Source organism: Streptomyces lienomycini (genome assembly GCF_027947595.1).
Classification (GTDB): domain Bacteria; phylum Actinomycetota; class Actinomycetes; order Streptomycetales; family Streptomycetaceae; genus Streptomyces; species Streptomyces lienomycini.
The window spans coordinates 7009598-7124940 of record NZ_CP116257.1 but is presented as its reverse complement, the minus strand read 5'-3'; the positions used below and the strand labels follow the sequence as shown (position 1 = coordinate 7124940).

The following is a 115343-nucleotide window of genomic DNA, read 5'->3' as shown; positions in this document are numbered from 1 at the left end:
GTGCTCACCGACTGCCTGACCGGCAAGGGCGTCGACGAGGTCCTCGCCTTCATCGAGTCCCGGCGCAAGGTCCTGATCTGACGTGCCGGCCGTCCGCGACCGGCTGGCGCCGGAGTACTACGAGCCCGCCCGGCTCCCCCCGGAACTGGTGGCGTTCTCGGCCGTGCCCGAGACGCTCGGACCGGGTTCGCCGGCCAAGGTCGGCATCCTCGATCTCGGTTTCGCCCGCCGGGGGGAGCGCACCGAGCTGGTCGAGCGGTACCAGAAGACTCCGCTGGAGATCATGCGTCCGCTCTACGTCGACCCGGCCCTGCCCGGCATGGCGTTCACCTACGTGATGGCGACGGGGGGCGGCATCGCCCAGGCCGACCGCTACCGCCAGGACCTCCGGTGCGGTCCGCACACCCAGGTGCTGTTCACCACGCAGGCGGCCACGAAGGTCTACCGGATGGAGCAGGACTACGCGACGCAGCTGGTCCGGCTCACCGCCGCCGAGGGCGCGTACGTCGAGTACCTGCCCGATCCGCTCATCCCCTTCGAGGGCGCCCGCTTCCACCAGAACGCCGTGATCACCGTCGACGAGGACGCCACGGTCGTCTACGGGGAGACGGTCACCGCGGGCCGGATCGCGCGTGGTGAGCGGCACGACTACACCACCCTCGGCAGCGACCTGGAGATCCGCCGGCCCGACGGGACCCTCCTGGCGGTGGACACGCTCCGGCTCACCCCGGAGCGGTCCGGCGGGGTGGACGGCCCGGGCGTCTTCGGCGGGCACGACCACGTCGCCTCCCTGTTCGTGGTGAGCGGCCGGCGTCCCGCCGCCGAGATCGCCGACGCCCTGCACGCGTCCCTGACGGGCCACGAGGTGCTCCACGGGGCGAGTGTGCTCCCGGACGACTGCGGGGCCTGGGTGCGGATCCTCGCCCACGAGGAGCCCCGGGTCACCGGGGCCGTCCGGGCCGCCTGGGACGCCGTACGCCGGCTGCTCACCGGTCACCCCGCACCCGACCTGCGCAAACCGTGAACCGCCAGCCGTAGACCCGCCAGCCGTAGACCCGCCGCCCCGCGCCCAGGAGACCATGCCCGTGATCACCGCGCCCGCCCCCATGCCGCCCGCCTACAGCTCCGGCGACACCGCCTGGATGCTGGCCGCGGCGGCCATGGTGCTGCTGATGACCCCCGCCCTGGCGTTCTTCTACGGCGGAATGGTCCGCACCAAGCACATCCTGGTGATGCTCAAGATGAGCTTCGCCTCGCTGTGCTTCGTCACCATCCTCTGGTTCATCCTCGGGTACTCGCTCGCCTTCGGACCGGACGTCGGCGGCGTCGGCCTCATCGGCAACCTCGACCACGCCTTCCTGCGCGGCATCGAGCCGAACACCCTGACCGGGTCCATCCCCACCTACGTGTACGCCACCTTCCAGATGGGCTTCGCCATCGTCACGGTGGCGCTGATCAGCGGATCCATCGCCGGCCGGGCCACGATGCGGGGCTGGCTGGTCTTCTCGGTGCTGTGGCTGCTGATCGTGTACGTGCCGATCGCGCACTGGGTCTTCGACACGGACCACGGCTGGATCACCAAGCACCTGGGCGCGCTGGACTTCGCCGGCGGCCTGCCGGTGGAGATGAACTCAGGCATCGCCGGGCTGGCCACCGCCCTGGTCATCAGGGGCCCCGCGGACTTCCGGCGCAGGGAGCCGACGCCCAACAACATCCCCCTCGTCATGATCGGCGTGGCGCTGCTCTGGTTCGGCTGGCTGGCCTTCAACGCCGGGTCGGCCGTCAAGGACAGCGGCACCGCCGCCACGGCCTTCATCAACACCCAGCTCGGCGCGGCCGGCGCGATGGTCACCTGGCCGCTGGTGGAGTACTGGAGGACCCGGCGGGTGACCATGATGGGCGTGGGCTCGTCGGCCGTGGCCGGCATGGTGGCCATCACCCCCGCCTGCGGCGAGATCGATCCCAGCGGCGCGCTGGTGACCGGACTCGTGGCGGGCTTCGTCTGCGCGTTCGCCGTCACCCTCAAGTACCGGCTGAACGTCGACGACACCCTGGACGTGGTCGGCGTGCACGGTGCGGGCGGCCTCGTCGGACTGCTCATGGTCGGCTTCTTCGCCACCTCCGCGGTCAGCGGCAAGGAAGGCGTCTTCTACGGGGGCGGCGGCTCCCTGCTCTGGAAGCAGGTCGTCGCGATCCTCGCCGTGGGCGCGTTCTCCTTCGTCCTGACCTGGATCCTCGCCAAGGTCGTGGACGTCGTCGTCGGCTTCGCGGAGAAGGAGCCGTACGCCGCCGTACCGGGCCAGGACGAGGAGCGCGCCTACGACTTCCGCACCGCCGAGCGCCTGGACGCCCTCGCGGGCGGCGACCGGGGCCTCGACCGGGAGACGCTGGGTGAGATCCAGCGCCTCCTGCGGGACCGCCGGGAGGACTGAGCGGCACACCGCGAGAAGAACCGGCCCCCCGTTGACAGCGGCGCGCGGGGGGCCGAAACTCGGCGCATCGATGGTGAAGGAAATTTCACCAGACGAACCCCCTCGCATGAACACCGTGGACGCCGACGCACGAGCGACGCGGCGCGAACGCCCGAGCGAGGCAACGACGCCGATCGAAGGGAACGACCGATGCGCACCACCGTCGGCATCATCGGGGCCGGCCCCGCCGGACTGCTGCTCGCCCGGCTGCTCCACAACGCCGGGATCGACTCGGTCGTCCTGGAGAGCCGCGACCGCGCCTACGTCGAACGCAGGCAGCGCGCCGGAATCCTGGAGCAGGGCACGGTGGACGTACTGCGCGCGGCCGGGGCCGGGGAGCGGATGGACCGCGAGGGACTGCGCCACGACGGCATCGAGCTGCGGTTCGACCGGCGCCGCCACCGCGTCGACTTCCCCGCGCTCACCGGCGGCAGGTCCGTCATGGTCTACGCCCAGACCGAGGTCTGCAAGGACCTCATCGCGCTCCAGCTGACCGAAGGCGGCCCGCTGCTGTTCGAGGCGGAGGCGCTGGCCGTGGAGGGGGCCGGGACGGACCGGCCGCGCGTCCGCTTCCGGCACGGCGGCGCGGAGGGTGCCGGGGGCGCCGAGGAGGTGCTGGAGTGCGACTACGTCGTCGGCTGCGACGGCTTCTGGGGCGTGGCCCGGGCCGCGGTCCCCGGCGGGCGCACCTTCGAGCGGACGTACCCCTTCGGCTGGCTCGGCATCCTCGCCGACGTCGCCCCCTCCCACGACGAGCTGGTCTACGCCCGCCACGACCGCGGCTTCGCCCTGCTGTCCATGCGCTCCCCGTCCGTCTCCCGCCTCTACCTCCAGGTCCCCGCGGACACCGACGCCGGCGACTGGAGCGACGAGCGGATCTGGGACGAGCTGGAGCGCCGCTTCGAGACCGACGACGGCTGGACCCTGAACCGCGGGCCCCTCACCCAGAAGTCGGTCACGCCGATGCGCTCCTACGTCCACGAGCCCATGCGGCACGGGCGCCTCTTCCTCGCCGGTGACGCCGCGCACATCGTGCCGCCCACCGGCGCCAAGGGCCTCAACCTCGCCGTCGGCGACGTGGTGACCTTCGCCAGGGCCCTGGCCCACCGCACCGAAACCGGCTCCGACGACCTGCTCGACGCCTACTCCGCGACCTGCCTGCGCCGTGTCTGGCAGGCCGAGCGGTTCTCGTACGACATGACGACCATGCTGCACAGCGCGCCCGGCGCCACGCCCTTCGAGGAGCGGCTGCAGCGGGCCCGCCTGGACCGGATCACCTCCTCCCGCGCGGCCGAGACCGACCTCGCCGAGGGCTATACCGGTTTCCCGATCGGGTGAGCGGGGTCCGGCGGCGTACCGGGCCCCGGCCGTGAGGGGAATCACTGATCGGCGTAGCGTGTTGAGTCGCAAGGCAAGGGAAAGATCCTCCCCAAGCAGTAGGGTCATTCCTTTGCCGTTCTATTACTCTTGAGCCAAGGCTGCGCCGTGTGGCCATGGAGGAGTGAAATGAGGAGCAGAAACCCGGTCTTCTCGCGACGGGGGTTCAGCCGCGACAACGGCTACGCGGGCTTCAACGCCGCGCCGCAGGCCGGGGGACCCGCCGTCGCCACGCAGGCCAACCCGTACGCGCAGGGCACCCAGGGCAACCCGTACGCCCAGCCCGCCGGCAACCCGTACGCGCAGAACCCTTACGCGCAGCAGGACCAGCAGTTCGGCGCCCCGCCGCAGGCACCGGCCACCACCGGCCGGATGACGATGGACGACGTCGTCATCCGTACGGGCAGCACGCTCGGCGTGCTCGTGGTGACGGCCGCCCTCGCGTGGGCGCTGCTGCCGGTGGACGACGCCCACATCAACCGTTCGTACGGCATCGGTATCGGTGCCGCGGTGATCGGCATGATCCTGGCGTTCGTCCAGTCCTTCAAGCGCAAGCCCGCGCCGGCGCTCATCCTGGCGTACGCGGCGTTCGAGGGTGTCTTCCTCGGCGTCGTCTCCAGCGTCGTCGACAACCGCATCGCCGACGGCGCGGCCATGCAGGCCGTGATCGGCACCATGGCGGTCTTCGCCGGTGTGCTGATCGCCTACAAGGCCGGCTGGATCCGCGTCAACCGGCGCTTCTACGGCTTCGTGATGGCAGCCGCGCTCGGCTTCGTCTTCCTGATGATGGTGAACCTGCTGTTCGCCGTCTTCGGCGGCGGCGACGGCCTCGGCTTCCGCAGCGGTGCGCTCGGTGTCGTCTTCGGCATCGTCGGCATCATCCTCGGTGCCTGCTTCCTCGCCCTCGACTTCAAGCAGGTCGAGGACGGGCTCGCCTACGGCGCCCCGCGCGAGGAGGCCTGGTTCGCGGCCTTCGGCCTCACGCTGACGCTGGTCTGGATCTACCTCGAGTTCCTGCGGCTCATCGCGATCCTGAACAGCAACGACTAGTCGGCGACGACTGGTACGCGCGGTACGAACAGTGAAGGGCCCCGGGCATCGTGCCCGGGGCCCTTCGTCGTGGGTCGGCGCCCGCTCACCGCAGGTTGCGCGCGGCCCTTCTCAGGTCGTACTCGTGGACGATCGCCTTCGCGTGGCCGTACGCGAGGTCGTGTTCGTGCCGGAGCCAGCTGACCTTCTCCTCGAAGCGGAAGAGGGCGGGGCCGTCCTCGACGGCGCGCAGCCAGTCGGAGATCTCACGGCCGGTGCACTGGGGGATACGGGCGAGCAGATTGCGATGGGTCTCCTCGGAGAAGACGTGGGACATCGGCGCCTCCGGGCGAAAGGGAATGTAGGCCGGTCCTTCAGGTCACCGTGCCCGAGCGTCCGCCCGTTGGCAACAGTCCCGGACGGCCGCGTACGCTCGCGCCGTGGTTGATACTTCGCCTTTGACCCGTGCCGTGGACGACTTCGCCGACCGGCTGCGGGCCGCCCCGCAGAGCAGGCTGCAACGCGGCGCCGCCGCCGAGGCGCTGGGGCTGGCCAGGGAGTTGGCCCGGCGTGCCCAGCTCGTGGAGGAACCCGGGGCCGAGCCCCGGGAGATGCCGGACGCGGGCATGTTCGCCGCCGCCGACCAGATCGCCGTCGCCGCACACGACCTGGCCCTCGTACTGGAGGACGAGGGCCAGGTGGAGGAGGCGGTGGCGCTGGTGGAGGAGGCCCGCAAACGGGCCGGTGTGTGACCCGGCGCGGGGCGCCCGCGCGAGCGGCTACAAGGACGCGATGACGCGGTCGGCCAGTATGTACACGTTCTCCTCGCCGCAGGCGAAGGTCAGTGTGTAGGCGCCGGAGATCCCGGAGCCGCCGAGGAGGTACGGCGTCTGCCCCGCGCCGAGTGCGGCGGCCAGGCGCTCCGCGGTCTCGCGGTGGCCCGGGGTCATGCACAGGGTGGTGCCGTCGGCGAAGACGTACACGTCGAGCGTGCCCAGGGGGCCCGGACGGACGTCCGCCAGCGCGACGCTCGACTCCGCCAGCTCCTCCAGGGCCGCCACCGTGCGGTCGTGGTCGTTCACGGCCGGGGACGGGTTCGGCACGAAGTCCGGGTGCGAGGGGTGCCTGCGGCGGGCGGCGGCCAGCTCGGCGGAGTCCCTGGGGCCGGTGTGGCCCGCCTCCTGCGAGGACGGCTCGTCGGTGTCCGCGACCGGCTCGGTCACGGGCTCCAGGCCCACGAGGTCGGCCTGGCGGGGCAGGAACAGCTCACTGTCGGACAGGCCGAGCAGCAGGGGCGCGTCGGACGCGTCCCGGGTCTCCTGGGCGGCCCAGAAGGCCCGCGCCTCGGCGAGTTCCCGCTCGCGCTCCTCGGCGAGCGCCTCCGCGACGGCGGCGCGTATCTCCTCGGCGTCGGCGGTGGTGCGGGCGGCGGGCACCCGGCCCCGCACGGCGCTGGCCCGGCTCTCGGCCAGCTCGGCGCGCAGGGAGGTCACCTGCCGGCGCAGCACCAGGATGCTGCGCAGGACGGCGACGCCCACGGCGCCGGTGGCGGCCGTGGTGAGCAGCAGGGCGATCGGCATGGCGCTCACTGACGTACTCCCGGTTCAAAGTCGACCCCCGACTTCCTACATCAGCTTGAAGGGAGGACTAACCGCCTGTCAGTGCGTAACGTCACGAAACGGACAGGACTTTGGACCCGGAAGGTGCGGGCGGGACCGGCCTGACCTGCGTAAATCAGGGGTGCGGGAGAGGTAGGTCACATCCTGGGGGAGTTTGGGTCACAAAACGGCCCAGAACCCTGTGGGCAACAGGGTTCCGGGCCGCGGTGTCACGCTGGGTCCGCGAGGCGCTACTGACGGTCCCTCAGCGGTCCTCGGCGGGGGTCAGCTCAGGCGCTCGATGACCATGGCCATGCCCTGGCCGCCGCCGACGCACATCGTCTCCAGACCGAACTGCTTGTCGTGCCACTGGAGGGAGTTGATCAGCGTGCCGGTGATGCGGGCGCCGGTCATGCCGAAGGGGTGGCCGACGGCGATGGCGCCGCCGTTGACGTTCAGCTTCTCCAGCGGGATGCCGAGGTCGCGGTAGGAGGGGATGACCTGCGCGGCGAACGCCTCGTTGATCTCGACCAGGTCGATGTCGCCGACGCCCAGCCCGGCGCGGGACAGGGCCTGCTTGCTGGCCTCGACCGGACCGAGGCCCATGATCTCGGGGGAGAGCCCGGAGACGCCGGTGGAGACGATGCGGGCCAGCGGGGTCAGACCCAGCTCGCGGGCCTTGGTGTCGCTCATGATCACGAGGGCTGCGGCGCCGTCGTTGAGCGGACAGCAGTTGCCCGCGGTGACCAGGCCGTCGGGGCGGAAGACGGGCTTGAGGCCCTGCACGCCCTCCAGGGTGACCCCGGCGCGCGGGCCGTCGTCCTTGGCGACGACCGTGCCGTCGGGCAGCGTGACCGGGGTGATCTCGCGCTCCCAGAAGCCGTTCTTGATGGCCTCCTCGGCGAGGTTCTGGGACCGGACACCGAACTCGTCCATGTCCTGGCGGGTGATGCCCTTGGCGCGGGCGAGGTTCTCGGCGGTCTGGCCCATCGCGATGTACGGGTCGGGGACGAGGCCGTCCTCGCGCGGGTCGTGCCAGGTGGTGCCCTCCTGCTGGGCGACCTCGGCGGTGCGGGCCTCGGCCTCGGCGAACAGCGGGTTGCGGGTGTCCGGGAGGCTGTCGGAGTTGCCCTTGGCGAACCGGGAGACCATCTCGACGCCGGCCGAGACGAAGACGTCGCCCTCACCGGCCTTGATGGCGTGCAGGGCCATGCGGGAGGTCTGCAGGGACGAGGAGCAGTACCGGGTGATCGTGCAGCCCGGCAGGTGGTCCATGCCCATCTCGACGGCGACGATCCGGCCGAGGTTGTTGCCCTGCTCGCCGCCGGGCAGACCGCAGCCGAGCATCAGGTCGTCGATCTCCCGCGGGTCCAGCCCGGGGACCTTCGCGAGGGCCGCCTGGATGATCGTGGCGGCCAGGTCGTCGGGGCGCAGGTCCTTCAGGGAGCCCTTGAAGGCGCGGCCGATGGGGGAACGGGCGGCAGAGACGATCACGGCTTCGGGCATCACGGCTCCAGTGGCGAGACGGTGTGGGCACGGGCAGGGCTGGTTGGGAAGTTACCCGGCCGTATGGCCCGGGTCACGGCTATGGGCATGTGACATGGGCCGCAACTGTCTAAGCGCTTGCTTTTGCCTCCGGCGGTCGGACGGTGTCTCCGTGCCGGGGGCTGTGGCGGGCGTACCCGGAGGCTGTGCCCCCAGCCCCCTTCGGCCTGGACGGCCTCGTCCTCAAACTCCCCCGGAGGGGGCGCCCCCAAGCGGGCTGGAGGGTTCCGCCTCTGCCACCCGCCGCCTCCGCCTCCGCTTCAGCAGCGCCCAAGGCCCCCGCGGCCCCGTGGGCATCGCGGCAGCGACCTCCGTACCCGCCTCCGACGCCGCCTCCGCCGCCGCACGCGCCACCGGCAGGAAGCCCTCGCGGCGCAGCGCGTCCGGGTGCTCCTCCTCGGCCGGCCACAGGCCGAGCGCGGCACACACCGACGGCAGTACCGCCATCGCGGCCGTGGCGTACCCCTCCGCGGAGGGGTGGTAGTTGTCGGGGCCGAACAGCTCCCGCGGGTTCTGCGCGAACTCGGGACCCAGCAGGTCGCCCAGCGACACCGTGCGCCCGCCCTGCTCGACGACGCCGATGGTCTGCGCCGCCGCCAGTTGCCGCGAGGCCCGCCGGGCCAGCCAGCGCAGCGGTTGCCGCACCCGCTCGATCGTGCCCAGGTCCGGGCAGGTGCCGACCACCACCTCCGCACCGGCCGTGCGCAGCCGCCGTACCGCCCCGGACAGGTGCCGCACCGAGCGGGTCGCGGGCATCCGGTGGGTGACGTCGTTGGCGCCGACCATGATCACGCAGATGTCGGGCACCCGGCCCGGATCCGCGAGCGCCACCGTCACCTGCCGGTCCAGGTCGTCCGAGCACGCTCCCGGCAGCGCGACCGACGTCAGCCGCACCGGCCGCTCCGCCACCGCCGCGAGCCCCGACGCCAGCAGCGCGCCCGGCGTCTGCCCGGCCCGGTGGACTCCCTGCCCGGCGGCCGTGGAGTCGCCCAGCATCATCAACCGCAGCGGCGGCTCACCGGCCGTGGGCAGGGTGCCGCCGTACAACCCCTGCGCGTTCGGCACCCGGCCGGGAGTGCCGACGCCCACCCGGCGTCTGGCCAACTGCACCTCCGCCACCACCAGACCGACCGCCGCCGCACCCGCCAGCCCGATGCCACCGCCGCCGTACGCCGCGCCCGCCGCGATCCGCCTGGCCACCCTCGCCCTCGACATGCTCGTCATGCGTAGCCGCCACCTCCTTCGACCCGTACACCCACTCCTTGCCCCGTACGGACGGTCGCCCAATCTCAACGCAGGGTGAACGACCGTCACGGGGCACGGGCGGGTCGGCAGGCCATAGGCTGGCGGGACCGATATCGACCATTCCTTTGCGGCATCCGGAGACCACGGTGCAATTCCACGACTCGATGATCAGCCTCGTCGGCAACACCCCGCTGGTGCGGCTCAACAGCGTGACCAAGGGCATCAGGGCGACCGTCCTGGCCAAGGTGGAGTACTTCAACCCGGGCGGCTCGGTGAAGGACCGCATCGCCCTGCGCATGATCGAGGCCGCGGAGAAGAGCGGAGAGCTGCGGCCGGGCGGCACGATCGTCGAGCCGACCAGCGGCAACACGGGCGTGGGCCTGGCCATCGTGGCCCAGCAGAAGGGCTACAAGTGCATCTTCGTCTGCCCTGACAAGGTGTCCACCGACAAGATCAACGTGCTGCGCGCCTACGGTGCCGAGGTCGTCGTCTGCCCGACCGCGGTCGACCCCGAGCACCCCGACTCCTACTACAACGTCTCCGACCGGCTGGTCCGCGAGACGCCGGGCGCCTGGAAGCCGGACCAGTACTCCAACCCGAACAACCCGCTCTCCCACTACCACTCCACGGGCCCCGAGCTGTGGGAGCAGACCGCGGGGAAGATCACCCACTTCGTGGCGGGCGTCGGCACCGGCGGCACCATCTCGGGCACCGGCCGGTACCTGAAGGACGCCAGTGACGGCGCGGTGAAGGTGATCGGCGCCGACCCCGAGGGCTCCGTCTACTCCGGCGGCTCCGGACGCCCGTACCTGGTCGAGGGCGTCGGCGAGGACTTCTGGCCGACGGCGTACGACCGCGAGGTCGCGGACGAGATCGTCGCCGTCTCCGACAAGGACTCCTTCCAGATGACCCGCCGCCTCGCCAAGGAGGAGGGCCTGCTGGTGGGCGGCTCCTGCGGCATGGCGGTCGTCGCGGCGCTCGAGGTGGCGGCGCGGCTCGGCGAGGACGACGTGGTGGTCGTCCTGCTCCCGGACAGCGGGCGCGGCTACCTCAGCAAGATCTTCAACGACGAGTGGATGGCCGACTACGGCTTCCTGGAGGACGCCGGTCCCAGCGCCCGCGTCGCCGAGGTCCTCAACCACAAGGAGGGCGGCCACATCCCCTCCCTCGTCCACATGCACCCGGACGAGACCGTCGGCGAGGCCATCGAGGTGCTGCGCGAGTACGGCGTCTCGCAGATGCCGATCGTCAAGCCCGGCGCCGGTCACCCGGACGTCATGGCCGCCGAGGTCGTCGGCTCGGTCGTGGAACGCGAGCTGCTGAACGCCCTGTTCGCCCAGCGGGCCTCGCTGGAGGACCCGCTGGAGAAGCACATGTCCGCCCCGCTGCCCCAGGTCGGCTCCGGCGAGCCGGTCGCCGACCTCATGTCGGTGCTCGGCGGTGCCGACGCGGCGATCGTCCTCGTCGAGGGCAAGCCGACCGGTGTGGTGAGCCGTCAGGACCTGCTGTCCTTCCTCGCCAAGGGCAAGTAGGACCGGCGCCCCGCCCGGTGGTCGCCGCGGTCGCCGGGGTCGCCGCGGTTTCCGTGATCTTCGTGGTCTTCGCGGAAGTGGAACGCGCACGTCACGTGCGCGCAGCAGTCGCTTAACACGGGACCGGCAGAGTGTGCGGTGTCGGCAGGGACCGGCGGAGGCGCCTCCCAGGCGTTGAGCACTGGGGGAGGCTCCGCGGGCCCGCCGACGCCGAACGGCGTCACGGATCTTCCGGAGCGGCTCCCGGACCTCCAAGGACGCCACGGACGCGCCGCCCAGGCCGTGAGGCCGGCACCGCGCGTCCCCGCGGGGACCGCCGTCGTCCCGCCCCCCAGCGCTGGGGGTGCGGCGGTCCCCGCGCAGCCCTCCCTCAGCCCCCTCAGTCCTCCCAGCGGTCGCCCTTCTCAGCGCGACGGCGCCCGAACAGGTCCGGATTGGTGCGGGCGACCTGGACGACGTTGACCCCGACGATCCCGGCCCAGGCGACCAGCATCCCCGGGAGGTTGGCCACGCTGCCGCCGATCGCCGACAGCGGGATCGCGAGCACCAGCGACACGATGCCGAAGCCGAAGCGCTCCCCGAACGAGTCCGTGGACCTCGGCGACCGGCTGTCCCGGGCCGCCGTCATCTGCTGCTCGGCGACCTGCCGGCGCACCCTGCGCTCGACCGCCCCGTCGATGCGCTGGTCGACCTTCTCCAGGAACGAGTCGACCAGCGCGGACTCGTACTCCTCACCGAGTTCCCTGCGGGTGCGCAGGGTGGCGTCGAGTTCCTTCTTGAGGTCGGCGTCGCGTGCGTCCATTCCCGTCATGGCCCCCACGGTAGGCGGCCGGAACGGCCTTCGGCACTGGGGAAATCCCCCGTTTCCGACGGGGGCGCACCGGTAGGGGTCGCAGGACAGCGGTCGCGGGACAGGGGCCGGACCGCTGTATAACGGTATGCAGGAATCGGGGCGCGTGAATAGGTCGAGGGGGCCAGGTCATGAGCGGGACCGGCGGCAGCGCGGGGACGGGCGCGGTGGGCGGGACGAGCGGCGACGGTCCGGCCGCGCGGCTGCAGACGCTCTTCGAGGGGCACCGGCTGACGCCCACCCAGCGGCGCATCGCGCACAGCATGGTCCGCCGCGCCGGTGACGTGCCCTTCCTGTCGAGCGTGGAACTGGCCGAACTGGCGGGGGTCAGCCAGCCGTCCGTGACCCGCTTCGCCGTCGCCCTCGGCTTCGACGGCTACCCCGCGCTCCGCCGCCACCTGCGCGAGGTCGCCCCCGCGGAACCGGTCGCGGACACCGGCTCCGTCAACGAGTACCAGCAGGCCGTGGCGGCCGAGATCGAGAACCTGCGGCACCTGGCGGAGGTGCTGGCCGACCCGGGGCCGGTGCGGGAGGCGGGCCGCCTGCTCGCCGGGAGCCGTCCGCTGCCCGTGCTCGGACTGCGGGCCGCCGCGGCCCAGGCGCACGGCTTCGCCTACTTCGCCGCCAAGGTCCACGCCGACGTCCGATTCCTGGGCGAGGGCGGCACGATGCTCCACGACCGCATCGACGCCGCCGTACGCGCCGGGGCGAGCACCCTGCTCTGCTTCGCCCTGCCCCGGCATCCGCGCGAGGTCGTCGACGCGCTCGCCCACGCCAAGCAGGCGGGGCTCACGGTGGTGACCGTCGCCGACTCCGCCTTCGCGCCGGTCGCCAAGGCGTCCGACCTGCTGCTGCCCGCCGCCGTCGGCACCGGCCTCGCCTTCGACACGGCCTGCGCGCCGATGCTGCTCGGCCGGGTGCTGCTGGAGGCGATGTGCGACGACCTGCCGGACGCGCAGGCCCGGCTGGAGGAGTTCGACGCCAAGGCCGCGGCACGAGGGCTCTTCGTGGAGTGACCCCCCGAGTGACCCGGACGGCGGACGGGTTCTCAGATTCGTCTCACCTTGTCCCGTTACAGTGCGGCGCCTGACACACCCATCAGACGCATCGCACGAGCAGGAACGGACCGGGAGGCAGCACGTGGCGCGCGGAGGACAGGTGGGACTGGCTCGGGTCGCCGTCGTCGTACGGGCGGGAGCCGCACCACTGTGGTGGCTGGGCGTCCTCGCGGCGGGCATCGGGGTACTGGTGCCGGGACTCACCGGACGCCGGATCGGGGTGCTGGCCGGTGCCGCGCTCTTCATCGTCGCCACGGCCGTCGTGGCGTGCGCGCGCCGACGGCGCTACACCGCCCTGGCCGGTTCGGCCGCCCGCGCCGGCAAGCACGACGTACTCCAGGACCGCGGGGTCACCGTGCGCAACTGGCGCCGGGGCCACCGCTGGTGGCTGCTCCTCGCCTTCCTCGCCGCCCTCGGCAGCGCCTTCGCCCTGCCCGCCGCGGCCGGGCTGCTGCTGGCCGGCTGCGGCACCGGGCTGTGGCTCAAGTCCGCCTGGATCGGCCGCCGCGAACAGGCCGGGGACGCCCTGCTGTGGGTCCGTGTGGACTGGCTCGCCGACAACGCGGGCCGCCCCGTGGGCAAGGCGGTCAAGGCCTACCGCAGCACCGGCATCGCGGCGGGCGACGCGGCACCGGGTGGAGCGAGGAGGAAGACGCCGACGGCGGTCTGAGCGACGTCCGGCAGTGCGAGCGCGGGGCCCCCGACCTGGGGCCCCGCGCTCGTTTGCGGGCGGCACGGACGCCACCCTGTTGACTAGCTCTATTCAGGGGGTGAGGATATGAATATCCGTCGCAACAATCCGCCGGGAGCACAGCCACCAGGAGGCAGACCATGTCCGGACCTCGCCCTGTCCGAGCGCCACGCGGGACGACGCCGAGCGCCCTGGGCTGGCAGCAGGAGGCCGCCCTGCGGATGCTGCAGAACAACCTCGACCCCGAGGTCGCCGAGCACCCCGACAAGCTCGTCGTCTACGGCGGCACCGGCAAGGCGGCCAGGGACTGGCGCTCCTTCGACGCGATGGTGCGCACCCTGCGCACCCTCAAGCAGGACGAGACGATGCTCGTCCAGTCCGGCCGCCCGGTCGGCGTCATGCAGACCCACGAATGGGCCCCGCGCGTCCTCATCGCCAACTCCAACCTCGTCGGCGACTGGGCCAACTGGGAGGAGTTCCGCCGCCTGGAGGCCCTCGGCCTGACCATGTACGGGCAGATGACGGCCGGTTCCTGGATCTACATCGGCACCCAGGGCATCCTCCAGGGCACCTACGAGACCTTCGCCGCCGTCGCCGCCAAGAAGTTCGGCGGCACCCTCGCCGGAACCATCACCCTCACCGCGGGCCTGGGTGGCATGGGCGGCGCCCAGCCGCTCGCGGTCACCATGAACGACGGCGTCGTGATCTGCGTCGACTGCGACCCGCGCGCCATCGACCGCCGCATCGAGCACCGCTACCTCGACGTGAGGGCCGACTCCCTCGACCACGCCCTCCAGCTGGCCACCGAGGCCCGCGACCGGCGCGAGCCGCTGTCCATCGGCGTCCTCGGCAACGCCGCCGAACTGGTCCCGCGGCTCCTCGCCATGGGCGCCCCGATCGACATCGTCACCGACCAGACCTCGGCCCACGACCCGCTGGCCTACCTGCCCACCGGCATCGCCTTCGAGGACATGGCCGACGCCGCCGCCAAGGACCCCGCCGGCTTCACCACCCGGGCCCGCGAGTCCATGGCCCGGCACGTCGAGGCCATGGTCGGCTTCCAGGACGCCGGCGCCGAGGTCTTCGACTACGGCAACTCCATCCGCGGCGAGGCCCAGCTCGCCGGATACGACCGGGCGTTCGCCTTCCCCGGCTTCGTCCCGGCCTACATCCGCCCCCTGTTCTGCGAGGGCAAGGGCCCCTTCCGCTGGGCCGCCCTGTCCGGCGACCCGGCCGACATCGCCAAGACCGACAAGGCGATCCTCGACCTCTTCCCGGAGAACGAGTCCCTGGCCCGCTGGATCAAGCTGGCGGGGGAGCGGGTCCACTTCCAGGGCCTGCCCGCCCGCATCTGCTGGCTCGGCTACGGCGAGCGCGACAAGGCCGGTGAGCGCTTCAACGACATGGTCGCGAGCGGTGAGCTGGCCGCGCCGATCGTCATCGGCCGCGACCACCTCGACTGCGGCTCCGTCGCCTCCCCGTACCGCGAGACCGAGGCCATGCTCGACGGCTCCGACGCCATCGCCGACTGGCCGCTGCTCAACGCCATGGTCAACGTGGCCTCCGGCGCCTCCTGGGTCTCCCTCCACCACGGCGGCGGCGTCGGCATGGGCCGCTCGATCCACGCCGGGCAGGTCACCGTCGCCGACGGCACCCCGCTCGCCGGTGAGAAGATCCGCCGGGTCCTCACCAACGACCCCGGCATGGGCGTCATCCGGCACGTCGACGCCGGGTACGACATCGCCGAGTCGGTGGCGGCCGAGCGCGACGTACGGGTGCCCATGCGCGAAGGCCGCGAGGATGCGGAGACGCGCGAGAGCGACACGGCGCGCGAGGGTGACGGCGCGTGAGCTTCCACAGCATGTGGGCGGAGCTGCTGCCGGTCGGCCGCAGCTCCGCCTCCGGCGGCTACCGCCGCTACGCCTGGACCGGAGCCGACGCCGACTGCCGGACCTGGTTCCAGGAGCAGGCCGAGGCACGCGGCCTCGCCTACGAGACCGACCGCAACGGCAACCAGTGGGCCTGGCTGGGCGACCCCGCCGCCGGGAACGCCGTAGTCACCGGCTCCCACCTGGACTCCGTGCCCGACGGCGGCGCCTTCGACGGCCCCCTCGGTGTGGTCTCCGCCCTCGCCGCCCTCGACGAGCTGCGCGGGCGGGGAGCACGGTTCACCAGGCCGCTGGGCATCGTCAACTTCGGGGACGAGGAAGGCGCCCGCTTCGGCCTCGCCTGCGTCGGCTCCCGCCTCACCGCCGGGGCGCTCACCGTCGAGCAGGCGCACCGACTCACCGACGGCGACGGCATCACCCTCCCGCAGGCCATGGAGTCCGCCGGGTACGACCCGGGCACCCTCGGCCCCGACCCCGAACGGCTCGCCCGCATCGGCGCCTTCGTCGAACTCCACGTCGAACAGGGCCGCACCCTCGACCTGTCCGGCGACCGCATCGGCATCGCCTCCGCCATCTGGCCGCACGGACGCTGGCGGTTCGACTTCCGGGGCGAGGCCAACCACGCCGGCACCACCCGCCTCGCCGACCGGCACGACCCGATGCCGCCGTACGCCGAGACCGTCCTCGCCGCCCGCCGCGAGGCCCGACTCGCCGGCGCCGTCGCCACCTTCGGCAAGGTCGGCGTCGAGCCCAACGGCGTCAACGCCATCCCCTCCCTGGTGCGCGGCTGGCTCGACTCCCGCGCCGCCGACCAGGCGAGCCTGGACACCGTGGTGACCGGTGTCGAGAAGGCCGCCCGGGAGTACGCCGCCGCCCACGGAGTGGACCTCGACGTCGAGTGCGAGTCCTTCACCCCCGTCGTCGAGTTCGACCACGCCCTGCGCGACGAACTCGCCCGCATCCTGGGCACGGAGACAAAGCTGAAGGTCCCCGTCCTGGGCACCGGCGCCGGACACGACGCCGGAATCCTCTCCGACCGCGTCCCGACCGCCATGCTGTTCGTACGCAACCCCACCGGCGTCTCGCACTCCCCGGCCGAGTACGCCGCCGAGGACGACTGCGCGGCCGGGGTGAACGCACTCGCCGACGTACTGGAAGGGCTGGCCTGCACGTGACCTCCCCCGAGCGGACCCGCACGTACTGGCTGGAGCACGCCTGGCTCGGCACCCACGTCGAGCCGGACGTCGCCGTCGACGTGCGCGACGGCCGCATCACCGCCGTCCACCAGGGCGTCGCCACCCCGCCGCCCGGCGCCGAGATCCTGCGCGGACTGACCCTGCCGGGACTGGCCAACGCCCACTCGCACGCCTTCCACCGCGCCCTGCGCGGCACCGTCCAGGTCGGCTCCGGCACCTTCTGGACCTGGCGCGAGGTCATGTACTCCGTCGCCGACCGGCTGACCCCGGACACCTACCACGCCCTCGCCCGCGCCGTGTACGCCGAGATGGCCCTGGCCGGCATCACCGCCGTCGGCGAGTTCCACTATGTGCACCACGCGCCCGGCGGCACCCTCTACGCCGACCCCAACGCGATGGGCGAGGCCCTGATCGATGCCGCCGCCGAAGCCGGTGTCCGCATCACCCTCCTCGACACCTGCTACCTGTCCTCCGGCTTCGGCGAGCCCCCCAACACCCACCAGCAGCGCTTCTCCGACGGCACGGCGCAGTCCTGGGCCGAACGCTGTTCAGTTCTCAAGGAACGGGATCACGCACGGATCGGGGCCGCGATCCACTCCGTACGGGCCGTGCCCGCGGACCAGTTGGCGACCGTGGCGCAGTGGGCCGAGGCCCGGCGGGTCCCGCTGCATGTGCACCTGTCCGAGCAGACCGCCGAGAACGACGCCTGCCGCCGGGCCCACGGCCGCACCCCCACCCGGCTCCTCGCCGACCACGGGGTGCTGGGCGCCCGCACCACCGGCGTCCACAACACCCACCTCACGGACGAGGACATCGCGCTGCTCGGCGGCAGCCGCACCGGCACCTGCATGTGCCCCACCACGGAACGGGACCTCGCCGACGGCATCGGCCCCGCGGCCGCGCTCCAGCGGGCGGGCTCGCCGCTCTCCCTCGGCTCGGACAGCCACGCCGTCGTCGACCTGCTGGAAGAAGCGCGCGCCATGGAACTGAACGAACGCCTGCGCACCCGCACCCGCGGCCACTGGACCGCCACCGCCCTGCTGCGCGCCGCCACCGCAGACGGCCACGCCGCCCTCGGCTGGGAGGACACGGGACGCATCGAGGCCGGAGCCCGCGCCGACCTGGCGACCATCGCGCTGGACTCGGTCAGAACCGCGGGGCCACTGCCCAGGCTCGGCGCCGAAACGGCCGTATTCGCCGCGACGGCGGCGGACGTACGGCACACGGTCGTGGGCGGGCGGCACGTCGTACGCGACGGGGCGCACGCCCTCGTACCGGATGTGCCGAAGGCCCTCGCGCGGGCCGTCGAAGCCCTGCGCGCCTGACCACCGGACCCCACCCACGGACGGGCCCACGCCCCGGCCCCAGCCCCCGCCCCCACGAGGACATCAGGGACCCCATGAGCAGCAGCACCGCCATCACCGACATCGCCGCACTCGTCACCAACGACCCCTCCCTCGGCGACCACTCCCCGCTCGGTCTGGTCCGGGACGCGGCCGTCGTCATCGAGGGCGACCGCGTCGTGTGGACCGGTGAATCAAGCAAAGCACCCGCCACTGACAACCGGGTCGACGCCGCCGGACGGGCGGTCCTCCCCGGGTTCGTGGACTCCCACTCCCACCTGCTCTTCGCGGGCGACCGCACCGAGGAGTTCAACGCCCGCATGTCCGGCCGCCCCTACAGTGCGGGCGGCATCCGCACCACCGTCGCCGCCACCCGCGCCGCGAGCGACACGGAACTGGAGGCCGGCCTCACCCGCTACCTCGCCGAGGCCCTGCGCCAGGGCACCACGACCTTCGAGACCAAGTCCGGCTACGGCCTGACCACCGCCGACGAGTCCCGCGCCCTGCGCGTCGCCGCCCGCCACACCGACGAAGTCACCTTCCTCGGCGCCCACATCGTCGCCCCCGAACTCGCCGACGACCCCGCGGCCTACGTCGACCTGGTCACCGGCGAGATGCTCGACGCCTGCGCCCCGCACGCCCGCTGGATCGACGTGTTCTGCGAGAAGGGCGCCTTCGACGGCGACCAGGCCCGCGCGATCCTCACCGCGGGCAAGGCAAAGGGCCTGCACCCCCGCATCCACGCCAACCAGCTCTCCCACGGCCCCGGCGTCCAGCTCGCCGTGGAACTCGACGCCGCCAGCGCCGACCACTGCACCCACCTCACCGACGCCGACGTGGACGCCCTCGCGCACAGCCGCACGGTCGCGACGCTGCTCCCCGGCGCCGAGTTCTCCACCCGCGCCCCGTGGCCGGACGCCCGGCGCCTCATCGACGCGGGCGCCACGGTCGCCCTCTCCACCGACTGCAACCCGGGCTCGTCCTTCACATCCTCCGTGCCCTTCTGCATCGCGCTGGCGGTGCGGGACATGGGGATGACGCCGGACGAGGCGGTCTGGTCGGCCACCGCGGGCGGCGCCGCGGCCCTGCGCCGCGAGGACGTCGGCCGCCTCACCCCGGGCGCGTACGCCGACCTGACGCTCCTGGACGCCCCGAGCCACGTCCACCTGGCCTACCGGCCGGGGGTGCCGCTGGTCGCGGGCGTGTGGCGGCGGGGCGTGCGCGCGCACTGACGGCCCCAGCGGTACGGAGGGGTTACCCCCGGACAGCCCGGACAGCCCGGAGGGGGGCGGCCCGGCCTCGGACCGCCCCCCTGGAGGGCAAGCGTCACACGGTGGTGGTGAGGACTACTCCTCGACCGTGAGCCCCTTGCGCAGCCGTACGAGTGTGCGCGAGAGCAGGCGCGACACGTGCATCTGGGAGATGCCCAGCTCCTCGCCGATCTCCGACTGGGTCATACCCGCGACGAAACGGAGGGAGAGGATCTTCCGGTCCCGCGAGGGCAGCTCGGCGATCAGCGGCTTCAGCGACTCTACGTACTCGATGCCCTCGAGCCCGTGGTCCTCGTAGCCGATGCGGTCGGCGAGCGCGCCCTCCGCGTCGTCCTCCTCCGGCTGCGCGTCCAGCGAGGAGGCGGTGTAGGCGTTGGACGCCGCCATGCCCTCCACGACCTCGTCCTTGGACAGGCCGAGGTGCTCGGCCAGCTCGCTCACCGTGGGCGCGCGGTCGAGGCGCTGGGCCAGCTCGTCGCCCGCCTTCGCCAGGTCGAGCCGCAGCTCCTGGAGGCGGCGCGGGACGCGCACGGACCAGGAGGTGTCGCGGAAGAAGCGCTTGATCTCGCCGATGATGGTCGGCATCGCGAACGTGGGGAACTCCACACCGCGCGACAGCTCGAAGCGGTCGATCGCCTTGATCAGGCCGATGGTGCCGACCTGGATGATGTCCTCCATCGGCTCGCTGCGCGAGCGGAAGCGGGAGGCGGCGAACTTGACCAGCGCGAGGTTCAGCTCGACGAGCGTGTTGCGTACGTACGCGTGCTCGTGGGTGCCTTCCTCCAGCGACTCCAGCCGTTCGAAGAGGGTCTTGGACAGGGCCCTGGCGTCCGCCGGAGCGACCTCGTCGTACGCGGGGATGTCCGGAAGCCCGGCGAGTGCGCCGTCGTGATCGACGACCGCGTCATGATGCTCGATGGGATCCAGATGTTCCGGAGGGAGTGTCGACGTCGCTTCTTGGGTACGCGATCCGTCGAGCCGGGGTGACATGATGTCCTCCATCGTTCTCGGCATACGGCTGCCGAAGCCAAATTCGTGCACTGCGGTGTGCGGCGCCTCCAAAGCCGGCCGTGTCGGTTTGCGTGTCCTACTAGCCCTACCGGGTTTACCGAGCCAACCGCAAGTGTGTTCTGTGCGGGTATGTCCGTTTCTGTGCGGTTGTTCGGGTGTCGGAGTGCCGTGGGAAGGCGTAGTGTTCGAGGGCGTCAGCAGCAGTCACGACCTCGGGAGAGAGAAACGGCATGGACCGCGGGACGGTCGGCAGTGCCCAGTCGGGCCGGCTTCTGGTCGAGGTACGGGAAGAGGGCCCCAGCGCCGTCGTGACCCCGGCGGGTGAGTTGGATCACCACACCGCCGATCTGTTGCGCGAGCCGCTGGAGGACTGCCTCGCCAAGGGATTCAACCGACTCGTCGTGGACTGCTCACGACTGGAGTTCTGCGACTCCACGGGACTCAACGTCCTGCTGGGTGCGCGGTTGAAGGCGGAGGCCGCGGGGGGCGGTGTGCATCTGGTGGCCATGCAGCCCGTGGTGGCGCGCGTCTTCGAGATCACGGGGGCCGAAGCGGTCTTCACCCTCCACGACACGCTCGAGGCCGCGCTGGCCGACGAGTCCGGCTGAGCCGGCCCTTGTCAGGCCGGCGGAGGGTCGCGTGCGCTTCCCGGGGCGGGCGTTTTCGCGCCGTCCCGTGTCTCGTGCCGAATCTCGTGGTGAATACAGGGGTGTTCGTACGGTCCGGTCGGGCAGGAGACACCCTGAGCTGACTGTGTACGACGTTGCTGTCCAAGACTTTGAAACGTGAACTGGTGAATCGGTGAGGTGAAGCGCTGATGAGCACCACCCGGCCCTACTCGCCGGGCGACCGCGGTCCCGAGCCCAGCGGCGCTTCCGGGGCGTCCGGGGCGGCGTCCGCACCCGCTTCCGCGCCCGGGGGCGGCGGTGGACGGCAGGCCCGCAGGCTGAGCTTCGAGGATGCGAGCGGGGTCGTGCCGCTGGCCCGCGACTTCACCCGCGAGGCGCTGTACGCCTGGGGCTGGCTGCCCTCCGCCACCGCGGACCAGCGTGCCGCCGCGGAGGACGTACTGCTCGTGGTGTCCGAGCTGGTCACCAACGCCTGTCTGCACGCCGAGGGGCCGGACGAGCTGTCGATCACCTGCGAGAAGAAGGTGATCCGCCTGGAGGTCTCCGACCGGGGCACGGGCCAGCCGGCGCCGCGGACCCCGCACCGTGCCGGGCGCCCCGGCGGTCACGGGATGTTCATCGTGCAGCGGCTGTGCCTGGACTGGGGCGTCGTACGCACGCCGGGGGTCGCGGGCAAGCGGGTCTGGGCCGAGCTGGGGGCTCCGGCGTAGGGAACGCCGTCGGTCCGGCCGGACCCGACGTCACAGCAGACAGAACTCGTTGCCTTCCGGGTCCGCCATCACCACGTGATCCGGCCAGCCCCCCAGCCCCTCCTCGCGGACCACGGTCGCGCCCGCGGCGGTCAACCGCTCCACCGCCTCGACCACGCGCGGCCAGCGCACCTCCCACGGTGTCTCACGGCCGCCACCGACCCGCACATCGAGGTGCACCCGGTTCTTCACAGCCTTCGGCTCCGGCACCTTCAGGAAGGACAGGGCGGGTCCCGCACCGTCCGGATCCGACAGGTACGCCCCGTCGTCCCACTCGTCCCGCGGAACCTCGTGGTGGGAGAACCACTCCTCCCAGCTCCCGAACCCCGCCGGTGCGGGCTTCGCCGCACAGCCCAGCGCCGGCGCCCAGAACGCCGCCAGGTCCGCCGGGGACGCGCAGTCGATCGTCAAGCTCCACCTGGTCGCCATGAGCCCTCCCGAGTCGGAGGAACGGCCTGTACCCCGCACCGGCACCGGCACCGGCACACGGCGACACGTCCCGGCCCCGCCCGAACGCCCGGAGGGCCACCCCATCCACCGGATGAGGTGACCCTCCGCAGCAGACGGACAGCCGTCCGCCGGACTCAGCGCACGTCGCCCATGAGTTCCTTGACGCGCTTGCGGTACATCCAGATCGCGACGCCCGCGACCACCGCGAGCGTCGCCTCCGCGGCGACGATGCCCGTCTTGTTGAGGTCGACGCCGGCGATGGAGAGCAGGCCGGTCGTGGCGTCACCGGCGGTGACGGCCAGGAACCAGACGCCCATCATCTGCGAGGCGTACTTCACCGGCGCCATCTTCGTCGTCACCGACAGGCCGACCGGGGAGAGCATCAGCTCACCGCAGGTCTGGACGAAGTAGATCGCCACCAGCCACAGGGCCGCCGCCTTGTGGCCGCCCTCCGCGATGCCCAGCGGGGCCAGGAAGAGGAAGAAGGACAGGCCGACCAGCACCAGACCGCCGCAGAACTTGACGACCGTGCTCGGCTCCTTGCCGCGACGGTTGAGCGCCAGCCACAGCGTGGCGAAGACCGGGGCCAGCGCCATGATGATGACCGGGTTCACCGACTGGTACCAGGAGACCGGGAAGCCCCAGCCGAAGACGCTGTTGTTCGCCGAGGAGTCGGCGAAGAGCGACAGGGTCGAGCCGCCCTGGTCGTAGATCATCCAGAACACGGCCGCGGCGACGAAGAACCAGATGTACGCCGACATCTTGGACTGCTCGGCCCGGTCCAGGGACTTGTCGCGCTTGATGTTGGTCAGCACCAGCACCGGGATGATCACGCCGAGCAGGGTCAGCGGGACCAGGATCCAGTTCAGCGTGTAGTGGCCGGAGAAGCCGACGATCGCGTAGAACACGACGGCCAGCGCGGCCCAGAACGCGGCCTTGCGCAGCGTCGAGGCCTTCTCCTGGGCCGACAGCGGCTTCGGGACCGAGCTGGAGTGCGGGGCCAGGTGGCGGCTGCCGAGCAGGAACTGGATCACGCCCAGGCCCATGCCGACCGCGGCGAGCGCGAAGCCCAGGTGCCAGTTGACGCTCTCACCGACGGTGCCGATGGTCAGCGGCGCGGCGAAGGCACCGAGGTTGATGCCCATGTAGAAGACGGTGAAGCCACCGTCGCGGCGCGGGTCGTCGGGGCCGTCGTAGAGCTGGCCGACCATCGTCGAGATGTTGGCCTTCAGCAGGCCCGAGCCGATGGCGACCAGGCCGAGGCCCGCGTAGAACGTGCCGGAGGACGGCAGCGCCAGCGTGAGGTGGCCGAGCATGATGACGCCACCGGCGATGGCGACGGTCTTGCGGGGGCCCCAGACGCGGTCGCCGAACCAGCCGCCCGGCATCGTGAGCAGGTACACCAGCGAGAGGTACACCGAGTAGATCGCGGTCGCGGTGCCGGCGCCGAGGCCGAGACCACCCGGGGCGACGAGGTACAGCGGGAGCAGAGCCCTCATGCCGTAGTAGGAGAACCTCTCCCACATCTCGGTCATGAAGAGTGTGGCCAGTCCGCGGGGGTGGCCGAAGAAGGTCTTCTCGGAGCCGGGGGTGCCCGGAGTGACCGAGTCCTTCGTCAGGCTGGACGCCATGGTCGATCCTTGCTGGTCGGGACGCGCTCATGAGGCGATGCGCGCCCGGTGGGGGGCGGCCGGCACCGGCGGCCTGTCCCACCCGTCCCACGCCTGGGGGATTCCGCTCCGGATTGCGAAGCGGTGGGCGGCGACCACCGGGATCCACGCCTCTGCGCGCGTCACTGCACGCGGTGAGGCCCGGCCACAGGTCATTCCTTTCAAGGCCGGCCGTGGGGGCCGGCCCGCACGCGAAAGGGACCTTCAGCGTCGTACTGCCGCCAAAGGTCCTCTGGGTGCTACAGGCGCTGATTCACCATACGGCAGGACACCGCCCGGTATGGAAGGACTTGAGACGCGGATCACAGGGAATGATGGAACCGCGAACGATCATTCGAAGGTCCATCCCAGGATGGCACCCCACAGCCGCAGGTTCGAACGCGGGGGTGACACGGCAGGTCACGCGGCGGGTGCCCGGCTTGTCCGTAGGTAAGAGGCCCTCGGAGCGATCTTGCCCCGGGGGTTGGGCCGAGCGGTCTACCATCAGCTCATGACCCGTGTACTGCTCGCCGAGGACGACGCGTCCATCTCGGAGCCGCTGGCCCGCGCACTGCGCCGGGAAGGGTACGAGGTCGAGGTGCGTGAGGACGGACCCACCGCACTCGACGCGGGACTGCAGGGGGGCGTCGACCTGGTCGTGCTCGACCTGGGTCTGCCGGGCATGGACGGTCTCGAGGTCGCCCGCCGGCTGCGGTCCGAGGGCCACGCCGTGCCGATCCTGATCCTGACCGCCCGCGCCGACGAGGTGGACACCGTCGTCGGCCTCGACGCGGGCGCCGACGACTACGTCACCAAGCCCTTCCGCCTCGCCGAACTGCTCGCCCGGGTCCGGGCCCTGCTGCGGCGCGGCGCCGTCGAGCCCCCGCAGCCGCCCGCCACCCACGGCGTGCGCATCGACGTCGAGTCGCACCGCGCCTGGATGGGCGAGGAGGAGCTCCAGCTCACCGCCAAGGAGTTCGACCTGCTGCGGGTCCTGGTGCGCGACGCGGGCCGGGTCGTCACCCGCGACCAGCTGATGCGCGAGGTCTGGGACACCACCTGGTGGTCGTCGACCAAGACCCTCGACATGCACATCTCCTGGCTGCGCAAGAAGCTCGGCGACGACGCGGCCAACCCCCGCTACATCGCCACCGTGCGCGGTGTGGGCTTCCGCTTCGAGAAGAACTGAGCCCGCCCGCGAGGGCCCGTCCGGGTAAGAGGTCATGCGCCGTCGACTGATCCAGTCCACGCTCGCCGTGGTGCTCGTCGTGATCGCCGTCTTCGGCGTCTCCCTCGTCATCGTCGAGACCCGGACGATCAGCAGCACCGCCCAGGAACGCGTCGACCTGGAGGCCGTGCGGCTGGCCAGCATCGTGGACAGCCGGCTGATCGGCACCGGCTCCGTCGACGCCGGGTTCCTGCGGGAGCAGATCCGCGACGCCCGCTACGCCGTCATCCGCATCCCCGGTGAACCGGTCATCGAGGTCGGCAGCAAGCCGTCCGGCGAGGTGCTCCAGGGCAGGGCCACCGGCGAGGAGGGCGAGACCGTCCTCGTCGAGGAGCCCAGCTCCTCGGTGACCCGCGAGGTCGGGCGGACCCTGCTCATCATCGGCCTGGTGGCGCTGCTCGCGGTGATCGCCGCCGTCCTGCTGGCGATCCGGCAGGCCAACCGCCTCGCCTCCCCGCTCACCGACCTCGCCGAGACCGCCGAACGCCTCGGCTCCGGCGACCCGCGCCCCCGGCACAAGCGGTACGGCGTCCCCGAGCTGGACCGGGTCGCGGACGTGCTGGACTCCTCCGCCGAGCGCATCGCCCGGATGCTCACCGCCGAGCGGCGCCTGGCCGCCGACGCCTCCCACCAGCTGCGCACACCGCTGACGGCGCTGTCGATGCGGCTGGAGGAGATCACCCTCACCGACGAACCGGAGACGGTGAAGGAGGAGGCGACGATCGCGCTGTCGCAGGTGGAGCGGCTGACGGACGTCGTGGACCGGCTGCTCACCAACTCCCGCGACCCGCGCAGCGGCTCCGCCGTCACCTTCGAACTGGACGACGTCATCCAGCAGCAGATCGCCGAGTGGCGCCCCGCCTACCGCAGTGAGGGGCGGGCCATCGTCAGCTCCGGCAAACGCCATCTGACGGCCGTCGGCACCCCGGGCGCCGTGGCGCAGGTCCTGGCCGCGCTGATCGAGAACTCCCTGATGCACGGCGGCGGCACGGTCGCCCTGCGGACCCGGGTGACCGGCAACCAGGCCGTCGTCGAGGTCACCGACGAGGGCCCCGGCGTGCCGGGAGACCTCGGGGCGCGGATCTTCGAGCGGGCGATCAGCGGACGCAACTCCACCGGCATCGGCCTCGCCGTCGCCCGCGACCTGGCCGAGGCGGACGGCGGCCGCCTGGAGCTGCTCCAGGGGCGTCCGCCGGTCTTCGGCCTGTTCCTGTCCCGTACACCGCCGCCGAAGAAGTCCTCCGGCGACGCGGGGCAGACGGTGCGCTGACCGGGGGCGCGGACGCGGGCGTCAGCGGCGGACCACCGGGGCGCCGTCCACCGTGCGCATCGCGGTCGGGTCCTCGTGCTCCATGAAGGTCTGCGCCCGGGCCACCGCTTCGCGGGCCGGCATCGCGCGGAAGACCCAGCTGCGGTACGACCAGAAACGGAACAGCGTGCCGATCCCGATGCCGAGGAACTTGAAGATGTTGCTCTGCAGCGGGCTGTCCCAGCCGAAACCGTACGTCGCTGTGTAGAGCACCCCGTTCTCGATCACCAGCCCGATCGCGCTGAACAGCAGGAACAGCGACATCTCACGGGTGCGGCCGCTCTTGTCGCGGTCGCGGTAGGTGAAGTAGCGGAAGCCGAGGTAGTTGAAGACGATCGCCACGATGGTGGCGATGATGCTGGCCCGCACCACCGCGAGGTCGGTCGTGTGCCGTACGAAGTTGAAGACGAGCAGGTTGACCAGCACACCCGCACCGCCCACGGCACCGAACTTCACGACCTCGCGGACGAGCCGGTCGATCCGCTGCCGTACACCGGCGCGGGGCGCTCCGGCCGTGGGGGGAGCCGTCTGAGCACCCGAGGAACCATGTCCCATGGTCGTGCAGGCCCCCGTCCGTCGGTTGGCGTCAATCCGTTCATGCTAACCACCCGGACGCGCGATCTTCCTGCGGACGGTCCCGCGGAGCCCGGAACGGGCGCCGGGAGAGGCCGGAAACGGCCGGTAAACAGGTGGGCTCCGCGCGGCCGATACGCTAGGGGCGTGACGTTCCCCGTAGTCGGCATGGTCGGCGGTGGCCAGCTCGCTCGTATGACACACGAGGCGGGCATCCCGTTGGGCATCAGGTTCAAGCTCCTCAGTGACACTCCCCAGGACTCTGCGGCGCAGGTCGTGAACGAAGTCGTCGTCGGCGACTATCGCGATCTGGACACGCTGCGCGAGTTCGCGCGCGGCTGTGACGTGATCACCTTCGATCACGAACACGTGCCGACCGAGCACCTCAAGGCCCTGGAGGCGGACGGCATCCCCGTCCGCCCCGGCCCCGAGGCGCTCGTGCACGCCCAGGACAAGGGCGTGATGCGCGCGAAACTCGTCGCGATCGGTGTGCCCTGCCCGCGGCACCGGATCGTCAGCGATCCGGCCGACGTGGCCGCCTTCGCGGCGGAAGGCGTCGCGGAAGGCGCCGCCGGGGGCGACGGATTCCCCGTCGTCCTCAAGACGGTCCGCGGCGGGTACGACGGCAAGGGCGTGTGGGTCGTGGACTCCGTCGAGGAGGCGGCCGAGCCCTTCCGCGCGGGCGTGCCCGTGCTGGCGGAGGAGAAGGTCGACTTCGTCCGCGAGCTGGCCGCCAACGTGGTCCGCTCCCCGCACGGCCAGGCGGTGGCCTACCCCGTCGTCGAGTCCCAGCAGGTCAAGGGCGTCTGCGACACGGTGATCGCGCCCGCCCCCGACCTCGCCGAGGAGCTGGCCCTGCGCGCCGAGGAGATGGCGCTCGGCATCGCCAAGGAGCTGGGCGTCGTCGGCCACCTCGCCGTCGAGCTGTTCCAGACCCGCGACGGCCGCGTCCTGGTCAACGAACTGGCGATGCGCCCGCACAACTCCGGCCACTGGACGATGGACGGCGCCATCACCTCGCAGTTCGCCAACCACGTCCGCGCGGTCCTCGACCTCCCGCTCGGCGACCCGCGCCCGCGCGCGAAGTGGACCGTGATGGTCAACGTCCTGGGCGGCGACTACCCGGACATGTACTCCGCGTACCTGCACTGCATGGCCCGCGACCCCCAGCTCAAGATCCACATGTACGGCAAGGACGTGAAGCCCGGCCGCAAGGTCGGCCACGTCAACACCTACGGCGACGACCTGGACGACGTGCTGGAGCGCGCCCGTCACGCTGCCGGCTACCTGAGAGGCACGATCACCGAATGAGCCAGCCCAGCCCGGTGAGCCCGGTCGTCGGCATCGTCATGGGGTCGGACTCCGACTGGCCCGTCATGGAGGCCGCCGCCAAGGCGCTCGACGAGTTCGAGGTGCCCTACGAGGTCGACGTCGTCTCCGCGCACCGTATGCCGCACGAGATGATCGCGTACGGCGAGCAGGCCGCCGGACGCGGACTGAAGGCGATCATCGCCGGGGCCGGGGGCGCCGCCCACCTGCCCGGCATGCTCGCCTCCGTCACCCCGCTGCCGGTCATCGGCGTGCCGGTGCCGCTGAAGTACCTGGACGGCATGGACAGCCTCCTGTCCATCGTGCAGATGCCGGCCGGCGTGCCCGTCGCGACCGTCTCCGTCGGCGGCGCCCGCAACGCCGGTCTGCTGGCCGCCCGTATCCTCGCCGCCCACGACGAGGAACTGCTCGGCCGGATGCGCGAGTTCCAGCAGGAACTGAACGACCAGGCCACCGAGAAGGGCAAGCGGCTGCGCACCAAGGTCGAGGGCTCGGCGGCCGGCTTCGGATTCGGAAAGTGACGGAAGGGACGCGGATGACATCGCTGGACAAGGCCCGGGAGCTGCTGCGCGAGTTCCCCGTCGTCGACGGTCACAACGACCTGCCCTGGGCACTGCGCGAGCAGGTCCGCTACGACCTCGACGCCCGGGACATCGCCGCCGACCAGTCCGCCCACCTGCACACCGACCTGGCCCGGCTGCGGGCCGGTGGCGTCGGCGCGCAGTACTGGTCGGTGTACGTCCGCTCCGACCTGGCCGGCGCGGTGACGGCGACGCTGGAGCAGATCGACTGCGTACGGCAGCTGATCGACCGCCACCCCGGGGAGCTGCGGGCCGCGCTGACCGCCGCCGACATGGAGGCCGCGCGCGCCGAGGGCCGGATCGCGTCCCTGATGGGCGCCGAGGGCGGCCACTCCATCGACAACTCGCTGGCCACCCTGCGCGGGCTGTACGCGCTCGGCGTGCGCTACATGACGCTCACCCACAACGACAACAACGCGTGGGCGGACTCGGCGACCGACGAGCCCCGCGTCGGCGGCCTGTCGGCCTTCGGCCGCGAGGTCGTACGGGAGATGAACCGCGAGGGCATGCTGGTCGACCTGTCGCACGTCGCGGCGACGACGATGCGCGCCGCGCTGGACACCTCCACCGCGCCGGTGATCTTCTCGCACTCCTCCGCCCGCGCCGTCTGCGACCACCCGCGCAACATCCCGGACGACGTGCTGGAGCGGCTGCCCGCCAACGGCGGCATGGCGATGGTGACGTTCGTACCGAAGTTCGTGCTCCAGGCCGCCGTGGACTGGACCGCCGAGGCCGACGACAACATGCGCGCGCACGGCTTCCACCACCTGGACAGCAGTCCCGAGGCGATGAAGGTCCACGCCGCCTTCGAGGAGCGCGTCCCCCGCCCGGTCGCCACCGTGTCCACGGTCGCCGACCACCTCGACCACATGCGCGAGGTCGCCGGCGTCGACCACCTCGGCATCGGCGGCGACTACGACGGCACGCCCTTCACCCCGGACGGCCTCGGTGACGTCTCCGGCTACCCGAACCTGATCGCCGAACTGCTGGAGCGCGGCTGGTCCCAGGCCGACCTGGCCAAACTGACCTGGAAGAACGCGGTCCGCGTCCTGGACGCCGCCGAGGACGTGGCCCGGGGGCTCCAGGCGACACGGGGCCCGTCCAACGCCTCCCTGGAGGAGCTGGACGGCTGAGCCGTCGCGTCTCCGAGGGCGGGGTGGCCGGTGCAGCCGGTCGCCCCGCCCCCGTGCGTGAAGGGCCGTCCCGGGGCGATCAGATCGACTCCGGCGGCCCCCCCCCGGCGGTCGCCACGCCGAGGCTGGTCGCCGACCTCACCGCCGAGCGCGCCCGCACCGACCGGAAGATCACCGGCCGGCTCCGTCCAGGGCCGCCTTGGACGGGGTGATCGACGCGGCCGGGGGCTGAGCAGCGTACCCCCGAACGCCCCACCCACCAGGAAGCCCTTTCCGCTCCGTGCGACGGTGGCCGTACCTCACGACGACCGTACGGAGCCCGCCATGGCAGACCTCCAGGACGACCTGCACGCCGGTACCGAGGCCGGCGGGCTCGACGACCTGCCTGTGCCGATCGCCGCGGAGGTCGTTCCGCCGGAGCCCTACGCGCCCGTGTCCGACCCCGACGACGAGCCGCTGACCCGGGCGCACGCCGTACTGGCCGCCCACCCCGTCGCCGACGGCTGCAACGGCCTGTCCGGGGCGCTCGGGCACCTGCCCTGGTACGACCTGGAGCTGGGCGAGAGCGCCGTCGACACCGACGTGCCGCGACTGCGCGAGGGGCACGTGGGGGCCCTGCTGTGGTCGCTGCACCTGCCCGAGCCCGTCGACGGGGGCGACGCGGTCGGCGCCGCGCTGGAGCAGCTGGACCTGGTCAAGACGGTCGTACGGGCCCACCCCGAGGGCCTGCGCCTGGCCTATGACGCGGGGCAGGCCATCGACGCCCGCAACTGCGGCCGGGTCGCCGTGCTGCCCGGTCCGGCGGGCGCCGCCGCCGTCGGCGACCGCCTCGGCATCCTGCGTTCCCTGCACGCCCTCGGCCTGCGTGTGCTCACGCTGACCGGGGTGAGCTGGGCGGGTGAGGCGGGGCTGACCCGGTTCGGCGAGGAGGTCGTCCGCGAGATGAACCGGCTCGGCGTGCTCGCGGACCTCTCGGGCGCCGGCGCCGAGACCCTCCGCCGTACCCTCGCGGTGTCCAAGGCGCCGGTGCTGTGCACCCGCTCCGCCGCCCGCGCCCTGCGCCCGCACCCCGCCAACCTGCCCGACGACCTGCTGGTGGAGCTGGGCGCGGCCGGCGGCCTGTGCATGGTGCCGCTGACCGCCGAGCAGACCGGCCCGACGGTCCGGGACGTCGCCGACCACCTCGACCACGTCCGCACGGTCGCCGGACCGCGGAGCGTCGGCCTGTCCGGCACCTACGACACCGGCAGCGCCCACCCGCTGGAGCTGGGTGACCCCTCCTGCTACCCGCGGCTCGTCGCCGAACTGCTCCGCCGGGGCTGGGACGAGGCGGACGTGGCCCTGCTGACCTGGGGAAACGTGCAGCGCGTGCTGCGCGCGGCGGCCTTCACCGCGCGAGCGGCACAGACCCGCCGCGAGCCGTCCACGGCGACGATCGCCGACCTGGACGGCTGAGGGGACCCGGCGGCGTCAGGAGTGCTCGGTCCGGCACAGGCAGAACGGATGCCCGGCCGGATCGGCGTACACCATGAAGTCCTTCTCCTCCCGGTCCTGCCGGTCCAGCAGCCGCGCACCCAGCGCGAGCACCCGCTCGTGCGCCGCGTCCATCTCGGTCCAGGTCGCTCCGCCGTCGAAGTCGAGGTGGAACTGCTGGGCGTTGCGGTCCGAGCGCGGCCACTCGGGCGGGGTGAGGTCCGGGGCCCGCTGGAAGGAGACGCGCGGTCCGTCGGGCAGGTGCAGGACCACCCAGTCCGGGTCCGCCTCGTCGGTCGTGCCGCCCCCGACCGCCGCGTAGAAGCGGGCCAGCTCTCGGGGTTCGGGGCAGTCGACGACGACGGAACGGAAACGTGCCGCGGGTGCCATGCGGGTACCTCCCGGGGTCTGCGGATCGGCGCTCAGCAGGCGCAGAGGCAGAACGGGTGCCCGGCCGGATCGGCGTAAACGCGGAAGGTACGGGTGCGGTCCTCCGCGTCCAGCGGCCTCGCGCCCAGCCCGAGGACCGCCTTCTCGGCCGCGTCCAGGTCCTCCACCTCGAGGTCGAGGTGGAACTGCTGCGAGTCGTCGGGCGCGGGCCACTTCGGCGGCACGAACCCGGGGGCCGCCTGGAACGCCAGCGCCCGCCCGTCCGGCAGCCTCAGGTCGACCCAGTCGCCCTCGCCCTCGACGGTGCCGCCGAGCACGTCGGCGTAGAAGCGGGCCAGTGCGCGGGGGTCGGGACAGTCCAGGACCACGGGGCCCAGTGCGGCGACAGCCATGACTTCCTCCTTGGAGCACGCGGACGTCTGTTACCGGAACCACACGGGTAACGGGTAACGGTTACTGCATACTCCCGCGCTGGGGGTAACGTCGCAAGCATGAGTGAGCGATCGCCCGCGCCGGGCGGCCTGGAGCTGGTCGAGGCCCTGGTGAACACGCTGCTGGACATCGGGACGGGCGCCGACTCGCTGGACACCCCGCAGGCCCGGGCGCGCTTCGGCCTGACGGAGGACGACCTGCCCGCGGCCCGTGAGCTGCGCGAGTCCCTGCGCGCCACCCTGCTCGCCCACGCAGGCCACCCGCCGCACCGCCCGGTGACCCCGCTGGCCGAACTGCTGGCCGCCGCCCCGCTGGTCGTCGCCGTCGACCCGGCCGACGGCTCCGCCGCCCTCGTCCCGGCCCGTGACGGCACACTCGTCGCCCGCGTCGCCACCGCCGTCGCCCAGGCGCTGGTGGCGGGCACGTGGAGCCGCCTCAAGGCGTGCGAGGCCGCCGACTGTCACTGGGCGTACTACGACCGCAGCCCGGCCGGACGCGGCCGGTGGTGCTCGATGCAGGTGTGCGGGGCCCGCGCCAAGATGCGCCGCTACCGTGCCAAGGACACGTAAACGGGCGGGGGTTCACCGGCCGCCGTGCCGCCCGGTGGGGCACAATGCCGACGACGCCGGTTCGGCCGACTGAGCCTCGGCCGAACCGGCGTCGCCCGCCCGCACGGTCAGGCGGTGGGGCGGCCCATCGCCCGGTACGTCCAGCCGGCCTTGCGCCACAGCGTCGGGTCCAGGGCGTTGCGCCCGTCCAGGATCACCCGGGCCGCCGCCGCCTCGCCCAGCACCTCCGGGTCCAGCTCGCGGAACTCCCGCCACTCCGTCAGGTGCAGCACGACGTCCGCGCCCCGCACCGCCGCGAGCGCCGAGTCGGCGTAGCCGAGGGTCGGGAAGAGCCGCCGGGCGTTGTCCATGCCCTTGGGGTCGTACACCGTCACCTGGGCGCCCTGGAGGTGGACCTGCCCGGCGACGTTCAGCGCGGGGGAGTCCCGTACGTCGTCCGAGTCGGGCTTGAAGGTGGCGCCCAGCACCGCGATCCGCTTGCCGAGGAAGGGGCCGCCGCCCAGCGCCTGCCGGGTCAGCTCCACCATCTGGCCGCGCTGGCGCATGTTGATCGAGTCGATCTCGCGCAGGAAGGTCAGCGCCTGGTCGGCGCCCAGCTCGCCCGCGCGCGCCATGAAGGCGCGGATGTCCTTCGGCAGGCAGCCGCCGCCGAAGCCGATCCCGGCCCGCAGGAACTTCCGGCCGATCCGGTCGTCGTACCCGATCGCCTCCGCCAGCTTGGCCACGTCGCCGTCGGCCGCCTCGCAGACCTCCGCCATCGCGTTGATGAACGAGATCTTGGTGGCGAGGAAGGAGTTCGCCGAGGTCTTCACCAGCTCGGCCGTCGGGAAGTCCGTCACGACGAACGGCGAGCCCTCCGCGATCGGCGTGGCGTACACCTCGCGCAGCAGCTTCTCCGCCCGCTCACTGCGTACGCCGACCACGAGCCGGTCGGGGTGCAGCGTGTCCTCGACGGCGAAGCCCTCGCGCAGGAACTCCGGGTTCCAGGCCAGCTCGGCCTCGTCGCCGGCCGGCGCGTGCTCGGCGAGGTAGGCGGCCAGCCGGTCGGCGGAGCCCACCGGCACGGTCGACTTGCCGACGATCAGCGCCGGGCCGGTCAGATGCGGCGCCAGCGAGGCCAGCGCCGAGTCGACGTACGACATGTCGCAGGCGTACTCGCCGTGCTTCTGCGGCGTGTTCACGCACAGGAAGTGCACGTCGCCGAAGGCCGCGACCTCGGCGAAGTCGGTGGTGAAGCGCAGCCGCCCGCTGGAGCCCTCGATCCCGGCGACGTGCTTGCCCAGCAGCTCCTCCAGACCCGGCTCGTACATCGGGACCTGGCCCCGCTGGAGCATCTCGATCTTCTCGGGCACCACGTCCAGGCCCAGCACCTCGAAGCCGAGCTCGGCCATGGCCGCGGCGTGGGTCGCGCCGAGATAGCCGGTACCGATCACGGTGATCTTCAGCGCCATGGGTGCTCCAGAGGTGTACGTCGGGCGTGCGCGCCCGAGCATATCCGGGGCGTTGCGGAGCCCTCCCGGTCGGCTGTCGTCAAGCTCACCTATCCATGGCGCGGAGGGGGCTCTAAAATTTGGGTTACTTAACGGTAGTTAGCGTGCCCAGCATCGCAGCGTTTTGGAGCGTGAGAGACCTTGGCCGGATCGGCTGACTTCGACCTGTACCGCCCGTTGGAGGAGCACGACATGCTCCGGGACGCCGTCCGCTCGCTGGCCGAGGCGAAGATCGCGCCGCACGCCGCCGCGGTGGACGAGGAGGCCCGCTTCCCGCGCGAGGCCCTCGACGCGCTGACCGCGAACGACCTGCACGCGGTGCACGTGCCCGAGGAGTACGGCGGCGCGGGCGCCGACGCGCTCGCCACCGTCATCGTGATCGAGGAGGTGGCCCGCGTCTGCGCGTCCTCCTCCCTCATCCCGGCCGTGAACAAGCTCGGCTCGCTCCCGGTGATCCTCTCCGGGTCCGAGGAGCTGAAGAAGAAGTACATGGCCCCGCTCGCCAAGGGCGACGGCATGTTCTCCTACTGCCTCTCCGAGCCCGACGCGGGCTCGGACGCGGCCGGCATGAAGACCAGGGCCGTCCGCGACGGCGACTTCTGGGTCCTCAACGGCGTCAAGCGCTGGATCACCAACGCGGGCGAGTCGGAGTTCTACACGGTGATGGCCGTCACCGACCCCGCCCAGCGCTCCAGGGGCATCTCCGCGTTCGTCGTCGAGAAGTCCGACGAGGGCGTCTCCTTCGGCGCCCCGGAGAAGAAGCTGGGCATCAAGGGCTCCCCGACCCGCGAGGTCTACCTCGACAACGTCCGCATCCCCGCCGACCGCATGATCGGCGCGGAGGGCACCGGCTTCGCCACCGCGATGAAGACGCTGGACCACACCCGCATCACCATCGCCGCCCAGGCCCTCGGCATCGCCCAGGGCGCCCTCGACTACGCCAAGGGCTACGTCAAGGAGCGCAAGCAGTTCGGCAAGCCGATCGCCGACTTCCAGGGCATTCAGTTCATGCTGGCCGACATGGCCATGAAGATCGAGGCCGCCCGCCAGCTCACCTACGCGGCCGCCGCGAAGTCGGAGCGGGGCGACGGCGACCTCACCTTCCAGGGCGCCGCCGCCAAGTGCTTCGCCTCCGACGTCGCCATGGAGGTCACCACGGACGCCGTCCAGCTCCTCGGCGGCTACGGCTACACCCGCGACTACCCGGTGGAGCGCATGATGCGCGACGCCAAGATCACCCAGATCTACGAGGGCACCAACCAGGTCCAGCGCATCGTCATGGCCCGCAACCTGCCGTGACGGTGGCCGTGCGCTGAGCGAGGGGCGTCCCGCCGAGGGGCGCCCCTCGCCCGTTCCGGCCGATTGTCAGTGGTGGGTGAGACGGTAGGACCATCGAATCGGAGACGGAACGAGGGGGATCCGCCATGTCCAGGAGCCAGAACTACATCAACCACGTCGCTCTCGTGCTGGACGCCAGTTCGTCCATGTCCCGCCTGAGCCACAAGGTGGTCGAGGTCGCCGACGAGCAGATCTCCTACCTGGCCCGCCGCTCCCAGGAGCTGGACCAGGAGACCCGTGTCACGGTGTACGTCTTCGCCGACCAGGTGGAGTGCGTCATCTACGACAAGGACGTGCTGCGCATGCCGTCGCTGAAGCAGATGTACCGGGTCGGCGGCATGACGGCGCTGCTGGCGGCCACCCTGAAGTCCCAGCGCGAACTGGCGCAGACGGCCCAGCTGTACGGAGACCACAGCTTCCTGACCTTCGTCCTCACCGACGGCCAGGAGAACGTCAGCCACCACTGCCCGGACGCCCCCGCCCGGGACCCGCGCGCCCTGGTCCAGGCCGTGGCCGGGATGATCGAGACCCAGGAGGACAACTGGACGCTGGCCGTCCTGGTGCCCGACCAGATGGGCAAGCGCGAGGCCATGCAGTACGGGTTCCCGAAGGACAACATCGCCATCTGGGACGCCACGAGCACGCAGGGGCTGCAGGAGGCCGGACAGGTCATCCAGGAGGCCACCGAGAAGTTCATGATCGGCCGCACCCGGGGCATCCGCGGCTCGCGGGCGGTGTTCTCCACGGGGGCGGACACGGTCAACAAGGACACCATCAAGGCGGCCGGCCTCGCCCCGGTGGAGTCGTCGAAGTACCAGCTGATCGACGTGACCCGCGACGTGGCCATCCGGGACTGGGTCGTCGAGTCCGGCCACACCTACCGCACCGGCGGCGCGTTCTACCAGCTCAGCAAGTCGGAGAAGGTCCAGCCGAAGAAGCGGATATCGGTGCTGGAGAAGAAGACGGACCGGGTGTACACGGGGCCCGAGGCCCGCGCCCTGCTCGGCCTGCCGGACGTCGAGGTCCGCATCAAGCCGGACCACAACGACGACTTCACCATCTTCGTGCAGAGCACCAGCGTGAACCGCAAGCTCGTCCCGAACACGCGGCTGCTGCTGATGCTCTGACCGCCCTCCCGGCCGGTCAGTCCTGGAACCCCTCCGCGATCCGCTTCTCCCGCAGCTCCAGGATCGCGCGGCGGCGGGCCAGGCGGTGGGTGCGGCGGATCTGGGCCTCCTGGTAGCGGCGCCTGTCCTTCTCGGACTCGGGGAGCACCGGCGGAACCGTGCGCGGCTTGCCGTCCGCGTCCACCGCGGCGAAGACCAGGTAGGCCGAACCGACCTGGGTGGCCGGGGTGGACTCGTTCCAGCGCTCGGCCATCACCCGGACGCCGACCTCCATGGAGCTGCGGCCGGTCCAGTTGACCTGGGCCTTCACATGGACGAGGTCGCCGACGCGGACCGGTTCGAGGAACGCCATCTCGTCCATGGACGCGGTGACGGCGGGGCCGCCGGAGTGGCGTCCGGCCACGGCGCCCGCCGCGTCGTCGACGAGCTTCATGATCACACCGCCGTGGACCGTGCCCAGAAGGTTGGTGTCGCCGTGCGTCATGATGTGGCTGAGGGTGGTGCGGGAAGCCGAGGTCGGCTTGCCCGGGATCTCCGGGGTCGCCGACTGCGCGGCCGAGGCCTGTTCTGCCTGGTCTGTCATGGCCTCCACCTTATGCCGGAGCTACCACGGCGTAGTTTTGTGTCAGCTTCGCAACAGCGCTGCCCTGATTTTCCGACGACTCTTGTCTCGCCCACCGTGCGGGCCTGCACACTGGTGCGCATGAATGATTGGCCCGAGGGACGGTCCGGTGACCAACGCGGCGGCGGCTACGGACGCGGCAGCGCGAGCGCACGGCCCGAGAGCGCGCGCGTGATGCGTCAGGTCCGCCGCGGAACACCGCCGCCCGGCGGCCCGGGCCAGGCCCCGCCGTACGGGTCCGGAGTGCCGCAGCAGCCGTCGTACACCGACGGCCAGGGACACGGCGGCGACGGCTACGACAGCGGCTACAACACCGGCCAGGTCTACGGCGGCGGTGGCGGCCAGGGCCCCGGCCCCGGCGGCCCGCGCCCGGGCAGGCCCGCGCCGAACTGGCGCCGCCGGATCAAGTGGACCGCGATCACGGTGGTGACCGTGCTGGTCGTCACCACCGTCGGCACCTACTTCTGGGCCGACTCCAAGCTCAACCGCGAGGTCGACCTCTCCAAGGTCATCGACCGGCCCGAGGCCGGCGAGGGCACGAACTACCTCATCGTCGGGTCCGACAGCCGCGAGGGCATGTCCAAGGACGAGATGAAGGACCTGCACACCGGCTACGCCGAGGGCAAGCGCACCGACTCGATGATGATCCTGCACACCGGGGACAACGGGTCGACGCTGATCTCCCTGCCCCGCGACTCGGACGTGGAGATCCCGAGCTTCGTCGGCTCCGAGTCCGGCAAGACGTACAAGGGCACCGGCCGGCACACCAAGCTGAACGCCGCCTACGCCGAGGACGGCCCCGAGCTGCTGGTGCGCACCGTCGAGTACAACACCGGGCTGCGCCTGGACCACTACGTCGAGATCGGCTTCGGCGGCTTCGCCAACATCGTGGACGCGGTCGGCGGCGTCGAGATCGACATCCCGCAGGACATCAAGGACAAGAAGTCCGGCGCCGACCTCAAGAAGGGCAAGCAGACCCTGGACGGCCAGGAGGCCCTCGCCTTCGTCCGCACCCGGTACGCGCTGGCCGGCTCCGACCTGGACCGCACCAAGAACCAGCAGAAGTTCCTGTCCGCGCTGGCGAGCCAGGTGGCCACCCCGTCGACGGTCCTCAACCCGTTCAGGCTGTACCCGACCATGGGCGCCGGCCTCGACTCCCTCATCGTCGACAAGGACATGGGCCTGTTCGACCTGGCGAGCATGTTCTGGGCGATGAAGAGCGTCAGCGGCGGCGACGGCACCTCGATGAACATGCCGATCTCCGGCAGCGTCGGCTCCAATCTCAAGTGGGACGAGGCCAAGGTCAAGAAGCTGGTCCAGGAGCTGAAGAACGACGAGAAGGTCAGCGCCTCCGGCGACTGAGCCGCCCCGCCCCGGGGCGCTCACTCCTTGCCGCAGGTCACCTCGTCGCCCCGCACCACCGTGCCCGACTCCTGCGGCGGGTCCGCCGGCCGCACCTTCACGACCTTCTCGAAGTCGGCGCCCGCGATCACCTTCAGTGTCGCCCCCTGCCCCTCGACGGCCTTCAGCTCGCTGCCGGGCAGGGCGGTGGCCAGGGACTTCGCCGACTGGTCCCAGCGGGGGTCGTAGGCCACGACGGTCCGCTCGACGGCCCGGTCGGTGGCGTTCCGCGGCGCCTTGGTGGTGCGGAACCCGGCCGCCGCCAGTGCGTCGTCCACCCGTTTGCCGAGCCCGGAGGTGCGGGTGCCGTTCTCCACCTGGACCCGGATCTGCTTCGGGTCCACCGGGACCCGCACCGGCGCCGGGCCCTCCGGCTTCGGTTTCGGCGCGGCCAGCGGCTTGTCCTCGCGCAGGGCGTCGAAGAGCCGCTCGGACTTCGCGGGGTCCCACTTCAGGGTCGAGCCGACGCCCTTGACGGCGTAGCCCATCTGCCCGATCGGCACCGTGGTGAACTCGGACGAGGACGGCGAGAAGTTCCGCATCGCCCGTCCCAGCGTCAGCAGCTCGTCGGTGCCGAAGCCCTGGTCGGCCCGGACCGAGCCCAGCACCGCCCGGGTGACGTCACGGAACTTCAGCGGGTTCAGCAGGATCCCCGAGGACGTCGCCCGGTCGATCAGGGCGGCCAGGAAGCGCTGCTGGCGCTTCATCCGGCTCAGGTCCGAGGCCCCGTCGAGATGGCGGGCCCGCACGTACTGCAGCGCCTGCCCGCCCATCAGCGTGTGGGTGCCCGGGGCGAGGTCGAGCCCGGTGTAGCTGTCCTTGAGCGGCTGGACGGTGCAGATCCGCACGCCGCCGAGGACGTCCACGGTCTTCATGAAGCTGGTGAAGTCCACCTCCAGGTAGTGGTCGATCTTCACCCGGGTCATGTTCTCCACGGTGCGGATGGTCAGCTGCGGGCCGCCCTCGGCGTAGGCGGCGTTCAGCTTCAGCGGATGACCCCTGTGGTGCTCGCCGGTGGTGCGGTCGGTGTGGCCGGGCGTCTCGGCGTACGAGTCGCGCGGCAGACTGACCACGCTCGCGCGCTCCCGGTCCTCCGAGATGTGCACGATCATGATGGTGTCGGTGCAGTGGCAGGGGGCGCCGCCCAGCCTGTACGCGCGCCGCTGCTCCTCGCTGATCCTGTCGCGGCCGTCGGTGCCGACCATCAGGACGTTCATGCCGTCGCCCGCCCGCGGCCGGTTCTTCATGTCCTTGAAGGCGTCGACCCGGGAGATGTCCGAGTCCAGGCCCGACAGCACGGCGTGCCCGATCCCCGCGGAGGCCAGCACCACCACCGACAGCGCGGTCACCGCCCGTACGGCCCAGCGCGGCCGCCTGCGCCGGACGGGGGGCCGCGGCGGGCGTCCGGCGGGCCGGGGGCCGCCGCGCTGCGGCGGGGGCCCGCCCCGGGGGGACGAGGCCGGGACCCGGGGGGAGCGGGGCGGCGTGGGCAAGGTGACACCTCCGCGGGGACGGGCCCCGGGTGTGGACCGCGAGGCCGGACGTGGGATTCGTGAGCACCGTAGGCCCATACGATCTGCTGCCCGGGCCCGTGACCCCCGCGGCGCGCACCCGTGTCCCCCGTTCGCGGTAACGTGAGCACCGATGAACGCCAAGTCCGACGTGCGGCCGCCCGCCGTTTCCGTGATCATGCCCGTCCTCAACGAGGAGCGGCACCTGCGCGGCGCCGTCCGCGCCATCCTCGCCCAGGAGTACGCCGGCGAGATGGAGGTCGTGATCGCCGTCGGTCCCTCCACGGACCGTACGGAAGAGATCGCCGCCGAACTCGTCCGCGAGGACCCCCGGGTCCACACCGTGCCGAACCCCACCGGCCGTACCCCCGCCGCGCTGAACGCCGCGATCAAGGCCTCCCGCCATCCGGTCGTCGTCCGCGTCGACGGGCACGGCATGCTGTCGCCGAACTACATCGCCACGGCCGTACGGCTCCTCGAGGAGACCGGCGCGCAGAACGTGGGCGGCATCATGCACGCCGAGGGCGAGAACGCCTGGGAGGACGCCGTCGCCGCCGCGATGACGTCGAAGATCGGGGTCGGCAACGCCGCGTTCCACACGGGCGGTCAGGCAGCGCCCGCCGAGACCGTCTACCTCGGCGTCTTCCGCCGCGAGGCGCTGGAGCGGCAGGGCGGGTACAACGAGGAGTTCGTCCGCGCCCAGGACTGGGAGCTGAACTTCCGCATCCGCGAGGCCGGCGGCCTGATCTGGTTCTCGCCCGAGCTGCGGGTCTCCTACCGCCCGAGGCCGAGCATGCGGGCGCTGGCCAAGCAGTACAAGGACTACGGCCGCTGGCGCCACGTCGTCGCCCGCTACCACTCCGGCTCCATCAACCTGCGCTACCTCGCCCCGCCGACCGCCGTGGTCGCCATCGCGGCCGGTGTCGTGGTGGGCGCCGCGCTGACCCCGTGGGGATTCGTCGTCCCCGGCGGCTACCTCGCGGCGATCGTGGCGGGCTCGCTGCCCGCCGGCAAGGGCCTCGGCCTGAAGGCGCGGGCGCGGATCCCGGTGGCGCTGGCGACCATGCACATGTCCTGGGGCTGGGGCTTCCTGACCAGTCCCAAGTCGCTGGCCAGGAAGGTCATCGCCTCGCGGCGTCCGGCGGTCCAGCCCGGCGCGGACGCGGACGCCACGGACGCCGCCGGTACGCGCTGACGTCCGTCAGGACCAGGTGAACGCCGGGTTCACCTCCATGCAGGCGCTCTCGTCCGCGCCGTTGAGGGCCTCGGCGGACTCGGGGGTGCTGTCGTCGCTCCCGGGCGCCTTGTACGCCGTGCCCTCGCGCCAGTCGGCGCCCACGACCAGCGTCACGCCGGAGACGTCCGTGGACCGCTGCACCGAACCCGCCGGAACGCCCAGGGACTTGGCGACGCGCCGTGCGTCGCCCTCCAGGTCGGCGCTCGGGTAGCGGACGACGGTGCGGTCCTCGCTCGGCAGCACCGAGGGGTCCGCCACCGCCTTGGCGAAGCCCCGGTCCGCCAGGAGCCCGGCGACCGTGTTCGCGCGTCCGGGTGCCATCGCGAGGCGGTCCGTGCGGGTGCCGTTGCGGACCCGGACCGCTATCTCGGCGTCCGGGGCGGCCGGGTCGGCCGGGGCCTTCGGCTCGGCGTCGGGCTTCTTCCTCGCGTCCTTGCCGTCCAGCGCGATGTCCTCGCGCACCAGCCGGAACAACTGCTCCGCGTCCTCGGTCGGTTCGACCCGGGCGCCCACGTACCGGTTGGGCATCGTGGTCATGGTGATGCGCTCCGGCTTCACCCGGCGCAGTTCGTCGCTGAGGTCGTACAGCTTCTTGACGGTGTCCAGGCCCGGGTCGACGGTGAGCGCCGCGGTGGCCTCCTCGGCGAGCCTGCGCAGCTTGTTGGGGCTGCTCAGGGTGGCGTTCTCGCGCAGCACCCGGACCATCGAGTTCAGGTACATGTGCTGGGCCTTGGCCCGCGCCAGGTCGCTGCCGTCCTCGAAGCCGTACCGGGTGCGCAGCCACTGCAGGGCCTGCTTGCCCTTGACCGGGTGGGTGCCCTTGGCCAGCTTCAGGCCGGAGCCGTGGCCCTCGTTGTCGCGGGAGTGGATGTTGGCGTCCACGCAGACCGGGACGCCGCCGACGGCGTCGGCCATCGACACGACGCCCGCGAAGTCGACCATGACGAAGTGGTCGATGTGGATGCCGGTCAGCTCCTGCCAGGTGGCCACCGTGCAGCCGGGGCCGCCGTGGCCGAGGCTCTGGTTGGTCATCACCCGGCCGTCGCTCGCCGGGTAGACCTCGCCGTCGTCCGGGTCGGTGCACCTGGGTATCTCGAGCAGTGTGTCGCGCGGCATGCTGACCACCGACATGTTGCTGCGGTCGGCCGACAGGTGCACCAGCATCTGCACGTCCGCCAGCGGCGTGGAGCCGAACGTCTCGCGGGCGCCGCCCAGTTGCTGGTTCGCCTCGCTGTCCCGGGCGTCCGAACCGATGACGAGGATGTTGAGCGGGGTCTGCCCGGCCGCGTTCGGCGTCGGCTCGGCGACCTTGTTGTCGCCCAGGTTCAGGACGTCCTTCTTGATGTTGCCGTTGAGGTGCTGGTAGTAGAGGTACCCCGCGCCGGCCGTGCCCGCCAGGACCACGGCGAGCGCCACCGCGGTCCAGCGCAGGACGCGGCGGCCCCGTCGCGGACGCCGCCCGTCGCCGGCCTCGTCGCCGGTCCCCTCATCGGACGCGTCACCGGTCTCCCGGGTGTCGTCGGTGCCGCCGACACCGTTGTCGCCGTCCCCCCGGGCGGCCTCTTCACGCTCGGGGGCGTTTGCCGGGCCCTCCTGCGTGTCCTCCGCCTGCACACCGCTTCGCGTCATGTCCGCGCCCCTCTCCCCACCCCCGCGCCACCGCACGGGCCCGTAGCCGTCCTGTGAGACGTAGGACGGGCCCTTCAGGTCAACTGGCGCACAGCTTCTGGTCGGCCGTGGACGCGTTGTCCAGGTCCGGCTTCTTGACGGCGGCGTCGAGCTTGACTCCGGCGCCCTTGAAGTCCTTGCCGAGGGTGAGGGTCATGGTGGGCAGGCCCTGGGAGTTGGTGACGCTCTCGCCGGGCTTCATGGCGGCGCCGGACAGGCCGAGGATCCCGGCGAGGGCGCGGGCCTGGTCGGCCTGGTCGGGGGCGTACTCCAAGGTCGTCCTGGGCAGGTCTGCCGGGGCGTTGCCCGCGTTCTCGGACTTGGAGACGCCGGCCTCGGTCTGGAGGTAGGACAGCTCCTGCTGGGCGCTGCCGGCGGGGGCGCCGCCGTTGAGGACGCGGACGCGGACCTCGGAGGGCTCGGACTTCGCACCCTTGAGGCGGGCGGCGACGGCGGCCTTCTCCTTCTTCTCCTTCTGCTCGACCTCGGTGAAGGAGATGTCGTTCACGATCATCTCGAAGACCTGGGGCGCCTTGGCCTCGTTCGGGACCACCGTCGCCTTGACCTTCTCGGCGGGGTTGTCGACCACCGGCACCGTGGTGAACGTGATGTTCTTCGTCGGCACCTTCTTCAGCTCCAGGGCGATGTCCTTGAGCGTGCCCACGTTGCCGATGGCCTTGTCCACGGTGAGGGCGTTGGTCGCCGCCTCGGCCAGCTTCACCAGCTTGGTGGGGCTGGTGAGGGTGTCGCCGGAGGACATCTTGCGCATGAGCGAGCCCAGGAACTGCTGCTGCACCTTGATGCGGTCCAGGTCGCCCTCGTTGCCGAAGGCGTGCCGGGTGCGGACGAAGGCGAGGGCCTTCTCACCCTCGACCATGGACTCGCCCTTGGGGAGCTGGAGCTTGGACTTCTTGTCGTCGACGGCGTGCTCCACGCACACCTCGACGCCGTCCACGGCGGTGGTCAGCGTCTTGACCGCGTTGAAGTCGGCCATCATGAAGTGGTCGGGCTTGATCCCGGTCGCCTCCGCCACCGTGCGCATCGTGCAGCCCGCGTCCCGGCCCAGGTCGCCGAGGCTCTGGTTGAACCGGACGCCGGAGGTCCCCGGGATGACCTTCGTCGTCCCGTCCTCCTGCGTGGTCTCGCAGTCGGGGATGTCGACGATCAGGTCGCGGGGGATGCTGAGCGCGGTGGCGTTGGAGCGGTCCTTGGCGACGTGCAGCAGGATGTTGGTGTCCGCGTGTCCGACGCTGCCCTTGTCGCCGTAGCCCTCGTTGCCCTCACCGGTGCGCTTGTCGGTGCCGATGATGAGGATGTTGAAGGCCTCGTCCTTCTTGAAGCTGCTGCTGCCCGCGGTGCCGACGTCCGTCGTCGAGACGTTGCCCTCGAGGTGCTTGAGGTAGACGTAGCCGCCGACACCGGCCACGAGGACGACGAAGGCCATGCTGCCGCCGGTCCACAGCAGGACCCTCTTGCCCTTCGACTTCTTCTTCTCCGGCCGGCGTCCGCGCCGGCCCGGGACCGGCTCCTCGGGCTCCGGACGGCGCCGCCGCTGCGGCGGTACCTCCCGGTCGGGAGCGGCCGTACGACGACGTGCCGTACCGGCGTCGCCGTTCCTGCCGTCGGTGCCCGCCGGGGAGTCCGGGGCGGACCTGCGCGGTCCGGGGACGGACGACTGCGGTGCGGAGGGGGACAGCCGCAGTTCGTACTCACCGGTGCGTGGATTGAGTACCCACTGGTCCGCGGGGTCCACGTCGTCTGCCCGCCCACGTCCTTGCGCGTCCACGGTCTCCCAATCCTCCGTCGGGGCCACGCGGCACCTTCCCTTGAAGGCGCACGGTAGAGAGTCAACTGGTGCACGACGCCAGGGCGGGCCTCGCGGCAGGGGGCACTGGCGCGCACACACTATCCGCCCAGTTCAGCGTCGAACGACACTGGTGCCGCGATCGGCACCCCTACAACAGGGCATTCCCTCCTATTTTCCTGAACTCCTACCATCGGTAGGGCTTGTAGACGTCCATGCACGTGCCGGCGTCCGAGCCGTTGAGGGCGTCGCTGTCCTTCGGAAGGTCTCCGGCCTCGGGCGTCTTCTGCTTCGGGTAGGACGTGCCGGAGCGCCAGTCAGCTCCCACGACGAGAGTGATCCCGGACACGTCCGTCGACTTGCGCACCGCGTTCGCGGGGATCCCCATCGCCTCGGCGACGCGCCGTGCGTCGCCCGCCAACGCGTCGTCCGGGTAACGGACCACGGTCCGCTCCTCGGAGAGCGCGGCCGAGGTGTCCTTGGTCGCCCTGGTGAAACCCTTGTCGACCAGCGTCCCGGCGACCGCGCCGGCGCGGCCGCTGACGGGGCCGAGCGTGGCGGAGCGGGTGGCGTTCTGCACGAGGACGCCGATCTCGGCGTCGGCGGCGGGCTCGTCGGAGGGCGTCCCGCCGGCGGCGTCCTTGCCCCCGTTCCTGTCCGAGCCCTGCTGATCCTTGTCCCCCTTGCCCCCTGCGCTGCCCTTGCCGCCCTTGTCGTCGAACGGCACGTCGTCGCGGAGCATCGCCCACATCTTGTCCGCGCTGTCGGCGGGCAGCAGGTGGTTCTCGTCCTGGGGGTCCTGGACGGTGGGGATCGTCGTCATGGTGAGGCGGTCCGTGGGCACCGTCTTGAGCTGCATCCCCAGGTCGTACAGCTTCTTGACGGTGTCGAGCTCCTCGGAGACCGTCAGGGACTTCGTGGCGGACTCGGCCAGGTTCATCAGGCGGCCGGCGTCGGTGAACACGTTCTGGCTCTTCAGCGTGCGGATCATCGAGTTCATGTACATGTGCTGGGCCCGGGCCCGCAGCGGGTCGCTGCCCCACGCGTGCCGGGTGCGCAGCCACTGGAGCGCCTGCTCGCCCTGGACCTTGTGCGAGCCAGCCGTCAGTTTCAGGCCCGAGCCGCCGGGCACGCCGGGCAGTGGGCGGTCCGACACGTTCTGGTTCACACAGACCTCGACCCCGCCGACGGCGTCCGCCATCGAGACCACGCCCGCGAAGTCGATCGTCATCCAGTGGTCGATGTAGACCCCGGTGAGGTTCTCCCAGGTGGCCAGGGTGCAGCCGGCGCCGCCGCGGGCCAGCGACCCGTTGATGATGGCGTTGGTCGCCCCGAACTTCTCCCCGGTGTCGGGGTCCTTGCACGCGGGGATGTCGACCCGGGTGTCCCGGGGGATGCTCACCACCGCGGCGCTCTTGCGGTCCGCGGCCAGGTGGATCAGCATCTGCACGTCGGCCAGCGGCGGGTTGTCGCGGTGGTCCTTGCCACCGCCCAGCGCCACGTTGGCGTCGGAGGCGCGGCTGTCGGAGCCGAGCAGCAGGATGTTCAGCGGGGTCTGTCCGGCGGCGTTCGGCTCGGTCCGGTGCGCCTTGGAGTCGCCGCTGCTGCGCTCGCCCTTCTCGATGTTGCCGTTCAGGTGCTCGTAGTAGAGGTATCCGGCGCCGGCCGTGCCGAGTATCAGCACCGCGAGGGTCGTCGCGGACCAGCGCAGCGCCCGGTGCTTCCGTCCGGGCCGGCGGCGTTCGGAGCGCTTGCCTCTTCCGCCGGGCGGGCCCTGGCGGTCCGCGGTACCGGTGCCGTCGTCGTCCCGGCCGTCGCCGGTGTTCCTGCCACCGCGGGCGTGCCGGACGGTGCCCCGACGCGTTCCCTCCTCGTGCACACTGCCCTGCGTCATGTCCTTCTCCCACCCTCGGGCCCGCGAACGAGCCCCTGCGCGCGACCTGTTCGCACAGTTGGACGTACGGAGCCCCTCGTTGGCTGTACGGCGATGCCGACGGATTGTTCGCCGTTGGACCGTTCACCGATGGACTGTCGTCCTGTCAGACGTACGAGGGACCCGTCAGGTCACTTCGCGCACTCGACCTTGTCCGCCGTGGACTTCTGAACACCGTCGGGTGTCTTCCCGGAGGCGGCGTCGAGCTTGACTCCGGCGCCCTTGAAGTCCTTGCCGAGGGTGAGGGTCATGGCGGGCAGGCCCTGGGAGTTGGTGACGCTCTCGCCGGGCTTCATGGCGGCGCCGGACAGGCCGAGGATCCCGGCGAGGGCGCGGGCCTGGTCGGCCTGGTCGGGGGCGTACTCCAAGGTCGTCCTGGGCAGGTCTGCCGGGGCGTTGCCCGCGTTCTCCGACTTGGTGACCCCGGCCTCGTTCTGCAGGTAGGTCAGCTCCCGGCCCGCGCTGCCTGAGGAGGCGCCGCCGTTCACGACGCGGACGCGGACCTCGCCGGGCTCGGACTTCTCGCCCTTGAGGCGGGCGGCGACGGCGGCGTCCTCCTTCTTCTGCTTCTCCTTCTCCTGCTGCTTGACCTCGGTGAAGGAGACGTCGTTCTTGACCATGTCGAAGACCTGCTGGGCGGGCCCCTCCTTGAGGACGACGGTCACCGGCGTCTCCTCGGCCGGGTTGTCCACCACCGGCACCGTCGTGAAGGTGAGGTTCTTGGTGTTGAGCTTGCCCAGCTCCAGACCGAGGTCCTTCAGCTTGCCGATGTCGTCCAGCTTGGAGTCGACGGTCAGCGCCTCGGTGCCCGCCTCGGCGAGCTTCAGCATCTTCGAGGGGCTGGTGAGCGTGTCGTTGGACTTCAGCTTGCGCATCAGCGCGCTGAGGAACTGCTGCTGGATCTCGATGCGGCTCAGGTCGCCGCCGAAGCCCACGGAGTGCCGGGTGCGGACGAACGCGAGCGCCTCCTCGCCCTCGACGGTGTGCTTGCCCGCCGACAGATTCAGGTGCGAGTCGGGGTCGTCGATGTCCTTCGCCAGGCAGACCTCGACACCTCCGACGGCCGAGGTGAGGGTCTTGACCGCGTTGAAGTCGGCCACCATGAAGTTGTCGGGCGTGACCCCGGTCAGCTCGGTCACGGTCCGCATGGTGCAGCTGGGCGTACGGTCGCTCTGGCCGAGGCTCTGGTTGAAGCGGACGCCGGTGGAACCCGGGATGACCTTCGTGCTCCCGTCCTCCTGCGTGGTCGGGCAGTCGGGGATGTCGACGATCAGGTCGCGGGGGATGCTGAGGGCGGTGGCGTTGGAGCGGTCCTTGGCGACGTGCAGCAGGATCGTGGTGTCGGCGTGGCCGGCGCTGCCGGTGTCGCCGTATCCGGCGTTGCCGTCTCCGGTGCGCTTGTCGGTGCCGATCAACAGGATGTTGATCGCCTTGTCCTTCTGGAACCCGCCGGTGCTCGCACCGTCGTCGGAGACGGACTGGATGTTGTCGTTGAGGTGTTCCAGGTACAGGTATCCGGCCGTGCCCGCGGCGAGGACGACGAAGGCCATCGTGCCGCCGGTCCACAGCAGGATCTTCTTGGTCCTCGACTTCTTCTTCGCCGGACGCCGACGGCCGCGCCGCCCCGGCGGCGGCTCCTCGGGCGTCCCACGGCGCCTGCGCGGGCCGGGGACCTCACGCTCCGGCGGGGACTCCGGCGGCTCCGACTCCCGCCGCGGTGCCGGCTTCGGCGACCGCGTGGCCCGGCGGGGTCCCGGGACCGGTGACTGCGGTGCGGAAGGGGACAGTCGCAATTCGTAGTCGCCGGTGTCCGGATTGAGTACCCACTGGTCTGCGGGGTCGATGCCCTCCGCCTGCCCACGGCCTTGCGCGTCCACGGTTGTCCGAATCCTCCGTCGGGGCCACGCGGCGCCCTTCCCCTCCGGGCGCCCGGTCTTACTCAACTCACACCGGATCGCTCACACTAACCGCCTCGTTCGGCGCGGGGCGACTGGCAGTGACGCATTCCACGAACCTTACAAGTGGGCAATACGGCGCATTTATTGGACAACTGTCCGTTCATTCGTGTCCGTCTTGCGTGCGCCTTGCTCCGTCTTGGAATGCGCTTTACCCGCAGATGTCCTCGGCGGCGGTGTTCCCGCTGAACGTCGGCGCCGGGGAAACGGTGCCGCCGGGTTCGCCGGGAATTGCGGAACCGCCTCCCGAGTCCCGTGGGGGAGCGGCGATCGTCACGGGTTCGTCCGTCCGCAGGCGGGTGAACAGCTTCTCGGCGTCGGGCTCCACGAGCTGGTCACGATTGGCGTCGCCCGCGTAGGACTCCCGGGGGACGGTCAGGAATTGCACGCGTTCGGTGGGAATCCCGCGCAGGCCGCGCACGAGGTCGTACAAACCGCGCAGACTCGCCAGATCCGGGTCCGTGGTGAGGGACGACGTGGCGGCGTCCAGAACGGGATACAGCTTCACCGGATTCAGCAGCACGTCATTGCTCTGCACCTTGTTCACGAGCGCTCCCAGAAAGCGCTGCTGCCGGTCCATCCGGTCGGTGTCGCTGCCGTCGCCGAGCGACTTCCGGGCGCGGACGTACCCGAGCGCCTGCTCCCCGTCGAGCGTCACCCGGCCCGCGGGCAGCCTCAGTTGGGCGTCCTTGTCGTCGACCGGCTTGCGCAGGCACACCTCGACGCCGTCGAGCGCGTCGACCATCTTCTTGAAGCCCTGGAAGTCGACGACCACGTGATGGTCGATTCGGATGCCGGTCAGCTTCTCCACCGTACGGATCGAGCACGCCGAACCGCCCGCCTCGAAGGCGTAGTTGAACTGCGCGAACACCGGCTTGCTGCGTGACCCGTCCGGACGGTGGCAGTCGGGCACGTCCACCATCAGGTCGCGGGGGAGGGAGACGGCGGTGACACTGTCCCGGCCCGCGGCCAGGTGCAGCAGGATCGTGGTGTCCGACCGCTCGGTGCCCGAGTCCCGTCCGTATCGCGCGTTGCCGTCTCCGGCCCGCGAGTCCGACCCGATCACCAGGACGTTCTGGGCGCCGCGCACCTGGGCGGTGGGCCGCTCCTTCTCGTACCGGGCCAGCTCGGCCGCCGCCGCCTCGTCCGCCGTGATGTTGCCGCTCAGCTTGGCGTACACCGCCCACCCGACACCCGCGGCGCCCCCGGCCAGCACGACGACCGCGATGCCCGCGATCCCCAGCCGCCGCCTGCGGCGCCGCCGCCGCAGCCCGCCCCCGGTCGCGGACGCGCCGCGCCCCACGTCGCCCCCGCCGGAGGCCGCCGTGCCCGCGTCATCGCCCACGCCTGCCCTCCGTCCCACACCCGTGCGCTGGTACGACCATGCCCCGAGCGGGCGCCGGGGGTGGAACGGGAGTGGTCCGAACGGGGGGGGGAGGCCGTCCGTGGGAGAGGCCGTCCGTGGGAGAGGCCGTCCGGGGGAGGCCCCCGGCCGGGCACCGGGGCGCGGGTGAAGGAGCACCGGGCCGAACTGACCGCGCAGGGCCTCCCGACCGCCCGCGCCGCCGAACTGCCGGGCGTGGCCGCTCCGCAGAAGGCGGACCCGTGCGAGGACTGACGGTGGGGCGCCCACTCACCGGCGCCCGCCCCCGCACCCGTCACCGGCACCCCCGCAGGAACGTCACCGCGCCGTGGCCGAGACCCGCTCCGTCTCGATCCGCTGGTCCACCACGCCGGCCGCCGCCCGCTCCAGATGCCGGCACAGCACCACCGACCCCCCGCTCGCGAGCGGCCCGTACAGCCCCGCGCTCAACCCCTCCCACGTGTCGTACGGCAGCCCCGACAGGATCCGCGCCCCCGGCCCGGTGAGTCCCAGCCCCGACGCCTCCGCCCGTGCCCGCTCCACGACCTCCGCGCCACTGAACTCCCGCCCGGCCACGATCAGCGCCGGCTCCTCCGGGTCCACCGGCACGTACGGCACGAACCGGTCTCCCTGCCCCGGCACCTCCACCGCGTAGTCGGCGAAGCCCTCCGGCGGAGCCGGTGCGAACCGCCCCCCGAGAGGCCGCAGCGCCAGCGCGATCCGCGCGCCCTCGCACGCCCGCGCCGCCTCCAACGACTCGGGCTCCGGCCCACTCACGACCACGTCCGCCGCTCCGGGGTCGCCCGCCACGTCGGCGACGACACCCACCGACGCGCACGCCAGCAGCCACACCGCCGTCTGCCAGTGCGCGGGCAGCAGCAGCGCGACCCGGTCGCCGGGTTCGGCGGACAGCTCGTCCTGGAGCAGGTTCGCGGTCTTGGCCACCCAATTGGCGAAGGTGGCCACGGAGAGTTCGACGCGTTCGCCCGTGGCGTCGTCGTAGAAGGTCACCAGGGGGCGTCCCGGGTCCGCGGCGAGCGCGGAACTCAGCAGGTCGGCAGGGGTGCGATCGGTCGCGTTCACCCGTGCAAGCGTACGCGGGCCGGGGCACGCGCACCGAGCGGACGGCGTACCGCACCACCACCGGATCGGGCGAAGAATCCCACGGCCCGTCAGATCCCCGATGGACATGTTCGTCCGAGCATGTCCAGGATCAGGGGCATGCGTGGATTCCCAGCTTCCTCGATCGGCGTCACGTGCGCGGCGGCCCTGGCCCTCCCGCTCGCCCCGCCCGCGGCGGCCGCCACATCCTCCTCGACGCCTCCCTCCTCGACCCCTCCCTCCTCGACGCCTCCCTCCTCGACCCCTCCCTCCTCGGCTCCACCCACGGCCGGGGCCGGACCGCGGTCCGGAGCGTACGTCCCCGGCAGCACCCGCTCGCTCCCCCTCGCCCACCTCGCCCGCGACCGGGCGCCCGGCGCCGCTGAACAGGGCCTGACCCGCCGGGACGTACGGCCCTTCTCGCTCGTCGGCGTCGTCTGGGACCGGCCGACCGCCGCGCTCCACGGCCGCGTCGAGGTCCGCACCCGCGCCGCCGCCACCGGCATCTGGTCCGGCTGGAAGGAGTTGGAGACCCACAACGCCGACCACGCCGCCGATCCCGGCACCCGCGAGAGCACCTCGGGCGGCGTCCGCGGCGCCACCGCACCGCTGTGGGCGGGCGAGTCCGACGGCGTGGAGGTACGAGTGCGCTCGGAGAAGGCCACCGGGGCCGACCGAAGCGCCCCGGCCGCCGCACGGCTCCCCACCGGGCTGCGCCTCGAACTCGTCGACCCCGGCAAGGGCGTCCCACCCGGGACGGGCCGCGCGCGGACCGGGGCCGCACGGTCCGTCCCCGCCGGGCGGAAGGCGAAGCCGCACGTCGGCGCCCGCCCCGGCATCATCACGCGCCGCGGCTGGGGCGCGGACGAGACGCTGCGCGAGAAGGGGGCCGTGTACACCAAGAGGGTCAAGACGGCCTTCGTGCACCACTCGGACACCGGCAACGACTACACCTGTTCACAGGCGCCGTCGGTCATTCGCGGCATCTACCGCTACCACGTCGGCAGCATGGGCTGGCGGGACCTCGGCTACAGCTTCCTCGTCGACAAGTGCGGGAAGATCTACGAGGGCCGGGCCGGGGGCGTGTCCAAGCCGGTCCTGGGCGCCCACACCCGGGGGTTCAACTCCAACAGCACGGGGATCGCCGTTCTCGGCACCTACAGCGCCAAGGAGCCGTCGTCGGCCGCCCTGAAGGCGATCGCCCGGCTCACCGCGTGGAAGGTCGGGCGCTACGGCATGAATCCGCGCGGGAAGACATACCTGAAGTCCGGGGGTGGCAACCTCTACCCGAAGGGCAGGAAGGTACGACTGAACGTCATCTCCGGTCATCGCGACGGCTTCGCCACGGGCTGCCCCGGCGAGAGGCTCTACGACAGGCTCGGCTCGGTCCGTTCGAAGGCGGGGAAGTACCAGGGCCGCTGAGGACGGGACACCGCGCGGTCGTCGAAGGCGCCGAGGAACGGCCACCGAACGGCCCTCGAACGGCCGGGGAACGGTCTGCATACACTGGCCCGCCGAAAGACAGTTCGGCCGGTCCCGGCAGGAAGCAGAGACGACAGGTGACAGAAGCGATCCTCCTGGTCGGCGGCAAGGGCACCCGGCTGCGCCCGCTCACCGTGCACACACCCAAACCCATGGTCCGGGCGGCCGGAGTGCCGTTCCTCACGCACCAACTGGCGCGGGCGAAGGCGGCCGGCGTCGAACACATCGTCCTCGCGACCAGCTACCTGGCCGAGGTCTTCGAACCGTACTTCGGCGACGGCTCGTCCCTGGGCCTGCACCTCGAGTACGTCACGGAGGAGGAACCGCTCGGCACGGGCGGCGCGATCCGCAACGTGGCGTCCCGGCTGCACTCGGGACCCGACGACCCGGTCCTGATCTTCAACGGGGACATCCTGACGGGCCTGGACATCGGCGCGCTGGTCCGCGCCCACGAAACGACGGGCGCGGACGTCTCCCTGCACCTGACCAAGGTCACGGACCCCCGGGCGTACGGTCTGGTGCCCACGGACGACACGGGCAGGGTGCTCGCCTTCCTGGAGAAGCCCCAGACCCCCGAGGAGATCGTCACCGACCAGATCAACGCGGGGGCGTACGTCTTCCGCCGCTCGGTCATCGACACCGTCCCCGCGGGCCGGCCCGTCTCGGTCGAACGCGAGACCTTCCCGGAACTCCTCGCCACCGGGGCGCATCTCCAGGGCATGGTCGACTCCACGTACTGGCTGGACCTGGGCACCCCGGCGGCCTTCGTACGGGGCTCGGCGGACCTGGTCCTCGGCCGCGCCCCGTCCCCGGCGATACCGGGCCGCTGCGGCGACCGTCTGATCCTGCCCACGGCCCAGGTCGCCCCCGACGCCAAACTGGCCGGCGGCACGGTCGTCGGGGAGGGCGCCCACGTGGCGGAGGGCGCGCGCGTCTTCGGCAGCACGATCCTGCCGGGCGCCGTCATCGAGCCGGGTGCCGTCATCACCGACTCCCTCATCGGCGCCCGCGCCCGCGTCGGCACGCGCACCGTCCTCACCGACACGGTCGTCGGGGACGGCGCGGTAGTCGGCGCCGACAACGAACTCCGCTCCGGCGCCAGAATCTGGTGCGACGCCCACATCCCCCCGGCGGCACTCCGCTTCTCGTCGGACACGTGACCGTTCCTCATCAGTGAGCAGGCGTGAGTCCTGGACCGAACCTGGTCAACTGGGGCATCCCGAACGGCACGGATCGTGTCCGTGGTCGGGGAACGCGGGGGCGGGTCTCCTCACGCCCCGGGGTGTCCGGTGCGGCCTGGACGGTCCGATGCCTGAACGGCCTGGGACGTACCCCAGGCGGCACGGGTGGGCGCGGCGGCACCCCGTCGGCGCCGGGCGCGCACTCCCCGCGCCACACCGACGCCGGGTGCCAGGCAACCCCGGACCACCTACAACCGCTCGATCCCCCGCGGAGCCATCCGCGGCGCCCGCCTCGCCGGCACCCGCCCACTCAGCAGCACCAACCGGGCCGCCCGATGCCGCTGACCGGCATACGGCTCCAGCAACCGCAGCATCTCCGCGTCGTCCGCGTACCGGTTCCCGCCCAGCGCGAACCCCACGATCCCCGGCAGATGCAGATCCCCCACCGTCACCGCGTCCGCCGCCCCGTGACTGCGCTGCACGGTCTCCGCCGACGTCCACGGCCCGATCCCGGACACGAGCTCCAGCCGCTCCCGCGCTGCCGCGGCGTCCATCCCCGCCGCCTCCTCCAGCCGCGCGGCGACCCGCACGGCCCGCAGGATCGTCGACGCCCGCTTGTCGTCCACCCCGGCCAGATGCCACTCCCAGGACGGGATCATCGCCCACGTCCGCGCCGACGGCATCGCGCACATCCCTCCGGGCGCGGGGCCCGGCGCCGGCTCGCCGAACTTCCGCACGAGCACCCGCCACGCCTGATACGCCTCCAGCGTCGTGACCTTCTGCTCCAGGACCGAGGGGATCAGGGACTCCAGCACCAGCCCCGTCCGCCCCAGCCGCAGCCCCGGACGCCGATGTGCCGTGACCGCCAGCAGCCGGTGCCTCGGCACGAACGCGGAGGGGTCGTCGTCGGCGCCCAGCATCCGCGGCAGCTGCTCCAGCAGCCACTCGGCCCCCGGCCCCCAGGCCTCGCCCCGCACCTCGCCGCCCCGCGCGGTGACCCGCAGCGTGCCCGGCCCGCAGGGCGTCAGAGTGGCCCGCCACACCGACCCGTCCGGCATCGTCCGGAACGTCGGATCGCCCGGCCCGCGTCGCAGCGGACCGAGCACCAGCCCCAGGTCCAGCGGTCCGTCCGGTACCCACACCCGCACCCTGCCCGGCGCGGGCACCTGCCGGGGCACGACGGCGTCCCCACCGCGTGCCGGAGCACGCGTGGGCCGGGGAGCGAAACGTCCTGCCACGGATCAGGTCTTTCAGGAGAAGAGGGGAGGGGAAGGAGGGGAAGGAGAGGAAGAAGAGGAAGGAGAGGAAGCGGGGGAGGCCGGGGGGAGGGAGAAGCCCCTACGAGGGTAGAGGCTCACTCGGAACGCCTCACCGCACCTCGATGAACGCCCCCGCGTCCCGCTCCGGCCGGGCCCTCGGTTCCTCGGCCGGATGCCCGACCGCCACCGCTCCCATCGGGTCCCAGTCGTCCGGCAGCCCCAGCACGTCGCGCACGACGTCCCGGCAGAACATCGTCGAGGAGACCCAGGCGGAACCCAGCCGCTCCCCGGCGAGCGCGACGAGCAGGTTCTGTACGCCCGCGCCGGTGGCGACCACGAACATCTCCCGCTCGGCCCCGTCGCGGCGCGCGTCGCCGTACGTGTGCGAGCCGTCCATGACCAGGCAGGGGACGACGAGGTAGGGCGCGTTGCGCAGGACGTCGCCGCGCCGCACGCGCTTGGCGATCGACTCCTCGCTCTTGCCGTCCCGCCGCAGGTCCGCGACCCAGGCGTCCCGCATCGCGTCGAGGAGCCGGGTGCGGGAGTCCTCGGACTCCAGGAGGACGAAGCGCCACGGTGTCGTGTGGTGCGGCGCCGGTGCGGTCACGGCCGCGGCCACCGCCCGGCGCACGGCACCGGGATCGACCGGCTCGTCCGTGAAGGCACGCACCGTACGCCGCTGGGTGACCGCCTGCCGCACCGCTTCCGAGGTGCCGAGCCGGAACATGTCGTCGCGCGCGCCGCGCACCATCGCCCGGGCGCCCTCGCCGTCGCCCTCGGCGACCACCTGCGGCAGCCCGCGCACGACCGCGACGGGCAGGCCCGCCGCCTTGCCCTTGACCAGGTCGCCCGCGGCGGCCAGCTCGTCGGCGGTGGCGACGACGGTGGCGCCGAGCGGATTGCCGTGCGCGTCCGTGCCGCCGCGCAGGTCGTCGAGGACGCGGACGCCCGCGGCGCCGATCGCCACGTCCGTGAGCCCGGCCCGCCAGGGGCGCCCGAAGGTGTCGGTGACGACCACGCCGACGTCCACGCCCAGCGTGGCGCGGAGCCCCTCGCGGAGGGCGCGCGCGGAGGCGTCGGGGTCCTCGGGGAGCAGCAGTACGGTCCCGGAGGGCGTGTTGGAGGCGTCGACCCCGGCCGCCGCCATGACCAGGCCCTGACGGTTCTCGACGATGCGCAGCGGGCCGCGCCGGGCCACCACCCGGACCGTCTCCGCGTCGATCGCGGCCTCACGGTCGGCGGCTTGGACGACCCTGCCCTCGGCCTTGGACACGATCTTGGACGTGACGAGCAGCACGTCCCCGTCGGCCAGGGCCGGCTCGGCCGTGGCGATCAGCTTGGCCAGGTCGTCCCCGGGCCGCACCTCGGGCAGGCCGGGCAGGGCCCACACCCGGTAGCCCCCCGGGCGGCCCGGAGTGTCGTCGTGCGTCACCCCGCTCATGCCTGGCGCACCTCCTCCGCCAGCGTCAGCGCCTCCCGGGCCATCTGCGCCGTCGCGTCGAGGTCGGTCATCATCAGCGGTACGGCGCGGCAGAGGATCCCGGCGGCCTTCACGCGCGTGACGGAGTCCGTGTCGACCGTGTCGACCAGCCAGCCGTCGAGCAGGCCCGAGCCGTAGTGCTCGGCGACCGCGGTCGCGGTGGACTCCACGCCGACCGCGGCGAGCACCTTGTCGGCCATCCCGCGCACGGGCGCGTCCCCGACGATCGGTGACAGGCCCACCACCGGCACACCGGCGTCGGCGATCGCCTCCCGGATGCCGGGCACGGCGAGGATCGTGCCGACGGAGACGACGGGGTTGGACGGCGGGAAGAGGATCACGTCCGCCTCCGCCAGGGCCTCCAGGACACCGGGCGCCGGTTTCGCCTGCTCGGCGCCGACCGGCACGACGGCCTCAGCGGGGACGGAGGCGCGCAGACGGACCCAGTACTCCTGGAAGTGGACCACCTTGCGCTCGCCGCCCAGCTCGACCGCCACGTGCGTCTCCACGCGGTCGTCGGTCATCGGGAGCAGCCGCACTCCGGGCTTCCAGCGGTCGCACAGCGCCTCGGTCACCGCGCTGAGCGGGAAGCCCGCGGTGATCATCTGGGTCCGCACGATGTGGGTGGCGAAGTCGCGGTCGCCGAGACCGAACCACTCGGGTCCGACGCCGTACGCCGCCAGTTCCTCCTTGAGGTGGAAGGTCTCGTCGGCCCTGCCCCAGCCCTGCTCCTCGTTGATGCCGCCGCCGAGGGTGTACATCACCGTGTCGAGGTCGGGGCAGACCTTCAGCCCGAAGAGGTGGATGTCGTCCCCGGTGTTGCCGATGACCGTGATGTCCGCGTCCGGCGCGGCTTGCCTCAGACCACGCAGGAACCGTGCACCGCCGATGCCGCCTGCCAGAACCACAATGCGCATGGGGCCAGTCTCGCAGGCGGGTGGGACAGTGCGTCAGCCAGTCGCCGGTGCGGCGGCCGAGCACTGCGGGGAGTGCATGGGCATCTCGGTCAGGCCCGGGTGGTAGACGTGCAGGCTGACCGCAGGCTCCAGCGTGTCGTTGACGACCTCGTGCACGTACCCCGGCGCGAACACGCGCTGTGTACCCGCCACCAACGCGCGCGTGCCGCGTTCCGTGTGCTCGGTGAGGGCCCCGTCGAGGACCGTCCACACACCGGAGGAGGGGCCGTGGTCGTGGCGTCCGCTGCCCTGGCCCGGCACCCAGGACAGCAGCCAGACCTCGTATCCGGGGCCGGTGCGCAGCCGGTGGTACCAGCGTGTCGTCGCGTCGTACCGCACGAGGTGCTCCCACTCGGAGCGGTCGGCGGCGACGGAGCGGGCGAGGCCGGCGAACTCGGCGACGGTGGCCGGGTGCTCGCGCGGTGCCTGCAGCAGGTGGGGGACTTCGAGGATGTCGCCGGCGATCTGGAGGTCGCTGTCGCTGTTCATGGGTGCGGTGGTCCTCGGCAAAGGAGTGCGGTGGAGCGGAGCGAATGACGAAGAGCGCCCGGGTGGGGCGGGAACAGGTGCGGTCGAGTCGCGTGGACCCGGGGACAGCCGGAGCGCGGTTGGCTCAACAGCTGGAACAGCGGCAACAGCTACAGCGAGCACGGGCAGCACCGTGGGACCCGGCGGTGCGGGTCGAGGCGAGCGCCAAGTTCGCGAGCATGCCCTCAAGGACAGCGGTTCACACCAGCACTGTCAACTCGATGACCGTTATGTGGGACATGTTTCACCTCATCCGGTTGATCATGCTGGCGAAAGGTTTGCTCAGAGGGCTTCCGGGACACATGGCGCACAAGTCGGACGCACAACCCCCGTTGCGATCCCGTGATCCGAATGTGATCAGGTTCGCTTCGGCGCGTGTATCGGAACGGGATCGAACGCCTGGGCGTCCTTCCTGATGAAGGTGCCGCACGGGGCGGGTGTCCCGGCGAGGCTCTTTGGGATGTCAAGGTTTATGGCGATTTGAACACTTACTGCATGGCCTTGGTTCCGCAGAGTGAATAAGGGACCCAATAGCAGATCTCGGCTTGACTCGCCCGGAGCAGCACACTTGTAATTTCACTCGTGTCGTTCAGCCGGAATCGGTAACGGCCAGATCACGGGGACGCGACAGACGGACGAGGGGCGCACATGACCGAGCTGGTGCAGCAACTGCTGGTCGACGACGCGGACGAGGAACTCGGCTGGCAGGAGCGCGCACTGTGCGCCCAGACCGACCCCGAGTCCTTCTTCCCCGAGAAGGGCGGCTCCACCCGCGAGGCCAAGAAGGTCTGCCTCGCCTGCGAGGTCCGCTCCGAATGCCTCGAGTACGCCCTCGCCAACGACGAGCGATTCGGCATCTGGGGCGGCCTGTCCGAGAGAGAACGCCGCCGCCTGAAGAAGGCCGCGGTCTGAGGACCGCTGCCTGACGCGGCGGCAGAAACGGCCCGAACAGCGGGAACGGCCCGTCGCGGGTGGGTTGTCCACAGGCGGCGGGCCGCCCCTGTGTTCAGCCGATAGTGTGGGCGCTCGTCCGAGACGCCCCGCCATTCTCCACAGGCACGGGCGTCCACCGCAGTCCACCGAACCGGGGCCCGTACCTCGATGTCCGTGCAGAGTCACACGGCAGCCCAGCAAGACCTCGCTGCCACACCTGAGTTCCCGCGTCACGTGGTGACCGCGGTCCTCGTCGCCCACGACGGAGCCCGCTGGCTGCCCGACGCGCTCGCCGGGCTGCTCGGTCAGGAGCGGCCCGTCCAGTACGCCGTGGCCGCCGACACCGGCAGCGCCGACGACTCCTCCCGGCTGGTCGCCGACGCCCTCGGCGACGACCGCGTGCTCCACCTCGCCCGGCGCACCGGCTTCGGCCAGGCCGTCGAGGAGGCCGCCCGCACCGCCCCCTTCCTCACCCCCGAGGAACTGCCGTACCTGAGGCGGCCCAGCGGCTGGGACCCGGCCACCCGCACCTGGCGCGACGACGCCTACGACATGCCGGAACTCCCCCACGGGGAGCCGGTCCAGTGGCTGTGGCTGCTGCACGACGACTGCGCCCCCGAACCCGACGCCCTCGCCCAACTGCTGCGCGTCGTGGACACCGAGTACGAACTCGGCCGCGAGGACGTCGCCGTCGTCGGCCCCAAACTCCGCGGCTGGTACGACCGCAGGCAACTGCTCGAGGTCGGCGTCTCCATCGCCAACTCCGGCCGCCGCTGGACCGGCCTTGACCGCCGCGAACAGGACCAGGGCCAGCACGACCACGTCCGCCCCGTCCTGTCGGTGTCCACCGCCGGCATGCTGGTCCGGCGCGACGTCTTCGAGCGGCTCGGCGGCTTCGACCGCCGACTGCCCCTCATGCGCGACGACGTCGACCTCTGCTGGCGCGCGCACGCCGCCGGACTCCGCGTCCTCGTCGCCCCCGAGGCGGTCGTCCGCCACGCCGAGGCGGCCTCGCGCGAGCGCCGCGCCGTCGACTGCGCCGGGCGCACCACCGCTTCCCCGCACAAGGTGGACAAGGCCGGCGCCGTCCACACCCTCCTCGTCAACGTCCGCACCGCCGCCCTGCCCTGGGTACTGCTGCGCGTCGTCCTCGGCACGCTGCTGCGGACCGTGGCCTACCTCGTCGGCAAGGTTCCCGGCCAGGCCCTCGACGAGATCCGGGGCCTGCTGGGCGTCCTGCTGCGACCCGAGCGGATCATCGCCGGCCGGCGCGAACGCGGCCGCCCGCAGGTCGAGAAGGACGACCTGCGGCCCCTGTTCCCGCCCCCCGGCGCCACCATCCGCGTCACCGTCGAACAGGTCGCGGGCAACCTCCTCGGCAGTTCCGAGGCCGAGGCCGCCGCGGGCGCCGGACGGCACGGCGGAGCCATCGAGTCCGGACCCGGCGGCGACGACGCCGACTTCCTGGAGATCGAGCAGTTCGCCCGCCTCAAGCGCGTCGCCCGCAAGCCCGGCCCGGTGCTCTTCCTGGTGCTGCTGCTCGTCTCCCTGGCCGCCTGCCGCGCACTCCTCGGCGGCGGTGCCCTGGCGGGCGGCGCGCTGCTGCCCGCACCGGGCGGCGCCGGCGAGCTGTGGTCGCGGTACGTGGACGCCTGGCACACCGTCGGCACGGGCGGCACCGCCTCCGCGCCGCCCTACCTCGCGATCGTCGCCACGCTCGCCTCCGTACTGCTCGGCTCGACCGGACTCGCCGTCACCCTGCTGCTGGTCTGCTCGGTGCCCCTGGCGGGCGCCACCGCGTACTTCGCCTCCCGCCCGCTGGTCCCCTCCCGGCTGCTGCGCGCCTGGGCCGCCGTCGCCTACGCCTTCCTGCCCGCCGCCACCGGCGCACTCGCCGGCGGCCGCATCGGCACCGCCGTCCTCGCCGTCCTGCTGCCGCTCATCGCGCGCGCGGGTGTCGCGGCGGCCGGTCTGGCCAACGCGTCCGGCGCCCGCGGCAGCTGGCGGGCCACCTGGGCGTACGCCCTGCTGCTGACGATCACCACGGCCTTCACGCCCGTCGTCTGGCCGGTCGCGCTGCTCCTCGGCATCGGCGTCCTGGCCCTGCGCCGCACCGAGATCACGGCGTACGGGCTGCGCTTCCTCGCCCAGCTCGGCACCCCGCTGCTGCTGCTCGCCCCCTGGTCGCTGTCGCTGCTGCCGTTCGGCTTCTTCGACGAGGCCGGCCTCGAGTACGGCTCCTCGGCGGCCTCCGCCCTCGACCTGCTCGGCGCGAGCCCCGGCGGTCCCGGCACGGTGGGCGGGCTGTTCTTCCTCGGCGTCGTGCTGGCCGCGCTGGCCGCCCTGCTGCGCTCCGAGCGGCAGTTGGGCGTCAGGACGGCCTGGGTCGTCGCCCTGGTCGCCCTCGTCCTCGCGGTCCTGTCCAACCGCTCCGCCTGGGCCGGCCCCGCCACCCTCGTCTACGGCATCGCCCTGCTGTCCGCCGCGACCCTCGGCGCCGACGGGGCCCGCTTCCGCGTGGCCGAGCAGAGCTTCGGCTGGCGCCAGCCCGTGGCCGCCCTGATCGCCCTCGCCTCGGCCCTCGGCCCGCTGATCGCCGCCGCCGGCTGGATGATCGGGGGCGCCGACGGCCCCGTGGAGCGCCGTGACCCGGTCCAGGTGCCCGCGTTCGTCGCCGAGGAGAGCCACACCCGCGACCAGGCCCGCACCCTCGTCCTCGACAGCGACTCCACCGCCCACGTGGGCTACGTGCTGGTCCGCGGCTCCGGGGCCCGCCTCGGCGACGGCGAACTGGCCTCCGGCGACGGCGGGAACAGCGGGCTCGACAAGGTCGTCGCCAACCTCGTGGCCGGATCCGGTGCCGACCAGGCCGACCAGCTCGGCGGTTTCGCCGTGCGCTACGTGCTCGTGCACAAGGGCACGCCCCGCGAGGTCACCCGCGTCCTGGACGCCACGCCCGGCCTCAGCAGGCTCAGCCAGCAGGACGGCAGCGGGCTGTGGCGGGTGGACCAGGAGGTCGCGCGCGCGACCATCGTCTCCGGCGGGAAGTCCGGCGCCGGAACGTCCGGCGGCGGCGAGCCCGAGCCCGTGGCGGCCGGGCCCGTCGAGATCCACACCGACATCAAGGCGGGCTCCGACGGCCGCGTGCTGCGCCTGGCGGACACCGCCGCCGAGGGCTGGACGGCCACGCTGGACGGCAAGCCGCTCACCCGCACCACGGTCGACGGCTGGGCCCAGGGCTTCGAACTCCCCGCCTCCGGCGGTCGACTGGACGTCACCTACGACGCGCCGTTCACGCACACCGCCTGGCTGGGGGTCCAGGGGCTCCTCGGCCTCGTCCTGGTCGTCCTCGCCCTGCCCGGCAGGCGCCGCGACGTCGACGACGACCTGCCCGACGAGCCGCTCGTCCCCGCCCAGGCCGTCGAGGGCGAAGGACGCCGAGCGCGCCGTCTGCGGGCCCAGGCGGAGGCCGACGCGGAGGCCGACGCCGGGACGGATGCCGGGACGGATGCCGGGACGGATGCCGGGACGGATGCCGGGACGGATGCCGGGACGGATGCCGGGACGGATGCCGGGACGGAGCCCCTCCCCGAGACCGCGGGCGACCCCGGTGGGGAGCCCGAGCCGCCCGCCGGAGCACCCGTGCCGGTTCCCCAGCAGCCGGCGTACGGCACATGGGACTCGACGCAGTACACCGACGCCGAGTACGGCTCCTACGGCACGTACGGCGCCGAGCAGTACCAGGGCGGCGCCCAGCAGTACGATCCCGCAGCGTACGGACAGCAGCCGTACCAGGCGGACCCGTACCAGCCCGACGGCTACCAGGGCGGACACGGCGGCCAGGGCGCTCCGTACGAGGCGGGCCAGTACGACCCGTACGCCTACGGCGACCCGACGCAAGGTCAGGAGGGCGGCTACGACCCCGCCTTCGGCCAGGCGTACGGCCAGGGCGGATACGGCACGCCGTACGACCCTTCCCAGCCCCAGCACCCCCAGCACCCCCAGCACCCCCAGCACCCCCAGCAGCCCCACGGCACGGGCGATGAGCGTCCCGACGGGAGCCAGCAGTGAAGCGCACGACCCTCTCCCTGATCGCCTGCGCGACCGCGCTCGCCGCCGTCACCGGGTTCGCGGCGGTGTCCGCCCCGGCCGACTCCGGCACGGACACCGCGGCGCCCGCCGCACGGCTGCCCGTGGAGCGCACCAGCCTGCTGTGCCCGGCGCCCAGCACCTCCGACCTCGCCGAGACCGCGTACACGTCCTTCACGCCCGTCACCAAGGGCACCGACGAGAAGGGCGGCGCGTCACTCACGCCGGCCGGGCAGGGCGCCGCGGCCCAGGACACCGAGGACGAGAAGAAGACCGACGGCAAGGACGACGGCAAGAGCGGCGACAAGGACGGCGACAAGACCGACGGCAAGGACGACGGGAAGAGCGCGAAACCAGCCGTGCAGCCCAAGGCGCCCGGCACGCCCGCCGCCGGAAAGGTCTCCGGCGCCGACGCGCCCGCGTTGCTCGGCGTCGCCGAGGGAAGCCACGCGCCCGGCTGGACCGTCCAGCAGACCACGGAGGTCGCCGCCGGGACGGGCCGAGGACTGCAGGGCGTCAACTGCGCCGTCCCCGACACGGAGTTCTGGTTTCCGGGAGCCAGCACGGCGTCCGGCCGCACCGACTACGTGCACCTGACGAACCCCGACGACTCGGCGGCCGTCGTCGACATCGAGCTGTACGGCAAGGACGGCGCCCTCAAGTCCACGGTGGGGGAGGGCGTCACGGTCCCGCCGCACTCCAGTGAGTCCCTCCTGCTCTCCACGCTCAGCGACGTGGAGCAGACCGACCTGACCGTGCACGTCGGCGTGCGCAGCGGGCGGGTCGGTGCCGCGGTGCAGGCCCTGGACGACAAGACCGGCGGCGACTGGCTGACCACGGCGGCGGCCCCGGCGAGCGAGCTGGTGCTGCCGGGTATCCCGAAGGACGCCACGGGCGTGCGCCTGGTGCTGTTCACGCCCGGGGGCGCCGACGCCGACCTGAAGGTGCGGCTCGCCTCGCCGTCCGGGCTGATCACACCGGCCGGTCACGAGACCGTGCACGTGAAGGCCGGTATGACGACGGGTGTCGACCTCGGTGAGGTCACGCGCGGCGAGGCGGGGTCGCTGGTGCTGACGCCGACGGGCCGCTCCGTGCCGGTGGTGGCCGCGGTCCGGGTGGTGCGGGGCAAGGGCGACGAGCAGGAGTCGGCGTTCATCCCGGCCTCCGACCCGGTCGGCGCGCGCGCGACGTCCGCGGACAACCGCGCCAAGAGCACGACCCTGGCCCTGTCCGCGCCCGGCGAGGCCGCCGAGGTCAAGGTCACGGCGTCCGCGGGCACCGAGGGCGGTACGACGGCGACCAAGACGTACACCGTCAAGGCGGGCACGACCCAGAACGTCGACGCACCGGTCCCCGCCAATCTCAAGGGCGCCTACGCGCTGACGGTCGAGACCGTCTCGGGCGGCGCGGTCTACGCGTCCCGCACCCTGACCGGTTCGGACGACGACGTGTCGTCCTTCACCGTCCAGACCCTCCCCGACGACCGGGGCACGGTCTCGGTACCGAACGCGGACGAGGACCTGTCGGTACTGCAGAAGTAGCGACACCGCAGGAAGCAGCGACACAGCAGAAGCGGGCGACGACGGTGGGCGCCGCGCGGGGCGCCCACCGCTCAGTCCTCCCCGTACCGGGGATCCACCGTCTCCGGCGTCAGCCCCAGCAGCTCCGCGACCTGTTCGACGACGACCTCGTGCACCAGCAGCGCCCGTTCGTCCCGTCCCTTGGTCCGGATCTCGACCGGCCGCCGGTACACGACCACCCGCCCGCGCCGCCCGTCCCGCGAGGGCACCGTGCCCCCGAGCGGGACCGCCTCGTCGTTCCACGCCTCCCCGGCCGCGGCCGGCCGCGGCACGTCCAGGACGAGGAAGTCGATGTCGGCGAGCTGCGGCCACCGCCGCTCCAGACGCTCCACGGAGTCCTGCACCAGATCCGCGAACACCTCGCCGCGGCTCGCGGCGAGCGGTACCTGCGGGGGTGCGATCGGGCCGCGCATGCCCCGGCCGTGGCGATCACGACGGCGGGGCCCTGGGCGGCCGGCATCACGGGGCGTCACGGGGTTGTCCATCACTGGTGAAGCGTAGTCCTCGCGGAGGTGCCGTGCCCGACCGCACGCGCACGGCGGGCGGTGTCGCGGCGGCCCGATCCGCTTGTCGCCGGATGATCATTCCAGCCAAGAATGGGCTCGATTTCGTATCTCTTCGCGACCGTGGAACTCAAGGCAAATGTCGCTGTTTGTGTCAGGTCGTGACCGCCTCCCACGCCGCACGGGCTCCGTGACCTCGGCGTCCACGCAGGTCGAAGGGGGGTGCTCCGAGCGGCCCGTGGGGCGTTTCACGCCACGACACGGAGGTGTGACCCGGAGGAGAGTCGTCGCGGCCCGCTCAAGAGTGCGGTACCGTCCAACATCGTGAGCCCTGTACGTCGCTGTTCGCGCACCGCCTGCGGCCGTCCCGCCGTCGCGACGCTGACGTACGTCTACGCCGACTCGACCGCGGTCCTCGGCCCGCTCGCCACCTATGCCGAACCCCACTGCTACGACCTGTGCGCCGAGCACTCCGAGCGCCTCACCGCCCCGCGGGGCTGGGAGGTCGTCCGCCTGCTCGACGGGTCGGCCCCGGCCCGCCCCAGCGGCGACGACCTGGAGGCGCTCGCCAACGCGGTACGCGAGGCGGCCCGGCCCCAGGAGCGGACGGCCGAGGGGGGCGGCGCACGGACGGCCGACCCGATGGAGGTCGCGCGCCGCGGCCACCTGCGCGTGCTGCGCTCGCCCGACAACTGAGCCGCGCGGGTCACTCCTCCCCCGCTCCTCCCCTCTGCGCTCGACTCGGCATCCGTCACATCCGTTGCTGCACACCCATTGACGCCCCGTTGTCGCGGACACGACCATTCCGGAAGTCGCGAGAAATCGCTTTCGCATGGCGGAAACCGGGGAGGCGCCCGTGTACGTGCAGGAACTGGAACCCGTCGCCGGATCGCTCGGCCTGTCCGCCCTGGTGGCGGCCCTGCCTCTGGTGATCGTCCTCGTCCTGCTGGGTGGCGTCCGCATGAAGGCCCATCTGGCGGGCCTCATCGGCCTCGCGTCGGCTGTGCTCGTCGCCTGGCTCGCCTACGGCATGCCGCTGGACCAGACGGCCTCCAGCGCCGTCCAGGGAGCGGTTTTCGGCCTCTTCCCCATCCTGTGGATCGTCGTGAACGCCCTGTGGGTCTACCGGATGACCGTCCGCACCCGGCACTTCGACATCCTGCGCCGCTCCTTCGGCCGGCTCTCCGACGACCCCCGCATCCAGGCCCTCGTCGTCGCCTTCTGCTTCGGCGCCCTGCTGGAGGCCCTCGCCGGATTCGGGGCGCCCGTCGCGATCTGCTCGGTCATGCTCGTGGCCCTCGGCTTCGACCCCGTGCGCGCGGCCGTCGTCTCGCTGGTCGCCAACACCGCGCCGGTCGCCTTCGGCGCCATGGGCACCCCCGTGGTGACGCTCGCCCAGGTCACCGGACTGCCGTTGGACGACGTCGCCTCCGTGGTCGGCCGGCAGACGCCCCTGCTCGCCCTCGTCGTACCGCTGCTCCTGGTCGCCCTGGTGGACGGGCGGCGCGGCCTGAGCGAGACCTGGATCCCCGCACTGGCCTGCGGTGTCGCCTTCGCCGTCGCGCAGTTCGTCGCGTCCAACTACGTCTCCGCCCAGCTCGCCGACATCGCCGCCGCCCTGATCGGCGCGGCCGCCCTGGTCGCCGTACCGCACTCCCGCAGGCCCGCCACCGAGCCCGTACGGGCGTCCGTACTGACCGGCGTACGCAGCGAGGAACTGGACGAGAAGGACTCCGCCCGCGAGGTCGTGCGCGCGTACGCACCGTACGCGCTGATCGTCGCCGTCTTCTCCGTGGCGCAGATCCCGGCCGTCAAGGACTGGCTGGCGAAGGCCACGCAGTCCTACGACTGGCCGTTCCTGGACGTGGCGGACCCCGAGGGCAATCCGGTCGGCGGCAACGTCTTCTCCTGGCCGATCGTCTCCACCGGCGGCACGCTCGTGCTGTTCGCGGGGCTGGCCACGGCCGTCGTTCTCGGCGTGCACGCGCGCGTGGCGGTCAAGGAGTGGCTCGCGACCGTCCACGAACTGCGCTTCGCGATCCTCACCGTCACCTCGGTCCTCGCCCTCGCCTACGTCATGAACCTCTCCGGACAGGCCGCCACCATCGGCCACTTCGTCGCCGCGGCCGGTGCCGGGCTCGCCTTCCTCTCCCCGGTCCTCGGCTGGTTCGGCGTCGCCGTCTCCGGCTCCGACACCTCCGCCAACGCCCTCTTCGGCGCCCTCCAGGTCACCGCCGCGCGGGAGTCCGGCCTCTCGCCCGAACTGCTGGCCGCCGCCAACAGCTCCGGGGGCGTCCTCGGCAAGATGATCTCCCCGCAGAACCTCACCATCGCCTGCGCCGCCGTCGGGCTCGCGGGCCGCGAGGGGGACCTGCTGCGCAAGGTGCTGCCCTGGAGCCTCGGCCTGCTGCTGATCATGTGCCTGATCGTGGTCGGGCAGTCCACGGTGGTCCTCGGCTGGATGCTGCCCTGACCTCAGGGAACCTTCCGGGCGGTCCGCCGGTCCCTACGGGTAGTTTGTGGGCTCCGACAGGACTTTCAGGAAGGTTGGCCGTGGCTGCTGATCTGTCGCAGATCGTGAAGGCGTACGACGTGCGCGGTGTCGTCCCCGACCAGTGGGACGAGTCGCTGGCCGAGCTGTTCGGCGCGGCCTTCGTCGAGCTGACCGGCGCGGACGCCGTCGTCGTCGGCCACGACATGCGGCCCTCGTCCCCGGGCCTGTCCGGCGCCTTCGCGCGCGGCGCGGCGGCCCGCGGCGCCGACGTGACCGGGATCGGCCTGTGCTCCACCGACCAGCTGTACTACGCCTCCGGCGCGCTGAACCTGCCGGGCGCCATGTTCACCGCCTCGCACAACCCCGCGCGGTACAACGGCATCAAGCTGTGCCGCGCGGGCGCCGCCCCGGTCGGCCAGGACACCGGCCTCGCCGAGATCCGCGCCCTGGTGGAGCGCTGGAGCGACTTTGGCGCCCCCGAGCCCGCCCCGCGCCCCGGCACCGTCACCCGGCACGACGTCCTCGCCGACTACGCCGCCCACCTGCGCTCCCTCGTCGACCTGACCGGCATCCGCCCGCTCAAGGTCGTCGTCGACGCGGGCAACGGCATGGGCGGCCACACCGTCCCCTCCGTCTTCACCGGCCTGCCCCTCGACCTCGTGCCGATGTACTTCGAACTGGACGGCACCTTCCCCAACCACGAGGCCAACCCGCTCGACCCGGCCAACCTCGTGGACCTCCAGCAGCGCGTCCGCGAGGAGGGCGCCGACCTCGGCCTCGCCTTCGACGGCGACGCCGACCGCTGCTTCGTCGTCGACCAGAACGGCGACCCGGTCTCCCCGTCCGCCGTCACCGCCCTCGTGGCCGCCCGCGAACTGGCCCGCAACGGCGGCAAGGGCACTGTCATCCACAACCTGATCACCTCCCGGTCCGTCCCGGAGGTCGTCCGCGAGAACGGCGGCACACCGGCACGCACGCGCGTGGGCCACTCCTTCATCAAGGCCGAGATGGCCAGGACCGGCGCCATCTTCGGCGGCGAGCACTCCGCCCACTACTACTTCCGCGACTTCTGGAACGCCGACACCGGCATGCTCGCCGCCCTCCACGTCCTCGCCGCCCTCGGCGAGCAGGACGGCCCGCTGTCCGCCCTGGTCGCCCAGTACGACCGCTACGCCGGATCCGGCGAGATCAACTCCACCGTCGCCGACCAGCAGGCCCGCCTGGCCGCGATCCGGGCCGCGTACGAGGGCCGCGACGACGTCACCCTGGACGACCTGGACGGCCTCACCGTCCAGGCGCCCGACTGGTGGTTCAACGTCCGCCCCTCCAACACCGAGCCGCTGCTCCGCCTGAACGCGGAGGCCCGGGACGAGGCGACGATGACAAAGGTGCGCGACGAAGCCTTGGCGATCATCCGGGCGTGAGCGGCCGCTCGCGGGCAGCCGTGCCGACCCCCCCGCCGCTACGGGCAGTCGTGCCGCTGGGGCGGCACGGGTGGGCGCAGCGGCACACCCGCAAGCGCCGGGCCGCGCGACCGCTCCCCAGCACCAACACCGGGTTCAAGGTGGGCCACCCGCACCGGCCCCGCCCCGGCGGTACCCTGACCAGCACATCCACACACGCCCCACCGCCCCCGAAGGGAACCCCCATGCCGCTCGAAGCCGGCCTCCTGGAGATCCTGGCCTGCCCCGCCTGCCACGCCCCCCTCGAGGAGCGGGACGCGGAACTGATCTGCACCGGCCAGGACTGCGGCCTGGCGTACCCGGTGCGCGACGGCATCCCCGTCCTCCTCGTCGACGAGGCCCGCCGCCCCGAGTAACCGACGGCCGGGCGCCCGGCACCCCGGCCCCGCCGACCCCGCGCAATCGAACGAACGCCCCGGCGATCGGAGACCTGCCGCCATGCTCGACGAATCGCTCCTCGACGACCCGGAGCGCCTCACCGAGGCCGACCGCCGCGGCCTGCTCCGCGGCGCCGCCGAGGCCGGCGCCCGCGTCCGCACCGCAGCCCGGCACGCCGCCGAGGCCGGCGTCGGCAACCTCAAGCCGGACGGCCGCCCCCGCGCCGTCCTGATCGCGGGCCCGGGCGCCGCCGCCACCCACGCCGCCGACCTCCTCGGCACCCTCGCCGGCGCCGGCAGCCCCGTCACCCGCCTCGCCCCCACCGGCGTCGCCCCCGCCGCGGGCGCCCTGCGCTGGGAACTGCCCGGCTGGGCCGGGTCCGTGGACCTCCTGCTCATCGCCACCCCCGACGGCGCCGAGCCCGGACTGTCCCTCCTCGCCGAACAGGCCTACCGCCGGGGCTGCTCGGTCGTCGCCGTCGCCCCCGCCCACTCCCCGCTCAGCGAGTCGGTGAGCGGCTCCCACGGTCTGTTCATCCCCATGGCGACCGCTCCCTACGACCACGACGAGCCCCTCGCCGGTGCCGCCCCCGGCGTCCTGTGGGCACTGCTCACCCCGCTCCTCGCGCTGCTGGACCGCACCGCACTGCTCGACGCGCCGCCCGAGACCATCGAGAAGGTCGCCGACCGCCTCGACACCGTCGCCGAACGCTGCGGGCCCGCCATCGTGACCTACAGCAACCCCGCCAAGACCCTGGCGTCCGAACTGGCCGAGTCCCTCCCCGTCGTCTGGACCGAGGGCACCTCCGCCGGACCCGCCGGCCGCCGCTTCGCCGCCGCGCTCGCCGAACTGTCCGGCACCCCCGCCGTCGTCGCCGACCTCCCCGAGGCGCTCGCCGCGCACAACGCCCTGCTCGCGAGCCGACTCGCCGCGGGCGCCGACCCCGACGACTTCTTCCGTGACCGCGTCGACGAGCCGGCCGCCCTGCACGCGCGCGTGGTGCTCCTGCGCGACCGCCCCAGCGGCGGCCTCACCGCCGCCCCCAGCGCCCGTGACCTGGCCCTCGGCCACGACACGCCGATCAGCGAGCTGGAGCCGGAAGAGGGCGGCGAGCTGGAGACCCTCGCCGAACTGATCGCCATCACGGATTTCGCCGCCGTCTACCTGGCGCTCGCCTCGGGAGCCTGACCCCGCACGCACCATCTCCCACGGACGACCTCCCACGTCCCCCCGCCACGTATCACCTCGTACGCACCGGCAGAGAGAGCCCATGGACCGCCTCGACAACACCGTCCGCCCCTACGCCTGGGGTTCCACCACCGCGATCCCGACCCTGCTCGGGACCGAGCCGACCGGCGAACCGCAGGCGGAGATGTGGATGGGAGCCCACCCGGGCGCCCCCTCCCGCACCGGCCGGGGCACCCTCGCCGACATCGTCGACGCCAACCCCGAGAAGGAACTGGGCGCCGCCTCCGTGGCCCGGTTCGGCCCCCGGCTGCCCTTCCTGCTCAAGCTCCTCGCCGCCGGCGCCCCCCTCTCCCTCCAGGTGCACCCCGACCTCGCCCAGGCCAGGGCCGGTTACGAGGACGAGGAGCGCCGCGGCGTCCCCGCCGACGCCCCGCACCGCAACTACAAGGACGCCAACCACAAGCCCGAACTGGTCTGCGCCCTCACCGAGTTCGACGGCCTGTGCGGCTTCCGCGCCCCGGCAGAGACCGCCGACCTGCTCGACGGACTCGGCGTCGCCTCGCTCAAGCCGTACGTCGACCTGCTGCGCGCCCACCCCGAGGACGCCGCGCTGCGCGAGGTCCTCACCGCGATCCTCACGGCCGACCCCGAGGAGATGTCCCGGACGGTCACCGAGACCGCGGCCGCCTGCGACCGGCTCGGGGGCGCCTACCGGCCGTACGCCGGCATCGCCCACCACTACCCGGGCGACCCCGGCGTCCTCGCCGCGATGCTCCTCAACCACGTCCGGCTGCAGCCCGGCGAGGCCCTGTACCTCGGCGCCGGCATCCCGCACGCCTACCTCGACGGCCTCGGCGTCGAGATCATGGCCAACTCCGACAACGTCCTGCGCTGCGGCCTCACCCCCAAGCACGTCGACGTCCCCGAACTCCTGCGCATCGTCCGCTTCGAAGCGGGAGACCCCGGCGTCCTGCGCCCGGAGGCGTCCCCCGACGGCGAAGAGGTCTACGACACCCCGACCGACGAGTTCCGCCTCTCCCGCTACGTCCTGCCCGAGGGAACCGGCACCCACGACCTCACCCTGCCCACCCCGCAGATCCTGCTCTGCACGGCGGGCACCGTACGGACGGGCGAACACGAACTGGCCCCCGGCCGCTCCGTCTTCGTCCCGGCGCACGAAACGGCCGAAGTATCCGGAACCGGCACACTCTTCCGGGCCACCGTGCGCGTCTGACACCGCCTGCCCGGGTCTGACGGGCCCACGACGGGGCATCCGGCACGTCGGGGCCCGCCCGGGCTGCAACAATGGCGCACCGCAAAGGCGGGGCAAAGCCGGCCACAGTTGAAGGCGAAGGGACAACGCGACACATGAGCGCGTCAGGCGGTACCAAGGCGATCGTGGCGGCACTGCTCGCCAACCTCTCGATCGCGGTGGCGAAATTCGTGGCGTTCCTCTTCAGCGGATCGTCCTCGATGCTCGCCGAGTCCGTGCACTCCGTCGCCGACTCGGGCAACCAGGGCCTGCTGCTCCTGGGCGGCAAGCGGGCCCAGCGCGAGGCCACCCCCCAACACCCCTTCGGCTTCGGCCGCGAACGCTACGTCTACGCCTTCCTCGTCTCCATCGTGCTCTTCTCGGTCGGCGGCATGTTCGCCCTCTACGAGGGCTACGAGAAGATCAAGCACCCGCACGAACTGGAGCACTGGTACTGGCCGGTGGGCGTCCTCGTCTTCGCGATCATCGCCGAGGGCTTCTCCTTCCGGACCGCCATCAAGGAGTCCAATCCGCAGCGCGGACAGAAGTCCTGGAAGGAGTTCATCCGCCACGCCAAGGCCCCGGAGCTGCCCGTCGTCCTCCTGGAGGACTTCGGTGCCCTCGTCGGCCTGGTCCTCGCCCTCGGCGGCGTCGGCCTCGCCCTGCTCACCGGTGACGGCGTCTGGGACGGCGTCGGCACCCTGTGCATCGGCATCCTGCTCATCCTGATCGCGCTGGTCCTCGCCGTCGAGACCAAGTCCCTGCTGCTCGGCGAGGCCGCGGGCGCCGAGGTGGTCCGGCAGATCGAGGCCGCGGCCGTCGCCGGGGACACCGTCACCGGCATCATCCACATGCGCACCCTCCACCTGGGCCCCGAGGAACTGCTCGTCGCCGCCAAGATCGCCGTCCGCCACGACGGCACCGCCACGGAGATCGCCTCCGCGATCGACGCCGCGGAGTCCCGTATCCGCGACGCGGTCCCGATCGCCCGTGTCATCTACCTGGAGCCGGACATCTACAGCGAGTCCGAGGCCGCCAAGGGTCCGGACCCCGAGGCGACCCCCGGCGGACCGGCCACCCCGCCCGACGCCCACTGACGGTCCGCACCTCCACGCCCCCGGGGCCCGCCGACCCGCTCGGCGGGCCCCGTCGGCTTCCGCCCCGCACACCCCCGTCACGCTTCGTGAACGGCCGGAAGTGTGCGGAGGCGGACTGGGGACGGCGGGGCCGGCGGTGTAGCTTGGGACGGAGCCAGACGTCGCTGCTGATGGCGGTCGGGCGGTCCAGGACGGACCGGCCGAGGGAGAGAGGGCCTCCGACGGACTGCGCTGCGTGTACGCGGGCATGCCTGTGTCCTCTTCGGGGCACCCCTGTGTCCGCCGCCGCGCAGGTCAGCCGTACCCACCTCGACCCAACCCGAGGAGCAGCCCGTAATGACGACTGTCGACAACCGACAGGACTTCAAGGTCGCCGACCTCTCCCTGGCCGCGTTCGGCCGCAAGGAGATCACCCTCGCCGAGCACGAGATGCCGGGCCTGATGGCGATCCGCAGGGAGTACGCCGACGCCCAGCCCCTCGCAGGCGCCCGCGTGACCGGCTCCCTGCACATGACCGTGCAGACCGCCGTACTCATCGAGACCCTGGTCGCCCTCGGCGCCGAGGTCCGCTGGGCCTCCTGCAACATCTTCTCCACCCAGGACCACGCGGCCGCCGCCATCGCCGTCGGCCCGAACGGCACGCCGGACAACCCCCAGGGCGTCCCGGTCTTCGCCTGGAAGGGCGAGAGCCTGGAGGAGTACTGGTGGTGCACGGAGCAGGCACTGACCTGGCCGAACACCCCCACCGGCGGCCCGAACATGATCCTGGACGACGGCGGTGACGCCACCCTCCTCGTCCACAAGGGCGTCGAGTACGAGAAGGACGGCAAGGTCCCCTCGGTCGACACCGCCGAGTCCGACGAGCACCGCGTCATCCTCGAACTCCTCACCCGCACGGTCGGCGAGAGCCCGCAGAAGTGGACCCAGCTGGCGTCCGAGATCCGCGGCGTGACCGAGGAGACCACGACCGGTGTCCACCGCCTGTACGAGATGCACCGCGACGGCACCCTCCTGTTCCCGGCGATCAACGTCAACGACGCGGTCACCAAGTCGAAGTTCGACAACAAGTACGGTTGCCGCCACTCCCTGATCGACGGCATCAACCGCGCCACCGACGTCCTGATCGGCGGCAAGACCGCCGTCGTCTGCGGCTACGGCGACGTGGGCAAGGGCTGCGCGGAGTCCCTGCGCGGCCAGGGCGCCCGCGTGATCATCACCGAGATCGACCCGATCTGCGCCCTGCAGGCGGCGATGGACGGCTTCCAGGTCACGACGCTGGACGAGGTCGTCGACAAGGCCGACATCTTCGTCACCACGACCGGCAACAAGGACATCATCATGGCCTCGGACATGGCCAAGATGAAGCACCAGGCCATCGTCGGCAACATCGGCCACTTCGACAACGAGATCGACATGGCCGGCCTCGCCCAGACCCCCGGCATCGTCAAGGACGAGGTCAAGCCCCAGGTCCACACCTGGACCTACCCCGACGGCAAGGTGCTCATCGTCCTCTCCGAGGGCCGCCTGCTGAACCTGGGCAACGCCACCGGCCACCCGTCGTTCGTGATGTCCAACTCCTTCGCGGACCAGACCCTGGCCCAGATCGAGCTGTTCACCAAGCCCGACGAGTACCCGACCGACGTCTACGTGCTGCCCAAGCACCTGGACGAGAAGGTCGCCCGGCTCCACCTCGACTCCCTCGGCGTCAAGCTGACCACGCTCCGCCAGGAGCAGGCCGACTACATCGGCGTCAAGGTCGAGGGCCCGTACAAGGCGGACCACTACCGCTACTGAGCCCACCGGCACCTCGGAGACAGGCCCCCGCACCCCCGTGTCGGGGGCCTGTCCCGTCGGCGCCCCGGCGGCCGGACCAGCAGCCCGTCACGACCCAGGACCCCCATGCCCCGCGGCCGCTATTCGCTCCACGATCCGCACGACCACACCCCCCTCGCAGAAGAACACTTCCAGTGCGCCCCCGGCCCCTCCGGCTGGCGCTACGTCTCCCGGCTCACCACGCCCACCGGAGACCACCACGGCGCCGTCGACCTCGCCCTCGACGAACTGGGCCGCCCCATCCGCCTCGAAGCCCACGCCGCCGACTGGCAGGTACGCGGCGCCGCCATCGACGGCGTCACCTGGGTCCGAACCGACCCCACCGGAGCCCACGCCACCGAAGGCAACGCGCGCGCCCACGCCTTCACCGGAACGTCCCCGGCCTTCCTCGTCGCCGTCACCCGTCTCCTGCGCCTCACTCCCTCCGCACCAGCCACCCGTGTACGCCTCGTCGCCCTGACGGACCCGGTCCTCGCCCCCCGCACCGTGGACCAGTCCTGGGCCTTGCTGAACAGAGAAGCACACGCCACTGACAACGGCCCCCTCACCGTGGACGAATACCAGGTCACAGCCCTGGACACGGGGGAGCAGCACTCCGTGCACATCGCCGGCGACGTCATCCTCGCGGCTCCCGGCATCGAGCTGGAGGACCTGGAGACACCACCGTCCGTGTTCCCGTGAGGGGCAAGGAGTGCCGACACCGCGGAACCGCCCCGACGGCGGGCGGCCCTGCAGGCGGGCGGTTGCTACGCCGGCGGCACGAATCCGGTTCCGGGGCGGCCCTCCGACGGCGCGTCCCGCGGCGCCTCGGGGCGGGCGCCGGGTGACGGTGCGGCAGGCGGCAGCACGGGATGGGCGGGCGGTTCGACCGGCGGACGGGCCGAGGGTGCCGCCGGGGCAGTCGGCGCAGTAGCGGGCGCGGACGGCGGGACCGTCTCCGCGGGGGGCACCGGAGCCGACGCCGTAGTCCCCTCGCCGGTCGGGGCGCCGCCGAACGCCCGCCGCGCCTCACGGGCCTGCCGTTCCTGCAGTACCGCCGCCAGATAGGCGGGCGGTGGAACGTCCCGCGGCACCGGGCCACCCGTGCGGGCCGCCACCTCGGTGGCGAGCCGCTCGGCCATGGCCCAGCCGACGCGCGGATCCAGCTGCCCCATCCGCGTCAGGTACTGACGGACGGCAAGCCACAGGTCGTCGGGCACCGCGGACAGGTCGAGTCCCGAGAACCGCCCCGCCAGCCAGGGCGGAGGCGGCGGCATGAAGCCCGGCGCCGAGACCGGCACCCTTTCCCGCACCACCAGCGTGCCCGCGAACACGTCACCGAGCCGACGCCCTCGCGCCGAGACCAGCGAGGCGATACAGGCGATCACCCCGAACGTCATGAGGATCTCGATCACCCCGATCAAGCCACGCACCAGCGAGTGCCGGAAGCGGATCGGCCCGCCGTCGTCCCGCACCACCCGCAGCCCGCACGCCATCTTGCCGAGTGAACGCCCATGACTGAGCGTCTCCACGGCGATGGGCCCGCCCACGAGTACGAGGACGAAGGTCCCGATCGACAGCGCGGTCTGCGCCGCCGGGTCCAGGGACGCGGTGGACATCACCAGCGCGACGGTCACCGCCACATAGACGGCCACGGCCACCGCCAGATCGAGCAGGACGGCCAGCGCCCTGCTGGGCAGCCTCGCGGGGCGCAGCTCCAGTGCCACCGCCTCGCCCGTCACCAGCTCACTCACGCCCGCCGCCCTTCCCCTGACTGCCCCCGTCCCCGCCAGTCTGCCAAGCTGAGGACGCACCGCGCCGCAGTACGACAAGCTGATCCACGACGAGCCGCTGACGATAGCCGAGGAGCAGGCACACCGATGGACCTCGACGTCTTCGTCTCCGCCCACCGCGCGGAGTGGGACCGCCTCGACGCACTGCTCCGGCGCCGCCGCCGGCTGACCGGCGCCGAAACCGACGAACTCGTCGCCCTCTACCAGCGCACGGCGACGCACCTCTCCCTGATCCAGTCCAGTGCCCCCGATCCCCAGCTGACCGGACGGCTCAGCCAACTGGTCGCCCGCGCGCGCAGTGCCGTGACCGGCACCCGACGCGCCTCGTGGCGCGACGTCAGCGGATTCCTGACCCGGCAGTTCCCGGCGGCCGTCTACCGGGCCCGCCACTGGTGGGTCCCGACCGCCCTCCTGTCGACGGCCGTCGCGGCCCTCCTGGGCTGGTGGATCGGCACCCACCCCGAGGTGCAGTCCACCATCGCGGCACCGAGCGAACTCCGCGAGCTCACCCGCCCCGGCGGCCAGTACGAGACGTACTACTCGAGCAATCCCGCGGCGTCCTTCGCCGCGCAGGTGTGGACGAACAACGCCTGGGCCGCCGCGCTCTGCCTCATCCTGGGCGTCTTCCTCGGGCTGCCCGTCATCTGGATCCTCTTCCAGAACATGCTCAACCTCGGTGTCGGCTTCGGCCTCATGTCGTCGGCCGGCCGCCTCGACACCTTCCTCGGCCTGGTCCTGCCCCACGGCCTGCTCGAACTGACCGCCGTGTTCGTCGCCGCGGGCACCGGTCTGCGCCTGGGCTGGACCCTCGTCGACCCCGGCCCCCGTACCCGGCGCATCGCCCTGGCCGAAGAGGGCCGGGCTGCCATCGGCATGGCGGTCGGCCTGGCCCTGGTCCTCTTCGTCTCCGGCGCCATCGAAGGCTTCGTCACCCCCTCCGGCCTGCCCACCTGGGCCCGCATCACCATCGGAATCGTCGCCGAGCTGGCCTTCCTCGCGTACGTCTACGTCCTGGGCGGCCGTGCCGTGCGGGCCGGCGACACGGGCGACGTGGAGGCGGCCGAACGCAGCGCCACCGTGCCAACGGCCGCCTGATGTGCATCCGCACCTGGTGAGCTGCTAGTGTCCTCTTCGTTCCCGCAAGAGCCGTTGACTCGGATCGAGCGGGGAGGTAGATTCGAACAGTTGCCTGCAGACGGGTTCACCCCCGAGGGTAACGGTGAACATCTACCAGCTTCTCCGAATCTCTGAAATTCGACGAAGCACTCTCCCGATGAATCGGAAAAGAACGGCCGGTCAGACCGGCTCGAAACTTCTGATAAAGTCGGAACCGTCGGAAAGGGAAACGCGAAAGCGGGAACCTGGAAAGCACCGAGGAAATCGGATCGGAAAGATCTGATAGAGTCGGAAACGCAAGACCGAAGGGAAGCGCCCGGAGGAAAGCCCGAGAGGGTGAGTACAAAGGAAGCGTCCGTTCCTTGAGAACTCAACAGCGTGCCAAAAGTCAACGCCAGATATGTTGATACCCCGTCTCCGGCCATTCGGCTGGGACGAGGTTCCTTTGAAGTAACACACAGCGAGGACGCTGTGAACGGTCGGATTATTCCTCCGACTGTTCCGCTCTCGTGGTGTCACCCGATCACGGGTAAACATTCACGGAGAGTTTGATCCTGGCTCAGGACGAACGCTGGCGGCGTGCTTAACACATGCAAGTCGAACGATGAACCACTTCGGTGGGGATTAGTGGCGAACGGGTGAGTAACACGTGGGCAATCTGCCCTGCACTCTGGGACAAGCCCTGGAAACGGGGTCTAATACCGGATACTGATCCTCGCGGGCATCTGCGAGGTTCGAAAGCTCCGGCGGTGCAGGATGAGCCCGCGGCCTATCAGCTTGTTGGTGAGGTAATGGCTCACCAAGGCGACGACGGGTAGCCGGCCTGAGAGGGCGACCGGCCACACTGGGACTGAGACACGGCCCAGACTCCTACGGGAGGCAGCAGTGGGGAATATTGCACAATGGGCGAAAGCCTGATGCAGCGACGCCGCGTGAGGGATGACGGCCTTCGGGTTGTAAACCTCTTTCAGCAGGGAAGAAGCGAAAGTGACGGTACCTGCAGAAGAAGCGCCGGCTAACTACGTGCCAGCAGCCGCGGTAATACGTAGGGCGCAAGCGTTGTCCGGAATTATTGGGCGTAAAGAGCTCGTAGGCGGCTTGTCACGTCGGTTGTGAAAGCCCGGGGCTTAACCCCGGGTCTGCAGTCGATACGGGCAGGCTAGAGTTCGGTAGGGGAGATCGGAATTCCTGGTGTAGCGGTGAAATGCGCAGATATCAGGAGGAACACCGGTGGCGAAGGCGGATCTCTGGGCCGATACTGACGCTGAGGAGCGAAAGCGTGGGGAGCGAACAGGATTAGATACCCTGGTAGTCCACGCCGTAAACGGTGGGCACTAGGTGTGGGCAACATTCCACGTTGTCCGTGCCGCAGCTAACGCATTAAGTGCCCCGCCTGGGGAGTACGGCCGCAAGGCTAAAACTCAAAGGAATTGACGGGGGCCCGCACAAGCGGCGGAGCATGTGGCTTAATTCGACGCAACGCGAAGAACCTTACCAAGGCTTGACATACACCGGAAAGCATCAGAGATGGTGCCCCCCTTGTGGTCGGTGTACAGGTGGTGCATGGCTGTCGTCAGCTCGTGTCGTGAGATGTTGGGTTAAGTCCCGCAACGAGCGCAACCCTTGTCCCGTGTTGCCAGCAAGCCCTTCGGGGTGTTGGGGACTCACGGGAGACCGCCGGGGTCAACTCGGAGGAAGGTGGGGACGACGTCAAGTCATCATGCCCCTTATGTCTTGGGCTGCACACGTGCTACAATGGCCGGTACAATGAGCTGCGATACCGCAAGGTGGAGCGAATCTCAAAAAGCCGGTCTCAGTTCGGATTGGGGTCTGCAACTCGACCCCATGAAGTCGGAGTCGCTAGTAATCGCAGATCAGCATTGCTGCGGTGAATACGTTCCCGGGCCTTGTACACACCGCCCGTCACGTCACGAAAGTCGGTAACACCCGAAGCCGGTGGCCCAACCCCTTGTGGGAGGGAGCTGTCGAAGGTGGGACTGGCGATTGGGACGAAGTCGTAACAAGGTAGCCGTACCGGAAGGTGCGGCTGGATCACCTCCTTTCTAAGGAGCACTTCTTACCAGTCTTCGGGCTGGTCAGAGGCCAGCATGCGGGCGAATGTCTCGCACTGGTTGCTCATGGGTGGAACGTTGACTACTCGGTCCAGACTCGGGCCGGTGGCTGCCAGTACTGCTCTTCGGAGCGTGGAACGCACGATCACCGGACGGGGCTTGGCCGGGCACGCTGTTGGGTGTCTGAGGGAATGATCTTCCTTCAGTTGCCGGCCCCGGTAAAAATCTGCGGAAGCGGGTTGTGACGGGTGGTTGGTCGTTGTTTGAGAACTGCACAGTGGACGCGAGCATCTGTGGCCAAGTTTTTAAGGGCGCACGGTGGATGCCTTGGCACCAGGAACCGATGAAGGACGTGGGAGGCCACGATAGGCCCCGGGGAGTCGTCAACCAGGCTTTGATCCGGGGGTGTCCGAATGGGGAAACCCGGCAGTCGTCATGGGCTGTCACCCTTGCCTGAACACATAGGGCAAGTGGAGGGAACGCGGGGAAGTGAAACATCTCAGTACCCGCAGGAAGAGAAAACAACCGTGATTCCGGGAGTAGTGGCGAGCGAAACCGGATGAGGCCAAACCGTATACGTGTGAGACCCGGCAGGGGTTGCGTGTGCGGGGTTGTGGGATCTCTCTTCTGTTGTCTGCCGGCAACAGGACGAGTCAGAAACCGTTGATGTAGGCGAAGGACATGCGAAAGGTCCGGCGTAGAGGGTAAGACCCCCGTAGTCGAAACATCAGCGGCTCGTTTGAGAGACACCCAAGTAGCACGGGGCCCGAGAAATCCCGTGTGAATCTGGCGGGACCACCCGCTAAGCCTAAATATTCCCTGGTGACCGATAGCGGATAGTACCGTGAGGGAATGGTGAAAAGTACCGCGGGAGCGGAGTGAAATAGTACCTGAAACCGTGTGCCTACAAGCCGTGGGAGCGTCGCGCAAGGACTTGTCCTTGCGTCGTGACTGCGTGCCTTTTGAAGAATGAGCCTGCGAGTTTGCGGTGTGTTGCGAGGTTAACCCGGGTGGGGAAGCCGTAGCGAAAGCGAGTCCGAACAGGGCGTTTCAGTAGCACGCTCAAGACCCGAAGCGGAGTGATCTAGCCATGGGCAGGTTGAAGCGGCTGTAAGAGGTCGTGGAGGACCGAACCCACCAGGGTTGAAAACCTGGGGGATGACCTGTGGTTAGGGGTGAAAGGCCAATCAAACTCCGTGATAGCTGGTTCTCCCCGAAATGCATTTAGGTGCAGCGTCGTGTGTTTCTTGCCGGAGGTAGAGCACTGGATAGGCGATGGGCCCTACCGGGTTACTGACCTTAGCCAAACTCCGAATGCCGGTAAGTGAGAGCGCGGCAGTGAGACTGTGGGGGATAAGCTCCATGGTCGAGAGGGAAACAGCCCAGAGCATCGACTAAGGCCCCTAAGCGTACGCTAAGTGGGAAAGGATGTGGAGTCGCACAGACAACCAGGAGGTTGGCTTAGAAGCAGCCACCCTTGAAAGAGTGCGTAATAGCTCACTGGTCTAGTGATTCCGCGCCGACAATGTAGCGGGGCTCAAGCGTACCGCCGAAGTCGTGTCATTGCAGCAATACGGCCAACGCCGGCTGTGATGGGTAGGGGAGCGTCGTGTGCCGGGTGAAGCAGCCGCGGAAGCGAGTTGTGGACGGTTCACGAGTGAGAATGCAGGCATGAGTAGCGATACAAACGTGAGAAACGTTTGCGCCGATTGACTAAGGGTTCCTGGGTCAAGCTGATCTGCCCAGGGTAAGTCGGGACCTAAGGCGAGGCCGACAGGCGTAGTCGATGGATAACCGGTTGATATTCCGGTACCCGCTGTGAAGCGTCAAACATCGAGCATCGTGATGCTAAGGCCGTGAAGCCGCCCTGATCTCTTCGGAGTTGAGGGGAGTGGTGGAGCCGCCGAACCAAGCGGTTAGTAGGTGAGTGATGGGGTGACGCAGGAAGGTAGTCCATCCCGGGCGGTGGTTGTCCCGGGGTAAGGGTGTAGGCCGTGCGATAGGTAAATCCGTCGTACATGTGGCTGAGACCTGATGCCGAGCCGATTGTGGTGAAGTGGATGATCCTATGCTGTCGAGAAAAGCCTCTAGCGAGTTTCATGGCGGCCCGTACCCTAAACCGACTCAGGTGGTCAGGTAGAGAATACCGAGGCGTTCGGGTGAACTATGGTTAAGGAACTCGGCAAAATGCCCCCGTAACTTCGGGAGAAGGGGGGCCACACCTGGTGACGAGTTTTACACTCTGAGCTGGGGGTGGCCGCAGAGACCAGCGAGAAGCGACTGTTTACTAAAAACACAGGTCCGTGCGAAGCCGTAAGGCGATGTATACGGACTGACGCCTGCCCGGTGCTGGAACGTTAAGGGGACCGGTTAGTCACATTTCGGTGTGGCGAAGCTGAGAACTTAAGCGCCAGTAAACGGCGGTGGTAACTATAACCATCCTAAGGTAGCGAAATTCCTTGTCGGGTAAGTTCCGACCTGCACGAATGGCGTAACGACTTCTCGACTGTCTCAACCATAGGCCCGGTGAAATTGCACTACGAGTAAAGATGCTCGTTTCGCGCAGCAGGACGGAAAGACCCCGGGACCTTTACTACAGTTTGATATTGGTGTTCGGTTCGGCTTGTGTAGGATAGCTGGGAGACTTTGAAGCTCGCACGCCAGTGTGGGTGGAGTCGTCGTTGAAATACCAGTCTGGTCGTGCTGGATGTCTAACCTGGGTCCGTGATCCGGATCAGGGACAGTGTCTGATGGGTAGTTTAACTGGGGCGGTTGCCTCCTAAAGAGTAACGGAGGCGCCCAAAGGTTCCCTCAGCCTGGTTGGCAATCAGGTGTTGAGTGTAAGTGCACAAGGGAGCTTGACTGTGAGACCGACGGGTCGAGCAGGGACGAAAGTCGGGACTAGTGATCCGGCGGTGGCTTGTGGAAGCGCCGTCGCTCAACGGATAAAAGGTACCCCGGGGATAACAGGCTGATCTTCCCCAAGAGTCCATATCGACGGGATGGTTTGGCACCTCGATGTCGGCTCGTCGCATCCTGGGGCTGGAGTCGGTCCCAAGGGTTGGGCTGTTCGCCCATTAAAGCGGTACGCGAGCTGGGTTTAGAACGTCGTGAGACAGTTCGGTCCCTATCCGCTGTGCGCGTAGGAGTCTTGAGAAGGGCTGTCCCTAGTACGAGAGGACCGGGACGGACGAACCTCTGGTGTGCCAGTTGTCCTGCCAAGGGCATGGCTGGTTGGCTACGTTCGGGAGGGATAACCGCTGAAAGCATCTAAGCGGGAAGCCTGCTTCGAGATGAGGACTCCCACCCCCTTGAGGGGTTAAGGCTCCCAGTAGACGACTGGGTTGATAGGCCGGATCTGGAAGCACCGTGAGGTGTGGAGGTGACCGGTACTAATAGGCCGAGGGCTTGTCCTCAGTTGCTCGCGTCCACTGTGTTGGTTCTGAAACCACGAACAACCCCACGTCCACAGCGTGGTGCGGTTGTATGTTTCATAGTGTTTCGGTGGTCATAGCGTAGGGGAAACGCCCGGTTACATTTCGAACCCGGAAGCTAAGCCTTACAGCGCCGATGGTACTGCAGGGGGGACCCTGTGGGAGAGTAGGACGCCGCCGAACAATCATTGCGAGAAGACCCCGCACCGGGAACGGTGCGGGGTCTTCTGCGTTTAAGGGCTGTTGAGGCTGAGCGGGGCCTTTGGCGGCCCCGCCGGTTACAGGCGGCCCGTCGCCTTCAGTTCGAGGTAGGCATCCGCGAGGGCCGGAGGAAGGGCGTCCGGAGTCGCGTCGACGACCGTTACGCCGTACCGGCGGAGTCGGTCGGCGGTACGCCGGCGTTCCGACTGCGCCTGCGCGGCCGCCGCGGCCTCGTAGACGGCGTCCACGTCGCCACGGGCATCGGCCATGTGGGAGACGTGCGGGTCCGCCACCGAGGCCACCAGGACGGTGTGGCGCTGAGTCAGCTGTGGCAGGACCGGCAGCAGCCCTTCCTCGATCGGGGCCGCGTCGAGTGTCGTGAACAGAACGATCAGGGAGCGTCGGGGAGCCGCCCGCACCGCGGTGGCGGCCAGCCCGCGCGCGTCGGTCTCCACCAGCTCTGGCTCCAAGGTCGCCATCGCGTTGACCAGCGACGGAAGGACGTCGCCTGCCGTGCGGCCCTGGACCAGGGCGCGCACCCGGCGGTCGTGAGCGAGGAGGTCGACCCGATCGCCGGCGCGCGAGGCCAGGGCGGCCAGGAGCAGAGCGGCGTCCATGGAGGCGTCCAGGCGGGGGGCGTCGCCCACACGGCCCGCCGAGGTACGGCCGGTGTCGAGGACGAGCAGGATGTGCCGGTCGCGCTCGGGGCGCCAGGTTCGTACGGCGACGTTGGACTGGCGGGCCGTGGCGCGCCAGTCGATGGAACGGGTGTCGTCACCGGGAACGTACTCGCGCAGGCTGTCGAACTCCGTGCCCTCGCCGCGGGTGAGGACACTGGTGCGGCCGTCGAGTTCGCGGAGGCGGGCCAGCTTTGAGGGCAGGTGCTTGCGACTGGTGAACGGGGGGAGGACCCGTACCGTCCACGGAACCCGGTGGGTGCCTTGGCGGGTGAAGAGGCCCAGAGGGCCGTACGAGCGGATCGTGACGCGGTCGGCCTGGCGGTCGCCGCGGCGGGTGGGCCGCAGACGCGTCGTGACGCGGCGGCGTTCGCCCGGCGGGACCGTGAGGCTGTGGCGGGAGGAAGCCGTCTCGGTGCCCGGCTGCCAGCTGCTGGGCGGCCAGGCGTCACGGAGTCGGGCCCGCAGCGGACGGCCCGACGGGTTGGCGACCGTCAGGGTCACGTCGGCGGTGTCGCCCAGACGGGCGGACGTGGCGCCGGAGCGGGACAGGCCCAGACGCCGGACGGGGGCGGCCAGGGCGAAGTCGCAGGCGCAGGCGGCGGCCAGCGGGGCGTTGACCGCGAGGATGCCCGTCCAGCTCGGGTCCCAGATGCCGATGGGGACGGAGCCCAGGGCCGCGATGAGCGCGGCGCGTCCGGTGAGTGCCATCAGCGGGGAACGGGGACGTGGGCGAGGATCGCGTTGATGACGGAGTCCGTGGTCACGCCCTCCATCTCGGCCTCCGGGCGGAGCTGGACCCGATGCCTGAGCGTCGGGAGGGCCAGGGCCTTCACGTCGTCCGGGGTGACGTAGTCGCGGCCCGTGAGCCACGCCCACGCGCGTGCGGTCGACAGCAGGGCCGTGGCCCCGCGCGGAGAGACGCCGAGAGTCAGCGACGGCGACTCGCGGGTGGCGCGGCAGAGGTCGACGACGTAGGCGGCGATCTCCGGGGAGACGGTCGTCTTGTCGACCTCTGCGCGGGCTTCGTCCAGGTCGGCGGCGCTCGCGACGGGGCGTACGCCGGCGGCGTGCAGGTCGCGCGGGTTGAAGCCGGCGGCGTGGCGGGTGAGGACGTCGATCTCGTCCTGGCGGGTGGGGAGGGGAACGGTGAGCTTGAGGAGGAAGCGGTCCAGCTGGGCTTCCGGAAGGGGGTAGGTGCCCTCGTACTCGACCGGGTTCTGGGTGGCGGCGACCAGGAAGGGCTCGGGGAGCGGGCGGGGCGTGCCGTCCACCGTGACCTGACGTTCCTCCATGGCCTCCAGGAGGGACGACTGGGTCTTCGGGGGCGTGCGGTTGATCTCGTCGGCGAGGAGCAGGTTGGTGAAGGCCGGGCCCGGCTGGAAGGAGAACTCGGCCGTGCGGGCGTCGTAGACCAGGGAGCCGGTGACGTCGCTCGGCATCAGGTCGGGGGTGAACTGGACGCGTTTGGTGTCGAGCTCGGTGGCCGCGGCGAGGGTGCGGACGAGGAGGGTCTTGGCGACTCCGGGGACGCCTTCGAGGAGCACGTGGCCGCGGCACAGGAGCGCCACGACGAGACCGGTCACGGCGGCGTCCTGGCCGACCACGGCCTTGGCGATCTCGGCGCGCAGGGCCTCAAGGGCGGCGCGGGCGTTGCCCGGGGCCGCGCTCTGCCCGGCGTTGTCAGTGGTCGGGTCCATCATGGACGGCGTACCTCTCTTTCGAGGGCGTCGAGTTGGTCGGTGAGTGCGATGAGGGCCGCGTCGTCGCCGGGCGGCGGGCCGAAGAGGAGCGTGTGCAGGGACTGTCCGTCCTCCGGAGTGCCGTGGAGGTGGGCGGACAGGGCGGGCAGCAGGGACTCGGGCGTGTGCGCCTGGGTGACGGGGACGCCTACGAGAGGGGCGAGGCGGGTGCGGGTGGCGGAGCGAAGAGCGGTGGCCGCGCGGTCGCGGGCGTTCGCCTTGCGGTAGAGGCGGGCGCGGCCTTCGACGGTCTCGGAGGCGCGGATCGCGACGGGGAGTTTCTCGGGCACCAGGGGGCCGAGTCGGCGTGCCCGCCACAGGGCGGCGAGGGCGGCGGCGACGAAGAGTTGCAGGGTGCCCCAGAGCCAGCCGGAGGGGAGCAGGTCGAAGAAGCTTCGTTCGTCGTCCGGTTCCGGGAGGTCGGAGAGGGAGGGGAGGTACCAGACCAGATGGTCGCGGGAGCCGAGGAGTTGGAGGGCGAGCGACGCGTTGCCGTGCTCGTCGAGGCGTTTGTTGACGAGGATGTCGGGAGCGCCGAGGACGACGGTGTCGCCCCGGGTGCCCCCCGGGGATGCCTTCGCCGACGGGTCGGGGACGCGCAGCAGGGTGGCCAGACGGCGGCTGGGGTAGCAGGCGTCGGCTTCGAGGTGGGTGCTGTAGCGCAGGCCGCCCGTGTCGGCGTCGCCCGCGCGCCGGGCGGCGGGCAGGTCGCAGGCGGGGGCCAGTGTGGAGTCGAAGCTGATCGCGGGGTCGGCGGTGACACCGGGTGCGAGGCGTTCGACGGCCGGGCCGCCGGGGGCGACGAGGACGGTGCGGCCACCGGAGCCGTAGGTCGCGGCGTGCAGTTCCGTCTGCTGGCGTTCCGTCAGGAGGTCGGGAGCGGCGACCAGCACGGTGGTGTCCGGGCCCGCCGCCGCTTTCGCTTCGTCCAGGGTGCCGACCACGCGCGTGGCGACCCCCCGGTCGGCGAGGAGTTCGGCGACGGCGCGGCTGCCGTAGGGGTCGGCGGAGCGCGGGTCGAGTTCGCCGTGCCGGGTGTCGGAGCGGACGACGGCGATCGCGACGGCTCCGACGAGCAGCAGGACGAGGGCGAGGGCGATGCCCCGCGCGCGAGTCCACACCTGCCGGGCGGTGGGCGAGGCCGCGGTGGCCGGGAACGTGGCCTCGGTGGTCATCCGGCGGCTCCCCGGCGGGTGCCCCGGCCCGTGTCCGTCGGGCTGCCGGCCGTGCTGCTCGTCAGCTGCGGCTTGCCGCGTTCCAGGTCGTGGTCGAGTTCGCACAGACGCCGGTACGACTGCTCGCTGCCGGGCCGGCCGCCGTACGCGACGTCGTCGAAGTCCCGGGCGGCGGTGCGGAGCCGGTCGCCGTGGGCGGGCAGGGCGAGGCCGGCCTCGGTGGCCGCCTCGTCGGCGGTGCGGCCGGGGCGGATGTCGAGCAGGGCGCGCTCCTCCAGGGATCGGACGATGGCCCGCATGCGTTCCTGGACCGCCTGGTTCCAGTGGCCCTGGGCGGCGTGTGCCTGCGCGGCGGCTCGATGGTCGGCGGCGCTGCGGGGACGGTCGTCGAACAGCGCGGGGGCGGAGGCCGGGGCGCGGCGCGGCGTCCCCAGGCGCCACCACAGGGCGCCCAGCAGCGCCACGACGGCCACGATGACGACGACCAGGCCGAGTGTCCCCCCGGGCGTCGCGGTGGACGCCTTGCCGAACAGTTCGCCGACCCAGTCCCAGAAGGCGTTCAGGGCCCGCTGGAACCAGCTGGGATCGTTCTCGTGGTACATGCCTTTGGACAGCTCGCGTTGCGCCGCCTCCCGCGCGGGATCGCGCGGAATCGTCACCGGCGGTTCGTCGCCGGAGCGCGACAGCGACAGCGCGGCGGCGTCGCCGAACCGCGTCGCCGTTCGTACGACGGTGCGTGACAGCACCTCTGTGAGAACACCCCCCGCCGGGCTCACCCCATCAGCTCCCCGGGACGGCGCCGGGGGAGCCGGGGCCCCGGGTACCGGCGGCGCGGGACAGTTCGAGGTCGAGGGCCTCGCGGCGGATGCGCTGGTCGATGTAGAGCAGCACGGTCACGCCCGCCGTGATCGGAAAGGTGATCATGGAGCCGATCACCGAGCCGATGCCGCTGACCAAGAGGAACGTCCAGCCGAGTCCGCCGGTGCCCTCCAGGAAGCCGCTGACGCCGTCGCCGCCGACGGCCGCGGCGAGGAAGGCGAAGGGGATGACGATGATCGACGCGACGACGTTGGCGATGACCGTGGCGAGCAGCTGGATGCCGAAGACACGCCACCAGGAGCCGCGCACCAGCTTCACCGAGCGGCCCATCGCCTTCTTGATGCCCTGCTTCTCCAGCATCAGCGCCGGGGAGGCCAGCGAGAAGCGGACCATGAGCCACACGGCGACGATGCCGCCTCCGAGGAAGCCCAGGACGGTCAGGGCCACTCCGGCCCCTACGCCGGCCGCGGCCGTGACGATGAGGCCGGGTGCCATGGCGACGGTGACGATGCCGAAGACGATGAGCAGCAGCAGGAGGATCAGGCCGAACAGCTTCAGCACCTGGGGGCGGGCGTCGCGCCAGGCCTCGGCGGTGGTCACGGGCCTGCCGAGGACGGCGCGGCTGGTGACGGTGGTGAGCAGGGCGGTGGCCAGGACGGTGCCGATCAGGGAGATCAGGAAGACGACGCCCGAGTTGATCGTGGTGTCGGTCAGCGCGTCGCCGAGTTCGCTCAGGGAGGCGTCGGGGTCGTTGAGGACGTCGGCGCTGGTGTCGTCCAGGACGAGGCCCTGGAGCAGTACGACGATGACCTCGGTGAAGACGGCGACGGTCAGGGAGATGCCCAGGACGGTGCGCCAGTAGGTGCGCATGGTGGAGACCGCGCCGTCGAGGATCTCGCCGACGCCGAGCGGGCGGAGCGGGATCACGCCGGGCTTGGCCGCGGGAGGGGGACCGCCCCAGCCGCTGCCCCAGCCACCGTGCCCACCGGGGGCGCCGTAGCCGCCGCCAGGGCCGCCCCAGCCCCCGGGGCCCCCGTAGCCGCCGCCGGGAGGGCCGGGAGGCGGTGCGCCCCAGCCCGGGCCGGGCGGCGGGGGAGGCGGGGCCTGGCCCGGGCCCGCCGGGCCGGTGGGCGCGGACCACTGGCCGGGGGCGGCTGCTCCTTGGACCACTTCGTGCCGGGGCTCGTCGGTTCCGCACCCGGACGGTCCGCGGGCGGCGCGGGCCGGTCGGGGCCGGCGGGGCGGTCGGCCGGCTCGGCGGGGCCGGACGCGCCGGGCTCCCGCCCGTCGGACGGGGCGGATCCGGGCGAGGCCCAGCCCGGAGTGTCGTTCATCGTCGCTCCTTCACGGTGCCCGTCCGCGGTCGCGGCGGCAGGTTGGCAGCCATCGTGCCATGGGGGCGTCGGGTGCGGACCGGGCGCGGTAGGGGCTGCGCACCTTCAATTGTCCGTCGTACAGGGGGCAGACTGACCGCATGGCTGATCGAGACGCGCGAAGCGGCGAGGACAACCGGCCGACCGGCATACCGGTGCTCCGCTGGGAGGAGCCTCCCGAGGGGCCGGTGCTGGTGCTGTTGGACCAGACCAGGCTCCCGGCCGAGGAGGTCGAGCTGGTCTGCACGGACCCGGCCGCGCTCGTGGAGGCGATCCGCTCGCTCGCCGTGCGCGGGGCACCGGTGCTGGGCATCGCGGGCGCCTACGGGGTCGCGCTCGCCGCCGTGCGGGGCTTCGAGGTGGCCGAGGCCGCGGCCGCGCTGCAGGGCGCCCGTCCCACGGCGGTGAACCTCGCCGTGGGGGTGCGCCGGGCGCAGACCGCCCACCAGGACGCGCTCGCCAGGACCGGTGACGCCGGGCAGGCCGCGGCGGCGGCGCTGGCGCGGCGCGGGCGCTGCACCGGGAGGACGCCGAGGCCAGCGCCCGGATGGCCGCGCACGGACTGGCGCTGCTCGACGAGCTGCTGCCCGCCGGAGGACACCGCGTCCTCACCCACTGCAACACCGGAGCGCTGGTGTCGGGCGGCGAGGGGACCGCCTTCGCGGTGGCGCTCGCGGCGCACCGCTCGGGGCGGCTGCGGCGCCTGTGGGTGGACGAAACGCGTCCCTTGCTGCAAGGTGCTCGCCTGACGGCATACGAGGCGGCCCGCAACGACATGGCGTACACCTTGCTCACCGACAACGCGGCGGGTTCGCTGTTCGCGGCGGGTGAGGTGGACGCGGTGCTCATCGGCGCGGACCGCATCGCCGCCGACGGTTCGGTGGCGAACAAGGTGGGGAGCTATCCGCTCGCGGTGCTCGCGCGCTACCACCATGTGCCGTTCATCGTGGTGGCGCCGGTCACGACGATGGATCCGCAAACGCCGGACGGGGCGTCCATCGAGGTGGAGCAGCGCCCCGGATATGAAGTGACCGAGGTCACAGCACCTCAGGTGCCGGTGGCGGGAGCGGGAGGCGGGATTCCGGTGGCACCCCTGGGGACCCAGGCGTACAACCCGGCGTTCGACGTGACCCCGCCCGAACTGGTGACGGCGATCGTCACCGAAGAGGGCGTGGTTTCTCCCGTGACGGCCGAGGCCCTGGCCGCGCTGTGTGCCAGGTCACGCCAGGTAACGATTAGCTAATGGGATGATGTCGTTTATGAAGGGACGAGTCCTTGTCGTCGACGACGACACCGCACTGGCCGAGATGCTCGGCATTGTGCTGCGTGGTGAGGGTTTTGAGCCATCTTTCGTAGCCGACGGCGACAAGGCGCTGGCCGCCTTCCGGGAGACCAAGCCCGACCTGGTGCTGCTCGACCTGATGCTGCCCGGTCGGGACGGCATCGAGGTGTGCCGCCTGATCAGGGCGGAGTCGGGCGTGCCGATCGTGATGCTGACGGCGAAGAGTGACACCGTCGACGTCGTGGTCGGTCTCGAGTCGGGTGCCGACGACTACATCGTGAAGCCGTTCAAGCCGAAGGAGCTGGTGGCCCGCATCCGGGCACGCCTGCGCAGGTCGGAGGAACCGGCGCCCGAGCAGCTCGCCATAGGCGACCTGGTCATCGACGTGGCCGGTCACTCCGTGAAGCGGGACGGGCAGTCGATCGCGCTGACGCCGCTGGAGTTCGACCTGCTGGTGGCGCTGGCCCGCAAACCGTGGCAGGTGTTCACGCGCGAGGTGCTCCTCGAGCAGGTCTGGGGCTACCGGCACGCCGCCGACACCCGGCTGGTCAACGTGCATGTGCAGCGGCTGCGCTCCAAGGTCGAGAAGGACCCGGAGAAGCCGGAGATCGTGGTGACCGTCCGCGGGGTCGGTTACAAGGCCGGACCGAGCTGACATGACCAGGGACAGTGCCGCTTCGGCGCCCGGGTCCGGGGCCCGCGCCGGGCGGCCTGTCGGCCCCGAGCCCGGCGGGGACAAGCCACCCGGCTCGCGCTGGAGCCGTCTGCTGGAGGGCGGGCTGCTCCACGGCGGGGTGCAGGGCAGCCCGGTGCTCCGTCTGTTCATGCGCTGGGTGCGCCGTCCGCTGCTGCCCGTCATGCGGCTGTGGCGGCGCAACATCCAGCTCAAGGTCGTCGCCACCACCCTGCTGATGTCGCTGGGTGTGGTGCTGCTGCTCGGCTTCGTGGTGATCGGGCAGGTCCGCAACGGCCTGCTGGACGCCAAGGTGAGGGCGTCCCAGAGCCAGGCCACCGGCGGGTTCACGGCGGCCAAGCAGAAGGCCGAGGAGGCGGCGAGCTCCGGCGGTGACGACACCACCCCGGCGGACGGCCGCCCCGCGCAGAACGTCATCCAGTGGATGAGCGAACTGGTGAAGTCGCTCTCCAGCGGCGGCCAGGGCGCCTTCGACGTCGTCACGCTCCCCATGGGCGGGGAGAGCGGCAGCGGACGCGGCCCGCGTGCCTCCGGCTCGGTCGTCTGGGAGGTCAGCGTCCCCGAGGACCTGCGGGACCGGATCGAGGACGGCACGGCCGCGGCCCAGAGCTACACCCGGATCGTCTACAAGTCCGGCCAGGACCCCCAGCCCGGACTGGTCATCGGCAAGCAGGTCAACGACCCGAACGGCGAGCCGTACCAGCTGTACTACCTCTTCCCGCTCACCCAGGAGGAGAAGTCGCTCAGCCTGGTCAGGGGCACCCTCGCGACGGCCGGGCTCTTCGTCGTCGTGCTGCTGGGAGCCATCGCCTGGCTCGTGGTGCGCCAGGTCGTCACGCCCGTACGGATGGCGGCGAGCATCGCCGAGCGGCTGTCCGCCGGGCGGCTGCAGGAACGGATGAAGGTCACCGGCGAGGACGACATCGCGCGCCTCGGCGAGGCCTTCAACAAGATGGCGCAGAACCTCCAGCTCAAGATCAGCCAGCTGGAGGACCTGTCGCGGATGCAGCGGCGGTTCGTCTCCGACGTCTCGCACGAGCTGCGGACACCCCTGACGACCGTACGGATGGCGGCCGACGTCATCCATGACGCGCGCGTGGACTTCGACCCGGTGACCGCACGGTCGGCGGAACTGCTCGCCGACCAGCTGGACCGGTTCGAGACCCTGCTCGCGGACCTGCTGGAGATCAGCCGCTTCGACGCGGGCGCCGCGGCGCTGGAGGCCGAGCCGATAGACCTCAGGGAGGTCGTACGGCGGGTCGTCAGCGGTGCGGAGCCGCTGGCCGAGCGCAAGGGCACGGGGGTGCGCGTAGTCGGCGACCAGCAGCCCGTCGTCGCCGAGGCGGACGCCCGGCGCGTGGAGCGCGTGCTGCGCAACCTCGTCGTCAACGCCGTCGAGCACGGTGAGGGCCGGGACGTCGTCGTCAAGCTCGCCGCCGCCGGGGGCGCGGTCGCCGTGGCGGTGCGCGACTACGGCGTCGGACTCAAGCCCGGCGAGGCCACCCGGGTCTTCAGCCGCTTCTGGCGGGCCGACCCGGCACGCGCGCGTACCACCGGCGGCACGGGACTCGGCCTGTCGATCGCCCTGGAGGACGCGCGGCTGCACGGCGGCTGGCTGCAGGCCTGGGGCGAGCCGGGTGGCGGCTCGCAGTTCCGGCTGACGCTGCCCAGGACCGCGGACGAGCCGCTGAGGGGTTCGCCGATACCGCTGGAGCCGACGGACTCGCGGCGCAATCGCGGGCTCCATGACGCGGGTCTCGACGACGCCGGTCGTCCGCGCGGCGCGGACCGGCCGGTGGGCGTCCCGGCGCAGGCGTCGGCCGGGCAGACCCCCTCGGGGTCCGCGCGGGGGCCGATAACCCCGCGCACGGCCACGGCGGCCCCCACGGCCGACCCGACGGCGCTGCCGGGCAACGGCGCGCGCGTGGTGCCCAAACCCGTGTCGGGCGCCCGGAGACAGGAGGGCGGGCCGGCCCGGGAGGCGGCGAGCCGCCCGGAGACCGGGCCGGAGGAATCGAGCAGGCAAGGGGAGGCATCTCGTGGGCGCTGACCGCGAGGGGGGCGGTCGGCGGGGGCCGGCACGCGTGATGGCGTACACGGCCTGCGGCGTCGTACTGCTGGCGGGGTGTGCGTCCATGCCCGACAGCGGCGACCTGCGGGGGGTGGAGTCCACGCCCCGGCAGGACCCGCAGGTACGGGTGTTCGCGATGCCGCCGCAGGAGGACGCCACGCCCTCCGACATCGTGCAAGGCTTCCTGGAAGCGCTGACCAGCGACGATCCGCACTACGAGACGGCGCAGAAGTACCTGACCCGTGACGCCGCGGAGAACTGGCGGCCGGAAGGGTCGGCGACGGTGCTCGCGGACGGCCCGGGAACCGAGTCCAACCACTCGGCCAACCGCGAGGACGCCAACGACTACTCGGTCACCCTGACCGGCACCAAGGTCGCGACGGTGGACGCGCAGCAGTCGTACTCGCCGGCCGACGGCTCGTACCGCCAGGTGGTGCACCTGACCCGGGACGAGAAGAGCGGGCAGTGGCGCATCGACGTGGTGCCGCAGGGCGTCGTCATGGGCAAGTCGGACTTCCAGCGGAACTACATGTCCGTCAACCGGTACTACTTCGCCTCGAACACCGCGGTGCGGGCGGACGCCGAGACCGGCCCGAGCCGGGAGCCGGCGGCGGTCGCCGACCCCGTCTACGTGCGCCGGCGCGTGGATCCGACGACCCAGGTGGTGCGGTCCCTGCTCAGCGGGCCGACGAGCCTGCTGAGCCCCGTCGTCAGGTCCAGCTTCCCGACCGGTACGGCGCTGGCGAAGGGCGTCGCCGGGCTGACGCCCGACGACCGCAGCAGGCTGACCGTGCCGTTGAACGACAAGGCGGCCCGCGCCGGTGCGGACAAGTGCGACGAGATGGCCGCACAGCTCCTCTTCACGCTGCAGAACCTCACCCCGACGGTGGAGGAGGTCGAACTGCGCTCGGGCGGCAAGCAGCTGTGCTCGCTGACCGAGGACCGGGTCGACACGGTCGCCACCCGCGGCTCGGCGCAGCGGCCCGACTACCTGTACTTCGTCGACGCCGACGACCGCGTGGTGCGGATCGCCGCGGGCAGCAACGGGACCCGGCCGGAGCCGGTGCCCGGCCCGCTGGGCGAGGGGCAGAAGGCCCTGCGGTCGGTGGCGGTCTCGCGCGACGAGCACAGCGCGGCGGGGATCTCCCTCGACAGCAAGTCGCTGTTCGTCGGTTCACTGGTGCCGGGCGGTTCGCTCGGTGAGCCGGTACTGGTCAGCGGGGGCAAGGCCGAGACCGACCGGCTGACCCCGCCCAGCTGGGACGCGCAGGGCGACCTGTGGATCGCCGACCGGAACCCGGCCGACCCGCGGCTGCTGCTGCTGAAGGAGGGCGGGGGCGACCCGGTGCAGGTGCGGACGCCGGGACTGGACGGGCGCGTTCAGGCCGTGCGGGTGGCCGCCGACGGGGTGCGGATCGCGCTCGTCGTGGAGAAGGGGGGCAAGCGGTCCCTGCTCATCGGACGGATCGAACGGGACGAGAAGGCCGGCGAACCGCCTGCGGTCACCGTTCTCGAACTGCGCTCCGCGACCCCCGAGCTGGAAGAGGTCACGGCCATGTCGTGGGCCGGTGACAGCCGGCTCGTGGTGGTCGGGCGCGAGCGCGGGGGCGTCCAGCAGATCGGCTACGTCCAGGTCGACGGCTCGACGCCGGAAGCCTCGGTGCCCGCGGCGCTGACCGGCGTGAAGGAGATCGCCGCGACCGAGGACGAGCGGCTGCCGCTGGTGGCGTACTCGGAGGACATGATCGTGCGGCTGCCGTCCGGGCTCCAGTGGCAGAAGGTGACGGAGGGGACCGCGCCGGTCTATCCGGGGTGAGGCGCCCGTGGTCCGGGGCGGTGTACCGCTGCGGGGAGGGGTGCGCGGCGTTGCCCGCCACCGGTGTGTGCCGCTGCCCCGGACCGGTGCGCCACTGTCCCCGAGGGGCTGTCCCACCGCCCTGACGGGGTCGGGCGTTCACTCGTGCGGGGGGTACGCGGAGTCGGCCGTCCGGGGTTTTCCACAGAGCGTCGGGAAGGTGGCGGGCCGGTTTTCCACAGGCTCAGCAGGGTCCCTCAGGTGTGGGCACAGTGGTTGCCATGCGGGGAACACGGACAGTGCGTGGATGGTGGCAGGACCTGACGGACCTGGTGCTGCCGGCCGAGTGCGGGGGCTGCGGCAGAGGTCGCGCCGTGCTCTGCCCCCGGTGCCGTACGGCGCTGGGCGGAGCCCCGCCGTGCCGGGTGCGTCCGGCGCCGGAGCCGCCCGGCCTGCCCGCGGTGCACGCGGCCGCGCCCTACGTGGACGAGGTCCGGGCCACCCTGCTCGCCCACAAGGAGCGGGGCGTACTGGCCCTCACGGCACCGCTCGGGGCGGCGCTGGCGGGGGCGGTGCGGTTCGGGCTGCGGGAGGCGCCCGGGGAGGCGTGGCCGAGCGACGCCGGCACGGGAGCCGGGTGCGTGCGGAGACCCCTGCTGCTCGTACCCGTGCCGTCGGCACCCGTAGCGGTGCGCACGCGGGGCCACGACCCCGCGCGACGGATCGCCCTCGCGGCCGCGGGGGAGCTGCGGCGCACCGGGACGTCCGCCCGGGTGCTGGCCGTGCTGCGGCAGCGGCACGCCGTGGTGGACCAGACGGGGCTCGACGCCCGGCAGCGGTTGGCCAACCTGGCCGGCGCGCTGGCGGTGGCTCCGGGCGGCGTCGGGCTGCTGCGCGGCGGCGGAGCGGTCGTTCTGGTCGACGACCTCATGACGACGGGCGCCTCGTTGTCCGAGGCGGCCCGTGCGGTGCGCGCGGCGACGGACACCGCCGTTGAGCGGCGGACCGGGCCCGGCACGTACCGGAGCACGAGATCGGCTGTGTATCCGGCGGCCGCAGGGGAAGGCAGAGAGGAACGGAAGACCGGGCCCCGAATGACGGGCTCACACGAAGGCGGTGGCGTGATCCGTGAAGCGATCTGCGCGGCAGTGGTCGCGGCCCCACCCGATTCCTTCGAAACAAACCGGAACTGACTGAGAACTTACGACGTTGCAGGTAATGAGAGGGCCAATTCACCGGAACGGAGGTACACCGCGGTAGAGGGTGACGACATCCGTCCGGGCGAGATATGTTCGGTTGTGAGGAAAAGCCGCAGGCCACACCTCTCGAATCTGAATGCCGTGCTGCGGGTTTCACCGTCATCACCCGCGCCGGTGGAGTGGAGATCGCGCCCGCGGGGGAGGAGGTGGACGTCACCGAGTCCGAGGTTTCGGGATGGACCGGAACCTGGTGCAAAAGGGAGATGCTCCGCCATTGAAGCGGGGCGATCCGGGAACGGAGTTCTGCGTGGACATCGTCGTCAAGGGCCGCAAGACCGAGGTGCCCGAGCGGTTCCGGAAGCACGTGGCCGAGAAGCTGAAGCTGGAGAAGATCCAGAAGCTCGATGGCAAGGTGATCAGCCTCGACGTCGAGGTGTCCAAGGAGCCGAACCCCCGGCAGGCCGACCGCTGTGACCGAGTGGAGATCACGCTCCGCTCCCGCGGTCCGGTGATCCGGGCCGAGGCGGCGGCGAGCGACCCCTACGCGGCGCTCGACCTGGCGGCGGAGAAGCTGGGCGCACGGCTGCGCAAGCAGCACGACAAGCGCTTCTCGCGCCGTGGCGCGCGTCGGATCTCGGCGGCCGAGGTCGCCGACCACGTACCCGGAGCGGCGACGCTCGACGGGAACGGCGCCGTCGTTCCGACGGAGAGGCAGGACGGCGTCCCCACCAAGAAGATCGGCTCGCTGGAGGTCCAGGGCGACGGCCCGCTCGTCGTCCGGGAGAAGACCCACGTGGCCGCCCCGATGTCCCTCGACCAGGCGCTCTACGAGATGGAGCTGGTCGGGCACGACTTCTACCTGTTCGTCGACTCCGAGACGAAGGAGCCCAGCGTGGTCTACCGGCGGCACGCCTACGACTACGGCGTGATCCACCTGACCACGGACACGATGGTCACGCAGGCGCACGCTCCCGACGCGGGCGACGCGCTCGGCGGCTGACCTCGCCGGGTGACCGCTGACCGGTGCCCCTGGAGTGCGTGTGCGCCCCCAGGGGCACCGGTGTGCGACGGTGCGCGAGGGTGTGCGACCCCCTTGGCTGCCCGCTCGGGCACCCCGGTGTCGGCGGGGCATGGAATCATGGCGGCAACGGCCCAACCGGTGGGTCGTTGCTCTGGGTTGGCGATGGCTCAGGACCTCGGGCCACAGCCTTCAGGGGGAGGAACGATGGCGGACAGTTTCGGACCGATGCGGGGCGCGGGCGTCGACCACGGAATCGACGACGGGGCCGTCGGCATGGGCCCGGACGCGGACGCGGCCTCCGCACGCGACGAGCCGATCAGGGTCCTGGTGGTGGACGACCACGCCCTCTTCCGCCGCGGCCTGGAGATCGTGCTCGCGGCCGAGGAGGACATCCAGGTCGTCGGAGAGGCCGGTGACGGCGCCGAGGCCGTGGAGAAGGCCGCCGACCTGCTGCCCGACATCGTCCTGATGGATGTGCGGATGCCGAAGCGGGGCGGTATCGAGGCCTGCACCTCCATCAAGGAGGTGGCCCCCAGCGCCAAGATCATCATGTTGACGATCAGCGACGAGGAGGCCGACCTCTACGACGCGATCAAGGCGGGCGCGACCGGTTATCTCCTCAAGGAGATCTCGACGGACGAGGTGGCCACCGCCATTCGAGCGGTGGCCGACGGGCAGTCCCAGATCAGCCCGTCCATGGCGTCGAAACTGCTCACCGAGTTCAAGTCGATGATCCAGCGGACGGACGAACGCCGACTGGTGCCCGCGCCCCGGCTCACGGACCGGGAGCTGGAGGTCCTCAAGCTCGTCGCCACGGGAATGAACAACCGGGACATCGCCAAGGAACTGTTCATTTCCGAGAACACCGTGAAGAACCACGTACGCAACATCCTGGAGAAACTCCAGCTGCACTCCAGGATGGAGGCCGTGGTGTACGCGATGCGGGAGAAGATCCTCGAGATCCGGTGAGCCGGTTCCCGGGGCCCCGGTTCCCCTCCCCGGTGCCCGGCCCCGGTCAGCCGAGCAGCCGGGACAGTTCTGCGGTGAGCGCGTCGCGCAGGTCCGGTGCGTCCACCCGCTCCACGCGCACGTCCGTGCAATCCACCCAGCTCGCCGCCTCGACCAGGGCCTGCGCCACCGCGGGAGCCGCCTTGGAGCCGGCCAGCGTGACCTGCTTGGCGACCAGCGTGCGTCCCTCGCGGGCCGGGTCCACCCGGCCGACCAGCCGACCGCCGGCCAGGACCGGCATCGCGAAGTAGCCGTGCACCCGCTTGTGCCTGGGCACGTACGCCTCCAGGCGATGGGTGAAGCCGAAGATCCGCTCCGTGCGCGCCCGCTCCCAGACGAGGGAGTCGAAGGGGGAGAGCAGCGTGGTGCGGTGGCGTCCGCGCGGAGGAGTCTCCAGGGCCGCCGGGTCCGCCCAGGCCGGCCGCCCCCAGCCCTGCACCGTGACCGGCACCAGGCCCGAGTCGGCGATCACGGCGTCGACCTGCTCGGCCTTGAGACGGTGGTAGTCCGCGATGTCCGCGCGCGTGCCGACGCCCAGGGACCGACCGGCCAGGCGGACCAGGCGGCGCACGCACTCGGTGTCGTCCAGGTCGTCGTGGAGCAGCGCGGCCGGGACCGCGCGCTCGGCCAGGTCGTACACCCGCTTCCAGCCGCGGCGTTCCACGCACACCACCTCGCCGTACATGAGCGCGCGCTCGACGGCGACCTTCGTGCCCGACCAGTCCCACCACTCACTGGTCTTCTTCGCGCCGCCCAGGTCCGTCGCGGTCAGCGGGCCCTCGGCGCGCAGCTGCTCGATGACGCGGTCGTAGTCGCCGTCGGGGAGGTGGTGGTTCCAGTGCGGGCGGTTGCGGTAGGCGCGGCGGCGGAAGGCGAAGTGCGGCCACTCCTCGATGGGCAGGACGCAGGCGGCGTGGGACCAGTACTCGAAGGCGTGGGTGTCCGTCCAGTAGGCGTCGTCGACGGTGCGGCGGCCGACGGCGCCCAGGCGGGCGTACGGGACGAGCTCGTGGGAGCGGGCAAGGACCGAGATGGTGTCGAGTTGCACCGCGCCCAGGTGACGGAGGACACCGCGGACGCCCGCGCGGCGGTCGGGGGCGCCGAGGAAACCCTGCGCGCGGAGGGCGAGACGGCGGGCCTCGTCTGCGGACAGTTCCGTGGCGGGGGGCGGGAGGGTCGTCATACGTCCGCACGATAGGCGGTGGGTCTGACAGCGGGGCCGGGGTCGCCTTACGGCGCCGGGAGGTACGGGGACGTGGACGGGAGGGAGAGGTCGGAGGGCAGGAGCGAACCGACCCAGCAGTCGCGGCGTACGCCCTTGTTGTTGATCGCGGAGCGCAGCGTGCCCTCCACGGTGTAGCCCGCACGCCGGGCCACCGCGCGGGAGGCCGTGTTGCCGACCTCGGCACGCCACTCCAGGCGGTCCACGGCCCGCTCCGTGAACGCCCAGCGGGAGGCGGCGACGGCGGCCTCGGTGACGTAGCCCCGGCCGCGATGCTCCTTGGTGCCCCAGAACCCGATCTCGCCGACGCCCAGGGAGATCATCGTGACGCCGAGCATGCCCACCAGGTCCCCGGCGGGGAGGAAGAGGCCGAAGGTGAACATCGAGTCGTTCGCCCAGCCGTCGGGGACCAGCTGCTCCGTGAAGCTCCGCGCGTGCTCCGGAAGGTAGGGGGAGGGAATCGTCGTCCAGCGCCGGATGTCGGGGTCCTGCGCGGCGGCGTACACGGCCTCGGTGTCCTGGGGGCCGACCGTGCGCAGGACGAGGCGGTCGGTGGTGAGCGTGACGGGTTCCATCGGCCGATTCTGCGCGGAGCCCGGTGGCGGACGCCATTCCTGTGCCGTCTTTGCCGAGTGTGAATGATCGATCACGTTCCGTGCGATTCGTCGAGGGGTGCGGCACCATCCGCGGTGCCCGGACGTTGAACGGGTGACAGCGGACAGCGAAGCTGGACGCAAGGAGTGGACGGTCCCCGTTACGGCAGCCTCCCGGGGCGGTGGGGTCCTCGCATACGATGGCCGTTGCTCAGTCCGTCAAAGGAAACCGACCGTCCCAGGCCCGACCGGCAAGGAGACCAACCCCCGTGTCCGTCCTCTCGAAGCTCATGCGTGCAGGCGAAGGCAAGATCCTGCGCAAGCTGCACCGCATCGCGGACCAGGTCAACTCCATCGAAGAGGACTTCGCTGACCTCTCCGACGCCGAGCTGCGGGCCCTCACCGACGAGTACAAGCAGCGCTACGCCGACGGTGAGAGCCTTGACGACCTGCTGCCCGAAGCCTTCGCGACCGTCCGCGAGGCCGCCAAGCGCGTGCTGGGCCAGCGCCACTACGACGTGCAGATCATGGGCGGCGCGGCCCTGCACATGGGTTATGTGGCCGAGATGAAGACCGGTGAGGGCAAGACCCTCGTCGGCACCCTGCCCGCCTACCTCAACGCCCTGTCCGGCGAGGGCGTGCACATCGTCACGGTCAACGACTACCTGGCCGAGCGCGACTCCGAGATGATGGGCCGCGTCCACAAGTTCCTGGGTCTGAACGTCGGCTGCATCCTCGCCAACCAGACCCCGGCCCAGCGCCGCGAGATGTACGGCTGCGACATCACCTACGGCACGAACAACGAGTTCGGCTTCGACTACCTGCGCGACAACATGGCGTGGTCCAAGGACGAACTCGTCCAGCGCGGCCACAACTTCGCCATCGTCGACGAGGTCGACTCCATCCTCGTCGACGAGGCCCGTACGCCGCTGATCATCTCCGGCCCGGCCGACCAGGCCACCAAGTGGTACGGCGACTTCGCCAAGCTGGTCACCCGCCTGAAGAAGGGGGAGGCCGGCAACACCCTCAAGGGCATCGAGGAGACCGGCGACTACGAGGTCGACGAGAAGAAGCGCACCGTCGCCATCCACGAGTCGGGCGTCGCCAAGGTCGAGGACTGGCTGGGCATCGACAACCTCTACGAGTCGGTGAACACCCCCCTCGTCGGCTACCTGAACAACGCCATCAAGGCCAAGGAACTCTTCAAGAAGGACAAGGACTACGTCGTCCTCGACGGCGAAGTCATGATCGTCGACGAGCACACCGGCCGTATCCTCGCCGGCCGCCGCTACAACGAGGGCATGCACCAGGCGATCGAGGCGAAGGAAGGGGTGGACATCAAGGACGAGAACCAGACGCTCGCCACGATCACCCTCCAGAACTTCTTCCGCCTCTACAAGCGCCACGACCACGACGACAAGGAACAGCCCGGTCTGTCCGGCATGACCGGTACGGCGATGACCGAGGCCGCCGAGTTCCACCAGATCTACAAGCTCGGCGTGGTGCCCATCCCGACCAACCGGCCGATGGTCCGCAAGGACCAGTCCGACCTGATCTACCGCACCGAGGTCGCCAAGTTCGAGGCGGTCGTCGACGACATCGAGGAGAAGCACCGCAAGGGCCAGCCGATCCTCGTCGGCACCACCTCGGTCGAGAAGTCCGAGTACCTCTCGCAGCAGCTCAGCAAGCGCGGTGTCCAGCACGAGGTGCTCAACGCCAAGCAGCACGACCGGGAGGCGACGATCGTCGCCCAGGCGGGCCGCAAGGGCTCCGTCACGGTGGCCACGAACATGGCCGGCCGTGGTACGGACATCAAGCTCGGCGGCAACCCCGAGGACCTCGCGGAGGCGGAGCTGCGCCAGCGGGGCCTCGACCCCGAGGAGCACATCGAGGAGTGGGCGGCGGCCCTGCCCGCCGCGCTGGAGCGCGCCGAGCAGGCGGTCAAGGCCGAGTTCGAAGAGGTCAAAGACCTCGGCGGCCTCTACGTCCTCGGTACCGAGCGGCACGAGTCGCGCCGTATCGACAACCAGCTGCGCGGTCGTTCCGGCCGTCAGGGCGACCCCGGCGAGTCCCGCTTCTACCTCTCCCTGGGCGACGACCTGATGCGGCTGTTCAAGGCCCAGATGGTCGAGCGCGTGATGTCGATGGCCAACGTCCCCGACGACGTGCCGATCGAGAACAAGATGGTCACGCGCGCGATCGCCTCCGCACAGTCGCAGGTCGAGACGCAGAACTTCGAGACGCGTAAGAACGTCCTGAAGTACGACGAGGTGCTCAACCGCCAGCGCGAGGTCATCTACGGCGAGCGGCGCCGCGTCCTGGAGGGCGAGGACCTGCAGGAGCAGATCCAGCACTTCATGAACGACACGATCGACGCCTACGTGCAGGCCGAGACCGCCGAGGGCTTCCCGGAGGACTGGGACCTCGACCGGCTGTGGGGCGCCTACAAGCAGCTCTACCCGGTGAAGGTCACCGTCGAGGAGCTGGAGGAGGCGGCCGGCGACCGGGCCGGACTGACCGCGGACTACATCGCGGAGTCCATCAAGGACGACATCATGGAGCAGTACGAGGCGCGTGAGGCGCAGCTCGGCTCCGAGATCATGCGTGAGCTGGAGCGCCGGGTCGTCCTGTCGGTCCTGGACCGCAAGTGGCGCGAGCACCTCTACGAGATGGACTACCTCCAGGAGGGCATCGGTCTGCGCGCGATGGCGCAGAAGGACCCGCTGGTCGAGTACCAGCGCGAGGGCTTCGACATGTTCCAGGCCATGATGGAGGGCATCAAGGAGGAGTCCGTCGGCTACCTGTTCAACCTGGAGGTCCAGGTCGAGCAGCAGGTCGAGGAGGTCCCGGTCGAGGACACGGCACCGTCGCTGGAGAAGGACGTCCAGGACGCGGTCCCGGCCCAGACGGGGGCCCGTCCGGAGATCCGGGCCAAGGGCCTTGACGCGCCGCAGCGTCGTGACCTGCACTTCTCCGCGCCGACCGTGGACGGCGAGGGCGGGGTCGTCGAGGGTGAGTTCACCGACGGCGAGGCCGGTCAGGCCCAGTCCGACGGGCTCACGCGCGCGGAGCGCCGCAAGCAGGCGAAGGGCGGACGGCGCCGCAAGAAGTGACGGTGCGGGGCCTGCGGGCGCCGTAGCGGTCGGGAAGGGCCGGTCACCCCGCGGGTGACCGGCCCTTCCGGTCTGTCCGGGCCCGGGCCCGCTCGCACGCGCCGCACGCGCCCGCTTCAGTCGTCGTCGGCCCGGGGACCGCGGGGACCGCCGAGTTCCACCGCCGTGCAGCGCCAGCGCAGGTCCCTGCCCTGCTCCAGGCGGAAGGCCATGGCGCGCAGCCGGTCGCCCGCGCCGATGCGGGCGAAGACCTCCAGGGCGCCCGGCCGGGGCTCGAAGTACCCGATGTCGCGGACGACGGGCAGGGCGCCGCGGGTGCGCAGGGGCCCGCGTTCGGCGAGGTGGGCCAGGTCGTCGTAGGCGCGGCCGACCGTGTGGCGGAGCATCGAGTGGACGGGGCGCCGCCCGCTGAGGACGCCGAGGAGCAGCTCGGCGAAGTGGTCGGTGGGCCGGAGCTGCGGAACGGGGCGGCGCGGGGCCTGCGCGGGGACACGGGGCGCTGTGGCGGGCCGGGTGGACGGGCGGGCCGGGGTGGCCGGGCGCGTGACAGGGACCGTGCGGGCGCTCCCGGTGGGGCCCGGTGTGGACACCGTGGCGTGGCCAGGGCCGGGGCGGCGCCGTAGCCGGGCCGGGGAGCGTGGAGGGGCGCACCCCGGAGGCCGTGGTGGGGTGGGGCGCAGGGGGCGGGCCGGGGGTGCCCGGTGCCTCGGCGGGCCCCGTCCTGGCGGCACGGGCCGGGCCGCCGGGCGTAGGCGGACGGGTGTCCGCAGGCCGCGTACGGGACCGCTGGGACCGGCCGGGGAACCCGGCGGACGTCCGCCGGGGCCGCGGCGCGTGTGGTGCGTCCGCCGGGCCTGCGGGGCGGGAGCCCGCCGGGCATGCGTGGCGCGGCCTCGGCGAGGTCGGCCGGCGCTTCTCCCGGGCCGTGGGAGGCGGGGGTGCCGGGTGTGCGGGAGGTGGGGGCGGTCGGCAGTGTAGGGCCGGGCGGCAGGGGCGCGGGGCCGACGCCGGAGGCGTGGGGCGGGCCGGCCGTGGGACCGGTCGGTGGCGTGCGACGGGGCGGCTGGAGTGCCGGGCCGGGGCCGGGGCCCCGGGGCGGGGCGGGGGCGAGGGAGCCGTCCGGCGTGGGGAAGGGCGGGTTGCTCGGGCGGAGCTGGGTCCTGGTCATGACCTTGCGCAAGGGGGTCCCCGTTCGGCGGCCCGGGCGATACCGGGCGGTAACTTCGTCGTCGGGGATCTTGTACGGGGTGGAGGGGCGGCACGGCAAGGAGGCGGGCCACCGCGTCGAGGGGGCAGGAAGGTTCACCTATCCGAGTGACCGGGGTGGTCGTGGAGCCCGGCGCGGTGCGGGTGGGCCGGGTGAATTCCGGGCCCGGGGTGGACGCGTCGGACGCCCAGGGTGGGAACCCGAAAGGGGACACCCGCACGTATCCTGAAGGCTCCTTCCGGCCTCCGGCCCGTCCTCGTCCCGTCCCGTCCCGTCCCGATCACGAAAGCGGCAGACTCATGCGCGTCTACGTCCCCCTGACCCTGCCCGGCCTCGCGGAGGCGCACCGGACGGGGGAGCTGGGGACCGGGCCGCTCGCGGCCTACGCCGTCACGCCCGCGCTGCGCGAGTGGTACCGGTCGCAGGACACGGAGGAGCTGGAGTACGCCGCCCTGAACCGTGCCGCGCTGGCCTCGCTGCGACTGCTGGCGGCCGACGCGGCGGCGTCGCGGCGCCGGGTCGTGGTCGCCGCCGACGTGCCCGACGCCGCCGTCTCCTCCGGCTCCGACCGGGACCTCGACCGGGCCGCGCCGGGCGAGGTCCGGCTCTCCGGGCCCCTGCCGCTGGCCAAGGCGGCCTCGGTGCACGTCGACTCCGCCGACGCGGAGGCGGACGTGACCGCCGCGGCCGAGGCCCTCGCGGCGGCCGACGGCGGGGACGACGAGGCCCTGTTCGTCGTGGACGGAGCGGAGGAGCACGAACTGCTGTGGTACGCGACGCAGGAGCTCCCGAACCTGGTGTGACCAGGCCGTTCACACCGCGGCCCGCCGATTGTCAGTGGCGGCGGGTACGTTTTCGGGCATGGGGATGCACACGGGCGCACACATCGTGTGGGACTGGAACGGCACGCTGTTCCACGACAACGACGCGATCATCGGCGCGACGAACGCGGCCTTCGCCGAGCTGGGACTGACGCCGATCACGCTGGAGCAGTACCGGGCGCTGTACTGCGTGCCCGTGCCGAAGTTCTACGAGCGGCTGATGGGGCGGCTGCCCACCGACGCCGAGTGGCAGGTCATGGACGCCACCTTCCAGCGGCACTACACCGCGCACCGGGGCCGGTGCCGGCTCACCGAGGGGGCCACGGAGCTGCTCGCCGGGTGGCGGTCGGCGGGGCGCAGCCAGTCGATCCTCAGCATGTACGGCCATGACGAGCTGGTGCCGCTGGTCAAGGGGCTGGGGATCGAGACGCACTTCATACGCGTCGACGGGCGGACCGGGCCCTCCGGCGGCAGCAAGGCCGAGCACATGGTGCGCCACCTCGCGGAGCTGGCGCTGACCGGCGTCGAACCCGCTCGCACGGTGGTGATCGGGGACGCCGCGGACGACGCGGTGGCGGCGCGGCACGTGGGCGCCGCAGCGGTGCTGTACACCGGGGGATCGCACAGCCGGGCCAGTCTCGAGGGCGTCGGGGTGCCGGTGGTGGACACGCTGGGGGAGGCCGTGGTGGTGGCGGAGCGGCTGGCGGCATGACGGCGCCGCGAGGCCGTGCCCCGCGGCCGGTCCCGCGGCTCTTCCGCGACGCGTCCCGCGGCTGTGCGGAACGTCCAACTTGCGGGTCCGGTTTTGTACACAAGCGGCTCATGACGGGGAGCCCGGGCGGGGCGATAGCCTGGTGGCGTGATCAGCGCGATAGTTCGCGGGGGCACTGGTGCCCCTGCCCTGCGCCCGGCACGCACGGACGACATCCGTGGCCGGGCGGCGGTCGCTGATCCTCGCGGGCGGGACGGGGCAGCAGAGGCCCCCGGTACGGCGCCGCGCACTCCCCGGACCGTGACCGCGAGAGCGAAGTCACACCCGGCGATGGCGGCGACATTGGCTGATATGCCCCCGCTCCTCTCGTCTTGCGGCATAGCGTCGAAGGGAACCGGACACCCCGGGTCCCGACGTCATGCCGGAAGGCAGGAGACCGTACTTCCTTCTACGTCACGCAACGGCGCGCGACAGGAGTCAGAGGACAATGCAGACCAAGCTGGACGAAGCCAAGGCCGAGCTGCTCGAAAGGGCTGCGCGGGTAGCTGAGAACAGCCCGGTCGGGGGGCACCTACCGACCGGGACGACGGGCGAGGGAACTCCGGGCACCCCGGAGGCCCCGGACGGCGCCCCGGACTACGCATCCGTGTTCGCGTTCCTCCAGCGCTACTACCGGCACACCGCCCCGGAGGACCTGGCCGACCGCGACCCGGTCGACGTCTTCGGAGCCGCCGTCTCGCACTACCGGCTGGCCGAGAACCGCCCGCAGGGCACGGCGAACGTCCGCGTGCACACCCCGACGGTCGAGGAGAACGGCTGGACGTGCAGCCACTCCGTCGTCGAGGTCGTCACGGACGACATGCCCTTCCTCGTCGACTCGGTCACCAACGAGCTGACCCGCCAGGGCCGCGGCATCCACGTCGTCGTCCACCCGCAGATCGTCGTGCGGCGCGACATCGCCGGCAAGCTCGTCGAGGTGCTCGCCGGCCCGCCCACCGCCGACCTCCCGCACGACGCGCACGTCGAGTCCTGGATCCACGTCGAGATCGACCGCGAGACCGACCGCGGTGACCTCAAGCAGATCACCGCCGACCTGCTGCGAGTCCTGAACGACGTCCGCGAAACGGTCGAGGACTGGGGCAAGATGCGGGACGCGGCCGTCCGCATCGCGGAGCAGCTGCCGACCGAGGCCACCCCGCAGGACCTCTCCGCGCGGGAGCTGGAGGAGGCCCGCGAGCTGCTGCGCTGGCTGGCCGACGACCACTTCACCTTCCTCGGCTACCGCGAGTACCAGCTGCGCGAGGACGACTCCCTCGCCGCGGTGCCCGGCACCGGCCTCGGCGTCCTGCGCTCCGACCCGCACCACGAGAGCGACGAGAGCCACCCCGTCAGCCCCTCCTTCGAGCGGCTCCCCGCCGACGCCCGGGCCAAGGCCCGCGAGCACCGGCTGCTGGTGCTGACCAAGGCGAACAGCCGGGCCACCGTGCACCGGCCGTCGTACCTCGACTACGTCGGCGTCAAGAAGTTCGACGAGAACGGCAACGTCGTCGGCGAGCGCCGCTTCCTCGGCCTGTTCTCCTCCGCGGCCTACACCGAGTCCGTGCGCCGGGTGCCGGTCGTACGGCGCAAGGTGGAGGAGGTGCTGGCGCGGGCCGGGTTCTCGCCCAACAGCCACGACGGGCGGGACCTGCTGCAGATCCTGGAGACGTACCCGCGCGACGAGATGTTCCAGACCTCCGTCGAGGAGCTGGAGCCGATCGTCACCTCCGTGCTCTACCTCCAGGAGCGGCGCCGCCTGCGGCTCTACCTGCGCCAGGACGAGTACGGCCGCTACTACTCGGCCCTCGTCTACCTCCCCCGCGACCGCTACACCACCGGCGTCCGGCTGCGGATCATCGACATCCTCAAGGAGGAGCTCGGCGGCACCAGCGTCGACTTCACCGCCTGGAACACCGAGTCGATCCTCTCCCGGCTGCACTTCGTGGTCCGCGTTCCGCAGGGCACCGAGCTGCCGCACCTGTCCGACGCCGACAAGGAGCGCGTCGAGGCCCGTCTCGTCGAGGCCGCCCGCTCCTGGGCCGACGGATTCGGCGAGGCGCTCACCGCCGAGTTCGGCGAGGAACGCGCCGCGGAGCTGCTGCGCCACTACGGATCCGCGTTCCCCGAGGGCTACAAGGCCGACCACGGCCCGCGCTCCGCGGTCGCCGACCTCGGCCACCTGGAGCGGCTCGACGAGGGGAAGACCTTCGAGCTGAGCCTGTACGAGCCGGTCGGCGCCGCGCCCGAGGAACGGCGTTTCAAGATCTACCAGAAGGGCGGCTCGGTCTCCCTGTCCGCCGTGCTGCCGGTCCTCAGCCGGCTCGGCGTCGAGGTCACCGACGAGCGGCCCTACGAGCTGCGCTGCGCGGACCGCACCACGGCCTGGATCTACGACTTCGGTCTGCGCATGCCCAAGGCGCCGGCCGGCGGCGCCGAGTACCTCGGCGACGACGCCCGCGAGCGCGTCCAGGACGCCTTCGCCGCCACCTGGACCGGCAAGGCGGAGAACGACGGCTTCAACGCCCTCGTGCTCAGCGCCGGCCTGACCTGGCGCGAGGCGATGGTGCTGCGCGCGTACGCCAAGTACCTGCGGCAGGCCGGTTCGACGTTCAGCCAGGACTACATGGAGGACACCCTCCGCAACAACGTCCACACCACCCGCCTGCTCATCAACCTGTTCGAGGCGCGGATGGCGCCGGAGCGGCAGCGTGCCGGGCGGGAGATCGTCGACGCCCTGCTCGAAGAGGTCGACGCCGCCCTCGACCAGGTCGCGAGCCTGGACGAGGACCGGATCCTGCGGTCCTTCCTCACCGTCATCAAGGCGACGCTGCGGACCAACTTCTTCCAGGAGGCGAGCGGCGGCGTGCCGCACGACTACGTCTCCATGAAGTTCGACCCGCGGGCCATCCCCGACCTGCCCGCGCCGCGCCCGGCGTTCGAGATCTGGGTGTACTCGCCGCGCGTCGAGGGCGTGCACCTGCGCTTCGGCAAGGTCGCGCGCGGTGGTCTGCGCTGGTCGGACCGCCGGGAGGACTTCCGCACCGAGATCCTCGGCCTGGTCAAGGCGCAGATGGTGAAGAACACCGTCATCGTGCCGGTCGGTGCCAAGGGCGGCTTCGTCGCCAAGCAGCTGCCCGACCCGGGCGTCGACCGCGACGCGTGGATGGCGGAGGGCATCGCCAGCTACAAGACGTTCATCTCGGCGCTGCTCGACATCACCGACAACATGGTCGCCGGCGAGGTCGTGCACCCCGCGGACGTCGTCCGGCACGACGAGGACGACACCTACCTCGTCGTCGCCGCCGACAAGGGCACCGCCAAGTTCTCCGACATCGCCAACGAGGTCGCCGAGTCCTACAACTTCTGGCTCGGCGACGCCTTCGCCTCCGGCGGCAGCGCGGGCTACGACCACAAGGGCATGGGCATCACCGCCCGCGGCGCCTGGGAGTCCGTCAAGCGGCACTTCCGGGAGCTGGGCGTGGACACCCAGACCCAGGACTTCACCGTCGTCGGCATCGGCGACATGTCCGGTGACGTCTTCGGCAACGGCATGCTGCTCAGCGAGCACATCCGCCTGGTCGCCGCCTTCGACCACCGGCACATCTTCGTCGACCCGAACCCGGAGGCGGCCACCTCGTACGCCGAGCGCCGCCGGCTGTTCGAGCTGCCGCGCTCGTCGTGGGAGGACTACAACACCGAACTGCTCTCTGCGGGCGGCGGCGTCTTCCCGCGCTCGGCCAAGTCGATCCCGGTCAACGCGCACATCCGCGAGGCCCTCGGCATCGAGTCGGGCATCACCAAGATGACCCCGGCCGAGCTGATGAAGGCGATCCTCAGCTCCCCCGTGGACCTGCTGTGGAACGGCGGCATCGGCACGTACGTCAAGGCGTCCACCGAGTCCAACGCCGACGTCGGCGACAAGGCCAACGACGCCATCCGCGTCGATGGCAGGGACCTGCGGACCCAGGTCGTCGGCGAGGGCGGCAACCTGGGCCTGACCCAGCTGGGCCGGATCGAGTTCGCACTGCAGGGCGGCCGGATCAACACCGACGCCATCGACAACAGCGCCGGCGTGGACACCTCCGACCACGAGGTGAACATCAAGATCCTGCTCAACGGTCTCGTCAAGGACGGCGACATGACCGTCAAGCAGCGCAACAAGCTGCTCGCCCGGATGACCGACGAGGTCGGCGCCCTGGTCCTGCGCAACAACTACGCGCAGAACACCGCGATCGCCAACGCGCTCGCGCAGTCCAAGGACATGATCCACGCCCAGCAGCGCTTCATGCGGCACCTGGTCCGGGAGGGCCACCTCAACCGGGCCCTGGAGTTCCTGCCCACGGACCGCCAGATCCGTGAGCGGCTCGGCACCGGACAGGGCCTGACCGGCCCGGAGACGGCCGTGCTGCTGGCCTACACGAAGATCACCGTCGCCGAGGAGCTGCTGCACACCTCGCTGCCGGACGACCCCTACCTCAAGGGCCTGCTGCACGCGTACTTCCCGACGGCGCTGCGCGAGCAGTTCGCCGAGCAGGTCGACAGCCACCCGCTGCGCCGCGAGATCACGACGACCGTCCTGGTCAACGACACGGTCAACACGGGCGGTACGACGTATCTGCACCGGATGCGCGAGGAGACCGGTGCTTCGCTCGAGGAGATCGTGCGGGCGCAGACCGCGGCCCGGGCGATCTTCCGGTCCTCCCCGGTGTGGGACGCCGTGGAGGCCCTGGACACCACGGTCGACGCCGCCGTCCAGACCCGGATCCGGCTGCACTCGCGCCGCCTGGTCGAGCGCGGCACGCGCTGGCTGCTCAACAACCGGCCGCAGCCGCTGGAGCTGGCGGAGACGGTCGAGTTCTTCGCCGAGCGCGTCGAGCAGGTGTGGGCCCAGCTGCCGAAGCTGCTGCGCGGCGCGGACGCCGAGTGGTACCAGCACATCTACGACGAGCTGACCGCCGCCGGCGTCCCCGACGAGCCGGCCACGCGGGTGGCCGGGTTCTCCTCGGCCTTCGCGACGCTCGACATCGTGTCGGTGGCCGACCGCATGGGCAAGGAGCCGCTGGAGGTCGCCGAGGTGTACTACGACCTCGCCGACCGGCTCGGCGTCACCCAGCTGATGGACCGGATCAGTGATCTGCCCCGGACCGACCGCTGGCAGTCCATGGCCCGCGCGGCGATCCGCGAGGACCTGTACGCGGCGCACGCGTCGCTCACCGCCGACGTCCTGGCGGCGGGCAACGGCACGTCGACCCCCGAGCAGCGGTTCAAGGCGTGGGAGCAGAACAACGCCGCGATCCTCGGGCGGGCCCGCACGACGCTGGAGGAGATCCGCGGCTCGGACGAGTTCGACCTGTCCAACCTCTCGGTGGCGATGCGGACGATGCGGACGCTGCTGCGCACGCACGCGTAACGGCGCGGCCGTACGAGGCGCCCCGGGCCGGATCGGCCCGGGGCGCCTTCACATCCGACGTGACCCTTATCGGCCTTACGTCCCTCATGGCCGGTCTGGCCGTTTCATTCGTCTATGGTGGCCGGGTGACCGGGCGTTCCGCCATGACGCGCACCGCGCTGCCGCTGACGGGGGCCGCCCTCGTCCTGATCCTGCTGGTCCTCGTGACGGTCCGGCTGCCCTGGATCGGGGACCTCGGCATCCACGCGGCCACCGTCGAGCGGCTGCGGCACGGCCTCCTCGACCCCGGCAACCCGCTGGTCGACGCGGACACGCCGAGCCCCTACTACTCGCCCTGGACGGTGCTGCTCGGCGCCCTCGCGAAGGCGACCGGGCTGTCCGCCTTCGGGGTGCTGCGGATCGGGGCGCTGGTGGCGCTCGCGGTGCTGGTCACGGGGGTGTGGCGGTACGTCCGCACCCTGAGCGCGCGTGCGGCGGCGCCCCCGCTGGCGCTGCTGTGTCTGCTGCTGCTGTGGGGCACGACGCAGTTCAGCTGGAGCGGGTTCCTCGGGCTGCACTCCCTCGCGCTGACGGTGGCGTACCCGAGTGTGCTCGCGCTCGGTCTCGCCTTCCACCTGTGGGCGTGGCTGGCGCGAGCGGTGCGCGGGGCGACGCGCGGGTGGGGGGTCTGGCTCGGGTGCGGGGTGCTGTGGGCGGTCGTCCTGCTCGTCCACCAGTACTCGGGGGTGGTCGCGTCGTTGGGCGCGCTCGCCGTGGTGTTCTCGGCGCGGGCCGGGCGGGGCGTCCTGGGGCGGCTGGGCGCGGGGGCGGCGCTGGGGGTGCTGGTGCTGTGGGCGTGGCCGTACTACGACTTCTTCGCGCTGCTCGGTGCCGGCGACGGCATGGACGCGGTGCACCGGTCGCTGTACCGGGACCTGCTCGGCCGGTACTGGCTGGTGCTGGTGGGGGTGGCGGCGCTGGTGATGCGGTGGCGGCGTGACCGGCGGGACGTCCTGGTGCTGTTCTTCGTCCTGGGAGTGGTGGTCTTCGCGGCGGGCGGGGTGAGCGGGCACTGGTCGTGGAGCCGGGTGCTGCCGGCGGCGCTGATCCCGGCGCAGCTCGCGGTGGCGGTGGAGGCGGCGCAGGCGGTGGAGTCGGGGCGGCGCGTGGTGCGGGTCGCGTGGGCGGGCGTGCTGGGCGTGGCGCTGGTCGTCGGGGCGTGGGGGCAGGCGGGGACGCTGGGATACGTGGCCGGGCGGGGGCTGCTGCCGGGGGCGGTCGAGCAGAAGTACCGGGAGCCGTGGGAGGGGTACCGCTGGATCAGGCGGTGGGTGGGGTACGGGGACGTGGTCATGGCGCGGGAGTTCCCGGCGCGGCAGATTCCGGCGTGGGGGGCGTACACCGTGGCTCCCGGGTATCCCGACTTCTTCCTGGACGACGAGGGGGAGCGGCTGGCGGCGGTCCGGGCGTACTTCTCGGCGGGGGCGGTGGGGAGTGCGCGCAGGGGCATCGAGCGGGAGTACGGGGTGCGCTGGGTGGTGGGGCGGGGGGAGCGGGACGGGCTCCGCGGGGACCCGGGGCTGCGGAGAACGGGGCGGGGGCCGGGCGGGGAGGTGCTGTACGCGGTAGTGGGGTGAGCGCCGGGCGGAGAGGCGCGGTACGCGGTGGGACGGACGCCGGGGCGTCGCCGCGACCGGGGCGGCTGCCCGTGGGCGTCCGGTGCGGGTCAGTGCCAGATGTTCGCCGCCAGGCGGGCCGCCCTCCGGGTTCTCGGGGTGGACAGGCGGCGTGCCACCGGGCGCAGGTCGGTCGCCGTGCCGCCCATGGCGTCGCCGTGACCGGGGCGGCTGCCCGTGGGCGTCCGGTGCGGGTCAGTGCCAGATGTTCGCCGCCAGGCGGGCCGCCCTCCGGGTTCTCGGGGTGGACAGGCGGCGTACCACCGGGCGCAGGACGGTCATCGTGCCGCCCACCGGTCGCCAGGTGATCTGCAGGCGCCCCGGGTTGTGGCCCTCCGGGCGTGCCGTGACCTGGTGCGGGGTGAGACCGGCGCGGTAGGGGACGCGCGCCGTGAGCGGGGGGAACTCCAGCGGTGCCAGCAGGATGCCGGTGTGGGTGCGGCCCTGGTGGCGGAGGCGGAGGACGGGGTGGCGGACCCCCTCGAAACCCTGGAGCGGGAGACGGGCCGCCGCCAGGTCCAGGCGGACGCGCCCCTCGAAGAGCCCGGGGCCGACGGGGGAGAGCCGGAAGGCGGCAGTGAGGCGCCGGCGGCCGGGGGAGAGGTGGAGCACGGCGCGCTGGGGGCCGACGGGGAGGCGCAGCGCCGGGTCGTAGGTGCGGACGGTGAGGTCGATCGAGGCACCGGGCCCCCGCGAGATCTCCGTGATCTCGTGCCGGAGCAGGGCGGTGAAGAACGGGCGGGTGTCCAGTTCGAGGTCCGTCAGGTCCAGTTCGCGGCGGGCCTCGGGGGACTCCGGGACGCCCTCGCCCCAGTACACCCGCCCGCCGTCCGGCGTCACCCGGCGCGGCGCCACGTCGTGGCCGAGGCCGCGGGCCGCCGTCCGTACGTCGGACAGGCGCCGGTCGCGCAGCAGCCGCAGTACGACGCGTTCGGAGCGGGGCAGCCGCGCGCAGGCGCCGTCGGCGAGCGTGTCGAGGTACGGGACGACCAGGTCGGCGAAGGAGGCCAGCCACGCGTCGTCCCGGTAGGGCAGGTCACCGGCGTACATCCGGAAGTCGTGCTTGAGGAACTTGAAGTCCTTGTCCTCGCGCAGCGCCTCGTGGCCGCTCTCGGCCAGGAACACGTCGATGAGGCGCTGGACGTGGACGCGGTCGCGGACGTTGGTGAGCTTGTGCCGCTGGTTGGAGATGGAGGCGGCGTCGGAGGCGGCGTACGGGGCGATGTACCAGCGGTAGACCGGCTCGGGGACGACGGTGAACGTCTTGGCCAGGCAGTAGGCCTGCGCCGAGAAGAGCTGGTCCTCGTAGTGGATGCCCTCGGGGAAGCGCAGGCCGTGCCGGTCGAGGAAGGAGCGGGCGTACATCTTGCTGGTGGAGAGGTGCTCGAAGAACAGGCGCGGGTCGGCCTCGATGCCGTCGAGGGTGCGGCGCTCGGCGACCAGGTGCGGCATCCAGGTCGTGCGGCGTCCGCCGTCCACGCGGATGCGGTGCACGGCGCCCATGGCGAAGTCGAGGTCGCGCTCGCGGTGGGCGGCGAGCAGGGTCTCCACGGCGCGTGCGGGGAGTTCGTCGTCGCTGTCCAGGAACATCAGGTACGGCGCCCGCGCGATCTCCAGGGCCCGGTTGCGCGGGGCGCTGCACCCGCCGCTGTTCTCCGGCAGCCGCAGGTACACGACACGGGGGTCCCCGGCCGCCAGCGCGCGGGCCACCTCCTCGGTGGCGTCCGTGGAGTGGTCGTCGCTGATGACGACCTCGATGTTCGCGTGGGTCTGGCGCAGGACGGAAGCGACCGCGCGGGGGAGGCGTCCGGCGTCGTTGTAGACGATGACCGTGACGGTGACGTCCGGGGTGCGCGCGGGCGTGGCCGCGGGCGGGCTCGTGGACGGGTCCGTGACCGTGTTCATGACGCGGTGGCCTCCTCGGGGCTCGGCGCCGGGGTGCGGTCCTCGACCGGCAGGACCGGGGGCAGCGTCCGTTCGTCCTCGCCGAGGAAGACCCGCCGTACGACGCGTTCGGCGGCGCGGCCGTCGTCGTACTCGCAGAAGCGGTGCCGGAAGGCGGCCCGCGCCTTCGTCGCGCGTGCGTCGCGCCAGGCGTCGGTGGTGAGGATCTCCGTCAGTTCCGCCTGGGTGCGGGCGACCGGGCCGGGCGCCTCGGCCAGCAGGTCGAAGTAGACGCCGCGGGTCTCCCGGTAGACGTCCCAGTCGTCGGCGTGGACGACGATCGGGCGGTCCAGGTTGGCGTAGTCGAACATGATCGACGAGTAGTCCGTG

At 71.6% G+C, this 115343-nt stretch carries 87 protein-coding genes, 3 rRNA genes and 2 pseudogenes (2 of these 92 running past the window's edge); 56 read left to right on the top strand and 36 right to left on the bottom strand.

The window, feature by feature from the left end; all coding sequences use genetic code 11:
• From ureG to BJ961_RS32410, 5 genes are all read left to right on the top strand, one after another.
• On the top strand, positions 1–81 hold the end of the coding sequence (ureG, locus tag BJ961_RS32430; RefSeq protein WP_271416325.1) for an urease accessory protein UreG. It extends 540 nt beyond the left edge of the window; only the last 81 of its 621 coding nucleotides appear in the window; its start codon lies off the left edge, out of view; its stop codon occupies positions 79–81.
• A 1-nt stretch (position 82) separates the two neighbouring features.
• Complete coding sequence (locus tag BJ961_RS32425; RefSeq protein ID WP_271416324.1) at positions 83–1024, top strand: urease accessory protein UreD; 942 nt, start codon at positions 83–85, stop codon at positions 1022–1024.
• A 61-nt stretch (positions 1025–1085) separates the two neighbouring features.
• Complete coding sequence (locus BJ961_RS32420) at positions 1086–2432, top strand: ammonium transporter (protein WP_271417238.1); 1347 nt, start codon at positions 1086–1088, stop codon at positions 2430–2432.
• 189 nt (positions 2433–2621) lie between these two features.
• Positions 2622–3809 carry a 4-hydroxybenzoate 3-monooxygenase gene (locus BJ961_RS32415; RefSeq protein WP_271416323.1) on the top strand — a complete coding sequence of 396 codons (1188 nt, stop codon included), beginning with the start codon at positions 2622–2624 and terminating at the stop codon, positions 3807–3809.
• 168 nt (positions 3810–3977) lie between these two features.
• Positions 3978–4898: a Bax inhibitor-1/YccA family protein gene (locus BJ961_RS32410; RefSeq protein ID WP_271416322.1), complete on the top strand. Its 921-nt coding sequence runs from the start codon at positions 3978–3980 to the stop codon at positions 4896–4898.
• An 85-nt stretch (positions 4899–4983) separates the two neighbouring features.
• On the opposite strand, the gene BJ961_RS32405 is transcribed toward BJ961_RS32410, so the two are convergent.
• On the bottom strand, positions 4984–5214 hold the full coding sequence (locus tag BJ961_RS32405; protein ID WP_271416321.1) for a DUF4287 domain-containing protein: 231 nt from the start codon (positions 5212–5214) through the stop codon (positions 4984–4986).
• Between the two features lie 133 nt (positions 5215–5347).
• On the opposite strand from BJ961_RS32405, the gene BJ961_RS32400 reads away from it, so the two are divergent.
• Positions 5348–5629, top strand: coding sequence for a hypothetical protein (locus BJ961_RS32400; protein WP_271417237.1), 282 nt, complete (start codon positions 5348–5350; stop codon positions 5627–5629).
• Between the two features lie 27 nt (positions 5630–5656).
• Here the strand turns inward: BJ961_RS32400 and BJ961_RS32395 are convergent, their stop codons facing one another.
• From BJ961_RS32395 to BJ961_RS32385, 3 genes are all read right to left on the bottom strand, one after another.
• Positions 5657–6466 carry a hypothetical protein gene (locus tag BJ961_RS32395; RefSeq protein WP_271416320.1) on the bottom strand — a complete coding sequence of 270 codons (810 nt, stop codon included), beginning with the start codon at positions 6464–6466 and terminating at the stop codon, positions 5657–5659.
• 294 nt (positions 6467–6760) lie between these two features.
• The gene (locus tag BJ961_RS32390; protein WP_271416319.1) at positions 6761–7981 is read right to left on the bottom strand and encodes an acetyl-CoA C-acetyltransferase; all 1221 of its coding nucleotides are present in this window, start codon (positions 7979–7981) and stop codon (positions 6761–6763) included.
• A 222-nt stretch (positions 7982–8203) separates the two neighbouring features.
• The gene (locus BJ961_RS32385; RefSeq protein WP_271416318.1) at positions 8204–9244 is read right to left on the bottom strand and encodes an SGNH/GDSL hydrolase family protein; all 1041 of its coding nucleotides are present in this window, start codon (positions 9242–9244) and stop codon (positions 8204–8206) included.
• Positions 9245–9411: 167 nt separating this feature from the next.
• Between BJ961_RS32385 and BJ961_RS32380 the strand changes: the two genes are divergently transcribed.
• Complete coding sequence (locus BJ961_RS32380) at positions 9412–10797, top strand: cystathionine beta-synthase (RefSeq protein WP_271416317.1); 1386 nt, start codon at positions 9412–9414, stop codon at positions 10795–10797.
• A 379-nt stretch (positions 10798–11176) separates the two neighbouring features.
• Here the strand turns inward: BJ961_RS32380 and BJ961_RS32375 are convergent, their stop codons facing one another.
• Positions 11177–11599 carry a hypothetical protein gene (locus BJ961_RS32375; protein ID WP_271417236.1) on the bottom strand — a complete coding sequence of 141 codons (423 nt, stop codon included), beginning with the start codon at positions 11597–11599 and terminating at the stop codon, positions 11177–11179.
• A 179-nt stretch (positions 11600–11778) separates the two neighbouring features.
• On the opposite strand from BJ961_RS32375, the gene BJ961_RS32370 reads away from it, so the two are divergent.
• From BJ961_RS32370 to hutI, 6 genes are all read left to right on the top strand, one after another.
• Entirely contained in the window at positions 11779–12663 is an 885-nt protein-coding gene (locus BJ961_RS32370; protein ID WP_271416316.1) for a MurR/RpiR family transcriptional regulator, read from the top strand.
• 124 nt (positions 12664–12787) lie between these two features.
• The gene (locus BJ961_RS32365) at positions 12788–13375 is read left to right on the top strand and encodes a hypothetical protein (RefSeq protein WP_271416315.1); all 588 of its coding nucleotides are present in this window, start codon (positions 12788–12790) and stop codon (positions 13373–13375) included.
• A gap of 161 nt (positions 13376–13536) precedes the next feature.
• Positions 13537–15246: a urocanate hydratase gene (gene hutU, locus BJ961_RS32360; protein WP_271416314.1), complete on the top strand. Its 1710-nt coding sequence runs from the start codon at positions 13537–13539 to the stop codon at positions 15244–15246.
• Complete coding sequence (locus BJ961_RS32355; protein WP_271416313.1) at positions 15243–16460, top strand: allantoate amidohydrolase; 1218 nt, start codon at positions 15243–15245, stop codon at positions 16458–16460. Before hutU ends, BJ961_RS32355 begins: the two co-directional genes overlap by 4 nt.
• Positions 16457–17806 (top strand): formimidoylglutamate deiminase, encoded by a 1350-nt coding sequence (locus BJ961_RS32350; protein WP_271416312.1) that lies wholly within the window; start codon positions 16457–16459, stop codon positions 17804–17806. The genes BJ961_RS32355 and BJ961_RS32350 overlap by 4 nt, the downstream gene beginning before the upstream one ends.
• A gap of 74 nt (positions 17807–17880) precedes the next feature.
• Positions 17881–19056 (top strand): imidazolonepropionase, encoded by a 1176-nt coding sequence (gene hutI, locus BJ961_RS32345; RefSeq protein WP_271416311.1) that lies wholly within the window; start codon positions 17881–17883, stop codon positions 19054–19056.
• Positions 19057–19170: 114 nt separating this feature from the next.
• On the opposite strand, the gene BJ961_RS32340 is transcribed toward hutI, so the two are convergent.
• Positions 19171–20085, bottom strand: coding sequence for an RNA polymerase sigma factor SigF (locus BJ961_RS32340; RefSeq protein WP_271416310.1), 915 nt, complete (start codon positions 20083–20085; stop codon positions 19171–19173).
• Positions 20086–20336: 251 nt separating this feature from the next.
• On the opposite strand from BJ961_RS32340, the gene BJ961_RS32335 reads away from it, so the two are divergent.
• The gene (locus tag BJ961_RS32335) at positions 20337–20714 is read left to right on the top strand and encodes an STAS domain-containing protein (protein ID WP_271416309.1); all 378 of its coding nucleotides are present in this window, start codon (positions 20337–20339) and stop codon (positions 20712–20714) included.
• 209 nt (positions 20715–20923) lie between these two features.
• The gene (locus BJ961_RS32330) at positions 20924–21445 is read left to right on the top strand and encodes an ATP-binding protein (RefSeq protein WP_271416308.1); all 522 of its coding nucleotides are present in this window, start codon (positions 20924–20926) and stop codon (positions 21443–21445) included.
• A 30-nt stretch (positions 21446–21475) separates the two neighbouring features.
• Here the strand turns inward: BJ961_RS32330 and BJ961_RS32325 are convergent, their stop codons facing one another.
• Together BJ961_RS32325 and BJ961_RS32320 are read right to left on the bottom strand one after the other, a co-directional pair.
• Complete coding sequence (locus BJ961_RS32325) at positions 21476–21913, bottom strand: VOC family protein (protein WP_271416307.1); 438 nt, start codon at positions 21911–21913, stop codon at positions 21476–21478.
• A gap of 155 nt (positions 21914–22068) precedes the next feature.
• Positions 22069–23565, bottom strand: coding sequence for an MFS transporter (locus BJ961_RS32320; protein ID WP_271416306.1), 1497 nt, complete (start codon positions 23563–23565; stop codon positions 22069–22071).
• A gap of 529 nt (positions 23566–24094) precedes the next feature.
• On the opposite strand from BJ961_RS32320, the gene BJ961_RS32315 reads away from it, so the two are divergent.
• Positions 24095–24772, top strand: a complete 678-nt coding sequence (locus tag BJ961_RS32315) for a response regulator transcription factor (RefSeq protein ID WP_052842140.1) — start codon at positions 24095–24097, stop codon at positions 24770–24772.
• 34 nt (positions 24773–24806) lie between these two features.
• Positions 24807–26081: a two-component system sensor histidine kinase DraK gene (draK, locus tag BJ961_RS32310; RefSeq protein ID WP_271416305.1), complete on the top strand. Its 1275-nt coding sequence runs from the start codon at positions 24807–24809 to the stop codon at positions 26079–26081.
• A gap of 21 nt (positions 26082–26102) precedes the next feature.
• Here the strand turns inward: draK and BJ961_RS32305 are convergent, their stop codons facing one another.
• Positions 26103–26675, bottom strand: coding sequence for a GtrA family protein (locus BJ961_RS32305; protein ID WP_271416304.1), 573 nt, complete (start codon positions 26673–26675; stop codon positions 26103–26105).
• A gap of 165 nt (positions 26676–26840) precedes the next feature.
• On the opposite strand from BJ961_RS32305, the gene BJ961_RS32300 reads away from it, so the two are divergent.
• The 4 genes from BJ961_RS32300 (at position 26841) to BJ961_RS32285 (ending at position 31191) form a co-directional block, all read left to right on the top strand.
• Positions 26841–28004, top strand: coding sequence for a 5-(carboxyamino)imidazole ribonucleotide synthase (locus tag BJ961_RS32300; RefSeq protein ID WP_271416303.1), 1164 nt, complete (start codon positions 26841–26843; stop codon positions 28002–28004).
• On the top strand, positions 28001–28543 hold the full coding sequence (gene purE, locus BJ961_RS32295; RefSeq protein ID WP_271416302.1) for a 5-(carboxyamino)imidazole ribonucleotide mutase: 543 nt from the start codon (positions 28001–28003) through the stop codon (positions 28541–28543). Before BJ961_RS32300 ends, purE begins: the two co-directional genes overlap by 4 nt.
• Positions 28544–28557: 14 nt before the next feature.
• Complete coding sequence (locus BJ961_RS32290) at positions 28558–29736, top strand: dipeptidase (protein ID WP_271416301.1); 1179 nt, start codon at positions 28558–28560, stop codon at positions 29734–29736.
• Between the two features lie 324 nt (positions 29737–30060).
• Positions 30061–31191 (top strand): dipeptidase, encoded by a 1131-nt coding sequence (locus tag BJ961_RS32285; RefSeq protein WP_271416300.1) that lies wholly within the window; start codon positions 30061–30063, stop codon positions 31189–31191.
• A gap of 15 nt (positions 31192–31206) precedes the next feature.
• Here the strand turns inward: BJ961_RS32285 and BJ961_RS32280 are convergent, their stop codons facing one another.
• Positions 31207–31599 (bottom strand): VOC family protein, encoded by a 393-nt coding sequence (locus tag BJ961_RS32280; RefSeq protein ID WP_271416299.1) that lies wholly within the window; start codon positions 31597–31599, stop codon positions 31207–31209.
• A 32-nt stretch (positions 31600–31631) separates the two neighbouring features.
• Positions 31632–31991 carry a VOC family protein gene (locus BJ961_RS32275; RefSeq protein WP_271416298.1) on the bottom strand — a complete coding sequence of 120 codons (360 nt, stop codon included), beginning with the start codon at positions 31989–31991 and terminating at the stop codon, positions 31632–31634.
• A 99-nt stretch (positions 31992–32090) separates the two neighbouring features.
• On the opposite strand from BJ961_RS32275, the gene BJ961_RS32270 reads away from it, so the two are divergent.
• Positions 32091–32600 carry a CGNR zinc finger domain-containing protein gene (locus BJ961_RS32270; RefSeq protein WP_271416297.1) on the top strand — a complete coding sequence of 170 codons (510 nt, stop codon included), beginning with the start codon at positions 32091–32093 and terminating at the stop codon, positions 32598–32600.
• Positions 32601–32707: 107 nt separating this feature from the next.
• Here BJ961_RS32270 and BJ961_RS32265 read toward each other — a convergent pair whose 3' ends face one another.
• Positions 32708–34051 carry a UDP-glucose dehydrogenase family protein gene (locus tag BJ961_RS32265; protein WP_271416296.1) on the bottom strand — a complete coding sequence of 448 codons (1344 nt, stop codon included), beginning with the start codon at positions 34049–34051 and terminating at the stop codon, positions 32708–32710.
• Between the two features lie 180 nt (positions 34052–34231).
• Between BJ961_RS32265 and BJ961_RS32260 the strand changes: the two genes are divergently transcribed.
• Together BJ961_RS32260 and BJ961_RS32255 are read left to right on the top strand one after the other, a co-directional pair.
• Positions 34232–35389, top strand: a complete 1158-nt coding sequence (locus BJ961_RS32260) for an acyl-CoA dehydrogenase (protein WP_271416295.1) — start codon at positions 34232–34234, stop codon at positions 35387–35389.
• A gap of 125 nt (positions 35390–35514) precedes the next feature.
• A complete protein-coding gene (locus BJ961_RS32255) occupies positions 35515–36555 on the top strand; it encodes a vWA domain-containing protein (RefSeq protein ID WP_271416294.1) in 1041 nt (346 codons plus the stop codon).
• 16 nt (positions 36556–36571) lie between these two features.
• On the opposite strand, the gene BJ961_RS32250 is transcribed toward BJ961_RS32255, so the two are convergent.
• Positions 36572–37138, bottom strand: a complete 567-nt coding sequence (locus BJ961_RS32250) for an acyl-CoA thioesterase (RefSeq protein ID WP_271416293.1) — start codon at positions 37136–37138, stop codon at positions 36572–36574.
• 120 nt (positions 37139–37258) lie between these two features.
• Here BJ961_RS32250 and BJ961_RS32245 point away from each other — a divergent pair, with 120 nt between their 5' ends.
• On the top strand, positions 37259–38539 hold the full coding sequence (locus BJ961_RS32245; RefSeq protein ID WP_271416292.1) for an LCP family protein: 1281 nt from the start codon (positions 37259–37261) through the stop codon (positions 38537–38539).
• Positions 38540–38559: 20 nt separating this feature from the next.
• On the opposite strand, the gene BJ961_RS32240 is transcribed toward BJ961_RS32245, so the two are convergent.
• The gene (locus tag BJ961_RS32240) at positions 38560–40071 is read right to left on the bottom strand and encodes an LCP family protein (protein ID WP_456300703.1); all 1512 of its coding nucleotides are present in this window, start codon (positions 40069–40071) and stop codon (positions 38560–38562) included.
• A gap of 151 nt (positions 40072–40222) precedes the next feature.
• Between BJ961_RS32240 and BJ961_RS32235 the strand changes: the two genes are divergently transcribed.
• A complete protein-coding gene (locus tag BJ961_RS32235; RefSeq protein WP_271416290.1) occupies positions 40223–41284 on the top strand; it encodes a glycosyltransferase family 2 protein in 1062 nt (353 codons plus the stop codon).
• A gap of 6 nt (positions 41285–41290) precedes the next feature.
• On the opposite strand, the gene BJ961_RS32230 is transcribed toward BJ961_RS32235, so the two are convergent.
• The 6 genes from BJ961_RS32230 to BJ961_RS32205 all read right to left on the bottom strand — a co-directional run bounded on the left by BJ961_RS32230 (position 41291) and on the right by BJ961_RS32205 (position 51132).
• A complete protein-coding gene (locus tag BJ961_RS32230) occupies positions 41291–42955 on the bottom strand; it encodes an LCP family protein (protein ID WP_271416289.1) in 1665 nt (554 codons plus the stop codon).
• Between the two features lie 79 nt (positions 42956–43034).
• Positions 43035–44780, bottom strand: a complete 1746-nt coding sequence (locus BJ961_RS32225; protein WP_271416288.1) for an LCP family protein — start codon at positions 44778–44780, stop codon at positions 43035–43037.
• A 205-nt stretch (positions 44781–44985) separates the two neighbouring features.
• On the bottom strand, positions 44986–46692 hold the full coding sequence (locus BJ961_RS32220; protein WP_271416287.1) for an LCP family protein: 1707 nt from the start codon (positions 46690–46692) through the stop codon (positions 44986–44988).
• Positions 46693–46862: 170 nt separating this feature from the next.
• Positions 46863–48608, bottom strand: coding sequence for an LCP family protein (locus BJ961_RS32215; protein WP_271416286.1), 1746 nt, complete (start codon positions 48606–48608; stop codon positions 46863–46865).
• Positions 48609–48837: 229 nt separating this feature from the next.
• Positions 48838–50031, bottom strand: a complete 1194-nt coding sequence (locus BJ961_RS32210; RefSeq protein ID WP_271416285.1) for an LCP family protein — start codon at positions 50029–50031, stop codon at positions 48838–48840.
• 336 nt (positions 50032–50367) lie between these two features.
• Positions 50368–51132: a TIGR03089 family protein gene (locus tag BJ961_RS32205; RefSeq protein WP_271416284.1), complete on the bottom strand. Its 765-nt coding sequence runs from the start codon at positions 51130–51132 to the stop codon at positions 50368–50370.
• Positions 51133–51270: 138 nt separating this feature from the next.
• Here BJ961_RS32205 and BJ961_RS32200 point away from each other — a divergent pair, with 138 nt between their 5' ends.
• Positions 51271–52572, top strand: a complete 1302-nt coding sequence (locus BJ961_RS32200) for a peptidoglycan recognition protein family protein (protein WP_271416283.1) — start codon at positions 51271–51273, stop codon at positions 52570–52572.
• Between the two features lie 137 nt (positions 52573–52709).
• The gene (manB, locus tag BJ961_RS32195) at positions 52710–53792 is read left to right on the top strand and encodes a mannose-1-phosphate guanylyltransferase (protein ID WP_271416282.1); all 1083 of its coding nucleotides are present in this window, start codon (positions 52710–52712) and stop codon (positions 53790–53792) included.
• A 269-nt stretch (positions 53793–54061) separates the two neighbouring features.
• On the opposite strand, the gene BJ961_RS32190 is transcribed toward manB, so the two are convergent.
• The 4 genes from BJ961_RS32190 to BJ961_RS32175 all read right to left on the bottom strand — a co-directional run bounded on the left by BJ961_RS32190 (position 54062) and on the right by BJ961_RS32175 (position 57997).
• Entirely contained in the window at positions 54062–55051 is a 990-nt protein-coding gene (locus BJ961_RS32190) for a DNA-3-methyladenine glycosylase family protein (RefSeq protein WP_271416281.1), read from the bottom strand.
• 130 nt (positions 55052–55181) lie between these two features.
• On the bottom strand, positions 55182–56513 hold the full coding sequence (locus BJ961_RS32185) for a coenzyme F420-0:L-glutamate ligase (protein WP_271416280.1): 1332 nt from the start codon (positions 56511–56513) through the stop codon (positions 55182–55184).
• On the bottom strand, positions 56510–57469 hold the full coding sequence (cofD, locus tag BJ961_RS32180; RefSeq protein WP_271416279.1) for a 2-phospho-L-lactate transferase: 960 nt from the start codon (positions 57467–57469) through the stop codon (positions 56510–56512). The genes BJ961_RS32185 and cofD overlap by 4 nt, the downstream gene beginning before the upstream one ends.
• A 33-nt stretch (positions 57470–57502) precedes the next feature.
• On the bottom strand, positions 57503–57997 hold the full coding sequence (locus BJ961_RS32175) for a cysteine dioxygenase (protein ID WP_271416278.1): 495 nt from the start codon (positions 57995–57997) through the stop codon (positions 57503–57505).
• A gap of 687 nt (positions 57998–58684) precedes the next feature.
• On the opposite strand from BJ961_RS32175, the gene BJ961_RS32170 reads away from it, so the two are divergent.
• The 3 genes from BJ961_RS32170 (at position 58685) to BJ961_RS32160 (ending at position 64599) form a co-directional block, all read left to right on the top strand.
• A complete protein-coding gene (locus BJ961_RS32170; protein WP_003975777.1) occupies positions 58685–58948 on the top strand; it encodes a WhiB family transcriptional regulator in 264 nt (87 codons plus the stop codon).
• Between the two features lie 189 nt (positions 58949–59137).
• Entirely contained in the window at positions 59138–63040 is a 3903-nt protein-coding gene (locus BJ961_RS32165) for a glycosyltransferase family 2 protein (RefSeq protein ID WP_271416277.1), read from the top strand.
• Complete coding sequence (locus BJ961_RS32160) at positions 63037–64599, top strand: DUF5719 family protein (protein WP_271416276.1); 1563 nt, start codon at positions 63037–63039, stop codon at positions 64597–64599. Before BJ961_RS32165 ends, BJ961_RS32160 begins: the two co-directional genes overlap by 4 nt.
• Positions 64600–64670: 71 nt before the next feature.
• Here BJ961_RS32160 and BJ961_RS32155 read toward each other — a convergent pair whose 3' ends face one another.
• Entirely contained in the window at positions 64671–65123 is a 453-nt protein-coding gene (locus BJ961_RS32155) for a metallopeptidase family protein (protein WP_271417235.1), read from the bottom strand.
• 342 nt (positions 65124–65465) lie between these two features.
• Between BJ961_RS32155 and BJ961_RS32150 the strand changes: the two genes are divergently transcribed.
• The 9 genes from BJ961_RS32150 to BJ961_RS32110 all read left to right on the top strand — a co-directional run bounded on the left by BJ961_RS32150 (position 65466) and on the right by BJ961_RS32110 (position 75527).
• Entirely contained in the window at positions 65466–65837 is a 372-nt protein-coding gene (locus tag BJ961_RS32150; protein ID WP_271416275.1) for a DUF3499 domain-containing protein, read from the top strand.
• Between the two features lie 160 nt (positions 65838–65997).
• On the top strand, positions 65998–67614 hold the full coding sequence (locus BJ961_RS32145) for an L-lactate permease (RefSeq protein WP_271417234.1): 1617 nt from the start codon (positions 65998–66000) through the stop codon (positions 67612–67614).
• Between the two features lie 80 nt (positions 67615–67694).
• Positions 67695–69059, top strand: coding sequence for a phosphomannomutase/phosphoglucomutase (locus BJ961_RS32140; protein ID WP_271416274.1), 1365 nt, complete (start codon positions 67695–67697; stop codon positions 69057–69059).
• A gap of 224 nt (positions 69060–69283) precedes the next feature.
• On the top strand, positions 69284–69454 hold the full coding sequence (locus tag BJ961_RS32135) for a Trm112 family protein (protein ID WP_003975784.1): 171 nt from the start codon (positions 69284–69286) through the stop codon (positions 69452–69454).
• An 82-nt stretch (positions 69455–69536) separates the two neighbouring features.
• Positions 69537–70664 (top strand): SIS domain-containing protein, encoded by a 1128-nt coding sequence (locus BJ961_RS32130; RefSeq protein WP_271416273.1) that lies wholly within the window; start codon positions 69537–69539, stop codon positions 70662–70664.
• A gap of 82 nt (positions 70665–70746) precedes the next feature.
• A complete protein-coding gene (gene manA / locus BJ961_RS32125; RefSeq protein WP_271416272.1) occupies positions 70747–71898 on the top strand; it encodes a mannose-6-phosphate isomerase, class I in 1152 nt (383 codons plus the stop codon).
• Between the two features lie 134 nt (positions 71899–72032).
• Entirely contained in the window at positions 72033–73013 is a 981-nt protein-coding gene (locus tag BJ961_RS32120; protein WP_271416271.1) for a cation diffusion facilitator family transporter, read from the top strand.
• 336 nt (positions 73014–73349) lie between these two features.
• Positions 73350–74807, top strand: a complete 1458-nt coding sequence (ahcY, locus tag BJ961_RS32115; protein WP_271416270.1) for an adenosylhomocysteinase — start codon at positions 73350–73352, stop codon at positions 74805–74807.
• A 105-nt stretch (positions 74808–74912) separates the two neighbouring features.
• On the top strand, positions 74913–75527 hold the full coding sequence (locus tag BJ961_RS32110; protein ID WP_271416269.1) for a hypothetical protein: 615 nt from the start codon (positions 74913–74915) through the stop codon (positions 75525–75527).
• Positions 75528–75592: 65 nt separating this feature from the next.
• Here BJ961_RS32110 and BJ961_RS32105 read toward each other — a convergent pair whose 3' ends face one another.
• A complete protein-coding gene (locus BJ961_RS32105) occupies positions 75593–76579 on the bottom strand; it encodes an RDD family protein (protein ID WP_271416268.1) in 987 nt (328 codons plus the stop codon).
• 126 nt (positions 76580–76705) lie between these two features.
• Here BJ961_RS32105 and BJ961_RS32100 point away from each other — a divergent pair, with 126 nt between their 5' ends.
• The 4 genes from BJ961_RS32100 (at position 76706) to rrf (ending at position 83423) form a co-directional block, all read left to right on the top strand.
• Positions 76706–77713 carry a stage II sporulation protein M gene (locus tag BJ961_RS32100; RefSeq protein ID WP_271416267.1) on the top strand — a complete coding sequence of 336 codons (1008 nt, stop codon included), beginning with the start codon at positions 76706–76708 and terminating at the stop codon, positions 77711–77713.
• Positions 77714–78270: 557 nt separating this feature from the next.
• A 16S ribosomal RNA gene (locus tag BJ961_RS32095) occupies positions 78271–79797 on the top strand.
• 304 nt (positions 79798–80101) lie between these two features.
• Positions 80102–83222, top strand: a 23S ribosomal RNA gene (locus BJ961_RS32090).
• 84 nt (positions 83223–83306) lie between these two features.
• Positions 83307–83423 (top strand): 5S ribosomal RNA (rrf, locus tag BJ961_RS32085).
• The 16S, 23S and 5S rRNA genes sit together here, the layout of an rRNA operon.
• Positions 83424–83518: 95 nt before the next feature.
• Here rrf and BJ961_RS32080 read toward each other — a convergent pair.
• From BJ961_RS32080 to BJ961_RS32060, 5 genes and pseudogenes are all read right to left on the bottom strand, one after another.
• On the bottom strand, positions 83519–84829 hold the full coding sequence (locus tag BJ961_RS32080) for a DUF58 domain-containing protein (RefSeq protein WP_271416266.1): 1311 nt from the start codon (positions 84827–84829) through the stop codon (positions 83519–83521).
• Complete coding sequence (locus BJ961_RS32075; RefSeq protein ID WP_271416265.1) at positions 84829–85821, bottom strand: AAA family ATPase; 993 nt, start codon at positions 85819–85821, stop codon at positions 84829–84831. The genes BJ961_RS32080 and BJ961_RS32075 overlap by 1 nt, the downstream gene beginning before the upstream one ends.
• Positions 85818–87035, bottom strand: a complete 1218-nt coding sequence (locus BJ961_RS32070) for a DUF4350 domain-containing protein (RefSeq protein WP_271416264.1) — start codon at positions 87033–87035, stop codon at positions 85818–85820. Before BJ961_RS32070 ends, BJ961_RS32075 begins: the two co-directional genes overlap by 4 nt.
• Positions 87032–87811, bottom strand: coding sequence for a DUF4129 domain-containing protein (locus BJ961_RS32065; protein WP_381159076.1), 780 nt, complete (start codon positions 87809–87811; stop codon positions 87032–87034). The genes BJ961_RS32070 and BJ961_RS32065 overlap by 4 nt, the downstream gene beginning before the upstream one ends.
• Before the next feature lie 4 nt (positions 87812–87815).
• Positions 87816–89188: pseudogene (locus tag BJ961_RS32060) on the bottom strand (glycerophosphoryl diester phosphodiesterase membrane domain-containing protein).
• A gap of 140 nt (positions 89189–89328) precedes the next feature.
• Between BJ961_RS32060 and mtnA the strand changes: the two are divergent.
• The 7 genes and pseudogenes from mtnA to BJ961_RS32025 all read left to right on the top strand — a co-directional run bounded on the left by mtnA (position 89329) and on the right by BJ961_RS32025 (position 98258).
• Positions 89329–90470, top strand: a pseudogene (mtnA, locus tag BJ961_RS32055) (S-methyl-5-thioribose-1-phosphate isomerase).
• 4 nt (positions 90471–90474) lie between these two features.
• Entirely contained in the window at positions 90475–91164 is a 690-nt protein-coding gene (gene mtrA / locus BJ961_RS32050; RefSeq protein ID WP_003975799.1) for a two-component system response regulator MtrA, read from the top strand.
• Position 91165: 1 nt separating this feature from the next.
• Entirely contained in the window at positions 91166–93253 is a 2088-nt protein-coding gene (gene mtrB / locus BJ961_RS32045) for an MtrAB system histidine kinase MtrB (RefSeq protein WP_271416262.1), read from the top strand.
• Positions 93243–95090 (top strand): LpqB family beta-propeller domain-containing protein, encoded by a 1848-nt coding sequence (locus BJ961_RS32040; protein ID WP_271416261.1) that lies wholly within the window; start codon positions 93243–93245, stop codon positions 95088–95090. Before mtrB ends, BJ961_RS32040 begins: the two co-directional genes overlap by 11 nt.
• Before the next feature lie 260 nt (positions 95091–95350).
• Positions 95351–96262, top strand: coding sequence for a ComF family protein (locus BJ961_RS32035; protein ID WP_271416260.1), 912 nt, complete (start codon positions 95351–95353; stop codon positions 96260–96262).
• A gap of 313 nt (positions 96263–96575) precedes the next feature.
• The gene (gene hpf / locus BJ961_RS32030) at positions 96576–97268 is read left to right on the top strand and encodes a ribosome hibernation-promoting factor, HPF/YfiA family (RefSeq protein ID WP_271416259.1); all 693 of its coding nucleotides are present in this window, start codon (positions 96576–96578) and stop codon (positions 97266–97268) included.
• Between the two features lie 225 nt (positions 97269–97493).
• Positions 97494–98258 carry a response regulator gene (locus BJ961_RS32025; protein WP_271416258.1) on the top strand — a complete coding sequence of 255 codons (765 nt, stop codon included), beginning with the start codon at positions 97494–97496 and terminating at the stop codon, positions 98256–98258.
• Positions 98259–98304: 46 nt separating this feature from the next.
• Here BJ961_RS32025 and BJ961_RS32020 read toward each other — a convergent pair whose 3' ends face one another.
• On the bottom strand, positions 98305–99480 hold the full coding sequence (locus BJ961_RS32020; RefSeq protein ID WP_271416257.1) for a winged helix-turn-helix domain-containing protein: 1176 nt from the start codon (positions 99478–99480) through the stop codon (positions 98305–98307).
• Between the two features lie 47 nt (positions 99481–99527).
• Positions 99528–100094 (bottom strand): GNAT family N-acetyltransferase, encoded by a 567-nt coding sequence (locus tag BJ961_RS32015; protein WP_271416256.1) that lies wholly within the window; start codon positions 100092–100094, stop codon positions 99528–99530.
• A 287-nt stretch (positions 100095–100381) separates the two neighbouring features.
• Between BJ961_RS32015 and secA the strand changes: the two genes are divergently transcribed.
• Positions 100382–103225, top strand: coding sequence for a preprotein translocase subunit SecA (secA, locus tag BJ961_RS32010; protein ID WP_271416255.1), 2844 nt, complete (start codon positions 100382–100384; stop codon positions 103223–103225).
• Positions 103226–103341: 116 nt separating this feature from the next.
• Here secA and BJ961_RS32005 read toward each other — a convergent pair whose 3' ends face one another.
• Positions 103342–103815 carry an Rv3235 family protein gene (locus tag BJ961_RS32005; RefSeq protein ID WP_271416254.1) on the bottom strand — a complete coding sequence of 158 codons (474 nt, stop codon included), beginning with the start codon at positions 103813–103815 and terminating at the stop codon, positions 103342–103344.
• 916 nt (positions 103816–104731) lie between these two features.
• Here BJ961_RS32005 and BJ961_RS32000 point away from each other — a divergent pair.
• From BJ961_RS32000 to BJ961_RS31985, 4 genes are all read left to right on the top strand, one after another.
• Positions 104732–105235 (top strand): DUF6912 family protein, encoded by a 504-nt coding sequence (locus tag BJ961_RS32000; protein ID WP_271416253.1) that lies wholly within the window; start codon positions 104732–104734, stop codon positions 105233–105235.
• Positions 105236–105293: 58 nt separating this feature from the next.
• Entirely contained in the window at positions 105294–105965 is a 672-nt protein-coding gene (locus tag BJ961_RS31995; protein ID WP_271416252.1) for an HAD family hydrolase, read from the top strand.
• Between the two features lie 487 nt (positions 105966–106452).
• Positions 106453–111414: an NAD-glutamate dehydrogenase gene (locus BJ961_RS31990; RefSeq protein WP_271416251.1), complete on the top strand. Its 4962-nt coding sequence runs from the start codon at positions 106453–106455 to the stop codon at positions 111412–111414.
• Between the two features lie 143 nt (positions 111415–111557).
• Entirely contained in the window at positions 111558–113030 is a 1473-nt protein-coding gene (locus BJ961_RS31985) for a hypothetical protein (protein ID WP_271417233.1), read from the top strand.
• 234 nt (positions 113031–113264) lie between these two features.
• Here the strand turns inward: BJ961_RS31985 and BJ961_RS31980 are convergent, their stop codons facing one another.
• A complete protein-coding gene (locus BJ961_RS31980; RefSeq protein ID WP_271416250.1) occupies positions 113265–114974 on the bottom strand; it encodes a glycosyltransferase family 2 protein in 1710 nt (569 codons plus the stop codon).
• Positions 114971–115343, bottom strand: partial view of a CDP-glycerol glycerophosphotransferase family protein gene (locus BJ961_RS31975; RefSeq protein ID WP_271416249.1) — the end only. It continues 1874 nt past the right edge of the window; the window shows 373 of its 2247 coding nt (coding positions 1875–2247); its start codon lies beyond the right edge, outside the window — the gene reads right to left on this strand; its stop codon occupies positions 114971–114973. The genes BJ961_RS31980 and BJ961_RS31975 overlap by 4 nt, the downstream gene beginning before the upstream one ends.

Coding starts and splice junctions, on each gene's coding strand:
- BJ961_RS32340 (WP_271416310.1), bottom strand. CDS start 20,085: ATGTCACCCCGGCTCGACGGATCGCGTACCCAAGAAGCGACGTCGACA.
- manA (WP_271416272.1), top strand. CDS start 70,747: ATGGACCGCCTCGACAACACCGTCCGCCCCTACGCCTGGGGTTCCACC.
- BJ961_RS32130 (WP_271416273.1), top strand. CDS start 69,537: ATGCTCGACGAATCGCTCCTCGACGACCCGGAGCGCCTCACCGAGGCC.
- BJ961_RS32405 (WP_271416321.1), bottom strand. CDS start 5,214: ATGTCCCACGTCTTCTCCGAGGAGACCCATCGCAATCTGCTCGCCCGT.
- BJ961_RS32135 (WP_003975784.1), top strand. CDS start 69,284: ATGCCGCTCGAAGCCGGCCTCCTGGAGATCCTGGCCTGCCCCGCCTGC.
- BJ961_RS32410 (WP_271416322.1), top strand. CDS start 3,978: ATGAGGAGCAGAAACCCGGTCTTCTCGCGACGGGGGTTCAGCCGCGAC.
- cofD (WP_271416279.1), bottom strand. CDS start 57,469: ATGCGCATTGTGGTTCTGGCAGGCGGCATCGGCGGTGCACGGTTCCTG.
- BJ961_RS32320 (WP_271416306.1), bottom strand. CDS start 23,565: ATGGCGTCCAGCCTGACGAAGGACTCGGTCACTCCGGGCACCCCCGGC.
- purE (WP_271416302.1), top strand. CDS start 28,001: ATGAGCCAGCCCAGCCCGGTGAGCCCGGTCGTCGGCATCGTCATGGGG.
- BJ961_RS32080 (WP_271416266.1), bottom strand. CDS start 84,829: ATGGCACTCACCGGACGCGCCGCGCTCATCGCGGCCCTGGGCTCCGTC.
- ahcY (WP_271416270.1), top strand. CDS start 73,350: ATGACGACTGTCGACAACCGACAGGACTTCAAGGTCGCCGACCTCTCC.
- BJ961_RS32265 (WP_271416296.1), bottom strand. CDS start 34,051: ATGGCGCTGAAGATCACCGTGATCGGTACCGGCTATCTCGGCGCGACC.
- BJ961_RS32200 (WP_271416283.1), top strand. CDS start 51,271: ATGCGTGGATTCCCAGCTTCCTCGATCGGCGTCACGTGCGCGGCGGCC.
- BJ961_RS32120 (WP_271416271.1), top strand. CDS start 72,033: ATGAGCGCGTCAGGCGGTACCAAGGCGATCGTGGCGGCACTGCTCGCC.
- BJ961_RS32280 (WP_271416299.1), bottom strand. CDS start 31,599: ATGGCACCCGCGGCACGTTTCCGTTCCGTCGTCGTCGACTGCCCCGAA.
- BJ961_RS32000 (WP_271416253.1), top strand. CDS start 104,732: ATGCGCGTCTACGTCCCCCTGACCCTGCCCGGCCTCGCGGAGGCGCAC.
- BJ961_RS32170 (WP_003975777.1), top strand. CDS start 58,685: ATGACCGAGCTGGTGCAGCAACTGCTGGTCGACGACGCGGACGAGGAA.
- BJ961_RS32315 (WP_052842140.1), top strand. CDS start 24,095: ATGACCCGTGTACTGCTCGCCGAGGACGACGCGTCCATCTCGGAGCCG.
- BJ961_RS32015 (WP_271416256.1), bottom strand. CDS start 100,094: ATGGAACCCGTCACGCTCACCACCGACCGCCTCGTCCTGCGCACGGTC.
- BJ961_RS32070 (WP_271416264.1), bottom strand. CDS start 87,035: ATGACCACCGAGGCCACGTTCCCGGCCACCGCGGCCTCGCCCACCGCC.
- BJ961_RS32235 (WP_271416290.1), top strand. CDS start 40,223: ATGAACGCCAAGTCCGACGTGCGGCCGCCCGCCGTTTCCGTGATCATG.
- BJ961_RS32025 (WP_271416258.1), top strand. CDS start 97,494: ATGGCGGACAGTTTCGGACCGATGCGGGGCGCGGGCGTCGACCACGGA.
- BJ961_RS32220 (WP_271416287.1), bottom strand. CDS start 46,692: ATGACGCAGGGCAGTGTGCACGAGGAGGGAACGCGTCGGGGCACCGTC.
- BJ961_RS32185 (WP_271416280.1), bottom strand. CDS start 56,513: ATGAGCGGGGTGACGCACGACGACACTCCGGGCCGCCCGGGGGGCTAC.
- BJ961_RS32230 (WP_271416289.1), bottom strand. CDS start 42,955: ATGACGCGAAGCGGTGTGCAGGCGGAGGACACGCAGGAGGGCCCGGCA.
- BJ961_RS31995 (WP_271416252.1), top strand. CDS start 105,294: ATGGGGATGCACACGGGCGCACACATCGTGTGGGACTGGAACGGCACG.
- BJ961_RS32290 (WP_271416301.1), top strand. CDS start 28,558: ATGACATCGCTGGACAAGGCCCGGGAGCTGCTGCGCGAGTTCCCCGTC.
- mtrB (WP_271416262.1), top strand. CDS start 91,166: ATGACCAGGGACAGTGCCGCTTCGGCGCCCGGGTCCGGGGCCCGCGCC.
- BJ961_RS32325 (WP_271416307.1), bottom strand. CDS start 21,913: ATGGCGACCAGGTGGAGCTTGACGATCGACTGCGCGTCCCCGGCGGAC.
- BJ961_RS32385 (WP_271416318.1), bottom strand. CDS start 9,244: ATGACGAGCATGTCGAGGGCGAGGGTGGCCAGGCGGATCGCGGCGGGC.
- hutI (WP_271416311.1), top strand. CDS start 17,881: ATGAGCAGCAGCACCGCCATCACCGACATCGCCGCACTCGTCACCAAC.
- BJ961_RS32335 (WP_271416309.1), top strand. CDS start 20,337: ATGGACCGCGGGACGGTCGGCAGTGCCCAGTCGGGCCGGCTTCTGGTC.
- BJ961_RS32110 (WP_271416269.1), top strand. CDS start 74,913: ATGCCCCGCGGCCGCTATTCGCTCCACGATCCGCACGACCACACCCCC.
- BJ961_RS32375 (WP_271417236.1), bottom strand. CDS start 11,599: ATGGACGCACGCGACGCCGACCTCAAGAAGGAACTCGACGCCACCCTG.
- BJ961_RS31990 (WP_271416251.1), top strand. CDS start 106,453: ATGCAGACCAAGCTGGACGAAGCCAAGGCCGAGCTGCTCGAAAGGGCT.
- BJ961_RS32270 (WP_271416297.1), top strand. CDS start 32,091: ATGAGTGAGCGATCGCCCGCGCCGGGCGGCCTGGAGCTGGTCGAGGCC.
- BJ961_RS32075 (WP_271416265.1), bottom strand. CDS start 85,821: ATGATGGACCCGACCACTGACAACGCCGGGCAGAGCGCGGCCCCGGGC.
- BJ961_RS32285 (WP_271416300.1), top strand. CDS start 30,061: ATGGCAGACCTCCAGGACGACCTGCACGCCGGTACCGAGGCCGGCGGG.
- BJ961_RS32330 (WP_271416308.1), top strand. CDS start 20,924: ATGAGCACCACCCGGCCCTACTCGCCGGGCGACCGCGGTCCCGAGCCC.
- draK (WP_271416305.1), top strand. CDS start 24,807: ATGCGCCGTCGACTGATCCAGTCCACGCTCGCCGTGGTGCTCGTCGTG.
- BJ961_RS32035 (WP_271416260.1), top strand. CDS start 95,351: ATGCGGGGAACACGGACAGTGCGTGGATGGTGGCAGGACCTGACGGAC.
- mtrA (WP_003975799.1), top strand. CDS start 90,475: ATGATGTCGTTTATGAAGGGACGAGTCCTTGTCGTCGACGACGACACC.
- BJ961_RS32415 (WP_271416323.1), top strand. CDS start 2,622: ATGCGCACCACCGTCGGCATCATCGGGGCCGGCCCCGCCGGACTGCTG.
- BJ961_RS32100 (WP_271416267.1), top strand. CDS start 76,706: ATGGACCTCGACGTCTTCGTCTCCGCCCACCGCGCGGAGTGGGACCGC.
- BJ961_RS32020 (WP_271416257.1), bottom strand. CDS start 99,480: ATGACGACCCTCCCGCCCCCCGCCACGGAACTGTCCGCAGACGAGGCC.
- BJ961_RS32250 (WP_271416293.1), bottom strand. CDS start 37,138: ATGACAGACCAGGCAGAACAGGCCTCGGCCGCGCAGTCGGCGACCCCG.
- BJ961_RS32165 (WP_271416277.1), top strand. CDS start 59,138: ATGTCCGTGCAGAGTCACACGGCAGCCCAGCAAGACCTCGCTGCCACA.
- BJ961_RS32255 (WP_271416294.1), top strand. CDS start 35,515: ATGTCCAGGAGCCAGAACTACATCAACCACGTCGCTCTCGTGCTGGAC.
- BJ961_RS31985 (WP_271417233.1), top strand. CDS start 111,558: ATGACGCGCACCGCGCTGCCGCTGACGGGGGCCGCCCTCGTCCTGATC.
- BJ961_RS32370 (WP_271416316.1), top strand. CDS start 11,779: ATGAGCGGGACCGGCGGCAGCGCGGGGACGGGCGCGGTGGGCGGGACG.
- BJ961_RS32390 (WP_271416319.1), bottom strand. CDS start 7,981: ATGCCCGAAGCCGTGATCGTCTCTGCCGCCCGTTCCCCCATCGGCCGC.
- BJ961_RS32155 (WP_271417235.1), bottom strand. CDS start 65,123: ATGGACAACCCCGTGACGCCCCGTGATGCCGGCCGCCCAGGGCCCCGC.
- BJ961_RS32245 (WP_271416292.1), top strand. CDS start 37,259: ATGAATGATTGGCCCGAGGGACGGTCCGGTGACCAACGCGGCGGCGGC.
- BJ961_RS32275 (WP_271416298.1), bottom strand. CDS start 31,991: ATGGCTGTCGCCGCACTGGGCCCCGTGGTCCTGGACTGTCCCGACCCC.
- BJ961_RS32305 (WP_271416304.1), bottom strand. CDS start 26,675: ATGGGACATGGTTCCTCGGGTGCTCAGACGGCTCCCCCCACGGCCGGA.
- hutU (WP_271416314.1), top strand. CDS start 13,537: ATGTCCGGACCTCGCCCTGTCCGAGCGCCACGCGGGACGACGCCGAGC.
- BJ961_RS31980 (WP_271416250.1), bottom strand. CDS start 114,974: ATGAACACGGTCACGGACCCGTCCACGAGCCCGCCCGCGGCCACGCCC.
- BJ961_RS32175 (WP_271416278.1), bottom strand. CDS start 57,997: ATGAACAGCGACAGCGACCTCCAGATCGCCGGCGACATCCTCGAAGTC.